The organism is Nocardioides cavernae (assembly GCF_013410035.1).
Classification (GTDB): domain Bacteria; phylum Actinomycetota; class Actinomycetes; order Propionibacteriales; family Nocardioidaceae; genus Nocardioides; species Nocardioides cavernae_A.
Genome location: NZ_JACCBW010000004.1, coordinates 221,562 through 331,703 on the forward strand (window position 1 = coordinate 221,562; position 110,142 = coordinate 331,703).

General features: G+C 73.3%; 102 protein-coding genes and 1 tRNA gene (1 of these 103 cut by a window edge). 36 read left to right on the forward strand and 67 right to left on the reverse strand.

From position 1 onward, the window contains the following. From thrS to F4692_RS17730, 5 genes are all read right to left on the reverse strand, one after another. Positions 1–204, reverse strand: the beginning of a protein-coding gene (gene thrS / locus F4692_RS17710) for a threonine--tRNA ligase (protein ID WP_179621039.1). The gene continues 1,788 nt to the left of window position 1, outside the view; the window shows 204 of its 1,992 coding nt (coding positions 1–204); the start codon lies at positions 202–204; the stop codon falls past the left edge of the window. Between the two features lie 132 nt (positions 205–336). Further along, entirely contained in the window at positions 337–2,526 is a 2,190-nt protein-coding gene (locus F4692_RS17715) for a catalase (protein ID WP_179621040.1), read from the reverse strand. Positions 2,527–2,546: 20 nt separating this feature from the next. After that, positions 2,547–3,542, reverse strand: a complete 996-nt coding sequence (locus F4692_RS17720) for an SDR family NAD(P)-dependent oxidoreductase (protein WP_179621041.1) — start codon at positions 3,540–3,542, stop codon at positions 2,547–2,549. A 28-nt stretch (positions 3,543–3,570) separates the two neighbouring features. Beyond that, on the reverse strand, positions 3,571–5,361 hold the full coding sequence (locus F4692_RS17725; RefSeq protein ID WP_179621042.1) for an ABC transporter ATP-binding protein: 1,791 nt from the start codon (positions 5,359–5,361) through the stop codon (positions 3,571–3,573). A gap of 29 nt (positions 5,362–5,390) precedes the next feature. Then, positions 5,391–6,233: a DICT sensory domain-containing protein gene (locus F4692_RS17730; protein WP_179621043.1), complete on the reverse strand. Its 843-nt coding sequence runs from the start codon at positions 6,231–6,233 to the stop codon at positions 5,391–5,393. A gap of 106 nt (positions 6,234–6,339) precedes the next feature. Here F4692_RS17730 and F4692_RS17735 point away from each other — a divergent pair, with 106 nt between their 5' ends. From F4692_RS17735 to F4692_RS17825, 19 genes are all read left to right on the forward strand, one after another. Next, positions 6,340–7,413 (forward strand): polyprenyl synthetase family protein, encoded by a 1,074-nt coding sequence (locus tag F4692_RS17735; RefSeq protein WP_179621044.1) that lies wholly within the window; start codon positions 6,340–6,342, stop codon positions 7,411–7,413. Then, a complete protein-coding gene (locus F4692_RS17740; protein ID WP_179621045.1) occupies positions 7,410–8,294 on the forward strand; it encodes a phytoene/squalene synthase family protein in 885 nt (294 codons plus the stop codon). Before F4692_RS17735 ends, F4692_RS17740 begins: the two co-directional genes overlap by 4 nt. Beyond that, the gene (crtI, locus tag F4692_RS17745) at positions 8,291–9,919 is read left to right on the forward strand and encodes a phytoene desaturase family protein (protein ID WP_218858721.1); all 1,629 of its coding nucleotides are present in this window, start codon (positions 8,291–8,293) and stop codon (positions 9,917–9,919) included. Before F4692_RS17740 ends, crtI begins: the two co-directional genes overlap by 4 nt. After that, positions 9,916–10,284, forward strand: a complete 369-nt coding sequence (locus F4692_RS17750) for a lycopene cyclase domain-containing protein (RefSeq protein WP_218858722.1) — start codon at positions 9,916–9,918, stop codon at positions 10,282–10,284. The genes crtI and F4692_RS17750 overlap by 4 nt, the downstream gene beginning before the upstream one ends. Further along, on the forward strand, positions 10,281–10,625 hold the full coding sequence (locus F4692_RS17755; protein ID WP_179621046.1) for a lycopene cyclase domain-containing protein: 345 nt from the start codon (positions 10,281–10,283) through the stop codon (positions 10,623–10,625). The genes F4692_RS17750 and F4692_RS17755 overlap by 4 nt, the downstream gene beginning before the upstream one ends. Then, positions 10,622–11,995, forward strand: coding sequence for a cytochrome P450 (locus F4692_RS17760; protein WP_179621047.1), 1,374 nt, complete (start codon positions 10,622–10,624; stop codon positions 11,993–11,995). The genes F4692_RS17755 and F4692_RS17760 overlap by 4 nt, the downstream gene beginning before the upstream one ends. Continuing rightward, positions 11,992–13,158 (forward strand): glycosyltransferase, encoded by a 1,167-nt coding sequence (locus F4692_RS17765; protein WP_179621048.1) that lies wholly within the window; start codon positions 11,992–11,994, stop codon positions 13,156–13,158. The genes F4692_RS17760 and F4692_RS17765 overlap by 4 nt, the downstream gene beginning before the upstream one ends. Further along, the gene (locus F4692_RS17770; protein WP_179621049.1) at positions 13,158–13,658 is read left to right on the forward strand and encodes a glycosyl-4,4'-diaponeurosporenoate acyltransferase CrtO family protein; all 501 of its coding nucleotides are present in this window, start codon (positions 13,158–13,160) and stop codon (positions 13,656–13,658) included. The genes F4692_RS17765 and F4692_RS17770 overlap by 1 nt, the downstream gene beginning before the upstream one ends. Then, on the forward strand, positions 13,655–14,494 hold the full coding sequence (locus tag F4692_RS17775; RefSeq protein WP_179621050.1) for a phosphatase PAP2 family protein: 840 nt from the start codon (positions 13,655–13,657) through the stop codon (positions 14,492–14,494). Before F4692_RS17770 ends, F4692_RS17775 begins: the two co-directional genes overlap by 4 nt. After that, the gene (locus F4692_RS17780) at positions 14,491–15,267 is read left to right on the forward strand and encodes a UbiA family prenyltransferase (protein WP_308645365.1); all 777 of its coding nucleotides are present in this window, start codon (positions 14,491–14,493) and stop codon (positions 15,265–15,267) included. The genes F4692_RS17775 and F4692_RS17780 overlap by 4 nt, the downstream gene beginning before the upstream one ends. Positions 15,268–15,278: 11 nt before the next feature. Then, entirely contained in the window at positions 15,279–16,481 is a 1,203-nt protein-coding gene (locus F4692_RS17785) for an NAD(P)/FAD-dependent oxidoreductase (protein ID WP_257030008.1), read from the forward strand. Continuing rightward, positions 16,478–17,533, forward strand: a complete 1,056-nt coding sequence (locus tag F4692_RS17790) for a type III polyketide synthase (protein ID WP_179621051.1) — start codon at positions 16,478–16,480, stop codon at positions 17,531–17,533. Before F4692_RS17785 ends, F4692_RS17790 begins: the two co-directional genes overlap by 4 nt. Continuing rightward, a complete protein-coding gene (locus F4692_RS17795; protein ID WP_179621052.1) occupies positions 17,530–18,072 on the forward strand; it encodes an isoprenylcysteine carboxyl methyltransferase family protein in 543 nt (180 codons plus the stop codon). Before F4692_RS17790 ends, F4692_RS17795 begins: the two co-directional genes overlap by 4 nt. After that, a complete protein-coding gene (locus F4692_RS17800; protein ID WP_179621053.1) occupies positions 18,065–19,099 on the forward strand; it encodes an NAD(P)/FAD-dependent oxidoreductase in 1,035 nt (344 codons plus the stop codon). Before F4692_RS17795 ends, F4692_RS17800 begins: the two co-directional genes overlap by 8 nt. Next, positions 19,096–19,713 carry an isopentenyl-diphosphate Delta-isomerase gene (idi, locus tag F4692_RS17805; RefSeq protein ID WP_179621054.1) on the forward strand — a complete coding sequence of 206 codons (618 nt, stop codon included), beginning with the start codon at positions 19,096–19,098 and terminating at the stop codon, positions 19,711–19,713. The genes F4692_RS17800 and idi overlap by 4 nt, the downstream gene beginning before the upstream one ends. A 126-nt stretch (positions 19,714–19,839) precedes the next feature. Next, positions 19,840–21,924, forward strand: a complete 2,085-nt coding sequence (locus F4692_RS17810; protein ID WP_179621055.1) for a SpoIIE family protein phosphatase — start codon at positions 19,840–19,842, stop codon at positions 21,922–21,924. Between the two features lie 54 nt (positions 21,925–21,978). Then, the gene (locus F4692_RS17815) at positions 21,979–22,644 is read left to right on the forward strand and encodes a hypothetical protein (RefSeq protein ID WP_179621056.1); all 666 of its coding nucleotides are present in this window, start codon (positions 21,979–21,981) and stop codon (positions 22,642–22,644) included. Continuing rightward, positions 22,641–24,221 carry a Y-family DNA polymerase gene (locus F4692_RS17820; RefSeq protein WP_179621057.1) on the forward strand — a complete coding sequence of 527 codons (1,581 nt, stop codon included), beginning with the start codon at positions 22,641–22,643 and terminating at the stop codon, positions 24,219–24,221. Before F4692_RS17815 ends, F4692_RS17820 begins: the two co-directional genes overlap by 4 nt. A gap of 27 nt (positions 24,222–24,248) precedes the next feature. Next, a complete protein-coding gene (locus F4692_RS17825) occupies positions 24,249–27,644 on the forward strand; it encodes an error-prone DNA polymerase (protein ID WP_179621058.1) in 3,396 nt (1,131 codons plus the stop codon). A 193-nt stretch (positions 27,645–27,837) separates the two neighbouring features. Here F4692_RS17825 and F4692_RS17830 read toward each other — a convergent pair. Together F4692_RS17830 and F4692_RS17835 are read right to left on the reverse strand one after the other, a co-directional pair. Further along, positions 27,838–27,909, reverse strand: a tRNA-Val gene (locus F4692_RS17830). 58 nt (positions 27,910–27,967) lie between these two features. Further along, complete coding sequence (locus F4692_RS17835; protein ID WP_179621059.1) at positions 27,968–28,441, reverse strand: PGPGW domain-containing protein; 474 nt, start codon at positions 28,439–28,441, stop codon at positions 27,968–27,970. A 206-nt stretch (positions 28,442–28,647) separates the two neighbouring features. Here F4692_RS17835 and F4692_RS17840 point away from each other — a divergent pair, with 206 nt between their 5' ends. Then, positions 28,648–29,082, forward strand: coding sequence for an SsgA family sporulation/cell division regulator (locus F4692_RS17840; RefSeq protein WP_179621060.1), 435 nt, complete (start codon positions 28,648–28,650; stop codon positions 29,080–29,082). A 31-nt stretch (positions 29,083–29,113) separates the two neighbouring features. On the opposite strand, the gene F4692_RS17845 is transcribed toward F4692_RS17840, so the two are convergent. The 15 genes from F4692_RS17845 to hisD all read right to left on the reverse strand — a co-directional run bounded on the left by F4692_RS17845 (position 29,114) and on the right by hisD (position 44,487). Continuing rightward, complete coding sequence (locus tag F4692_RS17845; protein ID WP_179621061.1) at positions 29,114–30,922, reverse strand: ABC transporter ATP-binding protein; 1,809 nt, start codon at positions 30,920–30,922, stop codon at positions 29,114–29,116. 70 nt (positions 30,923–30,992) lie between these two features. Then, positions 30,993–32,816 carry an ABC transporter ATP-binding protein gene (locus F4692_RS17850; protein WP_308645366.1) on the reverse strand — a complete coding sequence of 608 codons (1,824 nt, stop codon included), beginning with the start codon at positions 32,814–32,816 and terminating at the stop codon, positions 30,993–30,995. A gap of 160 nt (positions 32,817–32,976) precedes the next feature. Then, on the reverse strand, positions 32,977–33,711 hold the full coding sequence (locus tag F4692_RS17855) for an amino acid ABC transporter ATP-binding protein (protein ID WP_179621062.1): 735 nt from the start codon (positions 33,709–33,711) through the stop codon (positions 32,977–32,979). After that, complete coding sequence (locus F4692_RS17860) at positions 33,708–34,580, reverse strand: amino acid ABC transporter permease (RefSeq protein WP_179621063.1); 873 nt, start codon at positions 34,578–34,580, stop codon at positions 33,708–33,710. The genes F4692_RS17855 and F4692_RS17860 overlap by 4 nt, the downstream gene beginning before the upstream one ends. Then, positions 34,580–35,503 (reverse strand): ABC transporter substrate-binding protein, encoded by a 924-nt coding sequence (locus tag F4692_RS17865; protein ID WP_179621064.1) that lies wholly within the window; start codon positions 35,501–35,503, stop codon positions 34,580–34,582. The genes F4692_RS17860 and F4692_RS17865 overlap by 1 nt, the downstream gene beginning before the upstream one ends. 27 nt (positions 35,504–35,530) lie before the next feature. Continuing rightward, positions 35,531–36,304, reverse strand: a complete 774-nt coding sequence (gene hisF / locus F4692_RS17870) for an imidazole glycerol phosphate synthase subunit HisF (RefSeq protein WP_179621065.1) — start codon at positions 36,302–36,304, stop codon at positions 35,531–35,533. Further along, positions 36,301–36,771, reverse strand: coding sequence for an NUDIX hydrolase (locus F4692_RS17875; RefSeq protein ID WP_218858723.1), 471 nt, complete (start codon positions 36,769–36,771; stop codon positions 36,301–36,303). The genes hisF and F4692_RS17875 overlap by 4 nt, the downstream gene beginning before the upstream one ends. After that, the gene (priA, locus tag F4692_RS17880) at positions 36,768–37,520 is read right to left on the reverse strand and encodes a bifunctional 1-(5-phosphoribosyl)-5-((5-phosphoribosylamino)methylideneamino)imidazole-4-carboxamide isomerase/phosphoribosylanthranilate isomerase PriA (protein ID WP_179621066.1); all 753 of its coding nucleotides are present in this window, start codon (positions 37,518–37,520) and stop codon (positions 36,768–36,770) included. The genes F4692_RS17875 and priA overlap by 4 nt, the downstream gene beginning before the upstream one ends. 208 nt (positions 37,521–37,728) lie before the next feature. After that, positions 37,729–39,435: an alkaline phosphatase family protein gene (locus F4692_RS17885; RefSeq protein ID WP_179621067.1), complete on the reverse strand. Its 1,707-nt coding sequence runs from the start codon at positions 39,433–39,435 to the stop codon at positions 37,729–37,731. A gap of 112 nt (positions 39,436–39,547) precedes the next feature. After that, positions 39,548–40,018: a hypothetical protein gene (locus tag F4692_RS17890; RefSeq protein ID WP_179621068.1), complete on the reverse strand. Its 471-nt coding sequence runs from the start codon at positions 40,016–40,018 to the stop codon at positions 39,548–39,550. Between the two features lie 83 nt (positions 40,019–40,101). Then, positions 40,102–40,734 (reverse strand): hemerythrin domain-containing protein, encoded by a 633-nt coding sequence (locus F4692_RS17895; RefSeq protein WP_179621069.1) that lies wholly within the window; start codon positions 40,732–40,734, stop codon positions 40,102–40,104. Positions 40,735–40,806: 72 nt separating this feature from the next. After that, positions 40,807–41,448, reverse strand: coding sequence for an imidazole glycerol phosphate synthase subunit HisH (gene hisH, locus F4692_RS17900; protein WP_179621070.1), 642 nt, complete (start codon positions 41,446–41,448; stop codon positions 40,807–40,809). Further along, the gene (gene hisB / locus F4692_RS17905; RefSeq protein WP_179621071.1) at positions 41,445–42,053 is read right to left on the reverse strand and encodes an imidazoleglycerol-phosphate dehydratase HisB; all 609 of its coding nucleotides are present in this window, start codon (positions 42,051–42,053) and stop codon (positions 41,445–41,447) included. Before hisB ends, hisH begins: the two co-directional genes overlap by 4 nt. Next, positions 42,050–43,198, reverse strand: coding sequence for a histidinol-phosphate transaminase (locus tag F4692_RS17910; protein WP_374757309.1), 1,149 nt, complete (start codon positions 43,196–43,198; stop codon positions 42,050–42,052). Before F4692_RS17910 ends, hisB begins: the two co-directional genes overlap by 4 nt. Beyond that, positions 43,180–44,487: a histidinol dehydrogenase gene (hisD, locus tag F4692_RS17915; protein ID WP_179621161.1), complete on the reverse strand. Its 1,308-nt coding sequence runs from the start codon at positions 44,485–44,487 to the stop codon at positions 43,180–43,182. The genes F4692_RS17910 and hisD overlap by 19 nt, the downstream gene beginning before the upstream one ends. Before the next feature lie 83 nt (positions 44,488–44,570). On the opposite strand from hisD, the gene F4692_RS17920 reads away from it, so the two are divergent. Then, the gene (locus F4692_RS17920) at positions 44,571–45,236 is read left to right on the forward strand and encodes an LON peptidase substrate-binding domain-containing protein (protein WP_179621073.1); all 666 of its coding nucleotides are present in this window, start codon (positions 44,571–44,573) and stop codon (positions 45,234–45,236) included. Positions 45,237–45,246: 10 nt separating this feature from the next. Further along, positions 45,247–45,762, forward strand: coding sequence for a Cys-tRNA(Pro) deacylase (ybaK, locus tag F4692_RS17925; protein ID WP_179621074.1), 516 nt, complete (start codon positions 45,247–45,249; stop codon positions 45,760–45,762). A 5-nt stretch (positions 45,763–45,767) separates the two neighbouring features. Here the strand turns inward: ybaK and F4692_RS17930 are convergent, their stop codons facing one another. The 27 genes from F4692_RS17930 to mraZ all read right to left on the reverse strand — a co-directional run bounded on the left by F4692_RS17930 (position 45,768) and on the right by mraZ (position 75,084). Further along, on the reverse strand, positions 45,768–47,480 hold the full coding sequence (locus F4692_RS17930; RefSeq protein ID WP_179621075.1) for a DUF3352 domain-containing protein: 1,713 nt from the start codon (positions 47,478–47,480) through the stop codon (positions 45,768–45,770). Positions 47,481–47,534: 54 nt separating this feature from the next. Further along, positions 47,535–48,116 (reverse strand): hypothetical protein, encoded by a 582-nt coding sequence (locus tag F4692_RS17935; RefSeq protein WP_179621076.1) that lies wholly within the window; start codon positions 48,114–48,116, stop codon positions 47,535–47,537. Positions 48,117–48,120: 4 nt separating this feature from the next. Then, entirely contained in the window at positions 48,121–51,693 is a 3,573-nt protein-coding gene (gene dnaE / locus F4692_RS17940; RefSeq protein ID WP_179621077.1) for a DNA polymerase III subunit alpha, read from the reverse strand. A gap of 202 nt (positions 51,694–51,895) precedes the next feature. Continuing rightward, the gene (locus F4692_RS17945; protein WP_179621078.1) at positions 51,896–52,858 is read right to left on the reverse strand and encodes a DUF2332 domain-containing protein; all 963 of its coding nucleotides are present in this window, start codon (positions 52,856–52,858) and stop codon (positions 51,896–51,898) included. Between the two features lie 5 nt (positions 52,859–52,863). Continuing rightward, positions 52,864–53,577, reverse strand: a complete 714-nt coding sequence (locus tag F4692_RS17950) for a GNAT family N-acetyltransferase (RefSeq protein ID WP_179621079.1) — start codon at positions 53,575–53,577, stop codon at positions 52,864–52,866. Further along, positions 53,567–54,505 (reverse strand): RluA family pseudouridine synthase, encoded by a 939-nt coding sequence (locus tag F4692_RS17955; RefSeq protein ID WP_179621080.1) that lies wholly within the window; start codon positions 54,503–54,505, stop codon positions 53,567–53,569. The genes F4692_RS17950 and F4692_RS17955 overlap by 11 nt, the downstream gene beginning before the upstream one ends. Then, the gene (lspA, locus tag F4692_RS17960) at positions 54,502–55,134 is read right to left on the reverse strand and encodes a signal peptidase II (protein ID WP_179621081.1); all 633 of its coding nucleotides are present in this window, start codon (positions 55,132–55,134) and stop codon (positions 54,502–54,504) included. The genes F4692_RS17955 and lspA overlap by 4 nt, the downstream gene beginning before the upstream one ends. Beyond that, entirely contained in the window at positions 55,107–55,904 is a 798-nt protein-coding gene (locus F4692_RS17965) for a TraR/DksA family transcriptional regulator (RefSeq protein WP_179621082.1), read from the reverse strand. Before F4692_RS17965 ends, lspA begins: the two co-directional genes overlap by 28 nt. A 175-nt stretch (positions 55,905–56,079) precedes the next feature. Beyond that, positions 56,080–56,838 (reverse strand): DivIVA domain-containing protein, encoded by a 759-nt coding sequence (locus F4692_RS17970; protein WP_179621083.1) that lies wholly within the window; start codon positions 56,836–56,838, stop codon positions 56,080–56,082. 102 nt (positions 56,839–56,940) lie between these two features. Beyond that, positions 56,941–57,234 carry a YggT family protein gene (locus tag F4692_RS17975; RefSeq protein WP_179621084.1) on the reverse strand — a complete coding sequence of 98 codons (294 nt, stop codon included), beginning with the start codon at positions 57,232–57,234 and terminating at the stop codon, positions 56,941–56,943. 14 nt (positions 57,235–57,248) lie between these two features. Then, positions 57,249–57,734 carry a cell division protein SepF gene (locus tag F4692_RS17980; RefSeq protein WP_179621085.1) on the reverse strand — a complete coding sequence of 162 codons (486 nt, stop codon included), beginning with the start codon at positions 57,732–57,734 and terminating at the stop codon, positions 57,249–57,251. 61 nt (positions 57,735–57,795) lie between these two features. After that, a complete protein-coding gene (locus F4692_RS17985) occupies positions 57,796–58,497 on the reverse strand; it encodes a YggS family pyridoxal phosphate-dependent enzyme (protein WP_179621086.1) in 702 nt (233 codons plus the stop codon). Beyond that, positions 58,494–59,195 carry a purine nucleoside phosphorylase YfiH/LACC1 family protein gene (locus F4692_RS17990; protein ID WP_179621087.1) on the reverse strand — a complete coding sequence of 234 codons (702 nt, stop codon included), beginning with the start codon at positions 59,193–59,195 and terminating at the stop codon, positions 58,494–58,496. Before F4692_RS17990 ends, F4692_RS17985 begins: the two co-directional genes overlap by 4 nt. A 7-nt stretch (positions 59,196–59,202) precedes the next feature. Further along, complete coding sequence (ftsZ, locus tag F4692_RS17995; RefSeq protein ID WP_179621088.1) at positions 59,203–60,426, reverse strand: cell division protein FtsZ; 1,224 nt, start codon at positions 60,424–60,426, stop codon at positions 59,203–59,205. A 222-nt stretch (positions 60,427–60,648) separates the two neighbouring features. Continuing rightward, on the reverse strand, positions 60,649–61,437 hold the full coding sequence (locus F4692_RS18000; protein WP_179621089.1) for a cell division protein FtsQ/DivIB: 789 nt from the start codon (positions 61,435–61,437) through the stop codon (positions 60,649–60,651). Then, positions 61,438–62,850: a UDP-N-acetylmuramate--L-alanine ligase gene (gene murC, locus F4692_RS18005; protein ID WP_179621090.1), complete on the reverse strand. Its 1,413-nt coding sequence runs from the start codon at positions 62,848–62,850 to the stop codon at positions 61,438–61,440. It lies immediately after the preceding gene. Beyond that, positions 62,847–63,926 (reverse strand): undecaprenyldiphospho-muramoylpentapeptide beta-N-acetylglucosaminyltransferase, encoded by a 1,080-nt coding sequence (gene murG / locus F4692_RS18010; RefSeq protein WP_179621091.1) that lies wholly within the window; start codon positions 63,924–63,926, stop codon positions 62,847–62,849. The genes murC and murG overlap by 4 nt, the downstream gene beginning before the upstream one ends. A 10-nt stretch (positions 63,927–63,936) precedes the next feature. Further along, complete coding sequence (gene ftsW / locus F4692_RS18015; RefSeq protein WP_179621092.1) at positions 63,937–65,268, reverse strand: putative lipid II flippase FtsW; 1,332 nt, start codon at positions 65,266–65,268, stop codon at positions 63,937–63,939. 33 nt (positions 65,269–65,301) lie between these two features. Beyond that, entirely contained in the window at positions 65,302–66,783 is a 1,482-nt protein-coding gene (gene murD / locus F4692_RS18020; protein WP_179621093.1) for a UDP-N-acetylmuramoyl-L-alanine--D-glutamate ligase, read from the reverse strand. Further along, positions 66,776–67,888 carry a phospho-N-acetylmuramoyl-pentapeptide-transferase gene (gene mraY, locus F4692_RS18025; protein ID WP_179621094.1) on the reverse strand — a complete coding sequence of 371 codons (1,113 nt, stop codon included), beginning with the start codon at positions 67,886–67,888 and terminating at the stop codon, positions 66,776–66,778. The genes murD and mraY overlap by 8 nt, the downstream gene beginning before the upstream one ends. Next, on the reverse strand, positions 67,885–69,279 hold the full coding sequence (locus F4692_RS18030) for a UDP-N-acetylmuramoyl-tripeptide--D-alanyl-D-alanine ligase (RefSeq protein ID WP_179621095.1): 1,395 nt from the start codon (positions 69,277–69,279) through the stop codon (positions 67,885–67,887). The genes mraY and F4692_RS18030 overlap by 4 nt, the downstream gene beginning before the upstream one ends. Beyond that, a complete protein-coding gene (locus F4692_RS18035; protein ID WP_308645367.1) occupies positions 69,276–70,820 on the reverse strand; it encodes a UDP-N-acetylmuramoyl-L-alanyl-D-glutamate--2,6-diaminopimelate ligase in 1,545 nt (514 codons plus the stop codon). Before F4692_RS18035 ends, F4692_RS18030 begins: the two co-directional genes overlap by 4 nt. Positions 70,821–70,837: 17 nt before the next feature. Beyond that, positions 70,838–72,616 (reverse strand): peptidoglycan D,D-transpeptidase FtsI family protein, encoded by a 1,779-nt coding sequence (locus F4692_RS18040; protein ID WP_308645368.1) that lies wholly within the window; start codon positions 72,614–72,616, stop codon positions 70,838–70,840. A gap of 91 nt (positions 72,617–72,707) precedes the next feature. Further along, positions 72,708–73,229, reverse strand: a complete 522-nt coding sequence (gene ftsL, locus F4692_RS18045) for a cell division protein FtsL (protein ID WP_179621096.1) — start codon at positions 73,227–73,229, stop codon at positions 72,708–72,710. After that, positions 73,226–74,215: a 16S rRNA (cytosine(1402)-N(4))-methyltransferase RsmH gene (gene rsmH / locus F4692_RS18050; protein WP_179621097.1), complete on the reverse strand. Its 990-nt coding sequence runs from the start codon at positions 74,213–74,215 to the stop codon at positions 73,226–73,228. Before rsmH ends, ftsL begins: the two co-directional genes overlap by 4 nt. A gap of 4 nt (positions 74,216–74,219) precedes the next feature. Continuing rightward, on the reverse strand, positions 74,220–74,378 hold the full coding sequence (locus F4692_RS18055) for a hypothetical protein (protein ID WP_179621098.1): 159 nt from the start codon (positions 74,376–74,378) through the stop codon (positions 74,220–74,222). Between the two features lie 277 nt (positions 74,379–74,655). After that, positions 74,656–75,084 carry a division/cell wall cluster transcriptional repressor MraZ gene (gene mraZ, locus F4692_RS18060; RefSeq protein ID WP_129455085.1) on the reverse strand — a complete coding sequence of 143 codons (429 nt, stop codon included), beginning with the start codon at positions 75,082–75,084 and terminating at the stop codon, positions 74,656–74,658. Between the two features lie 413 nt (positions 75,085–75,497). Between mraZ and F4692_RS18065 the strand changes: the two genes are divergently transcribed. The 3 genes from F4692_RS18065 to F4692_RS18075 are packed head-to-tail and all read left to right on the forward strand — an operon-like array spanning position 75,498 to position 80,054. Continuing rightward, complete coding sequence (locus F4692_RS18065; RefSeq protein ID WP_308645369.1) at positions 75,498–76,427, forward strand: AAA family ATPase; 930 nt, start codon at positions 75,498–75,500, stop codon at positions 76,425–76,427. After that, entirely contained in the window at positions 76,420–77,688 is a 1,269-nt protein-coding gene (locus F4692_RS18070; RefSeq protein ID WP_179621100.1) for a DUF58 domain-containing protein, read from the forward strand. Before F4692_RS18065 ends, F4692_RS18070 begins: the two co-directional genes overlap by 8 nt. Continuing rightward, positions 77,685–80,054, forward strand: a complete 2,370-nt coding sequence (locus tag F4692_RS18075; protein ID WP_179621101.1) for a transglutaminase TgpA family protein — start codon at positions 77,685–77,687, stop codon at positions 80,052–80,054. The genes F4692_RS18070 and F4692_RS18075 overlap by 4 nt, the downstream gene beginning before the upstream one ends. A 167-nt stretch (positions 80,055–80,221) precedes the next feature. Here the strand turns inward: F4692_RS18075 and F4692_RS18080 are convergent, their stop codons facing one another. The 7 genes from F4692_RS18080 to F4692_RS18110 form a co-directional block, all read right to left on the reverse strand. Continuing rightward, a complete protein-coding gene (locus tag F4692_RS18080; RefSeq protein WP_179621102.1) occupies positions 80,222–80,662 on the reverse strand; it encodes a DUF3040 domain-containing protein in 441 nt (146 codons plus the stop codon). A 104-nt stretch (positions 80,663–80,766) separates the two neighbouring features. Then, the gene (gene dinB, locus F4692_RS18085) at positions 80,767–81,948 is read right to left on the reverse strand and encodes a DNA polymerase IV (protein ID WP_308645370.1); all 1,182 of its coding nucleotides are present in this window, start codon (positions 81,946–81,948) and stop codon (positions 80,767–80,769) included. Positions 81,949–81,993: 45 nt separating this feature from the next. Further along, a complete protein-coding gene (locus F4692_RS18090; RefSeq protein WP_179621103.1) occupies positions 81,994–82,749 on the reverse strand; it encodes a class I SAM-dependent methyltransferase in 756 nt (251 codons plus the stop codon). A gap of 43 nt (positions 82,750–82,792) precedes the next feature. Then, on the reverse strand, positions 82,793–86,665 hold the full coding sequence (locus F4692_RS18095; protein ID WP_179621104.1) for a DNA polymerase III subunit alpha: 3,873 nt from the start codon (positions 86,663–86,665) through the stop codon (positions 82,793–82,795). Between the two features lie 12 nt (positions 86,666–86,677). After that, entirely contained in the window at positions 86,678–87,088 is a 411-nt protein-coding gene (locus tag F4692_RS18100; protein WP_179621105.1) for an SAV_6107 family HEPN domain-containing protein, read from the reverse strand. A gap of 12 nt (positions 87,089–87,100) precedes the next feature. Next, complete coding sequence (locus F4692_RS18105; RefSeq protein WP_179621106.1) at positions 87,101–87,421, reverse strand: DUF6504 family protein; 321 nt, start codon at positions 87,419–87,421, stop codon at positions 87,101–87,103. A gap of 176 nt (positions 87,422–87,597) precedes the next feature. Beyond that, positions 87,598–88,065, reverse strand: coding sequence for a hypothetical protein (locus F4692_RS18110; protein ID WP_179621107.1), 468 nt, complete (start codon positions 88,063–88,065; stop codon positions 87,598–87,600). A gap of 48 nt (positions 88,066–88,113) precedes the next feature. Here F4692_RS18110 and F4692_RS18115 point away from each other — a divergent pair, with 48 nt between their 5' ends. From F4692_RS18115 to F4692_RS18125, 3 genes are read left to right on the forward strand one after another with little or no spacing between them, the layout of a single operon-like run. Continuing rightward, positions 88,114–88,587: a YbaK/EbsC family protein gene (locus tag F4692_RS18115; RefSeq protein ID WP_179621108.1), complete on the forward strand. Its 474-nt coding sequence runs from the start codon at positions 88,114–88,116 to the stop codon at positions 88,585–88,587. Positions 88,588–88,598: 11 nt separating this feature from the next. Further along, a complete protein-coding gene (locus F4692_RS18120) occupies positions 88,599–89,189 on the forward strand; it encodes a DUF4126 domain-containing protein (protein ID WP_179621109.1) in 591 nt (196 codons plus the stop codon). A gap of 29 nt (positions 89,190–89,218) precedes the next feature. Continuing rightward, the gene (locus tag F4692_RS18125; protein WP_308645371.1) at positions 89,219–90,541 is read left to right on the forward strand and encodes a phytoene desaturase family protein; all 1,323 of its coding nucleotides are present in this window, start codon (positions 89,219–89,221) and stop codon (positions 90,539–90,541) included. A gap of 32 nt (positions 90,542–90,573) precedes the next feature. On the opposite strand, the gene F4692_RS18130 is transcribed toward F4692_RS18125, so the two are convergent. Together F4692_RS18130 and metF are read right to left on the reverse strand one after the other, a co-directional pair. Further along, positions 90,574–91,188 (reverse strand): SIMPL domain-containing protein, encoded by a 615-nt coding sequence (locus tag F4692_RS18130; RefSeq protein WP_179621110.1) that lies wholly within the window; start codon positions 91,186–91,188, stop codon positions 90,574–90,576. Between the two features lie 21 nt (positions 91,189–91,209). Beyond that, positions 91,210–92,100, reverse strand: coding sequence for a methylenetetrahydrofolate reductase [NAD(P)H] (gene metF, locus F4692_RS18135; protein ID WP_218858724.1), 891 nt, complete (start codon positions 92,098–92,100; stop codon positions 91,210–91,212). 64 nt (positions 92,101–92,164) lie between these two features. Between metF and F4692_RS18140 the strand changes: the two genes are divergently transcribed. Beyond that, positions 92,165–93,229 carry a polyprenyl synthetase family protein gene (locus tag F4692_RS18140; protein WP_308645372.1) on the forward strand — a complete coding sequence of 355 codons (1,065 nt, stop codon included), beginning with the start codon at positions 92,165–92,167 and terminating at the stop codon, positions 93,227–93,229. A 35-nt stretch (positions 93,230–93,264) separates the two neighbouring features. On the opposite strand, the gene F4692_RS18145 is transcribed toward F4692_RS18140, so the two are convergent. Genes F4692_RS18145 through F4692_RS18155 form a run of 3 tightly spaced genes read right to left on the reverse strand, consistent with a single transcriptional unit; the run spans position 93,265 to position 94,629 of the window. Then, positions 93,265–93,699: a barstar family protein gene (locus F4692_RS18145; protein WP_179621112.1), complete on the reverse strand. Its 435-nt coding sequence runs from the start codon at positions 93,697–93,699 to the stop codon at positions 93,265–93,267. Between the two features lie 16 nt (positions 93,700–93,715). After that, positions 93,716–94,258 (reverse strand): guanyl-specific ribonuclease, encoded by a 543-nt coding sequence (locus F4692_RS18150; protein ID WP_179621113.1) that lies wholly within the window; start codon positions 94,256–94,258, stop codon positions 93,716–93,718. Further along, complete coding sequence (locus tag F4692_RS18155; protein WP_179621114.1) at positions 94,258–94,629, reverse strand: helix-turn-helix domain-containing protein; 372 nt, start codon at positions 94,627–94,629, stop codon at positions 94,258–94,260. Before F4692_RS18155 ends, F4692_RS18150 begins: the two co-directional genes overlap by 1 nt. A 78-nt stretch (positions 94,630–94,707) precedes the next feature. Here F4692_RS18155 and F4692_RS18160 point away from each other — a divergent pair, with 78 nt between their 5' ends. The 4 genes from F4692_RS18160 to F4692_RS18175 all read left to right on the forward strand — a co-directional run bounded on the left by F4692_RS18160 (position 94,708) and on the right by F4692_RS18175 (position 99,752). After that, a complete protein-coding gene (locus F4692_RS18160; RefSeq protein WP_179621115.1) occupies positions 94,708–95,508 on the forward strand; it encodes a glycoside hydrolase family 16 protein in 801 nt (266 codons plus the stop codon). A 108-nt stretch (positions 95,509–95,616) separates the two neighbouring features. Continuing rightward, positions 95,617–97,752, forward strand: coding sequence for a Stk1 family PASTA domain-containing Ser/Thr kinase (locus tag F4692_RS18165; protein ID WP_179621116.1), 2,136 nt, complete (start codon positions 95,617–95,619; stop codon positions 97,750–97,752). Positions 97,753–97,766: 14 nt separating this feature from the next. After that, positions 97,767–98,666 (forward strand): DMT family transporter, encoded by a 900-nt coding sequence (locus F4692_RS18170; RefSeq protein WP_179621117.1) that lies wholly within the window; start codon positions 97,767–97,769, stop codon positions 98,664–98,666. A gap of 57 nt (positions 98,667–98,723) precedes the next feature. Beyond that, on the forward strand, positions 98,724–99,752 hold the full coding sequence (locus F4692_RS18175) for an NADase-type glycan-binding domain-containing protein (RefSeq protein ID WP_179621118.1): 1,029 nt from the start codon (positions 98,724–98,726) through the stop codon (positions 99,750–99,752). 9 nt (positions 99,753–99,761) lie between these two features. Here F4692_RS18175 and F4692_RS18180 read toward each other — a convergent pair whose 3' ends face one another. The 4 genes from F4692_RS18180 to F4692_RS18195 form a co-directional block, all read right to left on the reverse strand. Continuing rightward, positions 99,762–100,763 (reverse strand): threonine aldolase family protein, encoded by a 1,002-nt coding sequence (locus F4692_RS18180; protein ID WP_218858725.1) that lies wholly within the window; start codon positions 100,761–100,763, stop codon positions 99,762–99,764. 89 nt (positions 100,764–100,852) lie between these two features. Continuing rightward, complete coding sequence (locus F4692_RS18185; RefSeq protein WP_179621120.1) at positions 100,853–102,190, reverse strand: class II 3-deoxy-7-phosphoheptulonate synthase; 1,338 nt, start codon at positions 102,188–102,190, stop codon at positions 100,853–100,855. Positions 102,191–102,252: 62 nt separating this feature from the next. Beyond that, entirely contained in the window at positions 102,253–103,614 is a 1,362-nt protein-coding gene (locus F4692_RS18190; protein ID WP_179621121.1) for a metallophosphoesterase family protein, read from the reverse strand. A 57-nt stretch (positions 103,615–103,671) separates the two neighbouring features. After that, positions 103,672–105,117, reverse strand: a complete 1,446-nt coding sequence (locus F4692_RS18195; RefSeq protein ID WP_179621122.1) for an APC family permease — start codon at positions 105,115–105,117, stop codon at positions 103,672–103,674. Between the two features lie 148 nt (positions 105,118–105,265). Here F4692_RS18195 and F4692_RS18200 point away from each other — a divergent pair, with 148 nt between their 5' ends. Continuing rightward, positions 105,266–106,462 carry a pyrophosphate--fructose-6-phosphate 1-phosphotransferase gene (locus F4692_RS18200; RefSeq protein WP_179621123.1) on the forward strand — a complete coding sequence of 399 codons (1,197 nt, stop codon included), beginning with the start codon at positions 105,266–105,268 and terminating at the stop codon, positions 106,460–106,462. Positions 106,463–106,466: 4 nt separating this feature from the next. Here the strand turns inward: F4692_RS18200 and F4692_RS18205 are convergent, their stop codons facing one another. Next, complete coding sequence (locus F4692_RS18205; RefSeq protein WP_179621124.1) at positions 106,467–107,687, reverse strand: MFS transporter; 1,221 nt, start codon at positions 107,685–107,687, stop codon at positions 106,467–106,469. Positions 107,688–107,737: 50 nt separating this feature from the next. On the opposite strand from F4692_RS18205, the gene F4692_RS18210 reads away from it, so the two are divergent. Both F4692_RS18210 and glpK read left to right on the forward strand, forming a co-directional pair. Then, positions 107,738–108,580 carry a DUF1028 domain-containing protein gene (locus tag F4692_RS18210; RefSeq protein WP_179621125.1) on the forward strand — a complete coding sequence of 281 codons (843 nt, stop codon included), beginning with the start codon at positions 107,738–107,740 and terminating at the stop codon, positions 108,578–108,580. After that, a complete protein-coding gene (gene glpK / locus F4692_RS18215) occupies positions 108,577–110,046 on the forward strand; it encodes a glycerol kinase GlpK (RefSeq protein WP_179621126.1) in 1,470 nt (489 codons plus the stop codon). Before F4692_RS18210 ends, glpK begins: the two co-directional genes overlap by 4 nt. Here the strand turns inward: glpK and F4692_RS18220 are convergent. Further along, on the reverse strand, positions 110,043–110,142 hold a 100-nt coding region (locus F4692_RS18220; protein WP_179621127.1), incomplete at its 5' end, for an integrase core domain-containing protein. The two genes, glpK and F4692_RS18220, sit on opposite strands and share 4 nt — an antisense overlap.

The window sequence follows — 110,142 nt, forward strand, 5'->3', positions numbered from 1 at the left end:
GCGTCCGTCGGCGCTGTCGATCGCGACGCCCTCGACCTCCTCGCCGTCGGACAGCTCGTGGGCGAGGTCCTTGAGAGCACCGTCGACGCGAGCCGCGACCACGTCGGCGTCGTCGCGGAAGAGCTCCCAGGCCTTGGTGCCCGTCGTGACCGTGGTCTCCGCACGCTGATCGGCGTGGATGCGGACGACCTTGATGTCGGACACGGGTGCTCCTTGGCTGTGGCGGATGGGACCGAGGTGGGACGGACGACGGCACGAGCCTATCGGCCGTGACCGGCGCGACTCACCCCGGTTTCCCCGTCCCACCTCGGGCGGCGACGCGTACGCCGCCCACGCTCACATGCTGGTCGCGAACCGCTCCCACGAGCGGTGCGTGCCGAGCAGCGCGAGCAGCTCCTCGCGTACGTCGCCCTCGCCGTCGCCGGTCATGATCCCCGCCCCGACCAGGCCGAGCTCCTCGACCACGGCGCGTCCGTCGCCGACCGCCAGCACCGCCTTGCAGTGGCGGAAGCACTCCTGGACCAGCAGCCCGACGCGCGGGTCGGTGCGGACCGTCGAGTCGTCACCGGCCTTGCTGTCGCGGCTCGTCAGGGCGTCCGCCGCCAGCGGCGCGGCACCGGCCACGACGAGGGCGTCGAACTCGATCGAGCGCGCGGTCGCGAAGGTGCGCTGCGCCACGAGCCCGTCACCGAGGTCTCCTCCGCGCGGGGCGATGAGCAGGGGCAGGAGCCCCTGTGCCATGAGCTCCTCGCGCATCGCGGCCACGCCGGCGAGGTCGCCGTCCGGGTCGACCACGACGCCGACGAGGCGGCCGTCGGTCGGCCACGTGCCGCCGAGCTGCGAGAGCGCCGGGCTGGGCTCGGGCTCCTCGTACTCGACGGTGCGCTCCGGGGCGACCAGGCCGAGCGCCTGGGACACCCGAGCGCACAGGTCGGCGTCGATGTTGGCCAGCGCGATCAGCTGGCGCTCCTTGATCGCCTGCTCGTAGCACTTGCCGAGCTCGAAGGAGTAGGCGTTGACGATGTGCTCCTGCTCGACCGGGCTCATGCTCAGCCAGAACAGCCGCGCCTGGCTGAAGTGGTCGTCGTACGACGCCGGGTTCTCACGCACCTTCGAGCCCTGTACCTCGACGGGGACGTCCACGAACGCGCCCTCGTCGGCCCCCGCGAAGAACGGGCAGCCGGCGTCGAGCGAGTTCGGCTTGTAGGGCGCGACGCCGCCGTGCACCGCCTGCTGGTGGAAGCCGTCACGGTGGTTGTCGTTGACCGGCGCGTGCGGCCGGTTGACCGGGATCTGGTTGAAGTTGGGCCCCGCGAGCCGGGTCAGCTGGGTGTCGAGGTAGGAGAAGTTGCGCGCCATCAGCAGCGGGTCGTCGGTCCCGTCGATGCCGGGGACCAGGTGCCCGGTGTGGAAGGCCACCTGCTCGGTCTCGGCGAAGAAGTTCGTCGGGTTCCCGGTCAGGGTGAGCGTGCCGACCAGCTGGACGGGCGCGAGCTCCTCGGGCACCAGCTTGGTGGAGTCAAGCAGGTCGATGCCCTCGAACATCTGGTCCGGGGTGTCCGGGAACGCCTGGATGCCGAGGTCCCAGACCGGGTGGGCGCCGGACTCGATGGCGTCATAGAGGTCGCGACGGTGGAAGTCGGGGTCCACGCCGCCGGCGAGCTGGGCCTCCTCCCAGGTCAGGGAGTGCACGCCGAGCCGCGGCTTCCAGTGGAACTTGACCAGCGTCGTCTGCCCGTCCGCGTCGACGAGGCGGAAGGTGTGGACGCCGAAGCCCTCCATCATCCGGTAGCTGCGCGGGATGCCGCGGTCGGACATGTTCCAGATGGCGTGGTGCTGCGCCTCGGTGTGCAGGGACACGAAGTCCCAGAACGTGTCGTGGGCGCTCTGCGCCTGCGGGATCTCCCGGTCCGGGTGCGGCTTGCCGGCGTGGATCACGTCGGGGAACTTGATGCCGTCCTGGATGAAGAACACCGGGATGTTGTTGCCGACGAGGTCCCAGTTGCCCTCGCGGGTGTAGAACTTCGTCGCGAACCCGCGGGTGTCGCGCACGGTGTCGGCGGACCCGCGCGAGCCCAGCACCGTCGAGAAGCGCACGAAGACCGGCGTCTCCTCGCCGTCGGCGAAGACGGCCGCCCGGCTGACCTTCGAGGCCGCGCCGTTGGAGACGAACACCCCGTGGGCGCCGGCGCCCCGCGCGTGCACGACGCGCTCGGGGATGCGCTCGTGGTCGAAGTGCATGATCTTCTCGCGCAGGTGGTGGTCCGAGAGCAGCGTCGGCCCGCGCGGGCCCGCCTTGAGCGAGTGGTCGCTGTCGCCGATGCGGACGCCGGTGGCGGTGGTGAGGTACGCCCCCTGCTGGGCGCTGGCCGTCGGCGCGTCCTTGCTCGGGGCGCCGGTCGGCGAGTGCGGCACGGGCTGCTGCTGGTCGGGCTTGGGGGGCGGGACCTCACGGGGCTCGGTCGGCTCCTCGAGCGTGGGCGGCTCGCTGCCCGGTGCGCCGGGTACGGGTGCGGGGGTGGTCATCGGTCCTCCAGGGATCGAGATCAGGATCGGGAATGGTGCGGTGCGGGCGCTCTGTCCCCCGGTGCCGGTCGCTGCATGCGCTCGCGGAGCACCTCGACCACGTTGGCGCCGATCGCGACGAGCGCGTTGCCGTGGCCACCGCGCAGCGCGTTGCCGTCCTGCTGCGACTCCAGCACGTTGCCGGGGCCCGTGCGCCGCGGCGCCGTGAGGTCCTGGGCCGCGAGCGAGAAGAGCGGACCGACGAGGCGGTCGTACGCCCAGGGCAGCGCCGTGAACCCGAACCGGATCACCTCGTTGGCGAGGCCCACCTGGCCGCCGCGACGCCGTCCGTCGGCGACGTCCAGCACGCGATCGGCGATGCGCTCCGGCGTCGTGACGGGGAACGGCGGCCGCCCCACCGCCTCGCCGTAGGTCGCGGCCTGCCGGTAGATCGGGGTGTCCACCCCGCCGGGTGCGACGTACTCGATGCGCACGTGCGGGCGGTCGCGGTTGTCGACCTGGAGCTGGCGCACCAGCGCGCGCACGCCCCACTTGCTGAGGACGTAGGCGCCCATCTCGGGCACCGCGATGTGGCCGATGACCGACCCGACGTGCACGAGGCTGCCGGACCCCTGCGTGCGCAGGACCGGCACGACGTGGCGGGCGAGGTTGACCGAACCGAGGAGGTTGGTCGCCACGACCTGGTCGAAGACGTCCTGCGGCACCTCGTCCACGCGGCCGTACGCCACCACCCCCGCGGAGCCGACGACGGTGTCGATCCAGCCGTGCCGGGCCATGACGGTACCGACGGCGGCCTCGACGTGGGCGTCGACGCTGATGTCGGCCGGCTCGACCATCGTCGACGCGGCGCCGAGCCGGTCGCAGTCGCGGGCGACGCGTTCGAGCGCCTCGCGACCGCGGGCGAGGAGGACCACGTGGTCGCCGCGTCGGGCGACGCGGTGGGCCACGGCCTCGCCGATGCCGCTGGAGGCTCCGGTGACGAGGACGACGCGGGGCGGGCGATCATGGGTCGGCATGCCCGCAGGTACCCCCCGCGCCGGGTCCTCACTCCCGCACGAGCTCCCCGGTCTGCACCCGCCACAGCGCGGCGTACGCCCCGTCCCGCGCGATCAGCTCGTCGTGCGTCCCGGACTCGACGACGCGGCCGGCGTCCAGCACCCAGATCCGGTGCGCGTGCCGCACCGTCGAGAGCCGGTGCGCGACGACGATGGCGGTGCGCTGGGCGGTGGCGCGGCGCAGCGAGCGCTGGATGGCGGCCTCGGTCTCGTTGTCGACGGCGCTCGTCGCCTCGTCCAGGACGAGGACGGCCGGGTCCCGCAGCAGCGCGCGGGCCAGGGCGAGGCGCTGGCGCTGGCCGCCGGACAGCGTCACCCCGCGCTCCCCCACCCAGGTGTCGAGACCCTCGGGCATCGCCTCGATGAAGTCGAGGGCGGCGGCGGCCTCGGCGGCCTCGCGCACCTGCTCGCGCGTCGCGCCCGGGCGGCCGTAGGCGATGTTGTCGGCGATGGAGCCGGCAAACATGAACACGTCCTGCGCGACGTAGCCGAGCGAGCCGCGCAGCGAGTCCCAGTCGAGGTCGCGGACGTCCTGGTGGTCGAGGAGCACGTGGCCGTGGCGCGGGTCGTCGAAGCGCAGCACGAGCCGCAGCAGCGACGACTTGCCGGACCCGGTGGCACCGACGATGGCGTGGGTCTCGCCGGCCGGGACGAGGAGGTCGATGCCGTGCAGCACGTCGGGACCCTCGGCGTAGCCCGCGCGCACGCCCCGCAGCTCGACGCGCCCGGCGACCGGGCGCTCGAGGGCGGTGGCCCCGGCGGGCACCGTGACCGGCACCTCGAGGAGGCCGAGGATGCGGGCGGCGGACGCGCGTCCGCGCTGGTAGAGGTCGAGGACGGTGGCGACCTCGGTCAGCGGCCACAGCAGGCGCTGGGTCATGAACACCAGCACGGAGTAGAGGCCGACCTCGAGGTCGCCGCGCAGGGTCGCCCAGCCGCCGAGGAGCAACGTGCAGGTGAACCCCACGAGGATCGCGAGCCGCACGAGGGGGACGAAGGCGGCCGACGACCGGATGGCGTCGGTGTTGGCCTCGCGGTAGGCCTGGGACACCGCGGCGACCCGGTCGCGCTCGCGGTCCTCGGCGGTGAACGCCTTGATGGTGGCGATGCCGGAGATGTTGGACGACAGGGTGCTGGACAGGTCCGAGACGGCGACGCGCACCCGGTCGTACAGCGGCTCGAGGCGGCGCTGGAAGACCAGCGACCCGACCACGATGAGCGGGATCGGCAGGAAGGCGAAGAGCAGCAGCTGGCCCGAGGCCGCGGCGAAGACGGCCCCGACGAGCAGGACGTTGAGGGTCGTCTGGAGGATGGCCGGCGCACCCACGTCGAGGAAGCGCTCGAGCTGGTTGACGTCGTCGTTGAGCGTCGCGAGCGTGGCGCCGGCCGGCCGGCTCTCGTGCCAGCCGAGGTCGAGGTGCTGGACGTGGTCGTACGCCTCGACCCGCAGGTCGTGCTCGACCCCCTGGGCGAGGCCGCGCCACAGGACGCTCGCGACGTACTCGCTGAGCGACTCGACGATCCACACGACCGCGTTGATGACGGCGAGCCAGCCGAGCTGGGCGAAGCGCGACTCGACGCCGAGGACGTCGCCCACGAACGACTGGTCGCCGCGCACGACCACGTCGACGGCGGCGCCGATGAGCAGCTCGGGGACGACGTCGGCCACCTTGTTGACCGTGGAGGCGACGACAGCGCCGACGAACCGGGCGCGGTAGGCGCCGTAGCGGCGCCACAGGGCGCGCAGGGGCTGGACGGCGTCGGGGGTGTCGGTGGGCACCCGAGGAGGTTAGGCGACCCTTACCTACGTCACCGCATCGTGGTCGCGTCGAGATAGTCGAGCATCCGGTCGAAGAGATCGGTGGCGCGGCGGAGGTCGTCGGAGGCGGGCACGGGCTCGGGCAGCGGTGCCGGGTCCGGCTCACCGCGCCAGTCGGCGCGCAGGTCGTCGGCGAGGGCGGCGCAGATGTCGCTCGCGTCGCGCACCACCACCGGGTCGACCGACCACACGGACTCGAACATGCGCGGGGCTCCGGCCTGGCCCGGCCGCTCGACGGCCACCAGGCACGCGGGGAGGTCGTCGGCATCGCACACCACGAACCACTCGCGCTGCAGGGGCGACTCGTGCGGGAGCGGGATCTCGACGAGCACCTCGTCGGCCGGCTCGGCGCCGTCGAGGTCGACGAAGACGGTGCTGCGCCTCGCGGTGCGGGCCAGCTCGTGCCAGCGGGCGTACGACGGACGGAGGAAGGTCTGGCGCTGGAAGCCCCCGAACAGGAGCGGGTCGGCGGCCCGCGCGCAGCACTCGTCCTCGATGGCGTGGCTCATCGAGACCAGCGTGCGGCGCGACAGCAGCTGCGGGCGCAGCACGGGGTGGCGTCGCCGCAGCTCGGCGAAGAGGGAGCCCGACCTCGTCGGCGCCGCGGGGGCGCGCTGGACGGCAGCGGCGAGCGACAGGCCGCTGCGACGACGCTCCAGGACGGCGTGCACCGCGTCGACGTCGGACTCGGAGTAGCGCCGGTGGCCGCCGGGCTGCCTGCTGGGCTGCGGAAATCCGTACCGCTTCTCCCAGCTACGCAGCGTCGTAATGGGTACTCCAGTCCTGTTGGCCAGGTCCCCGATGGTGAGGGAGACACGAGAGCTGGTGTCCACGTTTCGAGTCTCCTCCACAGGTTGTCTAGATTTAGTTGGAAGTGTTGCATAGATTCATCGCAGGCAACAGGACGCCACGGGGACCACTGGACTGCGGGAGGACCACATGACCGGCACGATCACCGAGAGCACGACGAGGACCAGCGCGAGCAGCACCGACCACGCGCTCGAGCGGCTGCTCGACGCGGGCCGGCGACGCGCCGGTGCGATCGATCCCCACCACGCCCTGCTGTGGGAGTCGCTGGGACGCGCCGCGGAGGGCGGCAAGCGGTTCCGGCCCGCCCTGCTGCTCGCCACGCACGACGCGCTGGGCGGCACGGCGCCGGGTGCGGCCGCGGAGGTGGGTGCCGCGATCGAGCTCCTGCACACCGCGTTCGTCATCCACGACGACGTCATCGACGGCGACCACGTGCGCCGCGGCCGCCCCAACGTCAGCGGGACGTTCGGCGCCCTCGCCCGGATCGACGGAGCCGGACCGGACGCAGCCGTCGGGTACGGCCTGACCGCCGGCGTGCTCGCCGGAGACCTCGCCATCGCCGCGGCCGTGCGCGCGGTCGCCACCTGCGGTGCCGCGCCCGACGTGGTCGAGCGTCTGCTCGACCTCTTCGACGCCGCGCTCCACGCCACCGCGGCGGGCGAGCTCGCGGACGTACGCCTCGCGCTGGGCGTGTCGCACGCCTCGCTGGCCCAGAGCCTCGAGATGGAGGCGCTCAAGACCGGCGCCTACTCCTTCTCCCTCCCCCTCCAGGCGGGCGCCGTGCTCGCCGGCGCCGACGCGGCGACGGTCGAGCGCCTCGGTCGCGCCGGCCGCGCCATGGGGGTCGCGTTCCAGCTCGCCGACGACCTGATCGGCGTCTTCGGCGACCCGACCCACTCGGGCAAGAGCGTCACCTGCGACCTCCGGACCGGCAAGCAGACCCCCCTGATGGTGCACGCCCGCTCGACCACCGCATGGCTCCGGATCAGCTCGTTCCTCGGTCGCGAGCTCGGCACCGACGAGCTCGACGAGGTGCGCGGGCTGCTGGTGGCCTCGGGGTCGCGGGGCTTCGTCGAGGACCTGGCCGACCGCTACCTCGAGGAGGCCCGGTCGGTGCTGCGCACGACGGGGCTCCCGTCTGAGATCCTCGACAGCGTGACGACCAAGCCGCTCGCCGCCCGTGACAGCGAGGTCGCGGCATGACGCTCTTCGTCAACCGCGGGACCTCGCGCACCCTCTACGACTCCGTGTCCGAGGCGAGCTCCGCGGTGGTCATCCGCCGCTACTCCAGCTCCTTCGGCCTCGCCTCCCGCCTCCTCGCCGATCCGGTCCGCACCCAGGTGCGCAACATCTATGCCCTGGTCCGGGTCGCAGACGAGATCGTGGACAACCCCGACCCCGGCCTGCCGCGTGACGCGCGCGAGGTCATGCTCGACTGGCTGCAGGCGGACGTCAGCCACGCCCTGGCCACCGGCTACAGCGGCAACCTCGTGGTGCACGCGTTCGCCCGCACCGCGCTCGACGTCGGCATCGAGGACGACATCGTCGCGCCCTTCTTCGAGTCCATGCGGATGGACCTCGACACCCGCACGCACACGCAGGAGTCGTTCGACCGCTACGTCCACGGCTCCGCGGAGGTCGTCGGGCTGATGTGCCTGCGCGCCTTCCTCGCAGCCCCCGACGCCCACGGCCCCGGCACGGCGACGTACGACGAGCTCGCGGCGGGTGCCCAGCGCCTCGGCGCCGCGTTCCAGAAGCTCAACTTCGTCCGCGACCTCACCGACGACCACGACCTGCTGCGCCGCGACTACTTCCCCGGCCTGGCGGTCGAGCGGTTCTGCGACGCCGACCGCGACCGCATCCTCGACGACATCGACGCCGACCTCGCGGCCGCGGCGGCCGTGGTGCCGCGCCTGCCGTCGAGCAGCCGGCGTGCCGTGGCCGCCGCGCACGCGACCTTCGCCGAGCTCGCCGCACGCCTGCGGGCGACGCCGGCCGCCGAGATCCGCCGCACCCGGGTGCGCGTCCCCACCCCCGTCAAGCTGCGCCTCGCCGCGAACGCGCTGCGCGGGGGTGTCGCGTGACGATCCGCTCCACCGACCGCGCCGACCGCTCCACCGGCCGCGCCACCGACCAGCACACTTCCCGCCACGTGGTGGTCGTCGGCGGGGGCGTCGCCGGCCTGGCCACGGCCGCGCTGCTGGCCTCCCGCGGCCACGAGGTCGACCTCCTCGAGAAGAACCCGGACCTCGGCGGCCGCGTCGGCAGCGTCGAGCGCGACGGCTTCCGCTTCGACACCGGCGCGTCGTGGTGGCTCATGCCCGAGGTCTTCGAGCACTTCTTCGAGCTCCTAGGCACGACGGTCGAGGCCGAGCTCGACCTGACCGTCCTCGACCCGAGCTACCGCGTCTTCTTCGAGGGCCACGCCGACCCGGTGGACCTGCGCCCCGACCGCGCGCACAACCGCGCCCTGTTCGAGTCGATCGAGCCGGGCTCGGGCGCGGCGTTCGACGCCTACCTCCGCTCGGCCGACGACACCTACGACATGGCGCTGCGGCGCTTCCTCTACACCAGCTTCGACTCCCCCGGCGCGTTCCTGCACCCCGACGTCGTTCGCCGCACGCCCAGGCTCGGACGGCTGCTGACGCGGTCGCTGGAGAAGCACGTCGCCGCCTCGTTCCGCGACAACCGGCTCCGGCAGGTCCTCGGCTACCCCGCGGTCTTCCTCGGGTCGTCCCCGGACCGCACCCCGAGCATGTACCACCTGATGAGCCGCCTCGACCTCGGCGACCAGGTGCTCTACCCCCAGGGCGGCTTCACCCGGCTCGTGGAGGCGCTGGCCTCGCTCGCCGAGCGGCACGGCGCCCGGCTGCACACCGGGGTGGAGGTGACCCGAATCCTCACCCGCACCGGGGCGCGCGGCCGGGCCGAGGTCCAGGGCGTCGAGCACACCCCGGCCGGCGGCGCCGGGACGGGGCGCGGCACGATCCTCGCCGACCTCGTCGTCGGTGCCACCGACCTGCACCACCTCGAGACCGCGCTCGTCGACCCGGAGCTGCAGACCCACCCCGAGCCCGTGTGGCGCAAGCGCTCCCCCGGGCCCGGCGCGGTGCTCGCGCTGCTCGGCGTGGAGGGCCGCCTGCCCCAGCTGCCGCACCACTCGCTGTTCTTCACCTCCGACTGGGCACAGAACTTCGGCGACATCTTCGGCGCCGACGCCCGGGTCCCCGACCCGGCGTCGATCTATGTCTGCAAGCCGTCCGAGACCGACCCCAGCGTCGCACCCGAGGGCTGCGAGAACCTCTTCGTGCTCGTGCCCGTGCCGGCCGACCCCGGCATCGGGCACGGCGGTGACGACGGCGCCGGCTCCCCCGTCGTCGAGCAGACGGCCGACCGGGCGATCGACCAGATCGCCTCGTGGGCGGGCATCCCCGACCTCCGCGACCGCATCCGGGTGCGCAGCACCATCGGCCCGCGCGACTTCGAGACCGGCTACCACGCGTGGCAGGGCGGAGCCCTCGGGCTCGAGCACACGCTGCGCCAGAGCGCGTTCCTGCGCCCCGGCAACGCCAGCGCCAAGGTCGACGGCCTGCTCTACGCCGGCTCCACGACCGTGCCGGGGGTCGGGCTCCCGATGTGCCTCATCAGTGCCGAGCTCGTGCTCAAGCGCCTCACCGGCGACCGCTCGAGCCTCCCGGTGCCGACGTGAGCCTGCCGCACTGGGCGTACGTCGCCATGCTCGCGTTCTGCCTCGCCGGCACGCTGCCGCTCGTCCCCGCGTTCCGCCTCCGGGTGCTGCGCCAGCCCCGACGGCTGCTGCTCACGGTCCTCCTGGCGGGCACGCCCTTCCTCGTCTGGGACCTGTGGGCGACGCACGAGGGGCACTGGTGGTTCGACGCCGACCAGACCCTGCCCTGGCGCATCGCGGACCTACCCCTGGAGGAGATCGCCTTCTTCGTCGTGATCCCGGTCGTGTCGGTGCTCACCCTCGAGGGCGTGCGTGCGGCCCGGCGCGGCGTACGCCCGTGGTCCCCGCGGCCGTCGGCACGCCGCAGCAGCGAGGGGGCCAGGTGACCTACACCGCGATCGCCGTCCTGTGCGTCCCGCTCGCGCTGGTGCTGGACCGCTGGGTCGCCCGCACCCGCCTGACGTCGAGCGCCGACTGGTGGAGCGCCTACGCGATCATCGTGTTCTTCCAGCTGCTCACCAACGGCTGGCTCACCGGGCGCGGCATCGTGCAGTACTCCGGCGACACCATCATCGGCAGCGGCGCGCGGGCGTTCATCGGCGACGGGCGCCTGTTCTACGCACCGGTGGAGGACCTCGGCTTCGGTTTCGGCCTGGTGCTCGCCAGCTGCGTCGCCTGGGCCTGGCTGGGCGGACGCCGCGACGCAGTGGAAGGCTCGCGGGGATGAGCATCGCGACCCGGCTGCAGTCGATGCAGCCCACCGACATCGGCGTCCCCGGACCGACCCCGCTCGACATGGCGCGCGCGTTCCGGTCGGTGCGGGCCGACCCGCTGTCCTTCCTCGTCAAGGTGCGCGAGCAGCACGGCGACACGGTGTCCTTCCCCGTGCCCGGGGCGCCGGCGCTGCTGGTCACCGACCCCCTCGACGTGAAGCGCGTGCTGCAGACCTCGGCGCGGACCTGGTCCAAGGAGACCGTCCAGTACGCCGCCCTGGCCCGCGTCACCGGTCCGGGGCTGCTCGCCTCGGCCGAGCCGAGCTGGATCGAGCACCGGCGGGTGGCCGCGCCTGCCTTCCACCACGAGCGCCTCGCGGCCGTGGGCGACCAGGTGCGCGCGGCCGCTCGCGACAGCATCGAGGAACGGCTGCGCGACGTGCCCGACGGCGCGGTGGTCGACGTCGCGGCCCTCACCCACACGATCGGCCTCGACGCCGTGGGACGGGCGCTGTTCAGCGCCGACCTCTCCGGCCAGGCCCAGGACCTGCTCGCGGCGACGAGCTCGTCGGCCGACATCGTCGTCCGGCTCGGCCGCTCGATCCTGCCGACCGCCGAGTGGGCACCCTCGCGCACCAACCTCCGGCTGCGCTCGGCGCGCCGGCGCCTCGACCGCGGCGCCGCGGAGATCATCGCCCAGCGCCGCGAACGGCACCGCAGGACGGGGACGTCGGGCCACGGTGACGACCTCCTCGGCCTCATGCTGGACAGCGGGATGGACGACCGGGGCATCCGCGACGAGCTCGTCACGATGGTCATCGCCGGTCACGAGACGGTCGCCGCCGCGCTCGCGTGGACGCTGATGCTGCTGGCCGAGCACCCCGGTGAGCAGGACCGTGTCCGCACGGAGCTGTCCGCGCACCCCGGTGCGGTCTCCCTCGTCGGGCACCGCGAGCAGCTCCCGTGGACCCGCGCCGTCGTCGACGAGGCCCTGCGCCTCTACCCCCCGGCCTGGGCCGTCTCGCGGCGCGCGCGCGAGCCCGACGTGCTCGCCGGCCGCGAGGTGCCCGCCGGCACGCTCGCGATCATCAGCCCGTGGCTGGTCCACCGGCGTGCCGACCTGTGGCCCGACCCGCTGGCCTTCCGGCCGGAGCGGTTCACCGACGGCCCGGTGCGCGCGGGCTACCTCCCCTTCGGGCAGGGCCCGCGGCTGTGCATCGGCCGGGAGTTCGCGCTCGGCGAGATGGTCGTCGTCCTGGCCGAGCTGCTGCGCGACCACCGGCTCGAGACGCCGCCGGGCTGGACCCGGCCGGCACCCCAGGCCCACGCGGCCGTGCACCCCCGCGGCGGGATGCCGCTCGTCGTACGCCGCGGAGCCGCATGAGCGCGGCGGTCCTCCTCACGGACCTGCTCGCCCTGGCCGTCCTCGCGGGGGTGTCCGTCGCCGCGCACCGCCTGGTCGAGGACCTGCGCACCCTGCCGCCGGCAGGGCGACCGGTGCACCCCGGCCCGGGCGCCCCGGTGTCCGTCGTCGTCCCGGCCCGTGACGAGGCCCTGGCGCTCCCCCACCTCCTGCGCTCGCTCGACGCGCAGTCGGTGCGGGTTGCCGAGGTGGTGGTCGTGGACGACGACTCGCAGGACGCCACGGCGGCGGTCGCCCGGGACCTCGGCGCTCGGGTGCTGCCGGCCGGCACGCCGCCGAGCGGGTGGACCGGCAAGGCCTGGGCGTGCCACGTCGGCGCTGCGTCCACGTCGGGCGACCTCCTGCTCTTCCTGGACGCCGACGTGGTGCTGGCGCCCGACGCGACGGCCCGCCTCCTCGAGGCCCACCGGCAGCACGGCGGCCTCGTGTCCGTGCAGCCGCACCACCGCGTGCCCCGCGCCTACGAGCAGCTCTCCGCCTTCTTCAACCTGGTCGCGGTCATGGCCAGCGGCGCCTTCACCCGATCGCCCCGCCGCGGGGAGCCGATGGCCTTCGGCCCGTGCCTGCTCACCTCCCGCGCGGACCTCGTGCGCGCCGGGGGCCACGAGGCCGTCCGCGCCGAGATCCTGGACGACGCGGCCCTCGCCGCGGCGTACGCACGGGCCGGCCTGCCCGTGTGGTGCGCCGTGGGCGGCGACGTCGCGCAGATGCGCAGCTACCCCGGCGGCGTGCGGCGACTGGTCGCCGGGTGGTCGAAGAACATCGCCTCCGGCGCCACCGCGGCGGACCCCGCGGCCACGCTGACCACGGTCGCGTGGGTGTCGACGCACCACGCCGTCGCGGTCGGGGCCGCGCTCTCGCTGCTCGGGACCGTGAGCGACCTCGCGCCCGTCGGCAGCCCGGTCGTGTGGGGGCTGGCGTACGCCGCGACCGCCCTCGACGTGCGCCGGCTGCTGCGCCGGGTCGGCACCTTCCGGTGGTGGACGTGGCTGCTCTTCCCGCTGCCCCTGCTCGCCTTCGACCTCGTCTTCGCGCGCTCCCTCGCGCACACCTCGCTGCGCCGGTCCGTGCGGTGGCGCGGGCGCGAGGTCGACCTCCGGGGCTCGAAGCGGGAGGTCGCCTGATGCTGCGCCTCGTGATGCCGCAGGCCTGGACGGTCGTCGTGGACGTGCTCGCCTGGGGGCTGTTCCACGCTGCGACGGGGTACGCCGCGCACCGCCTCCCCGACCGCCGGCTCGCCCGCGACGGGTGGGGCCTGCGCCAGCGCCGGTTCGAGGACGACGGCCGGTGGTACCGCAGGCGCCTGCGTGTCCACCGCTGGAAGGACCGACTCCCCGAGGCCGGGGCGCTGTTCGCCGGCGGGATCAGCAAGCGCGAGCTCCCCGCGCACGACGTCGACGGGCTGCGGGTGTTCGTCCGCGAGACCCGTCGCGCCGAGCTGGCGCACTGGTGGGCGCTGTGGTGCGGGCCCCTCTTCGTGCTGTGGAACCCGCCTTTCGCCGCGGCCCTGCTCCTCACCTACGGGGTGGCGGTCAACCTGCCGTTCATCGTGATCCAGCGCTACAACCGGTTCCGCACGCAGGCGCTGCTGCGCCGGCTCGAGCGCCGACGGACGTCCGCATGACCAGCCGGGCGGAGGCACCCCCGCGCGCGGTGACGCTCGACCGCGCCCCGGAGTCTCGGCACGGGCCGATCGCCCAGCTCCTCATCGCCTGGTCCCCCCTGAGTGCCATCCTCGTCGCCTACTGGGTGGCGCAGTGGATCACCGCACCGCTCGGCACTGGCGACGGCGCCGACACCAACCGCCTCGGCGCCGGCCTGCACGTCCTGGGTCCGGCGCGCGGCGACGAGGCGCTGCTCGGGGCGGTGCCGACGGTCTGGCTGCAGCAGCACCTCGTCGACGGGTCGGCGCACTGGTGGGACGCCGTCGCCGCCCTGGTCTACGTCACCCACTTCCTCACCATCCCGCTCATCACGGCCGTGGCCTGGTTCCGGCTCCGCCCCCGCTTCGGCGAGTGGCTGGCCGCCGTCCTCACGATGTCGGCGCTCGGCATCGCCACCTACCTCGCCTATCCCGCCGCGCCGCCGTGGCTCGCCGCCGCCCGGGGCGACATCGGGCCGGTGGACCGGATCTCCTCCCTCGGGTGGCAGGCGCTCGGGCTCGATCCCGTCGCCCGGCTGGTGGAGAGCGGCCAGGCCGGCAGCAACCCGGTCGCCGCGATGCCGTCGCTGCACGCCGCAGCGGCCCTGCTCGCCACGCTGTTCCTCTGGCGCTCGGTGGGCCTCGTGTGGCGTGTCGTCCTCGTGGCGTACGCCCTCGCCATGGCGCTGACGCTCGTCTACACCGGTGAGCACTACGTCGTCGACGTGCTCGCGGGCTGGCTGGTCGCCGCGACCGGGGCGGCGGCGGGGCACGTCGTGCGCGTCCGGCGCGCCCGCCGACCAGGAGGTGCGCGGTGAGGCTGCTCGCGGCCGTCCATCCGGGACCGGCGCTCGCCGTCACCGTGCTCGCGGCCCTCCTCGCCCGGGCGCAGGGGCTCGACCTCGCGACGAGCGCGCTGCTCGTGTCCGCGGTGCTCGCCGGGCAGCTCACGGTCGGGTGGAGCAACGACCTCGTCGACCTGCGGCGTGACCGGGCCGCCGGCCGCACCGACAAGCCCCTCGTCACCGGCGCGGTGTCGGTGGCCGCGGTCCGCGTCGCGTGCGCCCTGGCCGTGGTGGCGTGCGTGGTCCTCTCGCTCGCGCTGGGCGTGCTCCCCGGCCTGCTGCACCTGGGCTGCGTCGCGTCCGCCTGGGCCTACAACCTCGGCCTCAAGTCGACGTGGTGGTCGTGGCTGCCGTACGCCCTCTCGTTCGGCGGGCTCACCGGGGTCGTCTCGCTCGCGGACGGCCAGGCGCCGCCGTGGTGGTGGCCGGCGGGCGCCGCCCTGCTGGGCGTCGGGGCACACCTGCTCAACGTCCTGCCCGACCTGGACGACGACGCGGCGACGGGTGTGCGCGGGCTGCCGCACCGCCTCGGCCCCGACCGGATCGCGCCGGTCGCGGCCGCCGTGCTGGCCGCCGCCTCGGTGGTCGTGCTGGTGGGTGCGGCTCCCCCGGCTCCCGTGACCGCCGCCGTCGCCGTCGTGGTCGTCGCCCTGACCGCCCTCGTGGTGCGGGGCAGGGGCCGGGCGCCGTTCGTCGCCGCCGTGGCGGTCGCCCTGGTCGACGCCGTGATCCTGGCGGTGGCGTGATGGTTGGCGGGATGGCTGGCGGGATGGCGGGCGGGATGGACGAGACGTGGGACCTGGTCGTCGTCGGCGCCGGCCCGGCGGGGTCCTCCGCGGCGCTCGGCGCACTCACCGAGGACCCGACGCTGCGGGTGCTGCTCCTCGACCGCAGTGACTTCCCGCGCGACAAGTCGTGCGGTGACGGCATCGCTCCCCACGTGCTCGACGCCCTGGCCGGCGTCGGCGCCGGCGACGTCGTCGCCGGGTGGACGCCGCTGCGCGACCTCGAGCTGTCGCGTCGCGACGTGGTCGTGTCCGGGCCGATGCGCCGCGACGTGCACGTCGTGCCACGGCGCGTGCTCGACGCCCGGCTCGTCGAGCGCGCGGTCGCCGCGGGAGCCGAGCTGCGCACCCACCGCGTGACCTCCCTGGCCGCCGGCCCTGACGGGGTCCTCGTCTCCGACGGCGTCCGAGGGCGGGTCGTCGTCGGTGCCGACGGGGCCCACTCGCTCGTCCGGACCGCGCTGCTCGGCAAGCGGCGCGAGGCACGCGCCATCGCGATCCGCGGCTACGCCCCGACCACCCCGGAGATGGCGGGGCGCCAGGTCATCCGCTACGGCGAGCGCCGCCAGCCGTCGTACGCCTGGGCCTTCGACCGCGGCGACGGCCTGGCCAACGTCGGCTACGGCGAGCTGCTGCCGGGCGAGCAGAAGCCCGGACAGGCGCCGAGCCGTCGGCTGCTGCTCGACCAGCTCGAACGACTCGTCCCGGGCGCCGCCTCCACCGGCACCGACTGGCGCGGCCACCACCTCCCGCTGAGCTCGTGGCGCTGGGACCAGCCGGACGGCCGGGTGCTGCTGGTGGGCGACGCGGCCGGGCTCGTGAACCCGATGACCGGCGAGGGCATCTACTACGCCGTCGCGACCGGCATCGCCGCCGGGCGCACGGCGGCCCGGGCCGTCCGCGCGGACCGCCCGGGCGAGGCCGGCGCGCAGCACCGCGCGAGCGTGCGTGCCCTCCTCGGGACGCACCTGCGCCACACCTGGACCGCGTCCCGGCTCTCCCGCTCGCCGCGGGTCGTCGAAGCCGGGATCCGGGCAGCGGGGCGCGACCGGCACGCCTTCGACACCCTCGTCGAGCTCGGCCTGGGCGACGGCCGCATCGACGCCCGACTCGCCGGCGGGCTGCTGCGCAGCCTGCTCCGCCCCCACGACCCCGACACCCGAGGTGGCTCATGAGGATCCTCTCCGTCCGCGGCGCACTGCCGACGCACTCCCACCCGCAGGCCGAGATCACCGAGGCGCTGTCGGCGGTGATCGCCGAGCGGAGCCTCGACCGCGCCCTGCTGCGGCGCTTCCACGCCAACGCCGGCGTCGAGCGCCGGCACACGGTGCTGCCGCTGTCCGACTACGCCTCCATCGGCGACTTCGGGCACGCCAACGACCTCTTCATCGAGCACGCGGTCGAGCTCGGGTCGCGAGCCCTGGAGGACGCGCTCAAGGCCGCGGACCTCACCCCGTCCGACGTCGACCTCGTCGTGACCGCGACGGTCACCGGGCTCGCGGTCCCGTCCCTCGACGCGCGCATCGCGGCGCGCGTCGGGCTCCGCGAGGACGTACGCCGGATGCCGCTCGTGGGCCTCGGCTGCGTGGCCGGTGCCGCGGGCATCGCGCGGGTGCACGACTACCTGCTCGGGCGCCCCGGCGACACGGCGGTCCTCATCGCGGTCGAGCTCTGCTCGCTGACCGTGCAGAAGGACGACGTGTCGGTCCCCAACCTCGTCGCCAGCGGGCTCTTCGGGGACGGCGCGGCGGCCGTCGTCGCGGTCGGCGACGACGTGCGCCCCGGTCCCGTCCAGGTGCTCGACTCGCGCAGCAGGCTCTACCCCGACAGCGAGCGGACCATGGGATTCGACGTCACCGGCAACGGTCTGCGCATCGTGCTCGACGCCGAGGTGCCCACCCTCGTGGAGCGCTTCGTCCGCGGCGACGTGGACGCCTTCCTCGCCGACCACGGGCTGACGCGCGACGACATCGGGTGGTGGGTGTGCCACCCCGGCGGCCCCAAGGTCATCGAGGCGCTCGAGCACGCGCTGGAGGTGCCGCGCGAGGCGGTGCAGCTCACGTGGGACTCGCTCGCCCGCGTCGGGAACCTGTCCTCGGTCTCGGTGCTGCAGGTCCTCGAGGACACGCTCCGCGAGCGGCCGCCCGCCCCCGGCAGCCACGGCGTGCTGATGGCGATGGGCCCGGGCTTCTGCTCGGAGCTGGTCCTGCTGAGGGCCGCGTCATGACCGGGCTGGTCGCGTTCACCGTCCTCGTCGCCCTCGTCGGCGTCGAGCGGGTCGCCGAGCTCGTCGTCTCGGTCCGCAACGCCGCCTGGAGCCGCGAGCGCGGCGGCGTCGAGTCCGGACTGGGCCACTTCCCGTTCATGGTCGTGCTGCACACCGCCCTCCTCGTCGGAGCCCTGGCCGAGGCGTGGGTGCGCCGTCCCGACGTGCCGCCCGTGCTCGCGTGGTCGATGCTGTTGCTCGTCATCGCGTCCCAGGGCCTGCGCTGGTGGTGCATCGCCACGCTCGGGCGCCGGTGGAACACCCGCGTCATCGTCGTGCCCGGCCTCCCGCCGGTGCGCTCGGGGCCCTACCGGTGGCTGCGCCACCCCAACTACGTCGCGGTCGTCGTCGAGGGCGTGGCGCTCCCCCTGGTGCACGGCGCCTGGATCACGGCCGTGGTCTTCACCGTCCTCAACGCCGGCCTGCTCGCCGTACGCATCCGCGTCGAGGACGCCGCGCTGGCCGCCCTGCCGGTGGGGAACGAGGCCGCCCGTGCGTGAGGTGGTCGTGGTCGGCGGAGGCCCGGTGGGGCTCGCGGCGGCGGTCCATGCCCGGCGGGCCGGGCTGTCCGTCCTCGTCCGCGAGCCGCGGCAGGGCCCGGTGGACAAGGCCTGCGGCGAGGGCCTCATGCCGGGGGCCCTCTCCGAGCTCGCCGACCTCGGGGTCCACCCCCACGGCCGTGACCTGGCCGGGATCCGCTACGTCGCGAGCACCGGCACCGGCGTCACCGCGCGCTTCGCCGCCGGCCCCGGCCGGGGCGTACGCCGCACCGTCCTCCACGACGCGCTCGCCGCCCGCGCCGACGAGGTCGGGGTCGAGGTCGACGCCCGTCCCGTCGCCACGGTGGACGACGCCGGTGACCACGTGCTGGTCGACGGCGAGCCCGCCCGCTACGTCATCGCCGCCGACGGACTGCACTCGACCGTGCGCCGCCTCGTCGGGCTGGAGGGTCCCGCGCCGTCGCGGCGCCGCTTCGGGCAGCGCTGCCACGTCCGGCAGGCGCCGTGGACCGACGTCGTGGAGGTGCACTGGTCCCCCCGCGCCGAGGCCTACGTCACCCCGGTCGACGACGACCTCGTCGGCGTCGCGGTCCTGGGCGAGGCCGGCTCCCGCTTCGAGGACCTGCTCGACGACTTCCCCGTGCTGCGGGAGCGGCTCACCGGGCCACGCACCCGCGTGATGGGGGCGGGGCCCCTGCGCCAGCGCGCGCGGGCCCGGTCGGTGGGCCGGGTGCTGCTCGTCGGCGACGCCGCCGGCTACGTCGACGCGCTCACCGGCGAGGGGATCGCCCTCGGCCTGGCCCAGGCCCGGGTCGCCGTCGACCTCGTGGCCCTCGGCGACGTCCGCGGCTACGACCGCGCGGCCCGCCGGATGGGGTTGCGGCACGAGCTGCTGACCCACGCCCTGCTGCACGCCACCGCCCGCCCGTCCGTGCGCCGGGGCCTGGTCCCCGCCGCACGGCGCCTGCCGTGGCTCTTCTCGTCCGCCGTCAACCAGCTCGCCCGACCCGTGGGGAGGCCCGCATGACCGACACGAGCACCGACACCGCCGCACCGACCACGTCCCGCGAGCAGGTGGTCCTGCTCGACGAGGACGGTCGTGCCATCGGCACCGCCGACAAGGCGACGGTCCACCACGCCCGCACACCGCTGCACCTCGCCTTCTCGTGCTACCTCTTCGACGGAGAAGGCAACGTCCTCGTGACGCAGCGGGCCCTGCACAAGCGGACCTTCCCCGGGGTGTGGACAAACAGCTGCTGCGGCCACCCGGCCCCGGGCGAGCCGATGGAGGACGCCGTGCGTCGGCGGGTCCCCCAGGAGCTCGGCACCGACGTCACCGACCTGGTCCTGGTGCTCCCCCGCTTCCGCTACCGGGCCGAGCAGGACGGCATCGTCGAGAACGAGCTCTGCCCGGTCTTCGTGGGCCGGGCGTCGGGTCCCGTCACGGCCGACCCCGACGAGGTGGAGGACGCGCGGTGGGAGCCGTGGGCGCCCTTCCGCGAGGCGGTGCTGGACGGCAGCCGCTCCGTGTCGGTGTGGTGCCGCGAGCAGGTCGCGCAGCTGCCGGCGGAGCCGTGGACGACGCCCGCAGCCGACGTCGCCGACCTGCCGCCCGCCGCGGTGAACGACGTCACGCGCTGAGGGCCACTCCTGGGGGTGGGCAGGAGGGGTGGGGTTCGCCCGAACCGCGACGCGGTCGACACCCCCTGTGACACGCTGGACGGAAGCCTCGAGACCGTGGGCCGCCAGCTGCCACGAAGGGCCACCGTGACCGACGACCGCTCCGGGACGACGCGGAGCCCGGCGCTCGACGCGGAGTCCGACCGGCTCGCGTGGCGCCTGGCCGTCGACGCGGCGGGGGTCGGCGCCTTCGTGTGGGACCTGCGCACCGGGGAGCTGCACTGGGACGACCGGCTGCTGGAGCTCTTCGGGCTCGACACGGACACGTTCGGGGGCACGATCGAGGCGTTCAACAGCCTCGTCCACCCCGACGACCTGGGCCGCGTCAGCGACGCCCTCCAGGTCGCCATCGCGAGCTGCGGCGAGTACACCGCGGAGTACCGCGTCGTGCTGCCCGACGGCGGCCTGAGGTGGATCGAGGCGCGCGGACGCGCGCTGCCCGTGCTCGACGGCGTCGAGGCCGTACGCCTCGTCGGGGCGGCGTACGACACCACGGCCGTCCGCGACGGCGAGGCCCGGGTCGGGCGGGTGCTCGAGTCCATGTCCTCGGCGTTCTTCCAGCTCGACGACCAGTGGCGCTTCACCTACGTCAACAGCGAGGCCGAGCGACTGCTCGGCACCACCCGGTCGCACCTGGTGGGACAGAGCATCTGGGAGGCCTTCCCCGACTCGGTGGGCAGCCCGTTCGAGGAGGGCTACCGCGCGGCAGCGGCCTCGGGCTCGCCGGTCTCCTTCGAGGCCTGGTACCCGCCCCCGCTCGCCAGCTGGTACGAGGTGCGCGCATGGCCGACCCCCGAGGGGCTGGCGGTCTACTTCGTCGACGTCAGCGACCGTCGCGCCGCCCAGGAGGCGCTGGACCGCTCGGCGGAGCGGCTGGCCCTGCTGGCGTCGGTGTCGGACTCGCTCACCGCCACCCTGGACGCGACCGAGGGCGTCAGCCGGCTGGCGACCCACCTGGTGCCGCTGCTGGCCGACTGGTGCCTGGTGACCCTCGTGGAGGACCCCCAGGTCACCGACTGGCGGCGCGGGCTGCGCGACGTCGGCTGGGCGCACGCCGACCCCGCGCTCGAGCCGGTCCTGCGGGAGTACGCCTCCCTCCGCCTGCGGGCGATGACCGACGAGTCCTACCTCGCGCGGACCATCCAGGACATGACGCCGGTGCTGATGCATGCCGACGCCGCCGACCAGGTCGCTTCGGTGCTCGTCCCCGGCCCCGCCCGCGACCGGCTGCGCGTGCTCGACCCGGCGTCCGCCGTCGTGGCGCCGCTGCGCGCGCGTGGGCGCACCGTCGGGGTGGTGAGCGCCTTCCGCGGCCGCGGACGCCCGGCGTTCGACGAGGACGACGTCGCACTGCTGCAGGACATCGGGTCGCGCGCCGCCCTGGCGCTCGACAACGCCCGCCTCTACGAGTCGCAGCGTGACCTCTCCGAGACGCTGCAGCGCAGCATGCTGACCGACCCGCCACGGCTCGACGACCTCGACATCGTGGTGAGGTACGTCCCGGCCGGCGACGTCGCCCGTATCGGCGGGGACTGGTACGACGCGTTCCTCCAGCACGTCCCCGGCGACGAGCAGCCGCACGTGGTGCTGGTCGTCGGCGACGTGGTCGGGCACGACGTGGCGGCCGCCGCCGCGATGGGCCAGGTGCGTGGCCTGCTGCGGGGCGTGGCCGTGCACGGCGGCGACGCACCCGCCGCGATCCTCTCCGGCGTCGACACCGTCATGGAGTCGCTGTCGCTCGGCACGACCGCCACGGCGGTCGTCGCGCGGCTCGAGCGGAGGGACGGAAGCGGCGGCGCCGTGGTGCGCTGGTCGCACGCGGGGCACCCGCCGGCGCTCCTGCTGACGCCGACCGGCGAGGTCCACCACCTCGCCGACGTGGAGGACAGCGACCTGCTGCTCGGGCTCGACCCCGGGACCGTGCGGGCCGAGAGGTCCGCCCGCCTCGAGCCGGGCTCCGTGCTCGTCTTCTACACCGACGGCCTGGTGGAGCGCCGCGACCGCGACTTCGACGCGGGCGTCCACGACCTCGCCGACCTGCTCCGCGTGGAGGCCTCCCGCGGCTGCGACACCGAGGCCCTCGCGGACCGGTTGCTCGCCGGCATGGTCGGCGACGGGCTCGAGGACGACGTCGCCCTCCTCGTCGTACGCTTCTCGCCTCCCGCGGGGTGACCGGGGTCCCGACCCCGCTTGACGTCGTTCGAACACGTGTTCGATCATGGACCCATGTCGTCCGCCCGCTCCGTCGCCGCCCTCGACCCCCGGCGCGCCGTGGTCGAGCAGCTGCGCGAGCGGGTGGCGGCCATGGAGGACAAGGCCGCCGGCGAGCCGGTCCCCACACTGCCCGCGCTGGCCGGGCTGGTGACCCTGCGCGCGGGCGGTGCCTACGCGGTCGACTCGGCCTCGCTCGCGCTGGCGCTGGCCGCGGGCGCCTCCCGGGCGGGCGAGTGGGTGGGGTTCGCCGGGTGCACGGACTTCGGCGCCGAGGCCGCCGCTGAGCTCGGGATCGAGCTCTCCCGCACCGTGCTCGTCCCCGACCCCGGGGAGCACTGGCTCGAGGTGGCCGCGGCGCTCGTCGACGTGCTCCGCGTCGTGGTGCTGCGCCCGCCGGCGTCCGTGGACGAGCGCACGGCCGGGATCCTGCAGTCCCGCCTGAGGACCCGGTCTGCCGTGCTCGTCGTGCACGGCGACTGGCCGCGTGTGGAGGCCCGGCTGAGCGTCGAGGAGTCCGTCTGGACCGGCCCGGGCACCGGCTCGGGACGGCTGGAGCAGCGCCGCGCCCGCGTCGCCGTACGCCGCGGCGCGCGGCCCTCGCAGCACACCGAGCTGACCTGGCCCGGCCTCGACCGGGTCGAGGAGCGGCCCCCGCTCGCGCGCACGGCCTCCGGATGAGGGTCATGGTCGTCTGGTGCCCGGACTGGTCCGTGGTCGCCGCGCTCGACGAGGCGGAGCGCTCGCGCCGCTCCCCCGCCGCCGTCCTGTCGGCCAACGTCGTCGAGGTGTGCAACGGCCCCGCCCGGGCCGAGGGCGTACGCCGGGGTCAGCGGCGACGCGACGCCCAGGCCCGGTGTCCCGACCTGCTGCTGCTCCCCGCCAACCCCGACCGCGACGCACGGTCCTTCGAGCCGGTGCTCGCCGTGGTGGAGGAGCTGCGTCCCGGGGTCTCCGCGCTGCGACCCGGACTGCTCGCCGTACGCGCCCCCGGCAGCTGGTACGGCACGGAGTCCGCGGCTGCGGCGACGGTGTGCCAGGCCCTCGTCGAGGCGGGCGTGTGGGACGTCCGCATCGGCGTCGCCGACGACCTGTTCACCGCCGAGCAGGCCGCGCGCACGGCGGACGTCCAGGCGTGGTCGGTGGTGGCGGAGGGTGGCTCGCCCGAGTTCCTGAGGGGCCTGCCGGTCCAGGTGCTGCAGGACGAGGGACCGCAGGGCCGCGAGCTCGTCAGCCTGCTGTCGCGGCTCGGGCTGCGCAGCCTCGGCGACCTCGCCGACCTGCCGGCCGACGCCGTGCAGCACCGGCTCGGGGCCCACGGCGCCACGGTCCGTCGCCGGGCCCGCGGGGAGGACCAGACCCTGTTCGCCGCGCGCACCCCACCGCCGGAGCTCGAGGCGGACGTCGTCTTCGAGCCGCCGCTCGACTCCGTGGAGGCGATCACGTTCAGCGTGCGGACCACCGCCGAGCGCTTCGTCACCCAGCTCGCCCACCACCAGCTGGTCGCCACCGGCGTGCGCGTCGAGGCCGAGTCGGACGGCGTCGTCCGGTCCTCACGGGAGTGGCTGCACCCTCGCTTCTTCACCGCGCGCGACCTCGTGGACCGGGTCCACTGGCAGCTCCAGTCCGCCACCGTCGGGGGCTCGCTGCGGGCCCGCAAGCAGTCCGGGGTGGTGACCGCGCCTGTCGAGCGGATCCGCTTCGTCCCCGAGGTGGTCGAGCCGGCCGCCGCGCACGGCGAGGCGCTGTGGGGGACGGCGTCCGACGACCTGGTCGAGCGGGGCGTGGCCCGCGTGCAGGGGATGGTGGGCTTCGACGCCGTGCGCCGCCCCGTGCTGCAGGGCGGCCGCACCCCGGCGGCGCGCCAGTCGCTCGTGCCCTGGGGCGAGCGGCCGGTCGACCTCCGTCCGCTCGACCGCCCGTGGCCGGGCCGCGTCCCCGGCCCCGCCCCGGTGCGGGTCTTCGCCGCGCCGCCGGTGGCCGAGGTCGTCGACGACGCCGGTCGCGACGTGCGCGTGAGCGACCGGGGCGTGGTCACCGGCGAGCCGCGCCGGTTCCGGGTCGGCGGCCCCCGCGACGGCAACGCCCTGCCCTGGCAGCCGGTCACGGCCTGGGCGGGGCCCTGGCCGACCGACGAGGGGTGGTGGTCGGGAGGCGACGGCCCGACCGCGCGCTTCCAGGTCGTCGGCGCCGACGGCCGGGCCTGGCTGCTCGTGCGCAGCCCCCACGGCTGGGCGCTGGAGGCGGCGTATGACTGAGCGGCCTCCGAGGCACGGGGGCGCCTGATGGGCTGGAACAACCCCACGATGCACTGGAAGGAGCTCGAGCGCAGGCTGAGCGGCCTTCCCGGCGCCGACGACGCCCCCGTGTCGCGTCGCAAGCACTCAGCGACCGAGCCGCGCGCGATCGAGCGGCCGGCGCAGGCCACGCCCTACGCGGAGCTGCACTGCCACAGCCACTTCAGCTTCCTCGACGGCGCCTCCTCCCCCGCCGCGCTCGTGGAGGAGGCGGTGCGGCTGGGACTGCACGCCCTGGCGATCACCGACCACGACGGCTTCTACGGCGCGCCGCTGCTCGCCGAGGCTGCCGCCGCCTACGACCTGGCCACCGTGTTCGGTGCGGAGCTGTCCCTCGGCCTGTCCGGCCCGCAGAACGGCGTGGCCGATCCCGAGGGCAGCCACCTGCTGGTCCTCGCACGCGGCGTCGAGGGCTACCACCGGCTCGCGGCGGCGATGACCGACGCGCACCTGCGCGGTGACGAGAAGGGGCGCCCGGTCTACGACCTCGAGGAGCTCGGGGAGCGAGGTCGTGGCCACTGGGTCGTCCTCACCGGGTGCCGCAAGGGGCTCGTCCCGGGCGCACTGTCCGCCGAAGGCGAGGCCGCGGCGGCCGAGCAGCTCGACCGGCTCACGAGCCTCTTCGGCCTCGACGACGTCCTCGTCGAGCTCTCGCCCCGCCCCGGCGCCGACACCACCAACGCGGTCCTCGCCCGGCTGGCACGCGTCCACGGCCTCGACGTCGTCGCCGCGGGCAACGTCCACCACGCGACACCCCGCGAGCACCGGCTCGCCTCGTCGATGGCCGCCGTCCGGGCCCGACGCAGCCTGAGCGAGCTCGACGGGTGGCTCGACCTGTCCGGGTCCGCCCACCTGCGCAGCGGTGCCGAGACCGCGCGGGCCCTCGCGGCGTACCCCGGTGCCGTCGAGCGGAGCGTGCGCCTGGCCGACGACCTGGCCTTCGACCTGCGCAAGGCCTCCCCCGCACTGCCCAAGCGCCAGATCCCCGAGGGCCACACCGCGGACTCGTGGCTGCGCGTGCTGGCCGAGCGCGGCTTCGCCGAGAGGTACGCCGGCGTGCCCCACGAGCGCGAGGCACGTGACCGGCTCGAGCACGAGCTGCGGGTCATCGCCGAGAAGGACTTCGCGGGCTACTTCGTCATCGTGCACGACATCGTCGCGTTCGCCCGCGAGCGCCGGATCCTGTGCCAGGGGCGGGGCTCGGCCGCGAGCTCGGCGGTCTGCTTCGCGCTCGGCATCACGGCCGTCGACGCGGTCTTCTACCAGCTGCCGTTCGAGCGGTTCATCTCCGCGCACCGCGACGAGGAGCCCGACATCGACGTCGACTTCGACTCCGACCGGCGCGAGGAGGTCATCCAGTGGGTCTACGACACCTACGGCCGCCGCAACGCCGCCCAGGTCGCCAACGTCATCGGCTACCGGCCCCGGATGGCGGTGCGCGACGCCGCGAAGGCGCTGGGCTACTCGCCCGGCCAGCAGGACGCGTGGTCCAAGCAGGTCGACGGGTGGAAGTCCGTCGTCACCGGCGACCAGGGCGACACCGACGCCCACGACATCCCCGCGCCCGTCGTGGCGCTGGCCGAGGAGATGCTGGGCGCTCCGCGCCACCTCGGCATCCACTCGGGCGGCATGGTCCTCACCGAGCGACCCATCGGCGAGGTGTGCCCGATCGAGCGCGCCCGCATGGACCGGCGGACCGTGCTGCAGTGGGACAAGGACTCCTGCGAGTCGATGGGGCTGGTGAAGTTCGACCTCCTCGGCCTGGGGATGCTGGGCGCGCTCGACCACATGATGCGACTGGCCGAGGAGCACCTCGGTGAGCGCTGGGACCTCGCGACCCTGCCCAAGGAGGAGCCGGCCGTCTACGACATGCTCTGCCGCGCCGACTCGATCGGGGTCTTCCAGGTCGAGAGCCGTGCGCAGATCGGCACGCTGCCGCGGCTGCGTCCGCGGGAGTTCTACGACCTCGCCATCGAGATCGCGCTGATCCGCCCAGGCCCCATCCAGGGCGGCGCGGTGCACCCCTACGTCCGCCGCGCGACCGGGCAGGAGCCGGTCGCCTACGACCACCCCGAGCTCGTGCCCGTCCTCGAGCGCACCAAGGGCGTCCCGCTGTTCCAGGAGCAGCTGATGGCCATGGCCGTCACCCTCGGCGACTGCAGCCGCGACGACGCGGACCTGCTCCGCCGGGCCATGGGGTCCAAGCGCGGGGTCGAGCGGATCGAGTCGGTGAAGCACACGCTCTACACCGGGATGGCGCGACGCGGGATCACCGGCGACCTCGCCGACTCGATCTACGTCAAGATCCTGTCCTTCGCCAACTTCGGCTTCGCCGAGTCGCACGCCCTGTCCTTCGCGCTCCTCGTCTACGCGTCGTCGTGGTTCAAGCTGCACTACCCCGCGGCGTTCCTCGCCGGGCTGCTGCGCAACCAGCCGATGGGCTTCTACTCCCCGCAGTCCCTCGTCGGGGACGCGCGGCGCCACGGCGTGGACGTACGCCGTCCCGACGTGACGCTCTCCGGCGCCCAGGCCGACCTCGAGCCCCTCGTGCTCGGTCCCGTCGCGGCCACCGGGCCCGCCGAGTGCTGCCGACCGCGGTTCGAGCGCACCGAGTGGGTGCCCGGCACACCCGACCCCGTGCCCGCCCACCGGCGCGACACCGCGCTCGCCGTACGCCTGGGGCTCGACTCGGTGCGCGGCATCGGTCTCGACGTGGCCCGCCGGATCGTCGCCGCGCGCGACGAGTCGCCGTTCACCGGCGTCACCGACCTGTCCCGGCGCGCCGACCTCACCTCGGCGCAGCTCGAGGCCCTCGCCACGGCCGGCGCCTTCGACGCCTGGGGCATGGAGCGGCGCGAGGCGCTGTGGGCCGCCGGCTTCGCCGAGGGGTCCGGCCACCTGCCCGGGTCGACCCCGGCGCCCGAGGCGCCGACCCTGCCCGGGATGAGCGAGCCGGAGATCACCCTCGCCGACCTCTGGGCCACCGGCATCTCCCCCGAGCGCCACCCCGTCGAGCACCTGCGCGAGGAGCTGCGCCGCGCCGGCGTGAAGTCCGTCGCCGAGCTCGCCGACACCGAGGGAGGCCGGCGGGTGCACGTGGGCGGCCTGGTCACGCACCGCCAGCGTCCGGGCACCGCGATGGGGGTCACCTTCCTCAACCTCGAGGACGAGACCGGCATGCTCAACGTCGTCTGCTCGGTCGGGGTGATGCGCGCGCACCGGCAGGCGGCACGCAACCGGGTCGCCGTGGTCGTCCGTGGCCGCCTCGAGCGCAACGAGGGCGTCACCAACCTCGTCGCGGACCGGGTCGAGGGCATCGACGTGGTCGTCCCGGGCGCCGGCGCGGTGCTCCAGGCCCGGGCGTCCTCGCGCGACTTCCGCTAGGCCGGCGCCTCCGCGCGCAACTTCCGTGTCACCGTGCCGTAGCCCCGGCGTATGGGTGTCGTTGAGCGGGTATGCGTTCCTCCACGGGGGACTCCGGCTGCACCCGCCGGACGGGAAGCGCGGCAACGACAAGGGCCGCGCTGGTGGTGGCGCGGCCCTGTGACGTGCGGCTGGATCTCACGAGGATCTCGGGTGGGCGATACTGGGTTCGAACCAGTGACCTCTTCGGTGTGAACGAAGCGCGCTACCACTGCGCCAATCGCCCGAGCTCGGCAGAACGTTATCCCATGGGTGGAGCGGACCCGGAATCGGGTCCGCGAACCTCACCCCTCCTTGTCGCGCCTGATGGCGCTCCGCAGCTCCTCGACCTCGTCCGGCCTGCCGTGGAAGCGCCGGTAGCTGTAGACGATCAGCCCGACGGCGATGAAGGCCGACGCGACCTGGGTCACGCCGGTCCAGATGCCACCGGGCAGCCACCACGTGTCGGACAGCGGCCACCAGTCGGGGGCCGGGGGCTTGATGATCCACAGCACGCCGCACCCGGCGAGCACCAGGGCACCGAGGCAGGACGCCACGATCCGCGGCCACGTCTCGACGCCCTCCGCGGCTCCGAGCAGGGCGCGGATCCGGACCGGTTCCACGCGGCGCTCGGCCCAGTCGTACTGCTGGGACAGCAGCGCGAGGCCGGCGAAGATGCCGAGCAGGCCGGGGCCCGGGAGGAAGATCGCGGCGACCCCGAGCAGCAGGAGGGTCCACCCCAGGATCTCGAGACCGATGCGCTTCGCTGCCCCCGTCATGGGGAGAACCTACCCGGCCGTGCCAGAGGCAACAGCCCCGGCAAACCGGTGGTTACCGTCAAGTCCGTCACGAGTCAGCATCAAGATCCGGTCTGGACCGGGGCGGGTCATATTTTGCCGTTTTGCATCACGAGCAGGCGTTCATGCCGTCTCATGATCATCGCACCCAGGGGACCCCACACCCCGGCGACCACGAGGAGCATTCGATGAACCTGTCCGGTAGCGGGCACACCCTGTCCGACGTCGCGTTGGACATCACCGTCGAGTGCATGGACGACCGCGGCATCCGCCACGAGATCGACACCGTCCTCAGCTATGCGGCCAGCGACCCGTTCGCCGTCGCCATGACCTTCGTGACCTCCGACGGCGACCTCGTGTGGACCTTCGGCCGCGACCTGCTGATCCGTGGCACCGAGGGTCCGGCGGGCGACGGCGACGTGCACGTCGCCCCCGCGATCGGCCTGAGCGGACGCGCCATGGTCTCCATCGAGCTCAGCTCCCCCGACGGCCACCTGGTGCTGCTGGCCCGGTCCTCGGACATCAGCGCGTTCATCGCCCGCACGGTCGCCCTGGTCACCCCCGGCGAGGAGTCCGCGTCCTTCGACGCCGACCTGCTGATCAGCCAGCTCCTGGCTTCCTGAGCCCTCCCGGCGCCCCCTGTCGGGGCGTCGCTCAGGCGCGGGAGTGCTGCGCCACCCAGCTCGCGTGCAGGCCGGCGTAGACGCTGCCCGCCTGGGTCACCAGCTCGCCGTGGGGGCCGCGCTGCACGACCCGGCCCTTGTCGACGACGATGACCTCGTCGGCGCTCTCGGCCGTGGACAGCCGGTGCGCGATCGTCACCGACGTGCGCGACTGCATGAGCCGCTCGAGCGCCCGGCCGATCTGCATCTCGAGCGCCGGGTCGACGGCACTCGTCGCCTCGTCGAGGACCAGCAGGTCGGGGTCGGCGAGGTGGGCCCGGAGCAGGGCCACGAGCTGCCGCTCGCCCGCGGAGAGCGACTCGCCACGCTGGCCGACCGCCGTGTGCAGTCCGCGCGGGAGACCGGACAGCCAGTCGTCGATCCCGAGCTCGACCGCGGAGGCCAGGATCTCGTCCTCGGTGGCGTCGAGCTTGCCGTAGCGGACGTTGGCGGCGACGGTGTCGTCGAAGAGGAAGCCCTCCTGGGGGACCAGGACCACGCTGCGCCGCAGCGAGCGCGCATCGATCCGGCGGACGTCGACGCCGTCGAGCAGCACGGCGCCGTCGCCAGGGTCCATCAGCCGGGTCAGCAGCTTGGCGAAGGTGGACTTGCCCGACCCGGTCTCCCCCACGATCGCGACCCGTGTGCCGGCGCCGATCGTGAGGTCGACGTCGCGCAGCACCGGCGGCCCGCCCGGGTAGGAGAACGTGACGTCGGCGAACCGCACGTCGATCGCACCCCGCGGGAGCTGCTCCCCGTCGGGCCCCGGGTCGACGAGGTCGGCCGGGGTCTCGAGGATGCCCAGCACGCGCCGCCAGCTCGAGATCGCGTTCTGGGCGTCGGTGAGGATCTGGGTGCCCATCTGCACCGGGCCGACGAAGAGCGTGACCAGGAACGCGAAGGCGAGGACCTTGCCCGGGGTCATGTCGCCGGTGAAGCCGAGCAGCACGCCGATGACGATCACGCCGGCGTTGGCCAGGCCGGCGGAGAGCCCGCCCAGCGAGAACGACGTCACGGTGAACTTCTGGGCGTGGATGTAGGCGTCCTGCCAGTCCTGGATCGCGGTGTCGATGCGGGCCTGGGTGCGGGCCTCGACGCCGTTGGAGCGGACGACCGCCGCGCCGACGACCGGCTCGGAGATCGCGCCGAGCAGCACGCCCACCTGGTGGCGTACGACGGTGTAGGCGGCCGACAGCTTCTTCTGGAACCAGCGGATCGACAGGAAGAGCGGCGCGAAGGCGAGCCACACCACGGCAGCGAGCTGCCAGCTGTAGACGAGCATGAGCACCGTGGCCACCAGCATCTGACCGATGCTGACGACGAAGATCAGGCCGCCGAAGACGAGGAACTGGCTCACCTGGTCGACGTCGGTCGTCACGCGCGAGACCAGCGCGCCGCGGCGCTCGGTGTTCTGGGTGAGCAGGGGCAGGTCGTGGACGTGGCGGAACGCCTTGGTGCGCAGCGTCGCCAGGCCGCGCTCGGACGTGGTGAACAGCCGCCGGGTCATCGCGTAGGAGGCCCAGCTCGTGACCGCGATGGCGAGCGCGGCCAGCACGCCCATCCAGAGGACGAAGTCGAGGCGCGGACCGCCCGGGGCGTTGAGGCCGCGGTCGAGGGTCTGCTGGACCGCGATCGGCACCACGATCTGCCCGCACGAGGCGATGACCGCGAGCAGGAGGGTCACGCGCAGGCCCTCGCGCAGCTCCGGGGAGTACTGCATGCCGAGGCGGATGGTGGCGATCGCACCGATGTCCTCGCCGGTGTCCATCCGGGTGCCGGCGGTGGGTGCCGTGCTGCTCATTCCGGGGTCCCCTCGGCGTTGTCGGACGGAGGAGCGAAGCGGAGGAGGACGAGAACGTCGTGGGGTGGGTTCATCGGGTGCTCCCCTCCTCGGCGGCGTCGGTCTCGTAGGCGTTGACGAGCTGGGCGTACGCCGGGCTCGTGGCGAGCAGCTCGGCGTGCGTCCCGCGGCCCACGATGCGCCCCTCGTCGAGGTGGACGACCTCGTCGGCGAGGGAGATGGTGGCCTTGCGGTAGGCGACGACGACCAGCGAGGCGTCCCCGTCTCCGACCCCGTCCCCGTCGCCGTCCCCGCGGCCGTCGCGCAGCGAGGCGAGGATCCGGGCCTCGACCTCGGGGTCGACCGCGGACGTGGCGTCGTCGAGGATCAGCAGCCGCGGGCGACGCACGAGTGCCCGCGCGAGCGACAGGCGCTGGCGCTGGCCGCCGGAGAGCGAGGTGCCGCGCTCACCGAGCCTGGTGTCGAGGCCGTCGGGCAGCGCGGCGACGAAGCCGTCGGCCTGCGCGGTGCGCAGCGCCCCCCAGACCTCCTCGTCGGGCACGTCGGCGCCGAGCGTGACGTTGCCGCGCACGGTGTCGTCGAACATGAACGCCGTCTGCGGGACCAGCGCGACGTCGCGCGGGAGCTCGCCGCGGCGCAGCCCCCGCAGGTCGTGGCCGTCGAGGCGGATCGCCCCGCCGTCGGGGTCCACGAGCCGGGTCATCAGGCTGGTGAGGGTGCTCTTCCCCGACGCGGTGGCGCCGACGAGCGCGACCGTGCGGCCGGGCTGGACGTCGAACGTCACGCCCCGCAGCAGCGGGGTGTCCGGGTCGTAGGCGTAATGCAGCCCGTCGACCTCGAGGAGTGCCCCCGCAGCGGACGCCGGCAGCGCGTCCTGGCCGTACTCCATGGAGCCGCGTGCGTCGAGGACGGCCTTGGCTCGTCGGTAGCCCACGACCGAGCGTGGGAACTCGCCGAGCAGCCAGCCGATCGCGCGGATCGGGAACGCGACGATGGTGAGCAGGTAGGCGATCGTCACGACGTCGCCGGGCTCGGTGGCGCCGCTCGCCACCCGGGCCACGCCCACCGCGAGCACGACGAGCACGCCGAGGTTGGGCAGGCTGGCCAGGGCGGGGTCGAAGATCGCGCGGATCCGCCCAGCCCTGACGTTGACGTCACGCAGCTCGTGGGCCTTGGCCCGGAAGCGGTCGGTCTCCTCGACCTCGCGGCCGAGGGTCTTGACGACCATCGCACCGTCGAAGGACTCGTGGGCGATCTCGCTGACCTCGGCGCGGAGCCCCTGCGCGCGGGTCATCAGCGGCGAGGAGTAGTGCTGGTAGAGCAGGTTGGCGACGACGACGGCCGGGAACACCAGGAGGCCGACCAGGGCCATCACGACGTCGGCGACGAACATCTGCGCGACCGCGATCACCATCATCACGATCGTGCCGAGCGCCATCGGCAGCGGCATGATCGGCGCCCACGCGGCCTCGACGTCGGAGTAGGCGTTGGACAGCAGCTGCCCGGTCGGGTGGCGCTGGTGCCACTCCATCGGCAGGGAGAGGTACTGCCGGGTGACCCCACGCCGGGTGTGGGACTGCATCCGGTAGTACATGATGCCGCCGCCGAGGCGCCGCGCGACGATGCCGACGGCCCGCAGGATCGCGACCGCCATGAAGAGCGCGACGACCCACACCAGCATGTCGGTGCCGACCTCGCCGGTCTCGAACGCCGGGATCAGGACGTGCTGCGTCGACCAGCCCAGGACCCACGCGTCGGCGACGGTGAGCACGCCGAAGAGGACCGCACCGAGCGTGGCGACCGTGAAGACGCGCGGCTCGCGCCTGATCGCGACCCAGAGGACCCGGAAGCCGTCGAGAGTGGTCGTGCCCCGCAGCTCCGCGTCCTTGCCCACCGGTGTCGCCCGCCTCCTCAGATCCCAGCCCGTACCCTTCGCAGCCGGTTGCCGAGCGCAACCAACCAACCGGGTCAGGCTATTCCTCGGCACCGACACCGCACGAATCGCACCACCCCGCAGGGCAGTGCGCCACCGACGCGCGGACCGGGCGTACGGCTCAGTGCCGGATACGGGACAGGAAGGCGCGGGTGCGCTCCTCCTGCGGGTCGTCGATGACCTGCTCCGGCCTGCCCTGCTCGTGGATGCGCCCGTCGTGGAGGAAGCAGACCCGGTCGGCGACGTCGCGCGCGAAGCCCATCTCGTGGGTGTTGAGCAGCATCGTCACCCCCTCGGCCTTGAGCTCGGTGAGGAGGTCGAGCACCTCACCGACGAGCTCGGGGTCGAGCGCGCTGGTGACCTCGTCGAGCAGCATCAGGCGCGGGTTCGCCACGAGCGCCCGGGCGATCGCGACGCGCTGCTGCTGGCCCCCGGACAGGTCGTCGGGCCGCGCGGACGCCTTCTCCGCGAGGCCGACGCGCTCGAGCATCGCCAGCCCACGCGTACGCGCCTCGTCCGCCGCGACGCCGTGGACGAGCCGCAGCGCCAGGGTGAGGTTGCCGATCACGTCGAGGTGCGGGAAGAGGTTGTAGGCCTGGAAGACCATCCCCATCCGCGAGCGCACCTCGTCGCCGTCCACGCGCGGGTCGGTGATGTCGCGGCCCTCGAAGGTGATGACGCCGTCGTCGACCACCTCGAGCAGGTTGACGCAGCGCAGGAGGGTGGACTTGCCCGACCCGGAGGCGCCGATGAGGACGACGCACTGGCCGGGCTCGACGGTCAGGTCCACCTGCCGCAGCACGACGTGGTCGCCGAACGACTTGCGCACGCCGTCGAGGCGCAGCAGCTCGCTCACAGGTGGCCTCCGGCGCCGTGGTAGCCCTTCTTGCGGGCGTACCGGTCGGTGAGCCTGGCCATCGGGATGGTGAGGCAGCAGAACAGGAACCCCGCGACGACGTAGGGCGTGTAGTTGAAGTCCAGCGCCGTCTCGATCTGCGCCTTGCGGATGGCGTCGGTGACGCCGAGGACCGCGATGAGGCCGGAGTCCTTCTGGAGCGAGACCAGGTCGTTCATCAGCGGCGGGATGACCCGGCGCCACGCCTGCGGGAGCACGACGTGGCGCAGCGTCTGGCCGTAGGACAGGCCGAGGGAGCGGCCGGCGAGCCGCTGGCTCGGGTGGACCGACTCGATGCCGGCACGGAACACCTCCGCGACGTAGGCGGAGTAGGACAGCACGAGCGCGGTCCCGCCCCAGAACAGCGGCGACGTCGGCAGGCCCTGGAGGCTGAGCGCCGGGCCGCCGAAGCCGAGCAGGAAGATCACCAGCAGCAGCGGCAGGCCGCGGAAGACGTCGACGTACGCCGTCCCGAGCAGGCGCAGCGGGAAGGCGACGGGTCCATGGAGCGTGCGCACGATGGCGACCGTGAGGCTGACCACGAGGATCAGCACCCAGCACACGACCATCACCCGGATGTTGAGCCAGAGGCCGTCGAGCACGGCCGGGAAGGACGAGACGGCCTTGTCCCAGTCGAAGTAGGTCTCCTGCACCCGCTCCCAGCCCGGCGAGCTGACGACCGCGCCACCGATCGCGCCGAGCAGCAGCAGCGTGCTGACGGCGGCGATCGCCGCGCTGCGCGCCGTGCGGCGCCGCCGCCAGTCGTCGCGTGCGCGCTGGACCTCGGACGGCTCCCAGTCCGTGCCCGCCTGAGAGACCTGGTGCGGCATCAGGACAGCTCGGGAGCGCCCTGCTGGGCCAGCCACTCCTGGTTGATCTGGTCGAGGATGCCGTCCTCGCGCAGCGCGTCGACGGCGCCCGACACGCATCCGGTGAGCGGGCTGCCCTTGCCGAGCACGGCGCCGAACTGCTCGACCTCGTCACCGGCGAGCGGGAGCTGGCCGACGATCACGCCGTCGTCGAGCTGGACCGCGGACATGTAGTAGGCGGTGGGCAGGTCGACGACGATGCCGTCGATCTGCCCGTTCTTCAGCGCCTGGACCGCCTGGTCGTTGGTGTCGAAGACGGCCGGCTCCTGCGACGGCTGCACCTGGTCGGTGATCGCGGTGTAGCTGGTCGTGCCCACCTGCGCGCCGAGCTTGGCGTCGGCGAGGTCGGCCAGGCTGGTGGCGCCGTCGAGGGAGCTGCCGGCGTTGGTGACGACCGTCTGCACGACGTCGTAGTAGCCCGAGGAGAAGTCGACGGCCTTGCGCCGGGCCTCGGTGATGGAGACCTGGTTGACGTCGAAGTCGAACTCCTTCGGACCGGGCTGGACGACCTTGTTGAAGGGGACGGTGACCCAGGTGACCTGGTCGGCGGTGTAGCCGAGCTGCTCGGCGATGGCGTAGGCCACCGCGGACTCGTAGCCCTCGCCGTTGGTCGGGTCGTTGTCGACGAACCACGGCTCGTAGGCCGGGTCGTCCGTGGCGATCGTCAGCGTGCCGTCGGTGACCGTGTCCATCGTGTCGGGGGTGCACTCGTCGGCCGACGGGCTCTCGGAGGACGACCCGGAGGTCTCCGAGGAGCCGGACCCGGAGTCGTCGCCGCTGTCGGCCTCGTCGGTCGGGGCGCAGGCCGTGAGGGCGATCGTGGCGGTCGCGAGGGTGGCGACGGCGAGGTGGCGCTTCGCCACACGACGGGAGGTCTTCAGCATGGGCGAATCCTACGGCCGCCCCCGGTGTCAGCGGACCGCGTGGCCCGCCGCGGACAGACCGGCCTTGACGTCACCGATGCTGAGGGTGCCGAAGTGGAAGACGGTCGCGGCCAGGACGGCGTCGGCGCCGGCGTCGACGGCCGGGGCGAAGTGCTCGACCGCGCCCGCTCCCCCGCTGGCGATGACCGGCACGCTGACCTCGGCGCGCACCGCGCGGATGAGCTCGAGGTCGAAGCCGTCGGTGGTGCCGTCGGCGTCCATGGCGTTGAGCAGGATCTCCCCCGCGCCGAGCCATGAGGCCCGTACGGCCCACTCGATCGCGTCGAGCCCGGAGCTCTTGCGGCCGCCGTGGGTGGTGACCTCGAAGCCGCTCGCGGTGCGCTGCGCGTCGGAGGTCGTACGCCGCGCGTCGACGCTGAGGACCAGCACCTGGCTGCCGAAGCGGTCGGCGATCTCGGCGACGAGCTCGGGCCGGTGGATGGCGGCGGTGTTGACCGCCACCTTGTCGGCGCCCGCCCGCAGCAGCCGGTCGACGTCGTCGACGCTGCTGACGCCGCCGCCGACGGTGAGCGGGATGAAGACCTCCTCGGCGCAGCGGCTGACCACCTCCATCGTGGTGGCCCGGCCCTGGTGGGAGGCGGAGATGTCGAGGAAGGTCAGCTCGTCGGCACCCTCGCGGTCGTAGACGCGGGCGAGCTCGACGGGGTCGCCGGCGTCGCGCAGCTCCTGGAAGTTGATGCCCTTGACGACCCGGCCGCCGTCGACGTCGAGGCACGGGATGACCCGTACGGCGAGGCTCATCGTCGTGCCTCGCGCTCGCGCCGTGCCGCGAGTGCGACGTCGACGATGTCGGCCCGCGGCTGGCCCTCGAGCTCGGCGAGCGACACCCAGGCCGCGTGGTCGGTGGAGCCGCCCACCTCGGTGGTGCCGAGCTCGCCGCCGGTGATCGTCGCGTCGAAGACGAAGCGCTGCGAGCGGAACCAGCCGTCGAAGGTGCGCCCGCGCGCGGTGAAGAAGTGGTCGGCGAGCAGCGCGCCCGGCACGACGTCGTACCCCGTCTCCTCGTACACCTCGCGCACCAGACCGTCGCGGATCGACTCCTCGAAGTCGACGCCGCCGCCGGGCAGCGACCACTCCGGGTCGCTGTGGCCCTCGCCGTTCCACCAGGTCAGCAGCACCCGCTCCTGCCCGTCGACCTCGTCGGCCCCGTCGACGAGGAGGGCGTACGCCGCCAGGCGCACGTGGTAGTCGGTGAACTCCAGGCTCATCGGTCCTCCGGACGGGTCAGAGCGAGCGCGTCCTCGAGGGTGAAGCGACCCTCGTAGAGCGCGGTGCCGGCGATGGCGCCCTCGACGCCCTCCCCGACCAGGCCCATCAGCGCCCGGATGTCGTCGAGGGTCGTCACGCCGCCGCTGGCGACGACGGGCCGGTCGGTGGCCGCGCAGACGTCACTGAGCAGCTGGAGGTTGGGTCCCTGCAGCATGCCGTCCTTGTTGACGTCGGTGACGACGTAGCGCGCGCAGCCCTCGGAGTCGAGGCGCGCGAGGGTCTCGTAGAGGTCGCCGCCGTCGCGGGTCCACCCGCGGGCCGCGAGCGTCGTGCCGCGCACGTCGAGACCCACGGCCACCCGGTCGCCGTACGTCGCGATCGCCCGTGCGCACCACTCGGGCTGCTCCAGCGCGGCCGTGCCGATGTTGACACGGCGGCAGCCGGTGGCCATGGCGGCCTCCAGCGACTCGTCGTCCCGGATGCCGCCGCTCATCTCGACCTGGATGTCGAGGGCGCCGACGATCCTCGCCTGCAGCTCGCGGTTGTGGCCGTGGCCGAACGCCGCGTCGAGGTCGACGAGGTGGATCCACTCGGCCCCCGCCTCCTGCCAGCGCAGCGCGGCCTCGACCGGGTCGCCGAAGCGCTTCTCGGACCCGTCCACGCCCTGCACCAGCTGGACGGCCTGGCCGCCCTTGATGTCGACGGCGGGCAGGAGCTCGAGGTAGAGACGCTCGGGGGTGCTGGGCATGCCCCGATCCTAGGAGCGCACGGGTCCGCCCCGGCCCGCGCCCCGCACCCGCGAGACGGGGGTCACCTCCGCTCGCCGCGTAGACGCGCGGACAGAAGTGAGGTCGTCGCGAGTCGTCCCCGCGTACGTGACGCCCCCTTCGGGACTTGTGTCCGCGCGTCTACGCCGGGCGAGCGGTCCGTTCGTCGATCGCGAGAGGGCCGGACGCTCAGCGTCGGTGCTTGCGGGTCGGCAGCTCGTGGGCGGTGCCGTCCATCGCGCGCGTCGGAGCGATGCCCATCGCGCGCAGGATGGTCGGCATGATGTCGACGGACCGCACCTCGGCCCGCAGGTCCTTGTGGGAGGTGTTCGCGCCGGCGAACACGATCGGGACCTGCTGGGAGGCACGCTGGATGCCGCCGTGGTCGCCGAGCACGGAGTACGTCGTGTCGTCGGGCAGCGTCGCGACGAGGTCGGGTCCGTAGTCGGCCGCCTGGGTGTCCACGAGCTCCTGCGCCTTGGCGGCGAACCACCGCTTCTCCGCGCCGCGCATCCGGTCCCAGCGCACCGGCGTCACCCGGTCGTAGTGGTCTCCGTGGCGCCGCCAGACCGCCGTCACGTCGGGCAGGTCCTCCATGAGCGCGGCCGCCTCCGCGACCTTCGCCGCCGACTGGTCCTTGAGCCAGACGTTGAGGGAGGAGTCGCTGTAGGACAGGCCGACGTTGGTGGCGCCGGTGCCGTCGTCGGTGCCCTCGATGAGCGGCAGCAGCGCCTCCTGGGGGCGGAGGTAGGGCACGTCGTTGGCCGGGGAGCCGTAGTACCAGTTGTAGTAGCCGTAGTCGTTCTCCGGCTCGACGTCGCCGTGGAAGTGGCCCTCGCCCGCCGCGACGGAACCGTGGTCGGCGGTCAGCACCACGAGGGTGTCGTCGAGCTGCCCGCTGTCCTCGAGCGCCTGCATGATCCGGCCGACCTGGGCGTCGGCGGTCCGGGTGGCGTACCGCATGTGCGTCATGGGGTCGTAGCCGGGCGTGGCGCCCTCCGGGTCGTTGACCCCGCCCCACATGTGCGCGGCCTTGTCGACGCCCGGGAGGCTGACGAAGATCCCGCTCCAGCCGTCGCCCTCCTGCTCCATCACCTCCAGGACCGCGTCCGTGGCCCACACGTCGCCGCCCTGCTGGGCGGGGTCGGCACCGACGACGTAGCGGTTGTCGGTCGCGGGGTAGAGCTGCGCCGGGTACTGGCCGGTGTCGTAGATCGTGTCGCGGCGCGCGAGCCACCGTGAGCCGCAGGCGGTGGAGAAGTACGCCGGCACGTTCCATCCGGTCGGCTGGCGGTAGCGCGTCGTGGTGCCGTCGGGGTTGGTGCAGGTCGGGCCGCTACCGAAGGTGATGGTGGAGGTGCGGGCGGAGCCGGGGCCGCTGAGCCCCCACGCGGCGTACCCCTTGGGGCTGACGGTGAACACCTTCCCGGTGTCGTCGAGGTAGTCGGACAGGTGCGGGTAGCCGGCGGCCTGCTGCAGCGGCGCCATCTGGGCGAGCCCGAAGTTGCTGGTGATGTAGAGCCCGCCCGGAGCGCCGAGGAGGCCGTCGACGTCGCGGTAGCCCTCGGTCGTCCAGCCCATGTGCTTCGGCGACGCCCCGGTGGTGACCACGTTGTGGGTGACGACGGTGACCGACCCGGTGTGCCCGAGGTAGCCGTGGGGGGTGTCCACGCCGTCCTTCATCAGCGCCTCGACGTTGCGCATGTCGTAGCGGTCGACGATCTCCTTGCTCAGCGCGTCGACGACGATCACGACCACCTTCGTCGGGCGGGCGGCCGGCTCGGGCCCGTGGCCTCCGCGGCCCCCGGCCTCGGCGCCCGACTGGGTGCCGGCCACGGTGAGCGCGACCGCGGCGGCGGTGGTGACGGCGAGCAGGCGGGCGCGGCGCTGAGCCATGACGACTCCCTCCCGGGGCGGCGACGGTGCCGCGGCCCGTGAGCCGAACGTAGACCCGGCGCACACCACCGGCAATCCCCCCGGCTGGGTAGGTCCAGCCGGGAGGAGGGTGTCAGTGCGACAGCGGCGAGGCCTTGCGGATCGCCCGCTTGGACGCTTTCGCGCCGGACTTGGCGGCCGAGGTGATGCCCTGGCTGAGCAGGGTGAGCCCGGCGCCGACGAGCCACACGTCCTTGGCCACCGCGGTGCCCTCCTGGCTCGGCCGGATGCCGTCGTCCAGGGTCATCGACGGCGTCCGGAGGTACATGCCGACGAGGCTGGCGCCGAAGCCGGTCAGCGCGGCGCCGGCGACGGTCGCCGGGACCATGGGCGCGAGGAGGGCGGCGCCCACGCCGATCTCGCTGACGGCGAGCAGCCTGGCGAACTTCGCCGGCTCCATGTCCTTGAACAGGGTCGGGTAGGTGGAGGCCGCTGCACCGTGCAGGAACTGGGCGGTGCCCTCGTCGGCACCGAGCTTGCTGATGCCCGAGTTGAGGATGAACGCACCGGTGGCGACGCGGAGCGGGAGCTGGGTCAGGGACACGATCTCTCCTGGTGGTCGGGGACGGGAGTGGTCCCCAGTGTCGCTCACGTGCGGGAGCCCGCGTCGCGGCGTCCCACCGCCGGCTAGCGCCAGGTCGGGGCGACCTCGCGCCGGTAGCGCCGGGCGAGCAGCGTGGTGAGCACGGCGACGACGGGTGCGGGGATGGTCGCCCGGAGCGAGGACAGCTCGCGCTCCCCCGCCCCGTCCTGCATCCACGCGAGCGCGTTGGCCGCGTCTACGGTGCTCTGCGGCCTGAGCTTCTTGGTGAGCGCCTTGAACTCGGCGTCCTCCTTGAGCTCGTCCATCAGCGCCTCGACGTCGCGCTCCTCGTGGTCGAGGTGACCGTTGATGACGGTCTCGGCGCGAGCGACCTCGTCGGCCGCAGCGGCGGCGTTGGCGGCGGTGGGCGCCGCGGCCAGGGACTGGAGGCTCGCCGAGACGGACCGGAGGGCGGTCTTCATCGCCACGTGCTCGGCCTCCATCTCCTCCATCAGGCCGACGTCGAAGCCGCGGGACTGCAGGAACGGCCAGACGTGCTCGTCCTCCGCCTCGTGGTGGTGGGTGAGCTCGCGCACGAGGTTGGCCCACGCGACCTGCACCTGGTGGACCCGGGCGGTGTCGCCCTCGCGCAGCGCGCGCAGCGCCTGCTGCGTGCGCGCCACGTCGCGACGCACCGCGGCGTGGATGATCTGGTTCATGCTCAGCTCAGCGCTCATGCCGGGACGCTAGTCCCGCTCCTCCCGGGGGCGCGACCCTGTTTCTGGGGGCCTTCGCGAGCCGGACGGCCGCTAGAGCGAGGCCACCCAGTTGCGCAGCAGCGCCGCACCCGCGTCCCCGGACTTCTCCGGGTGGAACTGCGTGGCGCACAGCGGGCCGTTCTCGACGGCGGCGACGAAGCGGTCACCGCCGTGCTCGGCCCAGGTCACCAGCGGCGCGGCCGTGCGGTCGTTGGTCACGAGGTCCCACGAGCGCGCGGCGTAGGAGTGCACGAAGTAGAACCGCTCGTCCTCCACGCCGGTGAACAGCCGCGTGCCCGAGGGCACGTCGACGGTGTTCCACCCCATGTGCGGGACCACGTCGGCCTGCAGCCGGGTCACGAGGCCGGGCCACTCGTCGCAGCCGTCGCTCTCGACCCCGTGCTCGACACCTCCGGCGAACAGGATCTGCATGCCGACGCAGATCCCGAGCACCGGACATCCGCCGGCCAGGCGCCGGCCGATGATGCGCTCGCCCTTGATGGCCCGCAGGCCCTCCATGCACGCGGCGTAGGCACCGACTCCGGGCACCACGAGGCCGTCGGCGGCGAGCGCGGTGTCGAAGTCGCTGGTGAGCGTGACCGAGGCGCCAGTGCGCTCGACGGCACGCACGACCGAGCGCAGGTTGCCGGAGCCGTAGTCGAGGACGACGACCTCGGGGCTGGCGTCACTCACAGGCTGCCCTTCGTCGACGGTACGCCCGTCTCGCGCGGGTCGATCGCCACCGCGTCGCGCAGGGCGCGGGCGAACGCCTTGAACTGGGTCTCGACGATGTGGTGCGGGTCGCGACCCGCCAGCACGCGCACGTGCAGGCCGAAGTGCCCGTGCTGCGCGATCGACTCGAAGACGTGCTGGGTGAGCGAACCCATGTAGGGCACGCCCGACCCGCCGATGGCGGCGTAGACCTGGCCGTCGGGCTCGCCGGTGTGGACGCAGTAGGGCCGCCCGGAGACGTCGACGACGGCCTGCACGAGCGCCTCGTCGAGCGGGACGGTCGCGTCGCCGAAGCGGCGGATGCCGGACTTGTCGCCGAGCGCCTCGCGCAGCGCCTGGCCGAGCACGATGGCGGTGTCCTCGACCGAGTGGTGCGCGTCGATGTGGGTGTCGCCGGTGGTGCGCACGACGAGGTCGACCAGCGAGTGGCGGGCGAACGCGTCGAGCATGTGGTCGTAGAACCCGACCCCGGTCGACACGTCGGAGCGACCGGTGCCGTCGAGGTCGACCTCGACGACGACCTGCGACTCCTTGGTGCTGCGCTCGATCCTCGCGGTGCGGCTCATGCCGGCCTCTCCTCACTGGTCTGCCGGACGGTCTCCAGCAGTGCGTCCTTGAATGCTGTCATCTCCTCGGCCGTGCCGATGGAGACCCGCAGCCACCCGTCGGGCCCGGTCTCGCGGATCAGCACGCCGCGGTCGACGAGACCGCGCCAGACGGCGTGCCGTTCGGCGAACCGACCGAACAGCACGAAGTTGGCGTCGGAGTCGGCGACCTCGAACCCCTCGCGGCGCAGCCACTCGACCGTCGCGTCGCGCTCGACCCTCAGGTCGTCGACCCGCCCGAGGAGCTCGGGGGCGTGGCGCAGCGCGGCGAGCGCGGTCGCCTGGGTGACGGCGCTGAGGTGGTAGGGCAGGCGCACCACGCGGATCGCGTCGCAGACGGCCGGGTCGGCGGCGAGGTAGCCCACCCGCGCCCCGGCGAGGGCGAACGCCTTGCTCATGGTCCGGGTGACGACGAGGTTGCGGTGCTGCGGCAGCAGCTCCAGGGCGCTCGGGGTGCCGGCGCGCCGGAACTCGCCGTAGGCCTCGTCGACCACGACCAGACCGCCGGGCTCGTACGACGCCGCCGCCTCGCACAGCATCGTCACCGCCTCGGGCGGCAGCGCCGTGCCCGTGGGGTTGTTGGGGCTCGGCAGGAGCACCACGACCGGCCGCTTGTCGAGGACCAGCTCGCGGGCGGCGTCGAGGTCGAGCGAGAAGTCCTCCGCGCGGCGCCCGGCGTGCCACTCGGTGAGGGCGTCGCGGGCGTACTCGGGGTACATCGAGTAGGTCGGGGCGAACGACAGCGCCACCCGCCCGGGGCCGCCGAAGGCCTGCAGCAGCTGGAGCATGACCTCGTTGGACCCGTTGGCCGCCCACACCATCTCCGGGGTGATGCCCGAGCCGCCGGAGCCGTTGAGGTACGCCGCGAGGGCGGACCGGAGCTCGACGAACTCCCGGTCGGGGTAGCGGTTGAGCGTCGTCGCCGCCTCGCCCACGGCGTGGGCGATGTCGGCCGCCGTCTCGGGAGAGGGCCCGTAGGGGTTCTCGTTGACGTTGAGCTGGACCGGGACGAGGGCCGGGTCGAGCTGCGGCGCGCCATAGGGCTCGATCCCCCGCAGCTCGTCGCGCAGGGGTGGGAACGCGGCGCTCACCGCCCGGACTCGAATCGGACCGACACGGCCTGGCCGTGGCCGGGCAGGTCCTCGGCCTCGGCCAGCACCACGACGTGGTCGGCGACCTCGGCGAGCGCGGCCCGGGTGTAGTCGACGACGTGGACGGACCTGGTGAACGCCCGCACCGACAGCCCGCTGGAGTGGCAGGCGCAGCCGGCGGTCGGCAGGACGTGGTTGGACCCCGCGCAGTAGTCGCCGAGCGAGACGGGCGCCCACGGGCCGACGAAGATCGCGCCGGCGTTGCGGACGCGGGCGGCGTGGGCCGCGGCGTCGCGGGTCTGGATCTCGAGGTGCTCCGCGGCGTAGGCGTCGACGACCGCGACGCCCTGGTCCATGTCGTCCACCAGGACGATCGCCGACTGGCGTCCGCCCAGGGCGGTGCTGATCCGCTCGGTGTGGCGGGTCGCGAAGACCTGCTTGTCGAGCTCGGCCTCCACCGCGTCGGCCAGCTCGAGCGAGTCGGTCACCAGGACGGAGGCCGCCATCGGGTCGTGCTCGGCCTGGCTGATCATGTCGGCCGCGACGAACGCCGCCTCGGCGCTGTCGTCGGCGAGGATCGCGATCTCCGTCGGGCCGGCCTCGGAGTCGATGCCCACCACGCCGCGCAGCAGCCGCTTGGCGGCGGCGACGTAGATGTTGCCCGGCCCGGTGACGAGGTCGACGCGGTCGCACGGACCGGCGCCGTAGGCGAACATCGCGATCGCCTGGGCGCCGCCGACGGCGTACACCTCGTCGACGCCGAGCAGGGCGCACGCGGCGAGGATGGTCGGCTCCGGCAGGCCGCCGCTGTTCTTCTGGGGCGGGCTGGCGAGCGCGATGGAGCGCACGCCGGCGACCTGGGCGGGCACGACGTTCATCACGACGCTGCTCACCAGCGGGGCGAGGCCGCCGGGGACGTAGAGCCCGACGCGGTCGATGGGCACCTTGCGGTGCGTCACCGTGGCACCGTCGGCCACCTGGCTCGTGACGTCGTGCTCGAGCTCCCCCTCACAGGTGGCCCGCAGTCGACGGATCGACTCCTCGAGGCCCGCGCGGACCGCCGGGTCGAGACCGTCGAGCGCCTCGACGATCGCCTGCCTCGGCACGGCGATGTCGTCGCTGTCGACCCCGTCGAACCGGGCGGAGAACTCGACGATCGCCTCGACGCCGCGCGCCCGGACAGCGTCGACGATCGGCTGCACCTGATGCGTGGCGGCCTCGACGTCGAGCTCGGCACGAGGCACGCTCGCGCGGTAGTCGACGGACGCCTCGTCGGCGCCCCTCAGGTCGATGCGACGGATCAGGGACATGCTCCGATCCTAGGTTCTCCGGCGGGTCGGTCCGCAGTCGCGGGTGCCGGGTGGACACGCCGCGTTAGGTTGGCCACGTGAGCGAGCAGCTGCCGATGTTCCCGCTGAACACCGTGGTGTTCCCGGGGATGACCCTGCCGCTCCACGTCTTCGAGGACCGCTACCGGATGCTGGTGCGCCACCTGCTCGAGGTGGACGACCCGGCCGAGCGCGTCTTCGGCACCGTCGCGATCCGCGAGGGCTACGAGGTGGGCGACCACGGCGCCCAGTCGGTCTACCGCGTCGGGTGCGTCCTGCAGCTCACCGAGGTCGACCGACGCGACGACGGCACCTTCGACATCGTCGCGGTCGCCCGCGAGCGGCTGCTGCTGGAGGAGATGCGGCGCGGCGACGAGTTCCCGCAGGCGGTCGCCAACGTCCTGCCCGAGCCCGAGGTGGACGTGCCGGACGACGTGCTCGACCGGGCGCGGTCGACCTTCACCGCCTTCCGTGCGGCGATGACCGAGCTGCAGGGCGACCCGTTCAGCGGGACGCTGCCCCGCGACCCCGACTACCTCGCCTGGACGCTGTCGGCCCTCGCGCCGCTGCCCATGGCCGAGCGCCAGTCGCTCCTCGAGGCCGAGGACGCCACCGAGCGGCTCACGCTCGTGACCCGGTTGCTCACCGAGGAGCTGCGTGCCATCAACGTGATCCCGTCGCTGCCGGCCACGCAGGTGGCCCGCACCGCGTGGTCTCCCAACTGAGGGACCCGCGGTGGCGAGGAAGGCGCGCAGTGCCGGTGGCACGCCGGCGACCGTGGCGCTGACGGCGGCGGGCGTCGCGTTCGAGGTGCGCACCTACGACCACGACCCGCGCGCGGAGTCGTACGGCGCCGAGGCCGCCGAGGCGCTGGGCGTGGATCCGGCTCGGGTCTTCAAGACCCTGCTCGCCTCGCTCGACCCGTCACCCGGATCGGGCCGGCGTGCCGAGCTCGTCGTCGGCATCGTGCCGGTCACGGGTCAGCTGGACCTCAAGGCGCTGGCCCGGGCGCTGGGCGGGAGCAAGGCCGTCATGGCCGACGTCGCGGCGGCCGAGCGCGCCACCGGCTACGTCGCGGGGGGCATCTCGCCGGTCGGGCAGAAGCGGGCGCACCGCACGGTGCTGGACGCGTCCGCGCTGGACCACGGGACCGTGCTCGTCTCCGGGGGCCGGAGGGGCTTCGACATCGAGCTCGCGCCGCACGACCTGGTGGCGGTCACCGGAGCGGTGACCGCCACCATCGGTCGCTGAGACCGTCAGTTGGTCGTGAGCTTGACCATGCCGTGGACGACCTCGTCGTCGACCCACCCGCTGACCCCGAAGGACGAGAGCGGCTCGAGGTTCTCGGCGACCTCGGGGTCGTCACCGGCGAGCCGGACCAGCCAGTCGTCGTCGGCGTCGAAGTTGACGAAGAGGACGGACTGCGCGTCGCCGTCGATGACGTTGGAGTAGACCTCGCTGCCACCGAGTCCGCTGTCGCTCTCGAGCGAGGTGCGGTAGTCGTCCTGGAGGGCGAGCACGGCGTAGCCGTCGCCCTCGGTCACCTCGAGGTACTCCGCGACCTCGGGTCCGGCGAGCTCGCTGATCTTGTCGAGCACGGCCTGGATCTCGCCGGCGTCACCCTTGACCTTGATGCCGACCGGCACCTCGCCCGGGCCGCCGTTGGCGATCGCGTCGGGGTCGATGCCCGGACCCACGGAGACGGTCAGGCCCTCGCCGAGCAGCGTCTCGATGTCCTCCGGGAACGCCAGCCCGGTCTCGGTCTCGAACTGCGCCAGCTGCTCGTCGATGGTCGCGGCGTCGTCGGGGGCCAGGGTCTTGACGTAGTCGAGGATGCCCTGCGCCCAGCCCTCGGAGAGGGACATGCCGAAGGCCGCGATGGTGTCCTCGGGCAGGTCGGAGACCATGTCGACACCCTCCTCGCTGCCGAAGAACTTCGTCAGGTCCTTCTGGTAGTTCGACATCGCGTACTCGACCTCGACCGCCCCGTCGTTGAAGCGCACCGTCGCGGCCGCGCCGTCGAAGTCGTTGATCATCTGCTGCAGCTCGGGCGGGATCTCCTCGGTGGACGTCTCGGAGGACGGGTCCGTCATGTCACCGAAGCACTCGTCCATCTCCTCCGAGGTGGTCGCGTCGGCGAGGCAGTCCTGGTCCAGGCTCATCGCGTCCGGCGAGGTCATGCCGAGCGGGTCGCCCAGCATCCCCATCCCGGCCGCGTCCTCGAGGTACTTCGCGGCGGACTTGGCGACGTACATCGACATGAAGCCGTCGTCGCCGGCCTCGCCGGTCCACTCACCGAACGACGCGTCGTCGGCCAGCGTCGAGCCACCCGCGGCGTCGACGACCTGCTCGGCGATGTCGGCGGTCTCGGCGACGACCATCCAGTCGCCCTCGACTGCCCAGCCGCCCGCCTCACCGTCGGTGCTGCCGCCGCACGTCTCGACGAGCGTGGCCATGCCCTCCTCGGCCTTGCCCCCGTCGGTGACCTGGATGACCCCGACCGCGGTCGGCTCGTCCTCCCCGAGGTCGACGGCGGCGATCGCGGCGCGCGAGCCGAGCCACGGCTTCACGTCGTCGGCGTAGTCGAGGCCCTCGCACTCACCGGACGTCGTGACCTCCTCGAAGAGCCGCTCGCGCAGGTCGTCGTCGGTCTCGAGGTCCACCTGGTCGGTGAACGCCGGGAACTTGCGCAGCGTCTTGATCGCCTCGATCTTCTGGCCGCCGCTCGGGTCGAGGTCGACGCTGAAGTAGGCGATGGTCGAGTCGGGCAGCGCCTCGGCGGGCTGGGCGCCCGTGGCGAAGAAGCTGGTCGCGGCCCAGGCCCCACCGGCCACCACGGCGCCGCCGGCGACGATGGCGCCGAGCGCGATCAGGCGCTTCTTGTTGTCGTTGTCGGGACCGGTCGTGCCCGGGCCCGATCCGTCGAGGTACTCGGGCCCGTCGGTCGGCCCACCCGGCGTGATGCTCATGTTCGTCCTGCTCCCCCGTTGCGCGGGACCACCCAGATGTGGTCGGCACAGAGCCTACCCACGCGAGCGCCGCGTCAACCCCGTAGTTCCCAGCAGATAGGTCACGACCAGACCGGCCATCGCGCCGGACGGGAGCGCGACCAGTGCGGTGGAGTGCCACGCGACGCGTCCGTGGTCGGGCGCCGTGAGCCCGAGGCCGCCGTCGAGGGCCGTGTAGTCGGGCTGGCCGGCGGCCATGGCCTGCGGATCGCCCGGTCCCAGCAGGGTGCCCACGGCGTACATCGCCACGGTCGCGAGGCACGCCCCCACCAGCACCGCCAGCACCGTCGTGGTCTCGTGCCCGCGCCACACACCGGCGAGCACGGCCAGCACGAGCCCGAGCGGGAACGCGATGACCACGAACAGGGCGATGCCCTCGAACGAGACGTCCGGACCGGCGGGCTCGAGGTACCACCGGCCGTCGTAGACCAGGCCGGCCGGCGCGTGCCAGAGCCGCTCCCACAGCGCCCCGGCGGCGGCACCGGCGACGACGAACAGCGCGAGCACCGAGGCGGCGCGGCGCAGGGGCGTACGCCCAGCGGACGGCTCCGCGTGGGTGGGGGGCGCCGGGTCGGGCGACACGTCGGCAGGCCTCATGCGCTCACCCGGCGAGGCAGCCGGGGCCGAGGAGCTGCTTGAGGTCCGCGAACAGCGCCGGGCTCGGGCTGACCCGCAGGTTGTCGTCGAGGCGCAGCACCTTGGTCGAGCTCCGGGTGAGCAGCCGCAGCTGGACCTCGGTCATCCCGGGGTGGGTGCCGAGCACGTCGCGCAGCTGGGCGACCACGGGTGGCGTGCAGCGCGTCGACGGCAGGCTGATGACCACCGGCCCGGTCGGGCCCTGCGTGAGGTCGGGTGCGGTGACCTCCTGGGCGCGCAGCTCGGGCTGGTCCTTGTCACGCGAGAGCTGTCCCTTGATCCGGACGATGTTGTCCTCCACGAGCAGGGTGGACGCCAGCGTGTAGGAGCTCGGGAACAGCAGCACGTCGATGGCACCGTCGAGGTCCTCGAGCGTGATCGTCGCCCACGGGTCGCCGCGCTTGGTGATCTTGCGGGACACGGAGGTGATCAGCCCGCTCACGGTGATGGTGGAGTTGTGCGGCCGGTCCTCGTCGAGCAGGAGCTGGCCGATGGTGCAGTCGGTGCCCTGCGACAGCACGTGCTCGAGACCGAGCAGCGGGTGGTCGGACACGTAGAGCCCGAGCATCTCCCGCTCGTGGCCGAGCAGGGTCATCTTGTCCCAGTCGTCGATGTCGGGGATGGTCACGCTGACCCCGAAGCCCGCGTCGTCGTCGCCGTCGCCGAGTCCGGCGAAGAGCGAGTCCTGCCCGATCGCCTCGTTCTTCTTGAGGTCGACGAACTGGTCGACGGCCGTCTCGTGGACCGCGGCGAGCGCGCGCCGCTTGTGCTTCATGTCGTCGAAGGCGCCGGCCTTGATCAGCGACTCCACGACGCGCTTGTTGCACACCAGCGCCGGGACCTTCTCCATGAAGTCGTTGAAGTCGGCGTAGCGGGCCTTCTCCTCCCGCGCCGCCACGATGCCGGCGACGACGTTGTGACCGACGTTGCGCACCGCGGTGAGGCCGAAGCGGATGTCCTGGCCGACGGGCGTGAAGTTGGCGTGCGACTCGTTGACATCGGGCGGGAGGACCTGGATCTTCATGCGACGGCACTCGTTGAGGTAGATCGCCATCTTGTCCTTGTCGTCCTTCACCGAGGTGAGGAGCGCGGCCATGTACTCGGTCGGGTAGTTGGCCTTGAGGTAGGCGGTCCAGTAGGTGATGACGCCGTAGGCCGCCGAGTGCGACTTGTTGAAGGCGTAGTCGGAGAACGGGAGCAGGATCTCCCAGAGCTTGTCGATGGCCTGCTGGGGGAAGCCGCGCTCGAGCATGCCGGCCTGGAAGCCGGCGTACTGCTTGTCGAGCTCCTGCTTCTTCTTCTTGCCCATCGCGCGGCGCAGGTTGTCGGCGGCGCCGAGGGTGAACCCGGCGAGCACCTGCGCGATCGCCATGACCTGCTCCTGGTAGACGATCAGGCCGTAGGTCTCCCCCAGCACCGGCTCGAGGGCTTCTGCGAGGGCGGGGTGGATCGGCTCGATCGCCTCGCGGCCGTTCTTGCGGCGGGCGTACTTGTTGTGTGAGTCGGCTCCCATCGGGCCGGGCCGGTAGAGGGCGCTGACCGCCGTGATGTCGGCGAAGGCGTCGGGCTGCAGGGAGCGGAGCAGCGAGCGCATGCCCGAGCCGTCGAGCTGGAAGACGCCGAGCGTGTCGCCGCGGCCCATCAGCTCGTAGGTGGCGCGGTCCTCGAAGTCGAGCTCCTCCAGGACGACCTTCTCGCCCCGGTTGACCTCGATGTTGGCGATCGCGTCGTCGAGGATGCGGAGGTTGGACAGGCCGAGGAAGTCCATCTTGACCAGCCCGAGCGACTCGCACATCGGGTAGTCGAACTGGGTGATCACCGCCCCGTCCTGCGGGCGGGACATGATGGGGACGATGTCGATCAGCGGCTCGCTGGACATGATCACGCCGGCGGCGTGGACGCCCCAGTTGCGGATCTGGCCCTCGAGGCCGACCGCCGTCTCGTAGATGGTGCGGACGTCGGGGTCCTGGCTGTGCAGCGCGCGGAACTCGCCGCCGTCGTTGTAGCGCTTGTGGTCGGGGTTGAAGATGTCCTTGAGCGCGACGCCCTTGCCCATCACGTCGGCCGGGTAGGCCTTGGTGATCCGGTCGCCGATCGCGAAGCCGTGGTCGAGGACCCGGGCGGCGTCCTTGATCGCGGCCTTGGCCTTGAGCCGTCCGAAGGTGGCGATCTGGGCGACGCGCTCGGCGCCGTACTTCTGGCTGACGTAGGCGATGACCTCGCCGCGCCGGGCGTCGTCGAAGTCGATGTCGAAGTCGGGCATCGACGGGCGCTCGGGGTTGAGGAAGCGCTCGAAGAACAGGCCGTGCTCGAGGGGGCACAGGTCGGTGATGCGCAGCGCGTAGGCGGCGATCGACCCGGCTCCCGAGCCTCGACCCGGGCCGACGCGGATCCCGTGGTCCTTGGACCAGTTGATGAAGTCGGCGACCACGAGGTAGTAGCCGCAGTAGCCCTTCTGGGAGATGACCGCGAGCTCCATCTCGACGCGGTCCCGGACGTCCTGGGTCGTCTTCTCGCCGGGGTAGCGGGCCTCGATCCCGCGCCAGACCTCCTTGCGGAACCAGCTCTCCTCGGTCTCGCCGGCCGGCACGTCGGCGCGCGCCATGTAGCCGCCGGTGGACTCGGTGAACTCGACCTCGCAGCGCTCGGCGATCGCGAGGGTGTTGTCGCAGGCTTCCGGCATCCCGAACTGGTCGGCCCACAGCGCGCGCATCTCGGCCGCGGACTTGATGTAGTAGCCGCCGCCGTCGAACTTGAGGCGGTTGGTGTCGGAGAGCCGCTTGCCGGACGCGACGCAGATGAGGGCGTCGTGCGCCGCGGCGTCCTCCGGGTTGTTGTAGTGGGAGTCGTTGGTGGCGATGGGCGCGATCCCCATCTCCCTGCCGAGCCGCAGCAGGTCGTCGCGGACGCGCTTCTCGATGTCGATGCCGTGGTCCATCAGCTCGAGGAACACGTTGTCGCGGCCGAAGATGTCCTGCAGCTCGCCGGCCTCGCGGACGGCCTCGTCGTACTGGCCCAGGCGCAGCCGGGTCTGGATCGCGCCGCTGGGGCAGCCGGTGCTGACGATCAGCCCCGCGCTGTGCTCGGCGAGGATCTCCTTGTCCATGCGGGGCTTGTAGAAGTAGCCCTCCATGCTGGAGCGCGACGAGAGCCGGAACAGGTTGTGCATGCCCTCGGTCGTCTCGGCCCACATCGTCATGTGGGTGTAGGCGCCGCCGCCGGCGACGTCGTTGCCGCCCTCCTCGGCCGGGTCGCCCTGTCCCCACCGCACGCGGCGTCGCTCGCCGCGCTGGGTGCCGGGCGTGATGTAGGCCTCGATGCCGATGATCGGCTTGACGCCGGCCCGCTTGGCCTTGCTGTAGAAGTCGTAGGCGCCGTGCAGGTTGCCGTGGTCGGTCATCGCGATGGCCGGCATGCCGAGCTCGCTGGTGCGCGCGAACAGGCCGTCGAGCAGCGACGCCCCGTCGAGCATGGAGTACTCGGTGTGCACGTGCAGGTGCACGAAGTTGTCCGCGGTGGTGGAGGAGCCGGCCGACATGGAGGTGACTTCCGCGCCTTTCGGGGTCGCTGTGGGTGGTCGCTGATGGGGGTCGTACGAGGGGTGCTGACTGCTCAGCGGAGCCATGCTGATCGGGACGACCAGAAGGGGGAAGAGCAGTCAGCCTACGTCAGTGTGCCGGGCCCCACCGACAGGACACTCGGCCCGTCCGCCCCCGCCCGCGCACCTGCCTACAGCCGCCTCACAGCCAGTCGACCGTGTGCCCGTGACCGTGGCTGAGGGCGACCGGGACGCCGTCGAGGGCGGTCACGAAGCGGCCCGCGGGCACGTCCAGCCCACCGGTCACGCGCGGCAGGACACGCGGGCCCTCGTTGCTGATCCAGCGGCACCTGCCGTCGGCGACGAACCCTGTCATCAGGTCGTGGAAGCGCTCGCGGTCGGGCTGCTCGAGGTAGGCCACGACGGCGGAGTGGAACACCACCGGCGTGCCGTGGGCGGCGGCCTCGTCGCGGAGGCCGGGCAGCTCGTCGAGCAGGTCGCCCCGACGCAGGAGCGGCGGGTCGGCGCGCGCGACCTCGATGGCGGCCCGCAGCCGCGCACGGCGCTCGTCCTGCTCGGGCCACACCAGGTTCTCCAGCCATGCCATCGCGTCCGCGTCGGCGACGTCGAGCGGGTTGAGGTCGACGCCGCCGCGCCACGCCACGCGCACGTGCGTCGCAGGCACGGGCAGGGGCCCGGCGGCGAGGGCGGTGAGCACCGGCCCGCCGCTTTCCCGGAGGCTGCCGGCCGGCGGCCAGTCGTAGTCGTAGTGGTTGGGGTGCAGGCACAGCCCGGCGCTCGCCCCGACCTCGAGCAGCGCGAGCGGGCCCTCGACGAGCCCCAGCACGGGGGTGAGGGTGGCGAGCCGGCCCACCTCGTTGGTCTGGGTCGCCCGCGCCATGATCGTGGCCCGCACCGCAGCGTCGCGCTGCAGCAGCACCCGGCGCAGGCCGGCGTACGGCCCGGGTGCGGGTGCGCCGTGCCAGCGGGCCGCGGCGAGGACGAGGTTCGGCTGTCGCTTCACGGGCGGCAGCGTGGAGAGCCACGCCAGGACCTCGTCGTCCTCCGCGACGGCGAGCGCCCACTCCTCGAAGCAGGGCGAGTCGCCGGCCGCGTAGGCGGCGAAGTCGCGGTACTCCTCCACCAGGTCGTCGAAGAGGAGCACCGCCGTCAGTCCGCCGCCCGCTCGCGCGCGGCGTCCAGCGACTCGGAGATGATCACGTCGACGATGCGGGCCACCCGCTCCACGCCGAGCTCCGTGGCGATCGCGGCGACACGGCGGGCGATGTCGGCCTCCCGGGCGGAGTCACGGTGGGTCGTCGGCTTCACGGCCTGCACGGCGCGCGTCAGCGCGGTGCGACGCGCGAGCACGTCGCCGAGCACCAGGTCGACGTCGTCGATCATGGACCGGAAGCAGCCCACCGGGTCGACCCCGGGGTGGACCATCCTGATGTCGGGTGCCTGCTCCTCGTTGGCCGAGCCGTCGGTCCGCTCGAGGGCGACGAACCCGCGGCGTGCGTAGAAGTCGCGCGCGGGTCGGTTGGACGCGAACACCCAGAGCCCCACGCCGTGGGGGTGCGAGGCGAGCACCCGCGCGAGCAGCGCGGTGCCGACCCCGCGACCCTGGGCGCCCGGGACGACGTAGAGGTCGTCGAGCCAGGTCGGGGTGCTCCGCGTGTAGCCGACGACCGACCCGTCGAGCTCGGCGACGCACACGTCGTGGTCGGCCAGGTCCCAGCCCGCCACCCAGGCGCGCGCCTCGTCGTCGGTGTGCACGCCCGGGGGGAACGCCTCGCCCGCGCCGGCACGCGCGGCGAGGTGCACCTCGGCGACGGCCGGGAGGTCGTCGGCCGTCGCGAGCCGCAGCGTCACGTCAGTGGGCATCGCGGATGACCTCGAGCGCGTGCGCGAGGTCGTCGGGATAGGTGGACTCGTAGGTGACGTACGCACCGGTCTCGGGGTGCTCGAAGCCCAGGCGCATCGCGTGCAGCCACTGGCGCTGGAGCCCGACCCGCTTCGCGAGGGTGGGGTCCGCGCCGTAGGTGAGGTCGCCGACGCAGGGGTGCTTCAGCGCGCTCATGTGGACGCGGATCTGGTGCGTGCGCCCGGTCTCGAGGTGGACCTCGAGCAGGCTGGCGAACCGGTGCGCCTCGAGCGTCTCGTAGTGGGTGACGCTGTGGCGGCCGTCGGCCATGACCGCGAACTTGTAGTCGTGGTTGGGGTGGCGCCCGATCGGCGCGTCGACGGTGCCCGCGAGCGGGTCGGGGTGGCCCTGGACCAGCGCGTGGTAGGTCTTGTCGACGGTGCGGTTGCGGAAGGCGTTCTTGAGCACCGAGTAGGCGCGCTCGGACTTGCAGATGACCATCACGCCGCTGGTGCCGACGTCGAGGCGCTGCACGATCCCCTGCCGCTCGCTCGCCCCGCTCGTGGAGATCCGGAAGCCGGCTCCCGCGAGGTGGCCGACGACTGTCGGACCGCTCCAGCCGGGTGAGGGGTGCACGGCGACCCCGACGGGCTTGTCGATCACCACGATGGCGTCGTCGTCGTGGATGATCCGGATCCCCTCGACGATCTCCGGGACGACCTCGAGCGGGTCGGTCTCGGCGGGGATCGTGACGTCGAGCATCGCGCCGGCGTCGACCCGGTCGCTCTTGCCGACGGCCGAGCCGTCGACCTGCACGAGACCCTGCGAGATCAGGTCGGCCGCCTTGGTCCGCGAGAATCCGAACATGCGCGCCATCGCGGCGTCGACCCGCTCGCCGGCGAGGCCGTCGGGCACGAAGACCGTCCGCTGCTCGGCGTTGGCCGTCAAGCGGGGGCCCCGGGCTCGTCCTCGGACCGCGCGCGCCGGTCGTGGTCCTGGCCGTGGTCCTGGTCGTTGTCGTGGCCCTGGTCCCGGTCGGACTCCCGGCTGCCGTCGAGCGCGATCCCACGGAAGGTCTGGATGATGATGAGGCCCGCGGCGACGTTGATGCAGACGTCCGCGACGTTGAAGACCGGCCAGTTGGGCAGCATGAGGAAGTCGACGACGTGGCCGTGGAACGGCTCCGGCTGCCGCACGATGCGGTCCGTCAGGTTGCCGCTCACCCCGCCGAGCAGGATGCCGAGCGCCAGCGCCCAGCCGGTGCTCCGCAACCGGCGGCTGAGCCACAGCACCACGACGACGGCCACCATCGCCAGGCACGTGAAGACGATCGTGAAGTCCGTGCCGGTGCTGAAGGCTGCGCCGGGGTTGAAGGTCAGGTGGAAGGTCAGCCAGGCATCGAGGACGGGGATGTCACCGTCGGCCAGCGCGGACAGCGCCCACTGCTTCGTGCCGAGGTCGAGGGCGTACGCCACCAGTGCGACGAGTGCGAAGACGAGCCGTGCGTCGACGCGCCGGCGGGCCGGGACGTCGGCCTGGTCGCTGGGGTTCAGCGACGCTCCTCGCGCTGCTTGCATGACATGCACAGTGTCGCATGGGGCACCGCCATCAACCGATTCTTGCCGATGGGGTTGCCGCAGGAGTCGCAGACGCCGTAGGACCCGTCGTCGATGTGGGAGAGCGCGCGCTCGATCTGGGCGAGCGTCTCGCGCTCCTTGGCCAGGACGGTGAGCTCGTGGTCGCGCTCGAAGCTGGTCGCACCGACGTCGGCCTGGTCGAGACCCGCGCCGTCACCGGCGTCACGCATCAGTCCGGCGAGCTCCTCCTCGGACTGATCGACGATCCGGGTGAGCCGCTCCTGGTGCTCGGTGAGCTCCTTGACGACCTCGTTGAGCTCGCCCTTGGTCCACGAGGACTCGCCCTCGAGCACCACCAGGGTGGCGGGGGTGGCCTTGCGAGCCTTCTTCGCCGGCGCGGCCTTCTTGGCGGGCGTCGGAGCGGCCTTCGTCACGGGAGCTGCCTTCGGGGTAGTGGTGGGTGCGGCCTTCTTCGCAGGTGCGGCCTTCTTCGCAGGTGCGGCCTTCTTCGCAGGTGCGGCCTTCTTCGCGGGTGCGGCCTTCTTCGCCGGTGCGGCCTTCTTCGCGGGTGCGGCCTTCTTCGCCGGCGCGGCCTTCTTCGCCGGCGCGGCCTTCTTCGCGGGAGCGGCCTTCTTGACCGCCGGTGCCTTCTTGGCCGGTGCGGCCTTCTCGGTGGCGGCCTCCGACGACGACGACCCCTTCCGCCCGATCACCCGCTTGGCGGCGGCAGCGGCGGTTCCGGCCAGGGACTTGCGCGTACTGCGAGCCATCTCCGAGGCCTCCAGCCTGCCGTGGGCGTTGCGCGTCGCGTGATCCGTACCACGCGGTCGCACGGAGGGTATCCGCTGCCGTGGACCGAACCAACCGTGGCTCGCCGAAATGCGAGAACGACCACCCCGTGGGGCGGTCGTCCTCGCAGGTCACCGCCCTCGCGGGCGGGTGGTGTCAGTTCTCGTCGTCGCCGAGCACCGAGCGCAGGCGCTTGGGGGCGCTCCCGCCGTCGGAGGGCGCCTGGGTCTCGGCGCCCGTCGAGAGTGCCTCCAGCTGCTGCGTGAAGTAGGTCTTCAGGCGGCTGCGGTACTCGCGCTCGAACTGGCGGAGGGTCTCGACGTCGCTGTTGAGCTTGTCGCGCTCCTTCTCCAGGTCGCCGAACATCTGCTGGCGGCGCTCGGCGGTCTCGGAGTCGAGCATCTGCGAGCGCTGGCGGGCGTCCGCCTCCATGCGGTCGGCCTTGGTCTTGGACTCGGCCTCGAGGCGGTCGGCCTTGGTCTTGGCGGCGCCGACGATGCGGTCCGCCTCGTTCTTCGCGTCCTCGACGAGCTCGTCGGCGTTGCGCGTGGCGATCTCGAGCAGGCGCGCGGCGGCGTTGGACGCCTCGGGCACCGTCTCGACGCGCATCGTCTGCACGGGAGCGGCGGCGACGCGGGCCGGTGCGACCGGCTCGGGCTCGGGCTCCGGCTCCGGCTCGGGCTCCGGCTCGGGAGCGGCAGGCGCGAACGAGGTGGGAGCGGGCGCCGGGGTCGAGGCGCCGCCGGACTGGGCGGCCGACAGCTTGGACCGCAGGTCGTCGTTCTCCTTGGTCAGCCGGGCGAGCTCCGCCTCGACCTCGTCGAGGAACTGGTCCACCTCGCCCATGTCGTAGCCCTCACGGAGACGGACAGGCGTAAAGCGCTTGTTGCTCACGTCCTCAGGCGTCAGCGGCATGACCTCACCAAACTTTCAGTCTTCGATACACGGTGGCTCTGCTGTCAGGAGACAATAGCGCCCGGAATGCCCACGGGCACAGTGACCCATGTGACGGATGGTTCAGAGCCCGAAGATGGTGGCGACCACGTTGAGCAGCAGCCACGCTGCCACCATCACGAGCAGGAAGCTCAGGTCGAGCGCGACCGAGCCGATCCTCAGCGGCGGGATCACCCGGCGCAGGGCGACGATCGGAGGGTCGGTCGTCGTGTAGACACCCTCGAGTGCCACCAGCAGAGGACCGCGAGGCTCCCACTGCCGGGCGAACACCTGGACCCAGTCCACGATGAAGCGGACCCAGAGCAGCACGATGAAGCCGAGCAGGATGATGTAGAGGATCTGGCCGAAGGCTTGCACGGGACGAGTATGTGTCAGCTCTGGTTGAAGAAGCCGTCCTCGGCGATCCGCTCCTTGTCCTCGGCCGAGACCGCGACGTTGGGCGGGGAGAGCAGGAAGACCTTGTTGGTCACCCGCTCGATGGAGCCGCGGGTGGCGAAGATCAGCCCCGCCGCGAAGTCGACGAGGCGCTTGGCGTCGTTGTCGTCCATCTCGCTGAGGTTCATGATGACGGGCGTTCCGTCGCGGTAGTTCTCACCGACCAGGCGCGCCTCGTTGTAGTTGCGGGGGTGCAGGGTGGTGATGCGGCTCAACTCGGCCACGACTCCCGTCTGGACCGGCGCCGGACGACGGCGCTCGGCAAGGTCGGACACTGGGGCGGGGCGACGCTCGCGGGCGACCGGGCGCTGGTCCACGGCCTCGTGCGTCGAGGTCTCGGTGTCGCTGTCGTACTCGTCGTAGTGGCCGGTGTCCTCGAGCAGGCCGAGGTACTCGCCGATCTTGCGCATCGCGCCGCTCATGAGACAGATCCTCCGCTAGACCTGGCGCCCCTCGTGGGACGCCTGTTGACTGTTGTGGACATTACTGGACCGCAGGCCTCTCACCGAGGACCGCGGAGCCGACACGCACGTGTGTCGCACCGCACGTGATCGCGTGCTCGAGGTCTCCGCTCATCCCCGCCGACAGCAGGGTGGCGCCGGGGTGGTCGCGGACGAAGCCTGCGCGGACCTCCGCGAGCCTGGCGAAGGCGTCCGCAGGCGGCTCGCCGAGCGGGGCGACCGCCATCAGGCCGCGCAGCCTCAACGCGCCGGCCTCCTGCACGCGCCCGGCCAGGTCGGCGAGAGCGGCGGGGTCGACCCCCGAGCGGTGGTCGGAGCCGGGCGGGTCGAGGCTGACCTGGACGAGGACGTCGACCGCGCTCCCCCGCGCCTCGGCCCCGCGCGCCAGCGGACCGACCAGCTTGGCTCGGTCGAGCGACTCGACCACGTCGGCGTACGCCGCGACGGCGGCCGCCTTGTTGGACTGGAGCCCGCCGATGAAGTGCCACCGCAGCCCGAGGTCGGCGCACTGCGAGGCCTTGGCCTCGGCCTCCTGGTGACGGTTCTCCCCCACGTCGCGCACGCCGAGGTCGGCGAGGATCCGGACGTCGGATGCCGGGAAGAACTTGGTCACCACGACGAGGTCGACGTCGTCCTCGGGCCGGCCGGCCGCGGCGCACGCCTCACGGATGCGACGGCGTACGCCCTCGAGGTTGGCCGCGAGCTCCTCGGCCCGGGCCGTCACGGGTGGCTCCAGATGACCCCGGCGAACCGGGTCGCGGCGGTGCCGTCGCGACGGTAGGACGGCCACGCCGGGTCCTCGCGGGTGCAGGCGTCGACCGATCGGACGTCGGTGACGCCGGCCGCGGCGAGCTGGGCGCGTACGCCCGCACCGAGGTCGAGGGCCGGCGTGCCCCACGAGGTGGTCGACCGGGCCTCGGGCACGCGGGCGGCCACGGACTCCTGCAGGTCGGCCGGGACCTCGTAGCAGCTGCCGCACACGTGCGGGCCGATCCACGCGACGGACGGGTGCGCCCCGTGGTCGCGCAGCGCGGCCACCGCCGTCGGGACCACCCCGGCGGCGAGGCCCGGGCGGCCGGCGTGGACGGCCGCGATCCAGCCCGAGGAGGGGTCGGCGAGCAGGACGGGCACGCAGTCGGCGGCTCGGGCGAGGAGGACGACGCCGGGCGCACAGGTGTACAGCGCGTCGCAGGACGGCGCGCCCGACCCGCCCTCCACGGCCCGCTCGACGAGCGTCGCGTCGGCACCGTGGACCTGGCGCATCAGCAGGGGTGTGGCCCCGGTGCTGTCGGCCACCTGTCGCAGGGCGTCCGCACGCACCTCGTCCTCGGCGGCGTCCCCGAGGTCGAGGGAGGCGTCGGTGAAGGCGACCTCGATGACGAGGTCGCCCTCCAGCCGATCGCGGTGGTGGAGCGGCGTCACGGGAGCGTCACTTCAGGAAGTCGGGCACGTCCAGGTCGTCGTCGTCGAACTGGACCTGTCGGGCCGGGCGAGCCGCCGCCGGGGCGGGCCTGTCCTCGGCGGAGGACGGAGGGGACGACGGCGCGAAGGTCGTCACCGGCGCCGCGGCGGGTCGGGACTCCTCGGCGGGTCGCGACGGCGCAGGCGTGGACGTGGCGATCTGGGCCGCCGCGGCGCGGGTCTCCTGCTGGGTCTGCGCGGGCTGGTTCTGCCGGAGCACGTTGCCGTCGGAGCGACGCTTGGGCATCCCGCCGTCGAAGCCGGCGGCGATGACGGTCACGCGGACCTCGTCGCCCAGGGCGTCGTCGATGGTGGCGCCGAAGATGATGTTGGCCTCGGCGTGCGCCGCCTGCGACACCAGCGCTGCCGCCTCGTTGATCTCGAACAGGCCGAGGTCCGAGCCGCCGGCGATCGAGAGCAGCACGCCGTGCGCGCCCTCGATGCTCGCCTCGAGCAGCGGGCTCGAGACGGCCATCTCGGCCGCGGCCACCGCACGGTCCTCACCGCGCGCCGACCCGATGCCCATGAGGGCGGAGCCGGCGTTGGCCATGACCGACTTCACGTCGGCGAAGTCGAGGTTGATCAGCCCGGGGGTGGTGATCAGGTCGGTGATGCCGGAGACGCCCTGCAGCAGCACCTGGTCGGCCTGCTTGAACGCGTCGAGGATCGAGACGTTGCGGTCGGTGATCGACAGGAGCCGGTCGTTGGGGATGACGATGAGGGTGTCGACCTCCTCGCGGAGCTGGCTGATGCCCTCCTCGGCGGAGTTGGCGCGACGGCGACCCTCGAACGCGAACGGGCGGGTCACGACGCCGATCGTCAGGGCGCCCAGCGAGCGGGCGATGCGGGCCACGACGGGCGCGCCGCCCGTACCGGTGCCGCCTCCTTCGCCGGCGGTCACGAACACCATGTCGGCGCCCTTGATCACCTCCTCGATCTCGTCGGCGTGGTCCTCCGCCGCCTTGGCGCCCACGTCGGGGTTGGCGCCGGCGCCGAGGCCACGGGTGAGCTCACGGCCGATGTCGAGCTTGACGTCGGCGTCGCTCATGAGGAGCGCCTGGGCGTCGGTGTTGATCGCGATGAACTCGACGCCCTTGAGGCCGACCTCGATCATCCGGTTGACGGCGTTGACGCCGCCCCCACCGATGCCCACGACCTTGATGATCGCCAGGTAGTTCTGCGCTGCTGCCACGGCTCGGGGCCTTCCTTGAGTGGTCTGCGAGTTTGGTCTGCGAGTGGGTGAGGTCGACTCCCACGTGCACCCTCGGGCCTCGCGGAACCCTAACCGTGAGCCTGAGGGTTATAGTTATGTCAACCTCGCCTTTCGAGAGACAGTAGGCAGCGCAGGCCTCGAAACCCGGGCGGACACGCCCACCACCCTCGACTCGCCGGACTTTCTTCCGGCCGGGACCGCTCAGGGGCGGTAGGTCGGGTTCCCCGGCACGCTGACGTCGTAGTAGGACGCCTGCTGGGCGGCGAGGAGCTTGTCCACGACGTCCGCCTTGAGCGCGGACTCCTCGGCGCTCCCCCACAGCACCTCGCGCTGGTCGCGCAGCACCAGCGTGATCTGGTCGACGGTCTCGACCTCGACGTGGTCCACCCGCCCGACCAGGTCCTCCGGCAGGGCCGACACGACGGTCGCGGCCTCCTTGAGGGCGTCGGTCCCCGCCTCGGCGCCCGGTCGGACGCGTGGCATCCCCGGAGGCACCCGCTTGTACTCGCGGAACACCACGCCGTCGGCGTCCAGCCCGCGGATCCGGCCGCCCAGTTCGACGACGGCGACCGCCGTACGCTCGACCACCGCGATGCGGACCTCGTCGGGCCAGGTGCGCGAGACGTCGACCGACTCGACCTCGGCGAGCGCTCCCACCCGGGCGTCGGCGCGCGCGAGGTCGACGAGGGCGAGCTGCTCGCCGACCGGCACGTCGGCCACCTCGCGGATGCGCGCGTCGCTGAGCAGGTCGTTGCCGACCACCTGGACGCGCTTGACCTGCAAGGTGGCGGAGAAGAACACCAGGTGGACCGACGTGCCGACGAGCGCGACCACGACCAGGAGCGCGAGGACGTAGCGCAGCGACAGCCACCTACGCGCCCACTGGCGCCTCGCGAAGCGGCGCCGCGTGCGCTGGGCGGTGCGCTCGGCGCGCGGGTCGGGAACGGCCGGCGTGGACCCGGTGCGCTCCTGCTCGTCCGTCCGGTCCACTCACGCACCCCCGAGGAGGTCGAGCACCTGCGGCCCGACGGTGGTGATGTCGCCGGCGCCGAGGGTGATGACGAGGTCACCGGGTCGCGAGCGCTCGGCGAGCGCCTGCGCCGCCGCACCGAGGCCGGAGACGTAGGTGACGTGCTGGGCCGGGAGGGGTACGGCGTCGGCGACGAGCAGTCCGGTGACGGCGGGGTCGGGTTCCTCGCGGGCGACGTAGACGTCGAGGACGACGACCTCGTCGGCGGCGCCGAGCTCGACGCCCATCGCCGCACCGAAGATGCGGGTGCGGGAGACGAGGTGGGGCTGGAAGGCGGCGACCACCCGCCCCTCGCCGGCCAGGGCGCGGGCGGCCTCGAGATCGCCGCGGATCTCGACGGGGTGGTGGGCGTAGGAGTCGTAGACGCGCACGCCGCCGACCTCGCCCTTGAGCTCCATGCGGCGTCCGGTGCCGGTGAACCCGCCCAGTCCGTCGACGAGCGGCGCGAAGCCGAGGCCGAGCCGCAGGCCGAGCGCCAGCGCGGCGGCGGCGTCGAGGACGTAGTGGCGTCCGGGGATCCGCAGCCGCAGGTCTCCGAGGTCCGCTCCCCCGTGCGAGACGCGGCACGTCGACGTCGACCCGTCGAGGACGAGGTCGTGCACGCGGAGGTCGGCGTCGGCGGACTCACCGACCGTCACGGCGTCGAGGCCCTGCTCGCGGGCGTGCCGCGCGAGCTGCGCGGCGCCGGGGTCGTCGAGGACGACCACGAGGAAGCCCGACGGGTCGATCGTGGCCACGAAGTCCTCGAAGGCCCGGTGGTAGGCCTCCTCGGTGCCCCAGTTGTCGAGGTGGTCGGCCTCGACGTTGGTCACGATCGCGGCGTGCGGTCGGTAGTGCAGGAAGGCGCCGTCGCTCTCGTCGGCCTCGGCGACGAACAGGTCGTCGCTGCCGGCGTCGGCGTTGCGGCCCGTCGCGGTGAGGACCCCGCCGACGGCGTACGACGGGTCGACGCCCGCGGCCAGCAACGCCGAGGTGAGCAGGCCGGTCGTCGTGGTCTTGCCGTGGGTGCCGGCGACGGCGAGCACGCGTGAACCGGCCATCACGGCCGCCAGGCCGGCCGAGCGGGGCAGGATCCGCAGACCGCGTCGCCGTGCCTCGAGCACCTCGGGGTTGTCCTCGCGGGCGGCGGTGGTGACGACCAGAGTGTCCGCGTCGGCGACGTGCGCCGCGTCGTAGCCCAGGTGGCAGGTCACGCCGAGCTCGCGCAGGGCGGGCAGGAACGGGGTGTCGTGGTCGTCGCTGCCGGTGACCGGGACTCCCTGCCTCGCCATGATGCGGGCGATGGCGGAGATCCCGGCGCCGCCGATGCCGACGCAGTGGACACGCCCCAGCTCGGCGGCCGGGAGGAGCTCGTCGGGGACGGGGATCTTCATCGCGCACGCACCCCCGCGTCGAGCACGATGCGGGCGAGCTTCTCGTCGGCGTCGAGCGGGATGACGCCGCGGGCGGCGGCTCCCATCGACGAGAGCCGCTCTGCGTCGGTGAGCAGGCCGGGCACGCTGGCGCCGACCCACTCGGGGGTGAGTGCGCCGTCGGCGACGAGCAGGCCGCCGCCGGCGTCGACGACGGGGCGGGCGTTGAGGGCCTGCTCGCCGTTGCCGATCGGCAGCGGGACGTAGATCGCGGGGAGGCCGACCCCGGACACCTCGGTGACGGTGTTGCTGCCAGCGCGGCACAGGACCGCGTCGGCCGCGGCGTACGCCAGGTCCATGCGGTCGACGTAGTTGAGGACGACGTAGGGCACGTCCGCCGACGGGACCTCGAGGTCGTGCTTGGGGCCGACGACGTGCAGCACCTGCACGCCCGCGTCGGCCAGCACCGGAGCGGCGCCCGACACGGCGCCGTTGATCCGCGCGGCGCCCTGGGAGCCGCCGGTGACGAGGAGGACGGGCAGGTCCGCGCGCAGCCCGAAGGTGCCCAGCGCCTCGGCGCGCAGGGCACCGCGGTCCATCGAGGAGATGAGGCGACGGATGGGCAGGCCGGTGCAGACGGCGTGCGGCAGCGCCGTGTCGGGGAAGCTCGTGGCGACGTGCCGGGTCATCCGCGCCCCGAGCTTGTTGGCGACTCCGGGGATGGCGTTGCCCTCGTGCACCACGATCGGCACGTCCCGCTTGCGCGCCGCGAGGTAGGCCGGGACCGAGACGTAGCCGCCGAACCCGACCACGACGTCGGGACGCACCCGGTCGACCACCGCGAGCGCAGCCGCGCGGGCGGCGCGCAGGCGGGTGGGCGTACGCAGCAGCTCGGGGCCGGGTCGACGCGGCAGCGGCACGCGCGGGACGTACTCCAGGGGCAGGCCCGCCTCGGGGACCAGCCGCGCCTCGAGCCCCTCGCGAGTCCCGAGGCAGGTGACCTCCGTCGCCGGGTCGAGGCGGCGCAGGGCGTCGGCGGTGGCGAGCAGGGGCGAGGTGTGGCCGGCGGAGCCGCCGCCGGCGAGAAGGACGCGCATCAGCCCCAATCTAGCGAGGGGCGTCGGACGGAGCGGCAGCGGAGCGGGCACTCGCGCCGGCGGCGGCCAGACCGGCGGAACGGTCCCGCCTGCGGGCCGCGAGCGCGGCAGCGGCCTCCGGCTCGCGACGCGCGAAGCCGATGAGCAGGCCGAGCGCCACGAGCGAGGGCAGCAGCGCGGAGCCGCCGTAGGACACGATCGGCAGCGGGATGCCGATGACGGGCAGGACCGCTAGGACCATGCCGACGTTGATCATCATCTGGCCGAGCAACCACACCACGATGCCGAAGGTGGCGTAGCGGACGAAGGGGTCCTGGGTGCTCAGCGCGACCCGGATGGCGGCGTAGGCGATCGTGAAGAACAGGGCGACGACCAGCAGCGTGCCGACCAGCCCGAGCTCCTCGCCGAGCACGGCGAAGATGTAGTCGGTGTGCGCCTCCGGCAGGTCTCCCCACTTCTGGGTCGAGGCGCCGATGCCCTGGCCGAACCACCCGCCGCTGGACAGGGCGTAGAGGCCGTGCGCGGGCTGCCAGCCGGTGTCGGTGTAGTCCTTGAACGGGTCGGTGAAGTGGGTGATGCGCTTGAGCCGCTCGGGGTCCATCGCAGCGAGCGCCGCGGCGGCGGCGCCGAGCACCGAGATGCTGAGGACGAACAGGCGCATGGGTGCGCCCACCACCCAGAGCATCCCGAGCATGATGATGCCGAGCACCATCGCGGTGCCGAGGTCACGACCGACGAGGACCAGGCCGATGACGGCGAGCAGGCCGGGCACCACGGGGACGAGCAGGTGGTGCAGCTCGCGGAGACGACGCTCCTTGTGGGCGTAGATGTTGGCCGCCCACAGGACGATGGCCAGCTTGGCCACCTCGGCCGGCTGCATGGTGAACGGACCGACCTGCAGCCAGTTCTTGTTGCCGTTGATCAGGACGCCGAAGCGCGCGACGAGGCCGAGCAGGACGAGCGCGAAGAGGAAGCTGGGATAGGCCAGCCGGCGGACGTGCTTGAGCGGCATCCGTGACGCCACCCAGGCGCACGGCACGCCGACCGCGACCCAGAGCAGCTGGCGCTTCACGACGGCGTAGGAGTCGTCGTAGGTGAGGTAGGACCGGACGCTGGACGCGCTGAGCACCATGATCAGGCCGATGGTGAGCAGCAGCGCGGACGCGCCGAGGAGCAGGTAGTAGGAGGCGAGCGGCTTGTCGGCCGCCTCGCGCACCGAGCGCGTCCCGTTGGAGACGGCGGCGCGGGAGGAGCGCCAGGCGGCGACGACGCCCGAGCCGAGCGGGGGGCGCACCTTGGCGGGCGCCTCGGTGCCGACGTCCTCGGGGTTCGCGGTGGTCATCTCGCGTCTCCCCTCGGGTGCGGTCGGGTGGGTCTAGTCGGTGCGGGCGATCCGGCGGTGCACGGCTGCGGCGAACGCGTCGCCGCGGGCGCCGTAGTCGGTGAACATGTCCATGGAGGCACAGCCCGGCGCCAGCAGCACCGTGTCACCGGACCTGGCGAGCCCGGCGGCGGCGTCGACCACGCGCTCCATCGGCTCCCCAGTCTCGTCGGCGCCCACGTCGATGACCGGCACATCGGGCGCGTGTCGCGAAAGTGCGTCGGCGACCACCTGCCGGTCGCGGCCGAGCAGCACGACGCCGCGCAGCCGGTCGCGGACGGCGAGGACGAGGTCGTCGAAGCGGGCGCCCTTGGCGAGCCCGCCGGCCACCCACACCACGTCGTCGAAGGCCGCCAGCGAGGACTGGGCGGCGTGGGGGTTGGTGGCCTTGGAGTCGTCGACCCAGGTGACGCCGTCGGCCTCGGCGACGTGCGCGATGCGGTGGCCGTCGGGGCGGAAGGCGCGCAGCCCGTCGCGCACGGCCTGCTGGCTCACGCCGTGGGCGCGGGCGAGGGCGGCGGCGGCGAGGGCGTTGGCGACGACGTGCGGGGCGGGCGAGGCCAGGTCGGCCAGCGTGCACAACTCGGCCGCGCTGCTCGCGCGCTCCTCGATGAAGGCCCGGTCGACGAGCAGGTCCTCGACGACCCCGACGTCGCCGGACGACGGCGTGCCGAGGGTGAAGCCGACCGCCCGCGCGCCCTCGACGACCTCGGCCTCCCGGACCATCTCCTCCGTGGCCGGGTCGGCGAGGTTGTAGACGCACGCACGCTGCACGCGCTCGTAGATGCGGGCCTTGTCGGCGGCGTACTGCTCCATGCCGGTGGGCCCGCCCGGCTCGTCGGCGTACCAGTCGAGGTGGTCCTCGGCGACGTTGAGCACGACGGCCGACTCGGCGGACATCGAGTGGGTGTAGTGGAGCTGGAAGCTGGAGAGCTCGACGGCGAGCGCGTCGTAGGGCTCGGGGTCCATCACGGCCTCGACGATCGGGAGGCCGACGTTGCCGACGGCGACGGCGCGCAGGCCGGCGGCGCGCAGGATCGACTCCAGCATCTGCACGGTGGTGGTCTTGCCGTTGGTGCCGGTGACCGCGAGCCACGGAGCGGCGTTCTCCGGGTCGCGCAACCGCCAGGCGAGCTCGACCTCGCCCCAGACGGGGACGCCACGCTCCACGGCCTGCGCCAGCAACGGCGACGAGGGCCGCCACCCGGGCGAGGTGACCACGAGGTCCACCTCGTCGGGCAGGGTGTCGGTGGCGCCGGGCTCGAGGCGGACCGTGGCCCCGAGGGTCTCGAGGAGGCGGGCCTTCTCGGCCTTCTCCTCCGAGGTGGACTCGTCGAGCGCGGTGACCTGCGCGCCGAGGAAGAGCAGGTTGTCGGCGGCAGCGAAGCCGGACACCCCGAACCCGGCGACCACGACACGTGTGCCGGACCAGTCGCTGGCCCGGCCCAGGGACTGGACGTCGCGCGACTCAGCCAATGCCGGCGACCCACTCGGCGTAGAAGATGCCGAGGCCGGTGGCCACGGCGAGGCCGGTGATGATCCAGAAGCGGATCACGATGGTCACCTGCTCCCAGCCCAGCATCTCGAAGTGGTGGTGCAGCGGGGTCATGCGGAAGACGCGATGTCCGGGCTGGACGCGGAAGATGCTCCGGAACAGGCCGCTCGCGCGGCTCGCCTTGAAGACCGAGACCTGGATCATCACCGAGACGGTGACGGCGACGAAGAGGCCGCCGATGATGACCAGGAGGAGCTCCGTGCGGGTCATGATCGCGAAGCCGGCCATCGCGCCGCCGAGGGCGAGGGAACCGGTGTCGCCCATGATGATCTGCGCCGGCGAGGCGTTCCACCACAGGAAGCCGAAGCAGGCTCCGGTGATGGCCGCGGCGACGACGGCGAGGTCGAGCGGGTCGCGCACCTCGTAGCACTTGGGCCCGGCCTCGAGGGCGCAGGACTGGCTGTTCTGCCAGATGTTGACGAGCGTGTAGGCCGCGAAGACCAGGATCGAGGAGCCCGCGGCGAGGCCGTCGAGGCCGTCGGTGAGGTTGACGGCGTTGCTGAACCCGGTGACGAAGAACCAGATCAGCACCAGCGCCAGGACCATCGGCAGCGCGAAGCCCTCGTAGTCGCGGATGAAGGAGATGTGGTCCGACGCCGGGCGCCAGCCCCGCTCGTCCTCCAGCACGGGCGACAGCGCGAGGAAGCCGAAGACGACCGCGACGAGGGTCTGGCCGATCATCTTGGCCCGGCTGCGCAGGCCGAGGTTGTGCTGCCGACTCACCTTGAGGAAGTCGTCGAGGAACCCGACCGTGCCGAGGCCGACGAAGAGGAAGAGCAGCAGCAGCGCCGACGCGGTGGGCGCCGAGCCCGTGATCACCTTGGCGGCGATGTAGCCGACCACCGTCGCCAGCACGATCACCGCGCCACCCATGGTGGGCGTGCCGCGCTTCGTGTGGTGGGTGGTCGGGCCGTCGTCACGGATCGGCTGGCCGAACCCCTGCCGCGTGAAGAACCGGATCGCGTACCTCGTGCCGAGCAGCGAGATCAGCAGCGAGAGTCCTCCTCCGAACAGGATGGCTCTCATGTGGTGCGTCTCCCTTCCTTGCCGTCCCCGGTGAGGAGGTCGTCGGCGATCACTTCCAGCGCGGCCCCCCGTGATGCCTTCACCAGGACGACATCAGCAGCCGAGACATTGTGCCGCAGCCACGCGACGGCCTCGTCACGCCCCGCCGTGGTGATGGTCACTCCCCCGCCTGCCGCGCCGGCGTACCCCTCCGAGATGGCATCCGCCGCGGGCCCGACGGTGAGCAGGACGTCGACGCCCTGGTCCGCGACGAAGCGGCCGACGTCGCGGTGCGCGCCGAGCGCGCCGGCACCGAGCTCGAGCATGGTCCCCAGGACGGCGATCGTGCGCCGCCCGCTGCGCTCCCCCATCCCGGCGAGGGTCTCGACGGCCGCCTTCATCGACTCGGGATTGGCGTTGTAGGCGTCGTTGACGACGACCAGCCCGTCGGCACGCTCGCCGACCTCCATCCGCCAGCGACTGGCGGGGAGGGCGTCGGCGAGCGAGTCGGCGACCGTGTCGAGGTCGAGCCCGGCGGCGAGCGCCATGGCCGCCGCGGCCGAGGCGTTGCGCCACTGGAAGGCGCCGACCTGGGCGAGGTGGACCGAGGCGTACGCCCCCCGGTGCGCGAGCACGAACGACTGGCGGCCGAGGTCGTCGGTCGTGATCTCGCTGACGGCCACGTCGGCGCCGGTCGTGCCGAAGGTCCGGACCGTGGCACCGGTCCGGGGGGCCATCGCCGCGACCATGTCGTCGTCGGCGTTGAGGACGGCCGTCCCCGCGGGCGGCAGCGACTCGATGATCTCGCCCTTGGCGACGGCGATGGCCTCACGGCTGCCGAACTCGCCGATGTGCGCGGTGCCGACGTTGAGCACGGCCGCGATCCTCGGTGGGGCGATCGCGCACAGCCGGGCGATGTGCCCGACGCCGCGGGCGCCCATCTCCACCACGAGGTAGCGCGTCTCGGGCGTCGCCCGCAGGACGGTCAGCGGCACACCGAGCTCGTTGTTGAAGTTGCCCCGCGTCGCGACGGTCGGTCCGGACTCGGACAGGACGTGCGCGAGGTAGTCCTTGGTGCCGGTCTTGCCCTGGGATCCCGTCATCGCCAGCACGACCACGTCGGGCAGCCGGTCGACGACGTGGCGCGCGAGGAGGCCGAGGGCCGCGGTCGCGTCCGGGACCACGATGGTCGGCAGCTCGGTCGGGCGGCTGCCCAGCACGGCGACCGCTCCGGCCGCCCCCGCCGCGGCGACGAAGTCGTGGCCGTCGACGCGCTCGCCGGCGATCGCGACGAACAGGCCGGACGGCTCCGGGGTCCGGGTGTCGATGAACGCGCCGCCGGTCACGACGGCGTCGCCGTGGGCGACCCCGCCGACGACCTCGGCGATCTCCGCGAGCGTCATCTCGATCATGCGTCACGCTCCTCGAGGACCGCCCGGACCTCGTCGGCGGCGACGAGGCGGTCGTCGAAGGGGTGCACCACGCCCCGGACCTCCTGGCCGGTCTCGTGCCCCTTGCCGGCGACCAGCACGACGTCGCCGGTGCGGGCACGGCGTACGGCCTCGCGGATCGCGAGCCTGCGGTCACCGACCTCGAGCACCTCGGCGGTGCCGTCCACGGTCCCGTCGAGGACCGCCGAGCGGATCGCCGCCGGGTCCTCGGTGCGCGGGTTGTCGTCGGTGACCACCACGACGTCGGCGAGGCGGGCGGCGATCTCGCCCATGACGGGCCGCTTCAGCGTGTCGCGGTCCCCGCCGGCGCCGACGACCGCGATGACCCGGCCGTCGGTCAGCGGACGCAGCGTCGTGAGGACGGCCTCGAGGGCATCGGGCTTGTGGGCGTAGTCGACGACCAGCGTCCAGTCCTGGCCGGCCGCGACCTGCTCGAGGCGGCCGGGCACGCCGCCGACGCGGGCGATGCCGTCGGCCACCACCTGCGGGTCGAGTCCGGAGAGCGCGGCCGCGGCGATGGCGGCCAGCGCGTTGGCGACGTTGAACTCGCCGGGGATGCCGACCGCGGCGCGCACCTCGACACCCGGCCCGAGGACGGTGAAGGTCGCCCCGCCCGCCGTGAGGTCGACGTCGACGGCGCGCCAGTCGGCGTCCGCGCCGCGCGAGGAGCAGGTCGACATCGGGATGCCGGCCACGTCGAGCAGTCGCCGCCCGTGCTCGTCGTCGACGTTGGTCAGGCCCGTGCGGGCGCGCTCCGGGGTGAAGAGGCCCGCCTTCGCGGCGAAGTAGTCCTCGACCGTGTCGTGGAAGTCGAGGTGGTCACGCCCGAGGTTGAGGAACACCGCCACGTCGAACACCACGCCGTCGACGCGGCCCATCACCAGTGCGTGGCTCGAGACCTCCATCGCGCAGGTGTCGACGCCGCGCTCGCGCATGACCGCGAAGAGCCCGTGCAGGTCGGGCGCCTCCGGTGTGGTCAGCTGCGTCCGGACGTCCTCCCCCGCGATGCGGGTGCCGACGGTGCCGATGACCGCCGACGTGACCCCGGACGCGGTGAGCCCCTGCTCGAGCAGGCGGGTGGTGGTGGTCTTGCCCTGGGTGCCGGTGACGCCGATGGTGCGCAGCGCCGCGGCGGGCTCGCCGTAGAGGTGCGCCGCGAGCCGGCCGAGCACGCGGCGGGGCGCGGGGACCACGATCGCCGCGGTGCCCGGAGGCAGTCGGTCGAGGCCGGCGGCGTCGGTGAGCACCGCCACGGCACCGGCCGACAGCGCCTGGTCGGCGAAGTCCGCACCGTGCGAACGCGCGCCGGGCAGCGCGGCGTACAGGTCACCCGGGCGGATCCGCGCGGTGCTCAACGAGATGCCGGACACCGACGCGCCGAGGTCGCCGTGGACGGAGACGTTGGTCAGGCCGCCCAGCCAGTCGGCGAGGGCCGCCGCGGGGGTCGACGGAGCCGTGCGGGGTCGGGTCGCGGCCGGCATCTCGTGCAGGTCCTCGTCCACCGACCGAGCGTATCGACTCACCACTCCACGGGCAGACGCGACGGCGTGCCGTTGGTCGGCTCGACGCCGTAGCGGCCCAGGACGTAGCCCATGATCCGGGAGAAGACCGGCCCGGCCACCGAGCCGCCGCCGCCGTCGACCTTCGGCGCGTGGACGACGACGTAGACGGTGAACCGGGCGTCGTCGGCCGGCGCGAAGCCGCCGAACGACAGCGACGTGCTGTCGTAGAGGCCCGTCTCGGGGTTGACCCGCTGGGCGGTGCCGGTCTTGCCGGCGACGAGGTAGCCGGGGACCTGGGCCCGGGGGGCGACGCCGTCCTCGGGGTCGACGACCTTCTCCATCATCTTCGCCGTGCCGCGGGCGGCCTGCTTGCTGACGACGCGGGTGCGGGTGGCGACGTCGGTGCCGACCGTGACCCCGTCGTCGGTGACGGCCGAGCCCGCGATGACGCTGGGCGAAACCCGGACGCCGCCGTTGGCGATCGTGTTGACCGCGGCGGCCATCTGCAGGACGTTGACCGACAGCGACTGCCCGAACGCGACGCGGTCCTTGGTCTGCGAGGTCATCGCCTCGCCGGCCGTCAGGATGCCGGGGGTCTCGCCGCGGACGCCGACGTCGGTGCGCTGGCCCAGCCCGAACGCGCGGAGGTACTGCACGAGCTCGACGGGCGAGAACGCGTCGGCGGCCAGCACGGTGCCGATGTTCGAGGACTTGGCGATGATGCCCGCCAGCGTCAGCCGGATGGTGCCGTGGTCGAACCAGTCGCCGATGACGCGGTCCTGGCGCGCGAGGTTGGGCGGGACCTTGAACCTCTGGCGCGGGAACGCCTTGCCCGCGTCGATGAGGGACGCGGCGGTGAGCACCTTCTGCACCGAGCCGGGCTCGTAGGTGTCGCTCATCGCGCGCGAGCCGAGGTCGTCCTCCGAGCGCGCCTCGGTGGGGGCGTTGGCGTCGAAGGTCGGCACGTCGGCGAGCGCGAGGACCTCGCCGGTGCGGGTGTCGAGCACCACGGCGGCGCCGCTCTCGGCCTTGTACTGCTGGACCGCCTGGGCGAGCACCTTCTGGGTGAACCACTGGAGGTCGCGGTCGATGGTGGTGCGCAGAGGCTGACCGTTCTGCGCGGCCTTGAGGGTGCTCTCGCGCAGCGGGATCCGTACGCCCTTGCCGGAGTTGGACTGCCAGGTCGCCTCGCCGTCGACGCCGGCGAGCTGCTTGTCGAAGGTCCGCTCGAAGCCGCCGAGCGGCTCGTCGGTGCCCATGTAGCCGAGCAGGTTGGCCGCGACGTCACCGGAGGGGTAGTCGCGGATCGGGTCGTCCTGCAGCGAGATGCCCGTGAAGCCGGCGGCGTCGAGCTCGGCGAGGGTGTCGCTGGCGAGGGTGCTGGGCACGCGGCGCGCGACGTACTCGTAGCGGCTGCCCTCCTTGCGGCCGCGCAGGGCCGTGAGGGCCTTGAAGTAGTCGATGGAGAGCCGCTCGGAGAGCAGCTGCGCGAGCTCGGTCGCCCTGTCGGCCGTGAGGCTCGGGTCGGCGATCACCATCTTGCCCTTGATCGAGTCGGCCAGCGGGACGCCGTTGCGGTCGAGGATGTCGCCGCGCTCGGCCTCCAGCGTCACGCGCACACCGCCCTCGGCGGCGGCGCGGAGGGCGTACGACTGCGGGTCCACGCCCTGCAGCTGCACGAGGCGCGCGCCGAAGAAGGAGAGGACGACCGCGATGAGCAGGAACCCCACGCGCAGGCGCAGCAGGGGCGCGCCGCGCGATGCTCCGCGTCTGCCCGTGGTGCGGGTGCTCGGCACTGGTTCTCCCTCATCTCGCGGCCGCTCCCCTGCGGGGCGGGCTGTCGTCAGGCTAGGGCGGCGAGGTCGCGGATCCGCGCGACCGCGCCGGTCATCGGTTGCGGTTCTTGCGTTGCTCGGTGGTCGGCACGGCCGGCACCTCCACGACCACCGGGGCCGGGGCGAGGTTGGCCGGCAGGATCGGCGCAGGCGGGTCGAGGTCGAGCGCGTTCTCGCGCGTCGTCGGCGTCCGGGCGCCGACGGTCTTGCCGGTCTCGAGGTCGAGGAAGACCGGAGCGGAGGGGATCACCATCCCCATCGCCTGGGCCTCGGTCGCGACCCGCTGCGGGTTGCGGAGCTCGTCGAGCTCCATCCGGAGGGTCTGCTCGCGGGCCGCGAGGGTGTCGGCCTGGTCCTCGAGGGACGACGCGGTGAAGGAGGCCTGCTGCATGGAGGTGTTGAAGAGGAGCAGCCCGACGATCCCGGCGAGGAGGACGAGGCTCACGAGCGTCATGAACGGCACCCGCGGGGCCCGGGTGCGCACCCGCGGCACCACGGTGAGGCGCGCCTTGTCGACGGCCTCCTGCGCGATGCGGGTGACCCGGGTGCGTGGCTGGAGTGCGGGACTGCTCATCTGACGACTCCTGGGGAAGAAGGGCGCGAGGAGGTGGACGGGGGCAGGACGCGCTCGACCGCGCGGAGACGGACGGACGCGGCGCGTGGGTTCTCGGCGATCTCGGACTCGTCGGCCTGCTCGGCACCCCGCGTGACGAGACGCAGCGCCGGCTCGGCGCCCTCGGGGACGAACGGCAGGTCCGGTGGGACGTCGAGGCGCGTGGCGTCGGCGAAGGCACGCTTCACGAGCCGGTCCTCGAGGGAGTGGTAGGCCTCCACGACCACGCGACCGCCGACCCCGATGGCCTCGATCGAGGCGGGGATCGCACGGCGCAGCACGGCGAGCTCGTCGTTGACGGCCATCCGGAGCGCCTGGAAGGTCCGCTTCGCCGGGTGGCCGCCGGTGCGTCGTGCGGGTGCCGGGATCGTGGCGTAGAGCAGCTCGACCAGGTCGGCGCTCGTGGTGAACGGCGTCGTCTCGCGACGGCGTACGACCTCGCGCGCGATCCTGCTGGCGAACTTCTCCTCGCCGTACTCCCGCAGGATGCGGGTCAGCTCCTGGGCGGAGGCGGTGTTGAGCAGGTCGGCGGCGGTGTGGCCCGTGGTCGGGTCCATCCGCATGTCGAGCGGCGCGTCCTCGGCGTAGGCGAAGCCGCGGTCGCGGACGTCGAGCTGCATCGAGGAGACCCCGAGGTCGAAGAAGATCGCGTCGACGTGGTCGAGGCCCAGCGAGGCGATGACCTCGGGCAGCTCGTCGTAGACCGCGTGGACGGCCGTGAACCGGTCGCCGTGGGCGGCGAGCCGGTCGGACGACATCGCGAGCGCCGCCGGGTCGCGGTCGATGCCGATGACCCGGGCCTGCGGCAGCCGCTCGAGGACGGCCTCGCTGTGCCCGCCGAGGCCGAGCGTGCAGTCCAGGTAGACCGAGCCGGGGGCCTCGAGCGCAGGCGCCAGCAGGGCGACGACCCGGTCGAGGAGCACCGGGGCGTGGCGGGGAGTCGTCATCTGCTCAGCCCTGGGAGCCCAGGTGCGTCAGCAGCAGCAGCGCGAGGGCCAGGCCGCAGGCAGTGGCAGCGGAGAAGGCGATGAGGGCGGCTGCCTCCCGCGCCTGGTCGCGCACCCGCAGCGGCGGTGCCGCGGTGCGAACCGTTGGCTGGGTGCTGCTCATGGTCTCGACCCCACTGAGTGCTCGTGTGCGTGCTCGTCTGCGTGTGCTGCTGATCGGGAGGGTGGCGGTGCGGCTGACACGCCCCGACGTAGGTGCACGGGGTGAGCCGCCGCACCAGGTCCCTGCCCGCTCCCTGCGATGGGAAAGGCCCTCTGCGGCCGGGGAAGTGCCCCAGATGGCCTCGCGAGGGAGCGGGCTCGAGACCTGGTGATGCGGGTCGCGGTGTCAGCTGTGCTGTTGTCGGGTGGAGCTGGGTGGAGCGGGGTGGTGCGGGTCCTCAGATGCCCGGGAAGACCTCGTCGCTGAGCTCGGAGAACTTCTGCTCCTGCTCCTCGGAGTAGGTCGCCCACGCGGTGGGGTCCCAGATCTCGATCCGGTTCATCGACCCGATGACCACGCACTCCTTGCGGAGCGACGCGTACTCCCGCAGCGGTGCCGGGATGTTGATGCGTCCCTGCTTGTCCGGCACCTCCTGGCTGGCGGCGGCGAACAGCATGCGGACGTAGTCACGGGTGTTCTTCTGCGTGACCGGCGCCTCGCGGAGCCGGTCGGTGAGCTTCCCGAAGTCCTCCAGCGACCAGACGGTGAGGCAGCGCTCCTGCCCCCTGGTCACCACGAGTCCCTCCGTCAGCTCGTCCCTGAACTTGGCCGGGAGGAAGAGGCGGCCCTTCTCGTCGAGCTTGGGCGTGTAGGTGCCGAAGAACATCCGGCACCCCCCTTGCTCGGCGGGAAAGTTCGACCCTGTCCCCCACTTCGCCCCACAGTACGCCACTTTGCTCCACCGTCAACCAGAAACCGGGTGTTTCGAGCGTGAATTTCGTGCCGCCGGGTCCAGCCGGGCCCGGGCCGACCCGGCCCGGTTCCAGGCGCGACACCCGCCCGGTCACGCTCGGAGCACGCTCAGGAGCGGCCGGGTGGGGCGCCGGTGGGGAGGAGTGGCGACCGGAGGTGGAGGGACGTGGGGGAACAGGAGGACGAGGTGGCCCCCGGGGCGTAGGCGGCGGGTATGTTGCGCGCACCACATACGGTGGTCAGCGGCGACGCGACGCACGAGGGGACGGAACGAACGTGACGACTGGGCTTTCCGGGCAGGCGCCCGACCTGGACACCGTGCGACGGGTGACCGGCGCGGTTCGTCAGAACATCGAGCGCGTGATCGCCGGCAAGCCCGACGTCGTCAACGCCGCCCTCGTGGTGCTGCTCGCCGAGGGCCACCTCCTCATCGAGGACGTGCCGGGCGTCGGCAAGACGCAGCTCAGCAAGGCGCTCGCCCGCAGCATCGACTCGTCGGTGCGGCGCATCCAGTTCACCCCGGACCTGCTGCCCTCCGACGTCACCGGCGTGTCGATCTTCAACCAGGACACCCGCGAGTTCGAGTTCCGCCCCGGCGGCGTCTTCGCCAACATCGTCGTCGGCGACGAGATCAACCGCGCCTCCCCCAAGACTCAGTCCGCGCTCCTCGAGTGCATGGAGGAGCGCCAGGTCACCGTCGACAACGCGACCTACCAGCTCGAGAAGCCGTTCATGGTGATCGCCACCCAGAACCCGATCGAGATGGAGGGGACGTACGCCCTCCCGGAGGCGCAGCGCGACCGCTTCATGGCGCGCGTGTCGGTCGGCTACCCGGTCGAGTCCGCGGAGATCGCGATGCTCGAGGGCCACACCGCCCACAACCCGCTCGACGACCTCGAGCCGGTGACCGACGCGGGCGAGATCCGCAAGGTAATCGAGATCGTCGGCCGCGTGCACGTCTCGTCCGCGGTCCACCGCTACGCCGTGGCGCTCACCACCGCCACCCGCACCAGCGGCGACCTCCACCTCGGCGCCTCGCCCCGCGCGACGCTCCACCTGGTGCGGGCCGCGAAGGCGGTGGCCGCGACCCAGGGTCGCGACTACGTCCTGCCCGACGACATCCACGGCATCACCTCGCCGGTGCTCGCGCACCGGCTGCTGCCCAACGTCGAGGCGACGATGAGCGGCCGCACGACCGCCACGATCCTGTCGGGGATCGTGGAGTCGGTCCCCGTCCCCGACGCCCGCCGTGCGTGAGGCACTCGCCGCACTGACCGTCCGCGGGCGGGCGTTCCTCGCTGCCGGCATCACGACGGTCGTCGCCGCGATCGTGGTGGGCCACTCCTCCGTGGTCCGCATCGGCGTCCTGGTGGCCGTCCTCCCGCTGCTGACCGCGTGGTGGGTGGGGCGTTCGCGCTACCGCCTCTCGCTCGTGCGCAGCGTCTCCCCCCAGCTCGTCGTCGCCGGGCAGCCCTCGACGGTCGAGCTGACCGTCTCCAACGACTCGCGCACGCCGACCGGCGTGCTGCTGCTCGAGGAGCGGCTCCCCTACGTGCTCGGCACCCGTCCCCGCTTCGTGCTCGAGGGGCTGGGGCACGGCTGGCGTCGGCACGCGACCTACCAGGTGCGCTCGGAGCTGCGCGGCCAGTTCGACATCGGGCCGATGTCGGTGCGGGTCACCGACCCCTTCGGCCTCGTCGAGCTCGGCCGCACCTTCCACGCCACGACACGGCTGACCGTGACCCCGCGCACCATCCCGCTGCCGAACATCCCGCTCGGCGGCGCGTGGACCGGGTCGGGCGACAACCGCCCGCGGGCGTTCGCCATGGGCAGCGCCGAGGACGTCACCGTCCGGGAGTACCGCCGCGGCGACGACCTGCGCCGCGTGCACTGGCGCAGCTCGGCCCGCGTCGGCGAGCTGATGGTGCGGCGCGAGGAGCAGCCCTGGCAGTCCCGGGCGACCGTGTTCCTCGACAACCGGGGCACCTCGCACCGGGGGCAGGGCGCGGCCAGCTCGCTGGAGGGAGCCGTGTCGGCTGCCGCCTCCGTCGCGATCCACCTCGCCCACCACGGCTACACCGTCCGCCTGGTCACCGCCTCGGGCGACAGCCGCGAGACCGAGTGGCACTCCCACACCGCCGCGGCGAGCACCATCCCGCTGCTCGAGGCGCTCGCCGTCGTCCAGCTCGACCACGCGCCGGCCCCCGACACCCAGTGGCTCGCCGAGCCCGGTCACGGCGGCCTGACGATCGGCGTCTTCGGCGCCCTCACCGAGGGCGACCAGCCCTTCCTGCGACGCCTCCAGCACCACGCGTCGTCGAGCCTCGCGATCGCGCTCGACGTCGACGGCTGGGCACCGCACCTGCCGGTGCAGCCGGGCCCGGGCGCCTCGACCCACCTCACCTCGAGCGGGTGGCGGTCGGTGACCCTCGGGCCCCGCGACCGGCTCGACACCGCCTGGCAGGAGCTCGGCCTCCAGCAGAGCCGCGCGACGGCCTCCGCGGGAGCAGCGCGATGAGGACCGCGTGGAGCACGCTCCCCCACCAGCTGCGGATCGCGGGCATCGCGCTGCTCGCGTCGTGGGCGACCGTCCTGTCGTGGCGCGTGCTCACCGACGGGTTCGCCGAGGTCGCCATCCCGCTGCTGATGATCGGGGTCGTGGTCGCCGGCACGGGCGCCCTGGGACGCTGGAGCCGCCTGCCGCTTCCCGGGATCATCGCCGGCCAGCTCGTGATCGGCGCGCTCCTGGTGCTCGGCACCACCACCGGATCCCCGATCCCCACGCCCGGCAACGTCGACCTCTTCCTCGCGGCCCTGGACGCCGCGCTCGAGACCTCGCGCAACTACGCCGCCCCGATCCAGCTCGGCGTACCTCCCGTGTACCCGCTGCTCCTGCTGGGCGGCGGCCTGGTCGTGCTCGCGGTCGACGTGGTCGCGTGCAGCCTGCGCCGCGCCCCGGTCGCCGGGCTCGTGCTGCTGGCGGCGTACACCCTGCCCGTCGCCGTCACCGGCGACGCGGTGTCGTGGTGGCTCTTCATCGTCGTCGCCGCCCTCTTCCTGACGCTGGTCTTCATCCAGCACAGCGACCACGTCGCGAGCTGGGGTCGCGCGCCCGAGGGCGAGAAGGGCTCGTTCTCGGTGCGCACCGGTGCCATCGGCAACACGGCGCTCGCGCTCGGCACGGCGTCGATCGCGCTCGCCGTCGTCGTCCCCGCGGCGGTGCCGACGATGAGCATGAGCGTCTTCGAGGGCAACGGCCCGGGGACCCGCGAGGTCGAGGTCAAGGACCCGATGGTCGACCTGCGGCGCGACCTGCGGCGCGGTGCGGACGTGCCGCTGCTGTGGGTGACCACGCCCGGCCCCAAGCCGACCTACCTGCGCATCTCGGTCCTGTCCCGCTTCAGCGGCCAGGAGTGGACGCCGGGCGACCGTGAGATCCCGGAGACGCAGGCGGCCACGGGCGCACTGCCCACGCTCGACGGCGTCGGCGTGGACGTGGACCGCCGCGAGTTCAAGTACGACGTGCGCGTCGGCCCCGACTTCGCGTCGGCCTGGCTCCCGATCGCCCCCCAGACCACGCGGATCGCCGCCAGCACCGACTGGCGCTACGACGTCAACACCCGCGACGTGATCTCCGCGCAGGACGACGTGACGACGGCCGGGATGACGTACGACTTCACGGGCGTCCAGCTGGACTACGACGCCGACTCCATGAACTCCGCCGTCTCCGGCGCGGGCTCCGTGGCGGGCATCTTCACCGAGGTGCCGCCCTCGTTGAACAACGAGATCCGCCGCATCGCCGCGGACGTCACGGCAGACGCGCCGACGCGCTTCCAGAAGGCGCAGGTCCTGCAGAAGTGGTTCCGCGAGGACGGCGGCTTCCGCTACGACGTCGACGAGGTGCCGTCGGCAGGCGACGGGAGCGCCGACCTGCTGGCGTTCCTCAACGACCGTGTCGGCTACTGCGAGCAGTTCGCTGCGTCCATGGCGATCATGGCCCGCGTCCTCGGCATCCCGAGCCGGGTCGCCGTCGGCTTCCTCGAGCCCGAGCGCGCCACCAACGGCTCGTGGGAGTTCTCCTCCCACGACCTGCACGCCTGGCCCGAGCTCTACTTCCCCGGCTCCGGCTGGGTGAAGTTCGAGCCCACCCCGCAGACGCGCGGGACCGTCGCCCCCGCCTACAGCGAGACCGAGTTCGAGGCCGTCCCCGAGACGCCGACGCCGAGCGCGAGCCGGTCGACCGAGCTGCTGCCCGAGCGCGGTGAGACCGCGGACGCCGAGGCAAGTGCCGCTGACGAGGAGACCTCCTCGATCCCGTGGGTCCCCGTCCTCGCCGGCCTCCTCGGCCTCGCCGTGGTGGTCCTGCTGCTGCTCACGCCGCGACTCGTGCGCGCTGCGCGGCGGCGCCGGCACCTCGCCGGTGGGATCGAGGACCTCTGGCTGGAGCTCCGCGACACCGCCCGCGACCTGGGGCACGCCTGGCCGGTCGGCCGTTCGCCGCGTCGCGCCGGCGACTGGCTCGCGACGCTCCTCGCCGCCCCGGTCTCCGGCAGCGACCGGCCCGACCGCCCGCGCCGCGGGCGTGACCAGGCGCCGGAGGCGGCCGAGGCGCTCGACAGGCTCGTCCTCGCCCTCGAGCGCAGCAGGTACGCCCGCGACCCCGAGTCCTTCACCGCCGACCGCTTCGTCGGCGACCTCGAGCTCGTCGAGAAGTCGCTCGCCGCCGGCGTCACCCCGCGCGAGGTGCGCCGCGCAGCCTGGTGGCCCGCGTCGGTCGCAGGCGGTCGGCGCCTCCCCCGGCGTACGCGCACCCGTGCCGAGCGGGGGCCCACGTCCACGCCGGACCGCGAGAGCACCCGGACGGTCGACGAGCTGGTCGGCTGACGCTCGTCGGTCCGTCTCGGCGGCCAGTCAGTTGCCACACGCGGCAGGTGTCGGGATCGCGTGGCACGTCGAGCGGCAGCAGACGCACGACTGCCCGGTCCTGCAGGACCGGGCACGTGTGGTGAGCTGGAGCGTCAGCGGGGGATGAACCGAGGATCAGCCGTGGGTCACAGCCCGCGCTCGCGGCGGCGGCGCCACCGCTCCTCCATCCGCTCCATGAACGGAGCGCTGGAGCGCTGGCGGTTCGGGCGGTGGGGCCGACCACCGTCGACGACCCCGAAACCGGTGCGACCGGAGGCCCGCACCTTGGTCGAGGGCTGGTGGCCCGGGCTGCGGGCGGAGGTGACCGCGAGGATCGCGCCGCCCAGCATGACCACGAAGCCGAGGACGCCGACGACCGTCTGGAGGACGGCGCTCAGGTCGAGCAGCACGGCCACGATCAGCAGCCCGATGCCCAGGACGAGGATCGCACCGCCGACGATCATCCGACGACGTGCAGCACGCTGGAACGAGGTCCCGCGCAACGTGGAGGCGAGCTTCGGATCCTCTTCGACGAGGGCGCGCTCCATCTGCTCGAGCAGTCGCAGTTCTTCCTCGGAGAGCTCCACGGTTCCTCCTCACCTTCTGGAGCAAGTCTAGGCACGCTCCTGCCCCTACGGTAGGCGTCCCCAGAAAATTCCACCCCGGCGAGGCCGTCGGACGGCCCCCGGGTTCACACCAGGCTCGCCGGGCGGACCGCCGCGGCACCGAAGCGGCGGGTGGCGCGGTCGACCGCCCGGTCCGCCTCGGCCCACCCGTGCTCGGGCTCGCCGAGCACCAGCTGCCGCTGGACCGAGGAGCGCGGCACCAGCCCCTCGACGCGTACGCCCACCAGCCGCAGGCGGGCCCGCTGCAGGCCCAGCGCGTCGTAGAGCCGCGTGACCGCGCGGTGGATCTCCACCGTCACGTCGGTCGCCTCCGAGAGCGTGCGGGAGCGGGTGATCGTGGTGAAGTCGGCGAAGCGCACCGTCAGGGTGATCGTGCGGCCGGCGACCCCGGCCGAGCGCATCCGGCCGCCCACCCGCGCCGAGAGCCGGAGCAGCTCGCGGACGATGAAGTCGCGGTCGTCGGTGTCGCGCGCGAACGTCTCGTTGGCGCCCATCGACTTGTCCGGCTCGTGCGGGCCGGCGCTGGGGGCGAGATCGCTGCGGTCCGTGCCCCAGGCGAGGTGGTGCAGCTCGCGACCGAGGTGCGCGCCGACCGCGCGCTGCAGGGTGCGCAGCGGGGTGTGGGCGACATCGCCGACCGTCATCAGACCGAAGCGGTGCAGCAGCGCCTGCGTCTTCTCCCCCACGCCGTAGAGCTCGCCCACGTCCAGCGGGTGCAGGAAGGACGTCACCTCGGCGGGCGGCACGACGATGACCCCGTCGGGCTTGGCGCGCCGGCTGGCGAGCTTGGCGACCGAGACCGTTGCGGCGACGCCCACCGAGCAGGTGATGCCCTGCTCGTCGTGGATCGTCGAGCGCAGCCGCTCGGCGATGTCGGGAGGATCGCCGAGGCGCCGGGTGGAGCCGCGGACGTCGAGGAAGGCCTCGTCGAGGGACATCGCCTCGACGATCGGGGTGACCTCGCGGAACGTCTCCATCACCGAGGCGGACACCGCGGTGAACAGCGCGTAGTCGGGCTCGAGCACCACGACCTGCGGGCACATCCGGCGTGCGCGGGTCATCGGCAGCGCGGAGCGCAGGCCGTGGCGGCGGGCGACGTAGTTGGCCGCGAGCACCACGCCGCGGCCGCTGCCACCGACCACCACCGGCTGGTCGACGAGGTCGGGACGTTCGCGCAGCGCGACGGAGGCGTAGAACGCGTCCATGTCGACGTGCAGGATCGGCGTCGAGACGCCACCGCGGCTCACCGGGCACCCGCAGCGGAGTCGGCGCGGCCAGCGGGGTCAGCGTGATCAGCGGGTGGCGATGACGTGCAGCTGCGCGGCGAGGGGGAGGTACTCGGGGCGCGTCGCGACGGCACGCTCGAGCTCGACGAGCGCGGCGGTGGCGCCGGGCTCGAGGTCGAGCAGGCTGCCCGGCACGAGGTCGGCGAAGACGCGCACCGCCTCGACGGTGCCCGGCCGCAGGCCGGCCGCGCCGAGGAGGGCGCACAGCTCGTCGTGGGTGAAGCGGTGGCCGCCGCGACCGGTGGCGCCGGACGCTCCGTCGCCGTCGAGCAGCTCGCGGGCCGCCTGGAAGTGGCCCGCCATGGCGCGGGCCACCACGGCCGCGTGGCGCTGGGCGACGAGCAGGCTGAGGTGGCCGCCCGGGCGCAGCACCCCGGCGATGGCGGCGAGGGACGCCGCCGGGTCGTCGACCATCTCCAGCACGCCGTGGCAGAGCACCAGGTCGGCCTGGTCGACCAGCACCGACAGGTCGGCGAGGTCTCCCTGCTGACCGCTGACGCGGTCGGCGACGCCGCGCTCGCGAGCGCGCCGGTCCAGCGCGGCCAGGGCGTCCGGGCTCGGGTCGATGACCTGCACGGCGTGGCCGAGCTCGGCCAGCGACACGGCGAAGCCTCCGGTGCCGCCGCCGATGTCCACGATGCGCGCCTGCGGGGCCTCGGGCCCGGCACCGTCCAGCACCCGGCGTACGCCGTCCCACACCACGCCGGTGCGGACGGACTGGCGGCGCTCACTGGCAGAGGAGCTCGCGGACGGCTGGGCCATGGGCGCAACCCTAGTGGCTGGGCGTCGGCCGTCCGGGGCCGTGTCACCCCGGGCTCCCGGGGCTGCGGTGCCAGAGGTGCCGGGCGACGTCCTTGGCCGGGTCGCCGGCCGGCTGCACGTCGGCGTAGGGCGACACCCGAAAACCGCTCGTGTGGACCTGCACCCGTCGCCGCGCCGGTGCGTCGGCGCCGGCGGTCGTCGCGGTCGCCGTGGTCGCCATGTTCGCCGTGCTCGTCCCGGGGACCCCGGCCAGCTCGGTGCGGACCACCTCGATGCCCTCCTCGCTCGTGCGGGCCCGGGCCCACCGGGCGTGCAGCGCGGGCAGCTCCCACGCCCCGGTCGCGCGCAACGACACCCCGCGGGGGCCGGTGCGTCGCAGCTCGCCGCGCACGAGGAGCAGCCACGACGAGAAGACCGCCGCCGCGTAGGGGCCCTGCGCGTCCTCGAAGAACGTGGCGTCCACGGGTCCCGTGCCGTCGTCGAGCGTCAGGAACACGACCCGCCGGCCCGACCGGATCGGCGGCGTCTGGGTGGCCACCTTGACCCCGGCCACGAGCAGCTCGGCGCGACTGCGGCGGCGCAGGAGGTCGCGGCTGCGGGTGACGCCGAGCGCGTCGAGGAACGGGTCGTAGGGGGTCACCGCGTGCTGGCTCACGTCGAGCCCGAGGATCTCCAGCTCGGCGCGCATCCGCTCCAGCGTCGTCATCTCGGGCAGACCGGTCGGCCGCTCCCCCGGCTCCCCCGGCTCGTCCCCCAGCCGGAGGGTGAGCTGCACGGAGTCGGCCTCGGCGACGGGCCGCGCCGCGCGTGACTGTGCGGCGGCGCGCGCCCAGACGCCGCCGTCGGCGAGCGCGTGGCGTTCGGTCGCGGCCGAGCCCTCGCGCACGGTGGCGTCGATGCTGTTGCGGGCAGCGGCCTCGGATGCGGCGGTGGAGGCGGCGGGCGTCGACGGGACGTGCGTACGCCGGCTGCCGAGGCCGCGTGCGCGCGACGCCCGGTCGAGCGCCCGCGCGTGGAGGTCGAGCTCGGCGACCTGGAGCAGCAGGTCGCGTCGGGTGACACGCCCGCGGCGGTGGACCGCCTGCTCGCCGGCGCCGATGGCGTACACCCCGTCGAAGCCGCCGGCGAGCACCAGCCGCTCCAGGATCGGACGGGCGACCCGGGCGCGGCGGAAGAAGTCGGAGAGCGACGCGTAGGGGGCACCTGCGCGCGCCTCGACGATGCGGGCCACCTCGGCGCCGCTGATGCCCTTGACGTCGGCGAGGGACAGCCGGATCGCGTGGCCCGCCTCGCCGTGACCACCCGCGACGCCCCGCTCGACCACGTAGGCCGCGGCGCTCGCGTTGACGTCGAGACCGAGCACGCCGATGCCGAGCCGGCGGGCGTCGTCGAGGATCAGGCGCTTGGGGTACATCCCCGGGTCGTGGGTCAGCACGCCGGCCAGGAAGTGCGCCGGCCAGTGCGCCTTCAGCCACGCCGACTGGTAGGTCGGGAGCGCGAACGCCGCCGCGTGGGCCTTGCAGAAGCCGAAGGACGCGAACGCCTCGAGCACCGACCAGACCTGCTCGACGAGCGGGAGGGGGTAGCCCCGCCCGAGCGCGCGCGGGAAGAACCACGCGCGGGTCGCTGCCATGCCGTCGGGCCTGCCGAGCGCACGGCGCCTCTCGTCGCCCTCGGCGTTGGACACCCCGGCGAAGCGCGCGATGATCTCGATGACCTGCTCGTGGAAGACCACCACCCCGCGGGTGCCCTCGAGGATCGGCCGCAGGTCCTCGTGGAGGTAGGTCGCGGACGACCAGCCGTGCTTGACCTCGAGGTAGGGCGTGATCATGTCGCTCTTCACCGGCCCCGGCCGGAAGAGCGAGATGTCGGTGATGATGTCGTCGAAGGTCTCGATGCCGGACTTGCCGACGAGCTCACGCTGGCCGGGTGACTCGATCTGGAAGACGCCCAGGGTCTTCGCCTCGCTGATCATCGTGTAGGTCTCCGGGTCGTCGAAGGGCACCTGCGCCTCGTCGTCGAGGTCGATGCTCACACCGTCGACGCGCGCGACCTCGGCGACGGCGTGGGCCATCGCGGACTGCATGCGGATGCCGAGGACGTCGAGCTTGAGCAGGCCGAGCTCCTCGACGTCGTCCTTGTCGAACTGGCTCATCGGGAAGCCCGCCCACGACGCCTCCACGGGCGTGCGGTCGAGGAGGGTCGCGTCGGAGAGGAGCACGCCGCACGGGTGCACGGCGATGTGGCGGGGCAGGCCGTCGAGCCGCTCGACGAGCCCGAGGAAGCGGTCGAGCCCGCCGTCGCCGAGGCCGCTGGCGCGCAGCTCGGGCAGGTCGCGCAGCGCCATCCGCGCGTCGCGTGCCCGGACGTGCGGGAACGCCTTGGCGATGGCGTCGACCTCGCCCGGCGGCATCCCGAGGGCGGCGCCGACGTCGCGCACCGCGTGCCGGACGCGGTAGGTGTCCATCATCGACACGCACACGCACCGCTCGCCGCCGAAGCGGTCGAGGATCGCGCGGTAGACCTCCTCGCGCCGGGCGGACTCGACGTCGACGTCGATGTCGGGCAGCGAGGTGCGCAGGGGCGAGAGGAACCGCTCCATCAGGAGCCCGTGGCGGACGGGGTCGACACCGGAGACGCCGAGCAGGTAGTTGACCAGGCTCCCGGCGCCGGACCCCCGCGCGGCGCGTCGCACACCCATGTCGGCGATCAGGTCGGTGACGTCGGCGACGGTGAGGAAGTAGGAGGCGTAGCCGAGCTGCCGGATCGCGTCGAGCTCGTCGTCGAGCCGCTTCCAGACGACGGCGGGCGGCCCGTTGCCGTAGCGCCGGCCGATGGCTCCCTCGCAGCGTTGCCGCAGGGCGGTGTCGGCCGAGGGTGCGCCCGGGTGCGACAGCGCGAGCTCGGGGAAGTGCACCTCCCCGATGCCGAGGTCGGCGCGCGGGTCGAGCGCGCACCGGTCGGCGACGGCGCGCGTGCGGGCGAGCAGCCGCCTGGCCTCCTCCCGGCTGTCCCCGAGCCCGGCGAGCCGGCACACCTCCTCGGCGACCTCGTGCATCTGCTTGCCGGACTTGAGGAAGCCCTCGGCGTTGCCGCGCGCGGCGCCCGGTCCGACGGTGCGCAGGCCGGCCGAGCCGAGCGGGACGAGCCGGCGGGCCGCGTCGAGCACGTCGATGGTCGGGGCGTCGAGGCGGTCGGCGTAGCGCACCGCGTTGGTCAGGACGGTGCCCAGCCGAGCCGTGCGGGCGATGCCGGCCATCCGGGCCGCGTGCGGGGACGTGCCCGGACCCCACTGACCCTGTCGTCCGCCGAGGCGGTGGGACACCAGCTCGACGACGAGGTTCTCCCGGGGCACGACCTCGCGCCAGGGGGCGATCGCCGCCAGCCCCAGGTCGTCACGGCGCCGGGTCGCGGCGACCCCCAGCTCGGACGACGGCCCAAGGAGCACGAGCACGTCGCCACCCCCGACGTGGGGCGCCAGGACGTCGAGCGTGGCGACCGGTCGGCCTCGCTCGCCCGACAGGTGGACCGCGGAGACCATCCGGCACAGCGCGGCCCACCCGGCGCGGGCGCTGGCCAGGAACGTCACCCGTGCGTGACCGCCCTCCTGCACCGACAGGTCGCGGACCGCTCCGCCGCGGGCGGGCGTACGGCGGGGGCCGGGCCGTGCCGGCACGCCGGACACCGCGGCGGAGGGGGCGACGGCGAGCTCCACGCCCAGCACCGGACGGATGCCCGCGCGCCTCGCGGCACGGACGAACTTCACCGCGCCGTAGGTGCCGTCCCGGTCGGTCAGGGCGAGCGTGTCCATCTCCTGCTCCGCGGCGCGCTCCACCAGCACGTCCGGGTGTGACGCGCCGTACTGCAGGGAGAAGCCGGAGGCGACGTGGAGGTGGACGAAGGGGTCGGGTGACACCTCGACCCCGGGTCAGGCGACGCTGGCGTGCGGCACGAGCCCGAGCGACTGCTCCACCACGGCGAGGAACCGGTCGGAGTCGCGGACCAGATCGTCGGCCTCCCGCTCGGTGACCGCGCGGGTGGAGCCCGCCTCCGCGGCGGCCCGCTTGGCCGCGCCGGCGGCGAAGAAGGTGGCCCACTCGGACAGCTCGGGTGCCACCTCCGTCAGCAGGACCCAGGCGTTCTTCTGCCGTCGTCCTCGTGGCGCCGGACGTGCGCGGGCGGCGAGTAGCGCTGCGGCCGCGCAGAGCGCCGCCACGTGTGCACAGGCGTAGCGGGTCGGGACGTCACGGGCCGTGATCGCGTCGTGGAGCGAGGTCGCGGAGCGCTCGAGGTAGTGGTGGGCCGTGGCCGGGAGCAGGTGGGGGTTGGGTGCGTGCATCGTCGTCCCTCCTCAGTCCAGGCAGCCGACGAGCTGCCAGCGCCCGTCGGTCCAGTCGAAGGACAGGTCGAACACCCCGTAGGTGTCCAGCTCGCGACCGCGCCCGGCCTCGACGCGCCACAGCTCACGCTCGGCGACGAGGTCGGTGGCGAGCTCGGTGGTCGGGCAGGTGGTCGGGTCGCTCGCCCGGTCCACGCCCTGCCACCACGGACCCGTCTCCACCCAGTGCGCGACCACGGCGCGCACCTTCCACAGCCGGCCCCGCCACAGGAACTGGTCGGGGTCCTCCGCCTCGCCTCGTCGCACCTCGACGGGGTCGTCGTACTGCCTCATCGCGCCTCCTCGCTCGTCCGTCGACCCCGGGGCCGACCCGGGTGGCGGTGGGGGTCGAGGTCACCGCCACCCGGGTCGCATCGAACATCTGTTCGAACACCACGAACGGTACTACCCGGCACCGACAGCGCGTCAAGGCATGTCGGCAGGTGGCCCAGGAGTGGGCGGCCGGAGCCTCAGGCGCGGCGGAGGTAGGCCGTGGTCTCGCGCCGCCAGAGGAAGAACAGGAGCACCAGGCCCTCGACGATGACGAGGGCGGAGAGCACCACGAAGATCGCCGGCAGGTGGTTGTCGAGGCAGATGGCCCCCACCAGCACGCCCACGCCCGCGGTCGCGGTGAGCACGAGCCGGGTCCACCCGTGGCCGCCGAGGAAGAACGAGCCCAGCACCACGGCCAGCGCGGCGAAGCCGACGAACGCCACCACGGACAGCGCGACGAACCCGGGGACGATCTGGTCGTCGCGGAGGGCCGCGATGCCGCCCTCGGCGAGGATCACCTGCGCGCGCTCGTTGCCCCGGGCCCAGCCGATGATGACGTCGTCGCGCAGCAGCCAGATCAGCACCGTGATGACCCCGGAGGTCGCCACGATGAGGCCCAGCACCCGCATGCTGTTGACCACGGATCCGGGCAGGTCGCGCGCCATCTGTTGTCTCCCCTGAGGCTCGTCGTCGTTCGTCGCTAGGCTCGCATCATGTCGAGCGAGCACCCATCCATCACCTCATTTCGAGGCGACCTCTCCCGACGCGGCGGCACCGGGGACGTGGTCATCCTGCCCGACAGCGCCCACACCGCGGCACTCGCCGCCGCGGCGCTGGACTGCGAGGTCGGCGCCATCGCCAACAGCCTGCTGTTCGACGCCGGGGGCGAGCCCGTCCTTATCCTCACCTCGGGCGCCCACCGCGTCGACACGGCGGCGGTCGCGGAGCGCATCGGGGTCGAGCGGCTGCAGCGGGCCGACCCCGACTTCGTACGACGCCACACCGGACAGGTGATCGGCGGCGTCTCCCCCATCGACCACCCCGCCCCGATCCGCACCTGGATCGACCCGTGGCTGCGTCGCCACGAGGTCGTGTGGGCGGCCGCCGGACACCCGGCGGCGGTGTTCTCCACGACCTACGACGAGCTGGTCGCGATGACCGGCGCCGTCGAGGTCCAGGTCGACTGAGGAGCAGCACCGTGGACGCACTCGCACTGACCTTCTCCAGCGGCTGGGCGAGCGGCGTCAACGCCTACCTCGTGGTCCTCGTGCTCGGGATCGCGGACCGGGTCGGCTCGTTCGGCGACATCCCGGACGTGCTGGGTCGCTGGGACGTGCTCGCCGCGGCCGGCTTCCTCTACGCGATGGAGTTCGTCGCCGACAAGATCCCCTACATCGACTCGACCTGGGACGCGATCTCCACGGCCGTCCGACCGACGGCGGGTGCCGTGATCGGCGTGCTGCTCGCCGGGGACGCCTCGACCCTCGACCAGGCGGTCCTCGGCGTCGTCGGCGGCGGCACCGCGCTGCTGAGCCACCTCGCCAAGGCCGGTGGCCGCCTGGCCATCAACTCCTCCCCCGAGCCCGTCACCAACGTGCTGGCGAGCCTGACCGAGGACGCCGCCGTGCTCGGCGTCGTCTGGTTCTCCCTCGAGCACCCGCAGGCCGCCGCCGCGCTCGCCGGCGTGCTCCTGCTCCTCGGCCTGGTCGTCCTGCTCCTCGTCGCCCGTCTCGTGCGTCGCGGGTGGCGCCGCTGGAAGAGGCAGGAGCCGCTGCACCGGGTCGCCTGAGCACGCCGCGGTGCGCCTAGGGTTCCCCCGTGCGCGTGGTGGTGGTCGGCGGGGGCTTCGGCGGGATGGCCGCGGCCGCCCGCCTGGCCAGGCTCGGCCACGAGGTGACCCTCCTCGAGCGGGCCGACCACCTCGGTGGCGCGCTCACCACCGTCGAGCAGGACGGCTTCGCCTGGGACGCCGGCCCGACGACGACGCTCCTGCCGGCCGTCGTCCGCGACCTGTTCCGCAAGTCCGGCCGTCCCCTGGAGCGCGAGCTCGACCTCGTGCCCCTCGACCTGGTCCGGGAGCACCGCTTCGCCGACGGCACCTCGGTGCGGCTGCCGGGCGGTTCACGGGCCGCGCAGCTCGAGGCGTTCGACTCCCTCGCCGCCGGCCTCGGCACGCAGTGGGTGGACCACGTCGCGTCGTACGGAGAGCCGTGGGAGCTGCTGCGCAAGGAGTGGTTCGAACGGCCCTACGACGCCGACGTCGCGCCGCGTGAGCTGGCCGCGCTGCTCGGCCGGCGGGAGTCGCTGCACAAGCGCCTGCGGCGCGGACTCCGCGACGAACGACTGCGCCTCGTGGCGGGCCACCGGCTGGTCATGGACGGGCACGACCTGAGGCAGGTGCCGGTCTTCGCGGGCGTCGACGTCTACCTCGAGCAGCGGTTCGGCACGTGGACGGTGCCGGGAGGGCTCGCCCTGCTCGGCGCCGCGATGGCCGACCGGCTGGCGCTGCGTGGCGTCACCGTGGCGACCGGCACCGAGGCCTCGGACCTCGTGGTGCGCGACGGCCGGGTCGTGGCGGTGCGCACGCCCGAGGCGGAGGTCGACGCCGACCGGGTCGTCGTCGCGATCGACCCCCGGCGCCTGCCGACGCTGGCGCCGTACGTCGCGCGCACCCTGCCCGCCTTCCCGCCCGTCGTGTGCCACGTGGGCCTGCACGGCACTCCCGGCAGCGAGCTCCCCGACCTGCCGCACGAGGTCGTCCTGCACGGCGACCCGCTGCTCGTCGTCCGCACCGGTGGCCGGGCCCCTGAGGGTGGCGCCGCGTGGACCGTGCTCGCGCGCGGCCGGATCTCCGAGGACGTGCTGACGGCCCTGGCGCGCCACCGGATCGACGTCAGGAAGCACGTCGTCACCCGCGTCGACCGGACGCCGCGCGACCTGGTGGAGGCGTGGGGAGGCTCGCCGCACGGGATGCTGTGGCAGGGCCCGCGGAGCGCCGGGACCCGGCTCGGACCGCGTACGCCCGTCGCGGGCGTGCTCACCGCGGGGGCGCACGCGACCACCGGCTCCGGCCTGCCGTTCGCCGGCCTCAGCGCCGCCCTCGTCGCAGACGTGCTCGGGCGGGCCCGGGACCGGAGCTGACCGCCGGCCAGGCATCACCGCCAGGTCGTCGCCTACGAGGTGGAGACCAGCTCCCAGACGACCGTCACCGACGTCGTCACCGACACCTCGCCGGCCTCGATCCCGCCCGCGGAGTCCCGCGCCATGGCGACCTTGGGCATCGGCGACGGGCCGTCGCCCACGTCGCCCTCGACGATCGACTGCACGGCGCCGAGCCCGGCGCCCGCCATCCGGGCGAGCTGCGCGGCCCGGTCACGCGCGTCGTGGAAGGCCGCCTCGCGCGCCTTGTCGCCGGCGCCGTGGTCCTCGGTCACCTCGAGGCCGACGCCCTCGATGGTCAGGCGGTCACCGACCTCGGCGGCGAGCCGGCGCAGCAGCTCGCCGGCGACCGACAGGTCGGGACAGCCGACGGCGTAGCCGTGCCGGGCCTCGAACCCGACCTCACGCCCCTCGTGGTCGCGGGCGGGCCACACCGAGATCCCGGTCGAGGCGACGTGGCGCTCCTCGACGTGGGCCGCCGCGACCCCGGCGATCGTCGACGCGGCCCCGGACATCGCGTCGAAGGCCTCGGCGACGCCGCTGCCGCGCCCGACCGCGGCGAGGCGTACGACGGCGGTGTCCGGGGCGACCCGGCTGGTGCCGGTGCCGGTCACGGTGACGGTGTGCATGGGCCCCAACCTAGACCCGGCTCAGGCGGTGACCCGCAGGTTGGCGAAGATCTCCCGCGTCGCCCGCGAGCGGTTGAGCGTGTAGAAGTGCAGGCCGGGTGCGCCCGCGTCCAGCAGGGCCGCGCAGAGCTCGGTGGCGATCGCGACGCCCTCCGTGCGCAGGGCCTGCGGGTCGTCGGAGAGCGGTGCCAGGCGGGCCACCACCTCCTCCGGCAGCTGGCGTCCGGAGAACTCGACCATGCGCTCCATCGAGCGCAGGCTCAGGATCGGCATGATCCCCGGGATGATCGGGAAGTCGGCGCCGACCGCTGAGGCCCGCTCGACGAGCCCCGCGTAGTCCGAGGCGCGCAGCACCATGTCGGTGACCGCGAACTCCGCGCCCGCGTCCTGCTTGGCCTTGAGCACGCGCGCGTCCTGCTCGAGGTCGGTCGCGTCGACGTGGCCCTCGGGGAACGCCGCGACGCCGATCCGCATGTCGCCGCGTCCGCGGATGAGCGCGACCAGCTCGCTGGCGTAGGTCAACCCGCCGTCCGTGGGGGTCCAGGGCGACCCCGGGCCGTCCGGCGGGTCGCCGCGCAGCGCCATCACGTGGCGTACGCCCGCCTCGTGGAGGTCGTCGAGGATCGCGTCGAGCTCGGTGGTGGTGTGGCCGACGCAGGTGAGGTGGGCGACCGGCACCATGCTGGTCTCGCGGGCGATCCGCTCGGTGATCGCGACGGTGCGGTCCCGGGTGCTGCCCCCGGCGCCGTAGGTGACCGAGACGAAGGTCGGGCCGAAGGGCTCGAGCTCGGAGATGGCCTGCCAGAGCTGCTGCTCGCCGGCCTCGTCCTTGGGAGGGAAGAACTCGAACGAGAAGGACCGGTCGCCGCGTGCCAGCAGCTCGCCCATGCTCAGGTCCCGCGGGTGCGTCATGCGCAACAGCCTACGAGCGACGGCGCTGCGGGCCGTACCCGTCCCACTGGCTAGTCTGGGCGCCGTGACGACCTGGGACCCGGCAGACTTCCGCGACCGGGTCCAGCAGGTGCTCGACGCCTTCCTCGACGACCGCGAGGCCGAGCTCGCCCCGCTGGGCCCCGACGCGCACCGGCTCGTCGGCGAGGCGCGTACGGCGGTGCGCGGGGGCAAGCGGTTCCGCGCGGCGTTCTGCCACTGGGGCCACCGCGCCGTGCGTCCCGACGTGGTCGACGAGGACGCCCTCGCGCGAGCCTGCGCGGCGCTCGAGGTCCTGCACGCGAGCGCCCTCGTGCACGACGACTTCATGGACGCCTCCGACACCCGCCGTGGGCGGCCGTCGACCCACCGCGCGTTCGAGGCCGAGCACCGCGCGGCAGGGTGGGACGGCGACCCCGTGCAGTACGGCGCCGCGGCCGCGATCCTGCTCGGCGACCTGCTGCTCGGCTGGGCCGAGGACATGCTGCGGCACAGCGGGTTCGGCCCGGACGAGGTGGCACCCGGGCTGGCGCTGTTCGAGCAGTGCCGCAACGAGGTGATCGCGGGGCAGTTCCTCGACGTGTCGGTGCAGGCGCGTGGCCGAGCGGACGTCGAGACGGCGATGACGGTCCTGCGCTACAAGTCGGCGAAGTACTCCATCGAGCGGCCCCTGCACATCGGCGCCGGGCTGGCAGGCGCGACGCCGGAGCAGATCGACCAGCTCACGCGCTTCGGGCTGCCGCTGGGCGAGGCGTTCCAGCTCCGCGACGACCTGCTCGGCGTCTTCGGCGACCCGGCCCGGACGGGCAAGCCGGCCGGCGACGACCTGGTCGAGGGCAAGCGCACGGTCCTGGTCGCCCTGACCCTCGACAGCGCGCCGCAGGCCGCCGCCCGGCGGCTCGACGCCGCGCTCGGCACCGCCCTCTCCCCCGCCGACGTCGACGACCTGCGCGAGATCATCGAGGACTCCGGCGCGCGCGCCCAGGTCGAGGCGGTCATCGGCCAGCTGACGGAGCGCGCGGTCGCGGCACTGCGGGTGGCCGACGTCGACGACCACGCCCGGGTGGTGCTCACCGAGCTCGCCCAGGCCGCCACGCAGCGGTCGGTCTGACGCCGACCGGCCTGACGCCGATCGGTCGACGCCGCTCAGTCGAGGCTGGTCAGGCCCGGCACGTCCGGTCCCTCGCCGCGCAGCAGCACCGTGAACGGCACCCCGCGGTCGTCGTGGACGCGCGTGCCGAGGACGCTCAGCGCGATGCTGAACGCCTTCTCGTCCGCTCGGGCGAGGGTGCCCCACCCGTCCCACAGCAGGACGACGCCCTCCGTGCCGGGCCCGACGTCGTGGAGGCAGTCGGCGAGGGCGTCGAAGTTCTGCCCGTACCAGTCGGGGAAGTCGAGCGCCTCGCCCACCGCCGCGAGGAAGGCGGGCTTGGTGTCGGCTCCCGTCCAGCCGTCGACGTGGCCGAAGGTCCATCCGGCGTGCTCGACGGCGTGGCGCACGTCGGCGACGTCGAACGCGCCGTGCCAGCGGTGGATGCCGGGCGGCTCGTGCCCGGCGAGGACGGCTGCCAGTCCACTCATGCCTGCACCTCCCGGTTCACCGGACGATCCGTGCGAACGAGTCGTAGTGGTCGGCGGTCCAGTAGTACTCCCCGCCGTCGCCGGTGACGATGCGCCACGGCCCGCGCACGCGCGGCGCCGTCTCGACGGTGTACTCGCGGTAGTAGCCCATCGCCTCGTCGGGCAGCAGGTCCTCCCGGTTCTGGAACGTCCCACCGTCGTCGTCGGGGTACTTGAACGGGCCGCCCGCGTCGATCCGGTCGAGCACGTCGCGCGCCTCCGCGGGCAGGCTCGCCTCCTCGACGAGGGCCAGGCCGCTGTCCGGGTCGACGCCGCCGGTGCCGGACGGGTCGGAGGTCGGGTCGGTCGTCGGCGTGGTGGTCGCGGTGAGGTCGTGCGAGGGCGAGGTGGCGGGAGACGGGGAGGCAGAGGAGGTCGTACGCCCGCCCGCGGGGTCCGTGCCCGTCGCGTCGTCGCCCTGCCCTCCGTCGACGAACAGCCACGCGACGAGCAGCACGGCCGCGACCAGCAGGAGCAGCCACTGGTAGCGCTGCCGTCCGGAGGCGGCCGCGGGTGCCATCAGTACTCCAGCACCTGCGCGCGGCGCTTGACCTCGCTGCCGCGGTTCTCGCGCAGCGCGTCGATCGGGCGACCGGGGAGGTCGTCGTCGGTGAAGAGCCACGCGATGCACTCACGGTCGTCGAACTTGTGGTCGTGCAGCAGCGTCAGCAGCCCGGGGAGGCCCTTGACGACCAGGCCGTCCTGGAGGAAGTCGGCGGGCACGCGGGGGCCGGCGCCGGGCTCGGGGACGGCCGCCGCCAGCTCGTGCTCGCGGATCATCGTGCGGACCTTGCCGGGTGTCACGCCGAGGATCTCGGCGACCTGGCTCCAGTCGAGCCACTCGGGGACGAGGGCGGCCAGGTCACGGTCGGCGAGGGGGACGTCGGTCATGACGGCAGCCTAGTGAGCCGGTCGAGGAGGCGCGCACCCGAGTTGTCACCCCAGCGGGCGATCCGTAGCGTGCGGAGGATGCACCCCCTCCGATCCACGCTCGTCGCCGCGCTCGTGGGCCTGCTCGCGCTCACGTCGTCCCCGGTCGTCTCCCCCGCGGCCGCCGACCACTACGACGGGGCTCCCGGCCCGATCCACGCCGGCAACACCTTCGGCTGGTACCAGCACGGCGTCTTCCGGCAGGAGTTCGTCGGCCCCAAGCCGGGGTTCTGGAAGAAGAAGGGCCGCGGCGTCGTCCGCACCCAGAACGGCATGCTCACCCTCATGAGCACCACGCGCGGCAGCGTGTCGGCGACGCTGGACCTGAAGGGCCACACCTACGGCCGCTGGGAGATCCGGATGCGCGCCCGGACGATGTCGCGGGTCAAGGGCGGCACCCCGTTCAAGGTCGTCACCGAGCTGGTCCCCGGCGGCACCCGCGACCAGCACTGCGGCGGTCGCGACATCGGCATCCAGAACTTCACCCTCGGCCGCAACACGGTGAAGTCCTACATCCACACGCTGCCCGACAGCTCCTACCGCGGGTTCCTCGATCGGCACCTGCGCAACGACCGGTGGCACACCTACGCCGTCGAGGTCGCCAAGGACCACATCTCCTGGTTCGTCGACGCCCACGTCATCCACACCGAGCGCCGCGCCGGCGCGCTCGACCCGCTGCCCCGGCAGCTGACGTTCGAGCTCCGCGCCCAGGACGGGGCGAGGATGCACCCGGCCCGGATGCAGATGGACTGGATGCGCTACTGGACGATGCGCGCGCCCAACGAGAAGTCGATCAAGGCGCCGCAGCTCGAGCTGAGCACCTACGCCGACGCCTGCTGACGCCACGCCGGTGGAGCTCGCCTGAGCCCGGGCCCACGCGGGGCTTCCGTACGATGGGCGCGCCGGATCCTTCCCCGTTCGCCTGGTCCGGCACCTGGAGGTCGACCAGTGGAGCCACCCGAGCACGCCCGCGCGTCCGCGCCCGGTGCTGCCGGCGACCCCTTGGTCGGTCGGCTGCTGGACGGCCGCTACCGCATCGCGTCCCGGGTGGCACGCGGCGGCATGGCCAGTGTCTACGAGGCCACCGACACCCGCCTCGACCGGACGGTCGCGGTCAAGGTGATGCACCCGGGACTGGGCGACGACCAGGAGTTCGCCGAGCGCTTCGTGCGGGAGGCGCGCGCCGCGGCCCGGCTCAACCACCCGAACGTCGTCGGCGTCTACGACCAGGGCGACGACACCTCCGACGGCACCGACACGGTCTTCCTGGTGATGGAGTACGTCCCCGGGCACACCCTGCGCGACGTGGTCCGCAAGGAGGCGCCGATGGCGCCCACCCGGGCCGTCGCGCTGATCGAGCCCGTCGTGTCCGCCCTCGCCGCGGCGCACCGCGCCGGCCTCATCCACCGCGACGTCAAGCCGGAGAACGTGCTGATCGCCGACGAGGCCCACGGCGGCCGGGTCAAGGTCGCGGATTTCGGGCTCGCCAAGGCGGTCAGCGCCGACACCCAGCACACCGCGACGGGCGGCGTGCTCATCGGCACCGTCTCCTACCTCGCACCCGAGCTCGTCGTGGACGGTCGGGCCGACGCGCGCGCCGACGTCTACGCCACGGGCGTGGTGCTCTACGAGCTGTTGACCGGCCGGAAGCCGCACGAGGGCGAGTCCCCGATCCAGGTCGCCTACCGCCACGTGCACCACGACGTCCCGATGCCGTCCCTGGTCGAGCCCGGCGTGCCGGACTACGTCGACGCGCTCGTCGCCCGCGCCACCTCCCGCGACCGCGACCAGCGCCCCGCCGACGCGACCGTCCTGCTGCACCACCTCCACCGCGTCGAGCTCGCGCTGCGCGAGGGGCTGGCGTCCGACCCCGAGCTCGCCGCCGACCTGCTCCCCCGCCGTGCTCCCGCCGACGACGCGGACGGTGGCGACGCGGACGGGGGCGAGCGCACGACGCCGCAGCCGTTCGACGCGGAGGCGCTCGCGCTGCTCACCGAGGTCGACCCCCGCGACTCGGGCCTCGTCGCGGACGGCAACCCCGACCGCACCACCGCCCTCGAGCGGCACGCCGTCCCCGAGGAGCGCGCCGACCCGCCGGTCATCGAGCCCATGCGCACCACGACCGTGGCCGCCGCCCCGGCCCCGACCCGTACGGCGCCCGCGCGGCCCGCTCCCGTCGCGACGACGCCGCGACGACGCTCCAGGCGCGGGCCGGTCCTGCTGGTGCTCGCCGTCCTGCTCCTCGCCGGCGTCGGTGCCGGGGCGTACTGGTTCGGCTGGGAGCGCTACACGACGACCCCGGCGGTGCTCGGCCTCGACGAGGTGGCCGCCCGCGGCGAGCTCGAGGACGCCGGGCTGGAGGCCGAGGCCGGCGAGCCGGCGTACTCCGAGAACGTCGAGGCCGGTCTGGTCATCGCGACCGACCCGGGCCCCGGGGGCAAGGTCGTCGACGGCGGCACGGTCGTGCTCACCCTCTCGCTCGGACCGGAGCGGTACGACGTCCCGCCGCTCCAGGGGCAGACCGAGGACCAGGCCCAGGACGCGCTGGCCGCCACCAACCTCGCCTTCGGAGAGAGCAAGGCGCGCTGGAGCGAGACGGTGCCGGAGGGCCAGGTGATCCGTTCCTCCCCCAAGGCCGGCACCGTCCTCAAGCCCGGCGCCACGGTCGACCTGGTCCTCAGCCGGGGTCGCAAGCCGTTCGAGGTGAAGGACTGGACGGGCAGGTCGATCGACACCGTGCGCGCGACGCTCACCGAGCGCGACCTGGAGGTCAGCGTCGCCGAGGAGTACAGCGACACCGTCTCCGCGGGCGACATCATCGCGCAGGACCCGCCCGCGGGGAGCACGCTCTACCGCGGTGACACCGTCTCGTTCACGGTGTCCCTCGGGCCCGAGCTGGTGGAGGTGCCGCGGGTGCGCGCGATGGGCGTCGAGGCGGCCACCGAGCTGCTCGAGGGCCTCGGCTTCCAGGTCCGCACCGAGCAGGCCGACAACTACCTCGGCCTCGGCTTCGTCTACTCCTCCGACCCCGACCAGGGCGACGAGGTCGCCAAGGGCTCCACGATCACGCTCTACCTGATCTGAGGTCCTATCGTTCGATGGTGACCGAGCACGACCGTCGTACGACCCTGCTCGCGGCGGCGGCGCTCCTGGCCCTCGCCGCGTGCTGGGGCAGCACCTTCTTCATGATCAAGGACCTGCTCGACCGGGTCCCGACGCTCGACTTCCTGGCGCTGCGCTTCAGCATCGCCTCGCTCGCCCTCCTCCTCGTCGCACCGCGGGCGATCGCTCGCCTCTCGCCCGTCGTGCGACGGCACGCGGTCGTGCTCGGTCTGCTCTACGGCGTCGCGCAGATCCTGCAGACCGCCGGTCTGGCGCACACCCCGGCCAGCATCAGCGGCTTCGTGACCGGGCTGTACGTCGTGTGCACGCCGCTGCTGGCCGCCGCGATCCTCCGGACCCGGATCCCGCCGATCACCTGGGCGGCCGTCGCGCTCGCGACCGTGGGCCTGGGCGTGCTCGCCCTCAACGGCCTCAGCATCGGCTACGGCGAGCTCATCACCCTCGCCTCCGCCGTGCTCTACGCGCTGCACATCGTCGGGCTGGGCGCCTGGTCCAGCGCGCAGGACGCGATCGGCATGACGATCCTGCAGGTCATGGTCATCGCGGTCGTGTGCACGCTCTCGACCGCGCGCGACGGCATCGTGCTCCCCGATCGCGCGGGCGACTGGGCGTCGGTCGCCTACATGGCCGTCGTCGTCGGCGCGCTCGGGCTCCTCGGGCAGACGTGGGCACAGGCCCACCTGCCGCCCACGCGCAGCGCGATCATCATGAGCATGGAGCCCGTGTTCGTCTCGCTCTTCGCGGTCTCGCTCGGGGGCGAGGACGTCACCGCCCGCCTCCTGCTGGGCGGCACGATGGTGCTGGTGGCCATGCTGACGGTCGAGCTCGCCCCGCGCCGCGTCGTGGAGGGCGAGGTCCCGCACATCGCCGTGTGAGGCCCGCGCGCGCCGCGACAGGGGCACGGCGTGGGCCCCTGCCCCTATCGTGGCCCCGTGGACAGGTGCGTGGCGTGCGGTGCCGAGCTCGGGGTGGGGCGGTTCTGCCTCAACTGCGGGCACCCCGTCGGCACGCCCGCGCCCGAGGTCGTCGAGCACCCGCCGATCGCGCCCCCGGTGCAGGCGGCCGATCCCACGCCGGTCGCGCCCACGAGCCCGCCGGACCTCACCGACGACGCAGCGGCCCCCGAGCCCGCACCTGCACCGGGCCCCGAGCCCGGGACGGACCCCGAGCCTGATCCCGAGCCCGAGCCCGAGACCGAGGCACGGCACGAGTGGGACCCCCGCGAGGACCTGCTCCCCTACGAGAGCGTCGACGACGTCGACGAGACGCCGATCCACGGTCGCGCCTGGGTCTTCTGGGTCGTGGGTGCGCTGCTGCTCGTCGGGTTGGTGGTGGTCCTGCTGCGGGTGTTCGACGCCGACGACGACGTGAGTGCCACCGACCCTGCCGGCCAGAGCACGTCGGAGCAGACGGCACCCGCTGCGGCGGAGTCGCCGGCGGATGCGGAGGGGGTGGCGACGGACGCGCCGACCGGCGTCGGCAGGGCCCTTCAACTCGCCGAGGGCGCCACCTTCGCCGTCGAGAGCACCGCGCCGCCGACCACGGACCTCGACGGCAACCTCGTCGCCTACGAGGCGAGCCAGATGGGCGACGGCGACCCGACCACCGCGTGGCGCACCGAGGGTGCCGCCGAGGGCCAGGAGATCCGGGTCACCCTGCCGCAGGCGGCCGTGGTGTCGCGGGTCGGGATGGTCAACGGCTACGCCAAGCAGGTCGCGGGCGTCGACTGGTACCCCAACAACCGCCGCATCCTCTCCGTCACCTGGACCTTCGACGACGGCACCAGCGTGGAGCAGACGTTCGCCGAGCTTCCCGGGATGCAGCGCCTCGACGTGACGCCCGTGCAGACCGGCACCGTGGTGATCACCATCGACGCGGTCACCCCACCCGGAGCGGGCGACCTGGGGCGCGACTACACCGCCGTCAGCGAGATCTCGATCAGCGGCCGGCAGGCCGGCTGACCTCCCTCGTCACAGGCTCGCCAGCACCGAGGCGGCGCGCTCGGCGTCCGCACGGGTCACGTCCAGGTGGGTCACCAGGCGTACGGCCCGCGGGCCCACCGCGGAGATCCGGACGCCCGCCTCGGCCGCCCGGGCGACGAACGCGGCCGCGTCCGGGCGGTCCACGACCACGATGTTGGTGTCGACCGACGCGGGGTCGAGTCCGAGCGCCTCGCCGATGAGCCGCGCGTGCGCGTGGTCGTCGGCCAGCCGCTCGACGTGGTGGTCGAGGGCGTACGCCCCCGCAGCCGCGAGCACGCCGACCTGCCGCATCCCGCCGCCCATCCGCTTGCGCCGCACGCGCGCCTCGAGCACGGCGTCCGCCGACCCCACCATGAGGGAGCCGATCGGTGCGCCGAGCCCCTTGGACAGGCAGACGGCCATCACGTCGGCGACCCGCCCGTAGTCGGCGAGCGGGGTCCCGGTGGCGACGTGGGCGTTCCAGAGGCGGGCGCCGTCGAGGTGGACCTTCGTCCCGGCGGTGTCGGCCCAGGACCGCAGCGCGCGCAGGTCGTCGAGCGGCAGGACCGCGCCGCCGGCGAAGTTGTGGGTGTTCTCGACCGAGACGGCGGCCGTGCGGACGAAGTACATCCCCATGTCGGGAGCGAACATCGACTCGATGGCAGCCAGGTCCACCTGACCGCGAGGAGCGGTCCAGGTCCGCATGGTGAGCCCGGTGATCGCACCGTGGGCGCCCAGCTCGGCGCGCGCGATGTGGGCCGAGGACTCGCAGAGCACCTCCTGGCCCGGGGCCACGACCGACGCCACGGCCAGCACGTTGGCCATCGACCCCGTCGGCGTGAACAGCGCGGCCTCGTGGCCGAACATGCCCGCCACCCGCTCCTCCAGCGCCGTCACGGTCGGGTCCTCGCCGTAGACGTCGTCGCCGACCTCGGCGCGGGCCATCGCCGCACGCATCGCGTCGGTGGGCTTGGTGAGGGTGTCGGAGCGCAGGTCGATCACGGACGTCATCCCATCACGGCCGTCCGGTGTGCCGACGAGCGGTGCGTGAGACACGTTCCAGGGCTCGAGAACATGTCCTGCTCACCGCTCGGGCAGGCTCAGGCCTTCCGCAGCATCTCCGCGACGAGGAAGGACAGCTCGAGGGACTGCACCCGGTTGAGGCGCGGGTCGCACACGGACTCGTAGCGGTTGGCGAGCCCGGCCTCGTCGATCTCCTCGCCGCCGCCGACGCACTCGGTGACGTCGTCACCGGTGAGCTCGACGTGGACGCCACCGGGCCACGTGCCGAGGCTGCGGTGCACGTCGAAGAAGCCCTGCACCTCGTCGATCACGTCGTCGAAGCGGCGGGTCTTGTAGCCCGAGGACGCCTCGAACGTGTTGCCGTGCATCGGGTCGCAGACCCACGCGACGTTGAGCCCCTCGGCGGTGACCTTCTCCACGAGCGCGGGCAGTCCGTCACGGATCTTGCCGGCGCCGAAGCGGGTGATGAAGGTGAGCCGGCCCGGGGTGTTCTCCGGGTTGAGGCGCGAGGCGTACGCCAGCGCGTCGTCGGGGGTCGTCGTGGGACCGAGCTTGATGCCGATCGGGTTCTTGATCCGCGACAGCAGCTCGACGTGCGGGCCGTCGAGCTGGCGGGTGCGCTCGCCGATCCACACGAAGTGCGCGGACACGTTGTAGGGCTGGTCGGTGCGCGAGTCGATGCGGGTGAGGGACTGCTCGTACTCGAGCAGCAGGGCCTCGTGGCTGGAGTGGAAGTCGACCCGGTGGAACTCGTCGGGGTCGGCGCCGATCGCCTTCATGAAGGTCAGCGCGCGCTCGATCTCGTCGGCCATCGCCTCGTAGCGCTGGCCGAACGGCGAGGACTGCACGAAGTCGGTGTTCCACGTGTGGACCTGGCGCAGGTCGGCGTAGCCGCCGGTGACGAACGCGCGCACGAGGTTCAGCGTCGCCGCCGAGGAGTTGTAGACGTCGACGAGCCGCTGCGGGTCGGGCACCCGGGCCTCGGGGGTGAAGTCGTAGCCGTTGACGGCGTCGCCGCGGTAGGCCGGGAGGGTGGTGCCGCCGCGGGTCTCGAGGTCGGACGAGCGCGGCTTGGCGTACTGGCCGGCGAGGCGGCCGAGCTTCACGACCGGCACGGAGGCGGCGTACGTCAGCACGACCGCCATCTGCAGCAGCACGCGGAGCTTGTTGCGGACGTTGTCGGCGGTGACGCCGGCGAAGGTCTCCGCGCAGTCGCCGCCCTGGAGCAGGAAGGCCTCGCCGCGCGTGACGGCGGCGATCTTCTCGGTGAGGTCGTCGCACTCGCCCGCGAAGACGAGCGGCGGCGCCGTCCGGAGTCGGGCGACAGCAGCGTCGACCGCCCCGGCATCGGGGTAGGTCGGCTGCTGCTTGGGCCCGAGGGCGTGCAGCTGCTCGAGGGTGGGGATGGCACTCACCCCGCAAGGGTACGGCGCGGGGGCGGCCGCGCCCGAACCGCGACGCCTGCCGGACGCCCCGGTCAGCCGCGCGGGGTCAGCACGCCCTCCGCCTCGTCGACGCGGAGGCCACCGGACGCGGTCCTGCTGGCGACGAGGGTGCCGGTGACGATCGAGCCGTAGGGGTAGCGGATGTGGCCGGGCGCGCCCTGGCGCGAGGTGGTCCACAGACGGTCGTCGAAGCCGATCTCCCCGCGGAACTGGTGGTTCTCCAGCACGAGCTCGTCGGTCGTGGCCTGGCCGAGCACGTAGGACGCCTCCCCGCGGTAGAACAGCGAGCCGTGCGAGACCTGGAGGATGCCGTCGTCGACGTGGACGGTCTGGTCGTGCACCTCACCGCTGAGGTAGACGTCGACGCCGCCGCGGACCATCACCTTCCACAGGTCGGACCGCGTGCCCTTCTCGTAGACGAGGTGGCTGGAGTTGCGGGTGCGGACGTCGGGGGTCATCGGCACGTGGCCCTGCACGAGCACCCAGGGGACGTCGTCGCGCTTCGCCCGCCGCAGCACCCCGCGCAGCCACGACAGCTGCTGCGGGTCGACGGACAGGTGCACGTCCCCCCCGCGCCGCTCGAAGACGTCGATGGTCACCAGCAGCACGTCGGGGTCGAGGCGCACGGCGTACGCGGTGTCGCGGGCGGGTCCGCGACGCGGGCGGTCGGTGAAGCGGCGCTCGCCCGCCTCGTCGCGCAGCACCGTGTCGGCGTAGATCCGCTTGAACTCCGGGACGTGGCGTCGCTTGAAGTCGATCCACGCGCGTCGGCGGCTGGCGCGCCACGGGTCGTCGCCGACCTCGTGGTCGCCCAGGGCGGTGTAGGTCGTGAGGCCGTGGTCGGTGAAGCGCTGGAGCCAGGCCGGGTAGTAGACGGCGGCGGCCCGACGCCAGGCCCGCATCCGCTGCGCCTCGGTCCTGACCGGACCGAACACGCCGGTGCGGGAGTCGTCGCGTCCCCACCGCCCCTCGACGAGGTCGCCCGCGACGAGGACGTCGTCGGTGCCCTGCTCCGCCATCTCGGCGATGACGTGGTCGAGGGCGGCGTCGTACTCGTCGTTGGTGGAGTTGGCGACCACGCCGGTGCCCTTGACGACGTGCTCGCGACGACCGTCGGCGGTCAGGTCGGCGACGTCCTGGTTGAGGAAGTCGGGCGCGGAGACGAAGCGGTAGGCGTCGTCCAGGTCGGGGGCTCGCGGCACGGGGGGCCGGTCACGCGGACCACGCGTGTCGAGGACGTCGGCCGGGTCGCGCGGGGACGATCCGAGCGTCGGGGCGAGGAGGTCACCGCCCGGCGTGGCGCTGGCAGAGGGGGACGGCGGGGTGACCGTCGAGCACCCGAGCACCGACGCCACGAGCAGCGCGAGGACGGGGCCGAGGGGTCGTCGAGTCACTCGCCCCACCGTAGAGGGCGCACTCCACCGGCCCGGGCACCAGCCGGGCCGTGTCGCTCACTCGAGGTGGTCGATGTCGCGGAACCCGGTCTTCTTGGCGCGCACGCCGCGGTTGGTCATCCACGTCAGCGCCCAGAGCACCACGCCGACCGCCAGCAGGCCGCCCGCGATCTTGTACTGCACCATGTCGGCCTCGAGCCGCGCCCACGGACCCAGCAGGTACGCGCAGCAGATCGCGCCGACCACCGGCAGGTAGGAGGGGGCCCGGAACGCGCCGTCCGGCGTCGGGTCGCGACGCAGGACCAGGCAGGCGATGTTGACGATCGTGAAGACCGCGAGCAGCAGCAGCGCGGTCGTCCCCGACAGTGCCGCCACGACGGAGGACTCCGAGTCGAGGGTGACCACGCTGATCAGCGCGAGCGCCAGGAGCGTGGTGAAGACGATCGCGGTCCACGGGGACCGGCGGCCGGGGAGCACCTTGCCGAGCGAGCGCGGCAGCACGTCCTGCTGCGCCATGCCGTAGATGAGGCGGCTGGCCATCAGCATGTTGATGAGCGCGGTGTTGGCGACGGCGAAGACGGTGAGGAACGGGAAGATCGTGTCGATCGGCAGGTCGGGCGCACCGATCTTGACCACGTCGAGCAGGATGCCGGCCTCGGCGTTCGTGGGCTCGGCGATCTGGCCTGCCGGGATGACGGCGACGACCGAGATGGCGACGAGCATGTAGATGACCACCGCGATGCCCAGCCCCGTGAGCATCGTGCGCGGGAAGATCTTCATCGGGTCCTTGGTCTCCTCGACCATGTTGACCGAGTCCTCGAAGCCGACCATCGAGAAGAACGCGATCGCGGTGGCGATGGTGACGGCCATGAACAGGCCCTTGTCGTCCGGGCTCTCGAACACGGTGATCCGCCCGAGGTCGCCGTCGCCGCGGGCGATGACCCAGACGCCGATCCCGATGACGATGGCCAGGGCGGTCATCTCGACGAGGGTGAGGATCACGTTGAACTTCACGCTCTCCCCGACACCGCGCAGGTTGATCGCCGCGAGCACGAGCATGAAGACCAGCGCCGTGACGAGCACCGCGGCCGAGCTCGGCTCGTCGTTGCCGAACCCGATGAGCAGGTTGGCGGCCAGCAGGTTGGACGACGTGGACGCGCTCGTGACGCCGGAGCACACGACGGTGAAGGCCACGAGGAACGTGATGAAGTGGATGCCGAACGCCTTGTGCGTGTAGAGCGCGGCCCCGGCCGCCTGGGGGTACTTGGTGACCAGCTCGAGATAGCTGAAGGCGGTCACCGTGGCCACGGCGAACGCGACGAGGAACGGCAGCCAGGCGATGCCGCCCACCTGACCGGCCAGCTTGCCGGTGACGGCGTAGACGCCCGCACCGAGGATGTCGCCGACGATGAACAGCAGGAGCAGCTTGGGGCCGAGGACCCGCTTGAGGTCCGTGTCCTCGGGCCCGTTCACGTCCGGCTGCGTGGCTTCTGTGGCACTCATCGAGACTCCCGTCGTGGTTCCGCGCCGACGCACGGTGCCCCTCACCTTGGCGCGTGCGTGCGCCGTGAGGCAACCACCGCGGCACTCCCGGCACGCCGTGTCGTGGACCATTGGATCGTTCCAAGGGATGTGCCCTACCCTGCTGCCCATGCCGAAGCGAGTCGCTCTCCTCACCGCAGGCGGGTACGCCCCCTGCCTCTCCTCCGCCGTGGGCGCCCTCATCGAGACCTACGACGCCGCCGACCCCGGGATCGAGCTGATCGCCTACCGGCACGGCTACCACGGCCTGCTCACCGGCAACAGCGTCACCATCGGCCCCGAGGAGCGCGCGGGAGCCGCCCTGCTGCACCGCTTCGGCGGCAGCCCCATCGGCAACAGCCGGGTCAAGCTGACCAACGACGCCGACTGCCGCACCCGCGGCCTGATCGGCGAGGACGAGACCGCGCTCGAGGTCGCCGCCCGCAGGTTGCAGGCGGACGGCGTCGACGTGCTCCACACCATCGGCGGCGACGACACCAACACCGCGGCGGCCGACCTCGCGGCGTACCTCGCCACCCAGGGCTCTCAGCTCACCGTCGTGGGGCTGCCCAAGACGATCGACAACGACATCGTCCCCATCCGGCAGAGCCTCGGCGCACAGACCGCCGCCGAGCAGGCCTCCCGGTTCGCCCAGAACGTGCTGGCCGAGCACGGGTCCAACCCCCGCATGCTCATCGTCCACGAGGTGATGGGCCGCGCGAGCGGGTGGCTCACCGCCGCGGCCGCCCGCGACTACATGGCGTGGCACGCCGAGCAGCAGTGGCTGCCCGGCATCGGCCTCGACGCGCGCAAGTGGGCCATCCACGCCGTCTACGTCCCCGAGCTCGGCATCGACCTGGCCGCCGAGGCCGCGCGGCTGCGTGCGGTGATGGACGAGGTCGGCTGCGTCAACATCTTCCTGGCCGAGGGTGCCGGGATCGACGACATCGTCGCCGAGCTGGAGGCGGCCGGCGAGGAGGTCGGGCGCGACCCGTTCGGGCACGTCAAGATCGACACGATCAACCCCGGTCGCTACTTCGCCGACCGCTTCTCCGAGGCGATCGGCGCCGAGAAGCGCATGGTCCAGAAGTCCGGCTACTTCTCGCGCTCCGCGCCCGCCAACGACACCGACCTCGCGCTCATCCGCGAGATGGCCGAGCTCGCCGTCGCGTCGGCGCTGGACGGCCGCCCCGGCGTGATCGGGCACGACGAGGACCGTGGGGACGAGCTCCGTGCGATCGAGTTCGAGCGGATCGCCGGGCACAAGCCGTTCGACGCGACGCAGCCCTGGTTCACCGAGCTGCTCGCGGGCATCGGCCAGGCCTGACCCGTCAGGCGGGCTCGGGGGTCTCCTCGCCCGCGGCGTTGGTCACCCGCAGGCCGGCGGCCGGCAGCGTGCGCGGCAGACCCTGGAGGTACGCCGCGCTGACGACCGCGACGAGCGCGAGCACCCACCAGATCGTGGTCGGCCCGCGCTCGAGGAGCCACGTGAAGGCGATCGGCGTCACCGCTCCCCCGATGCCCCAGCTCAGCTGGAACAGCCCGAGGTAGCGCCCGCGCAGGTGGTCGGGCGCCGCCTCGGCCGCGGTGGCGCTGAGGACGGGTCCGCCGACGAGCTCGCCGATCGTGTAGACGGCGGCGCCGACCAGCATCACGGTGACGGCGAGCCAGACCGGGAGCCAGCCGGCGAGGACGAACATCGCATAGCTGGCGACGAACACCACCTGCGCCAGGCCCATCATCCGGTGGCGCAGCTGCCCCGTCATCCGGCGTACGACCAGCCCCTGCCCGAGGCCGACCATGGCGGTGTTGAGGGTGAAGATCGCCCCGACGACCCACCCGGGCAGGTCGATGGTCTCGGCGACGTAGACCGGCAGCGCGAAGTTGAGCACCATCATGCCGGAGACGAAGCCGAGCTGGCCCATCACGAGCCGGAGGTACGCCCGGTCGCGCAGGACGGTTGCCCAGCCCTCGACCGGTGCCCCCTCGGGCGACACGGCCCGGTGGTCGGGCACGTCGAGCAGCAGCACGAACGCGACGACGAAGGTGACCGCGTTGATGACGACGACGGCCTGGTAGGCGGTGTCGGTGCCGATCTGCAGGGCGATGCCGGCGAGGACGCCGCCGATGGAGTAGCCGAGGTTGCGCACGGCCTGGAGGAACCCGAACCACAGCTCGCGCTCCCCCGGTGCCGAGATGGCGGTGACGACGTTGCCGAAGGACCCCCAGAAGGACTGGCGCCCGATGTTGAGCAGCGTGGTCCAGAGCGCGACGGCGAGCAACGAGTCGGCCCACAGGTAGGCGACCATGCCGACGGCCTGCACCAGGTTGCCGACGAGCATCATCCGCCGCGGGCCGAAGCGGTCGACGAGGCTGCCGATCACGAAGGCGCCCGGCATCGTCAGCAGGGCCGACAGCGACATCGCCGAGCCGATCTGCACGAGCGACAGGTCCGTCATCGCGACGAAGTAGAGCAGCGTGATGGGCATGAACAGGCCGCTGCCGACGGTGTCGGCCACGATGGCCGCGACGAACCTGCGATGCTCCCCCACGCGGGGGAATCCGAGACGGCTGAGCACAGGGTCACACTAGGGTCCGGGGTATGACCTTCTCCATCGTTGCCCGGTCCGACGACGGCGAGTCGTGGGGGGTGGCCGTCGCGTCGAAGTTCCTCGCCGTCGGATCCGCCGTCCCCGCGGCCGCTGCCGGGGTCGGCGCCATCGCCACGCAGGCCGACGCCAACATCGCGTACAAGTACCTCGGGCTCGCGCACCTCGACGAGGGCGCGACCGCGCAGGTCGCCCTCGACCGCCTCGTCGAGGAGGACGACGGCCGCGAGCACCGGCAGGTCGGGATCGTGGACTCCGACGGCAACGCGGCGACGTGGACGGGCTCCGACTGCTTCGCGTGGGCCGGCGGCACGACCGGGCGCAGCGGCGAGCGGGGCGGCTACGCCATCCAGGGCAACATCCTCACCGGGCCCGAGGTCGTCGAGGCGATGGAGCGCGCATGGGCGAAGGCCGCCGACCAGTCCCTCGAGCGCCGGCTGCTCGCCGCGCTGGCCGCCGGCGACGCGGCCGGGGGCGACAGCCGCGGACGGCAGTCGGCCGCCCTGCTCGTCGTGCGCGACGGCGCCGGCTACGGAGGTCACGACGACGTCGCGGTCGACCTGCGCGTCGACGACCACGCGGACCCGGTCACCGAGCTGGCGCGGCTGGTCGACCTCAACGAGCTCTACCTGACTGCTTCCACGCCCGAGGAGCAGGTGCCGGTCGACGACGCGCTGATGGTCGAGCTCGAGGCGCTCGCCAAGGCCGAGGGCAAGGACAGCTTCCACATGTGGGTCGGGTCGGAGAACTACGAGATGCGCGTCGACGCGGGCGCCCGGCCCGCGTGGATCGACCGACGGATCCTCGCGATCATCCGGGGCGAGGACCAGTCGTGAGCATCCTCGCCATCGACGCCGGCACCACCGGCGTGACGGCGGTCGTCGTCACGCCCGACGGGCGGATCCAGGCCACGGGCTACCAGGAGTTCCGCCAGCACTTCCCCCGGCCCGGCTGGGTCGAGCACTCGCCCGAGGAGATCTGGCAGGCGACCCTCGAGGCGACCCGCGAGGTCCTCGGCAAGGTCGACCAGTCGGAGCTGACCGCGCTCGGGATCACCAACCAGCGCGAGACGATCGTGCTATGGGACCGCGAGACCCTGGGCTCTCCCCGGCGCGCGATCGTGTGGCAGGACCGCCGCACCGCCGACATCTGCGACCGCCTCCGCGCCGACGGCCACGAGGACCGGGTCGCCGAGCTCACGGGGCTGCGGCTCGACCCGTACTTCTCCGGCACCAAGCTCCTGTGGCTGGCCGAGCAGGAGCCGCACACCTGGGCGCTGGTCGAGTCCGGGCGGTACGCCGTCGGGACGGTCGACTCCTACCTCGTCGCCCGGATGACGCGCGGGACCTGGCACGTCACCGACGTCTCGAACGCCTGCCGCACCCTGCTGTTCGACCTCGAGGCCGGCGACTGGTCCGACGAGCTGTGCGGGCTGTTCGGCGTGCCCCGCGACGCCCTCCCCGACATCGTGCCCAACTGGGGCGAGGTCGCCCCGACCGACCCGGCGGTCTTCCTGGGCCTGTCGCTCCCGATCGCGGGGATCGCCGGCGACCAGCAGTCGGCGCTCTTCGGGCAGACCTGCTTCGAGGAGGGCGAGTCCAAGTGCACCTACGGCACCGGCTCCTTCATCCTCACCAACACCGGCGGCGAGGTCGTGCGCAGCGACGCGGGCCTGCTGTCGACGGCCGCCTGGCGCTCCCCCGGCGGCGAGATGACGTACGCCCTCGAGGGGGCGATCTTCGTGACCGGGTCGGCCGTGCAGTGGCTGCGCGACGGCCTGCAGATCGTCGGCAGCGCGGCCGAGACGGCGGCCATCGCCTCGACCGTCGACGACACCGACGGGGTGTACTTCGTCCCCGCCCTGACGGGGCTGGGCGCCCCGCACTGGGACCCGCACGCCCGGGGCATGGTCATCGGGATCACCCGCGGCACCACCCGCGCCCACCTCGTACGCGCCACCCTGGAGGCGATCGCGTACGAGGTGCGTGACGTGCTGGAGACGCTGCCGGAGCTCACCACCCTCCGCGTGGACGGCGGCGCGGCCGCCAACGACCTGCTGTGCCAGCTGCAGTCCGACCAGGTCGGCCGGGCCGTCGAGCGCCCCGAGATCGTCGAGACCACCGCGCTGGGCGCGGCCTTCCTCGCCGGCCTCGGCACCGGGACGTGGGGGTCGACCGACGACCTGCGCGACACGTGGGCGCTCGACCGGAGGTTCGAGCCCGGGGGCGACCGCGCGGCGCTGGACGCGTCGTACGCCCGCTGGAGCGAGGCCGTCGAGCGGTCGAAGGGCTGGTCCGGCTAGATGTACTGATCGGTGAGGTTGATCAACCTGGTGATGGGTGCTGACCCGCCGATGGCGGTGTGGGGCCGGTGGTGGTTGTACTCGTGGAGCCATGCT

Bases quoted from the DNA above. Each gene is read 5' to 3' on its own strand.
- hisB (WP_179621071.1), bottom strand. From the start codon at position 42,053: ATGAGCCGCACCGCGAGGATCGAGCGCAGCACCAAGGAGTCGCAGGTC.
- F4692_RS17770 (WP_179621049.1), top strand. From the start codon at position 13,158: ATGCTGCGCCTCGTGATGCCGCAGGCCTGGACGGTCGTCGTGGACGTG.
- murC (WP_179621090.1), bottom strand. From the start codon at position 62,850: ATGAAGATCCCCGTCCCCGACGAGCTCCTCCCGGCCGCCGAGCTGGGG.
- F4692_RS18150 (WP_179621113.1), bottom strand. From the start codon at position 94,258: ATGGCACCCGCGGCCGCCTCCGGACGGCAGCGCTACCAGTGGCTGCTC.
- F4692_RS17860 (WP_179621063.1), bottom strand. From the start codon at position 34,580: ATGCCGCACCAGGTCTCTCAGGCGGGCACGGACTGGGAGCCGTCCGAG.
- F4692_RS17950 (WP_179621079.1), bottom strand. From the start codon at position 53,577: ATGCCCACTGACGTGACGCTGCGGCTCGCGACGGCCGACGACCTCCCG.
- F4692_RS17795 (WP_179621052.1), top strand. From the start codon at position 17,530: ATGACCGGGCTGGTCGCGTTCACCGTCCTCGTCGCCCTCGTCGGCGTC.
- idi (WP_179621054.1), top strand. From the start codon at position 19,096: ATGACCGACACGAGCACCGACACCGCCGCACCGACCACGTCCCGCGAG.
- F4692_RS18075 (WP_179621101.1), top strand. From the start codon at position 77,685: ATGAGGACCGCGTGGAGCACGCTCCCCCACCAGCTGCGGATCGCGGGC.
- ftsL (WP_179621096.1), bottom strand. From the start codon at position 73,229: ATGAGCAGTCCCGCACTCCAGCCACGCACCCGGGTCACCCGCATCGCG.
- F4692_RS18110 (WP_179621107.1), bottom strand. From the start codon at position 88,065: ATGGCGCGCGACCTGCCCGGATCCGTGGTCAACAGCATGCGGGTGCTG.
- F4692_RS17845 (WP_179621061.1), bottom strand. From the start codon at position 30,922: ATGAGCAGCACGGCACCCACCGCCGGCACCCGGATGGACACCGGCGAG.
- F4692_RS18200 (WP_179621123.1), top strand. From the start codon at position 105,266: ATGCCGAAGCGAGTCGCTCTCCTCACCGCAGGCGGGTACGCCCCCTGC.
- F4692_RS17840 (WP_179621060.1), top strand. From the start codon at position 28,648: ATGAACCTGTCCGGTAGCGGGCACACCCTGTCCGACGTCGCGTTGGAC.
- F4692_RS17735 (WP_179621044.1), top strand. From the start codon at position 6,340: ATGACCGGCACGATCACCGAGAGCACGACGAGGACCAGCGCGAGCAGC.
- F4692_RS18170 (WP_179621117.1), top strand. From the start codon at position 97,767: ATGGTGACCGAGCACGACCGTCGTACGACCCTGCTCGCGGCGGCGGCG.
- mraZ (WP_129455085.1), bottom strand. From the start codon at position 75,084: ATGTTCTTCGGCACCTACACGCCCAAGCTCGACGAGAAGGGCCGCCTC.
- F4692_RS17980 (WP_179621085.1), bottom strand. From the start codon at position 57,734: ATGAGCGGCGCGATGCGCAAGATCGGCGAGTACCTCGGCCTGCTCGAG.
- F4692_RS17930 (WP_179621075.1), bottom strand. From the start codon at position 47,480: ATGAGCATCACGCCGGGTGGGCCGACCGACGGGCCCGAGTACCTCGAC.
- F4692_RS17720 (WP_179621041.1), bottom strand. From the start codon at position 3,542: ATGCCGACCCATGATCGCCCGCCCCGCGTCGTCCTCGTCACCGGAGCC.
- F4692_RS18055 (WP_179621098.1), bottom strand. From the start codon at position 74,378: ATGAGCAGCACCCAGCCAACGGTTCGCACCGCGGCACCGCCGCTGCGG.
- F4692_RS17825 (WP_179621058.1), top strand. From the start codon at position 24,249: ATGGGCTGGAACAACCCCACGATGCACTGGAAGGAGCTCGAGCGCAGG.
- F4692_RS17835 (WP_179621059.1), bottom strand. From the start codon at position 28,441: ATGACGGGGGCAGCGAAGCGCATCGGTCTCGAGATCCTGGGGTGGACC.
- F4692_RS17865 (WP_179621064.1), bottom strand. From the start codon at position 35,503: ATGCTGAAGACCTCCCGTCGTGTGGCGAAGCGCCACCTCGCCGTCGCC.
- F4692_RS18195 (WP_179621122.1), bottom strand. From the start codon at position 105,117: ATGAGTGCCACAGAAGCCACGCAGCCGGACGTGAACGGGCCCGAGGAC.
- murG (WP_179621091.1), bottom strand. From the start codon at position 63,926: ATGCGCGTCCTTCTCGCCGGCGGCGGCTCCGCCGGCCACACCTCGCCC.
- F4692_RS18115 (WP_179621108.1), top strand. From the start codon at position 88,114: ATGTCGAGCGAGCACCCATCCATCACCTCATTTCGAGGCGACCTCTCC.
- F4692_RS17765 (WP_179621048.1), top strand. From the start codon at position 11,992: ATGAGCGCGGCGGTCCTCCTCACGGACCTGCTCGCCCTGGCCGTCCTC.
- F4692_RS17965 (WP_179621082.1), bottom strand. From the start codon at position 55,904: ATGGCTCGCAGTACGCGCAAGTCCCTGGCCGGAACCGCCGCTGCCGCC.
- F4692_RS18180 (WP_218858725.1), bottom strand. From the start codon at position 100,763: ATGACGTCCGTGATCGACCTGCGCTCCGACACCCTCACCAAGCCCACC.
- lspA (WP_179621081.1), bottom strand. From the start codon at position 55,134: ATGCAAGCAGCGCGAGGAGCGTCGCTGAACCCCAGCGACCAGGCCGAC.
- F4692_RS17740 (WP_179621045.1), top strand. From the start codon at position 7,410: ATGACGCTCTTCGTCAACCGCGGGACCTCGCGCACCCTCTACGACTCC.
- F4692_RS17820 (WP_179621057.1), top strand. From the start codon at position 22,641: ATGAGGGTCATGGTCGTCTGGTGCCCGGACTGGTCCGTGGTCGCCGCG.
- F4692_RS17815 (WP_179621056.1), top strand. From the start codon at position 21,979: ATGTCGTCCGCCCGCTCCGTCGCCGCCCTCGACCCCCGGCGCGCCGTG.
- F4692_RS18210 (WP_179621125.1), top strand. From the start codon at position 107,738: ATGACCTTCTCCATCGTTGCCCGGTCCGACGACGGCGAGTCGTGGGGG.
- priA (WP_179621066.1), bottom strand. From the start codon at position 37,520: ATGCCCAGCACCCCCGAGCGTCTCTACCTCGAGCTCCTGCCCGCCGTC.
- metF (WP_218858724.1), bottom strand. From the start codon at position 92,100: ATGACGCACCCGCGGGACCTGAGCATGGGCGAGCTGCTGGCACGCGGC.
- F4692_RS18030 (WP_179621095.1), bottom strand. From the start codon at position 69,279: ATGATCGAGATGACGCTCGCGGAGATCGCCGAGGTCGTCGGCGGGGTC.
- F4692_RS17715 (WP_179621040.1), bottom strand. From the start codon at position 2,526: ATGACCACCCCCGCACCCGTACCCGGCGCACCGGGCAGCGAGCCGCCC.
- F4692_RS18090 (WP_179621103.1), bottom strand. From the start codon at position 82,749: ATGGCCCAGCCGTCCGCGAGCTCCTCTGCCAGTGAGCGCCGCCAGTCC.
- F4692_RS18130 (WP_179621110.1), bottom strand. From the start codon at position 91,188: ATGCACACCGTCACCGTGACCGGCACCGGCACCAGCCGGGTCGCCCCG.
- F4692_RS17885 (WP_179621067.1), bottom strand. From the start codon at position 39,435: ATGGCTCAGCGCCGCGCCCGCCTGCTCGCCGTCACCACCGCCGCCGCG.
- F4692_RS18145 (WP_179621112.1), bottom strand. From the start codon at position 93,699: ATGAGTGGACTGGCAGCCGTCCTCGCCGGGCACGAGCCGCCCGGCATC.
- F4692_RS18105 (WP_179621106.1), bottom strand. From the start codon at position 87,421: ATGAGGCAGTACGACGACCCCGTCGAGGTGCGACGAGGCGAGGCGGAG.
- dnaE (WP_179621077.1), bottom strand. From the start codon at position 51,693: ATGTCGGCCGGCTCCTCCACCACCGCGGACAACTTCGTGCACCTGCAC.
- rsmH (WP_179621097.1), bottom strand. From the start codon at position 74,215: ATGACGACTCCCCGCCACGCCCCGGTGCTCCTCGACCGGGTCGTCGCC.
- F4692_RS17760 (WP_179621047.1), top strand. From the start codon at position 10,622: ATGAGCATCGCGACCCGGCTGCAGTCGATGCAGCCCACCGACATCGGC.
- F4692_RS17970 (WP_179621083.1), bottom strand. From the start codon at position 56,838: ATGCCGCTGACGCCTGAGGACGTGAGCAACAAGCGCTTTACGCCTGTC.
- F4692_RS17875 (WP_218858723.1), bottom strand. From the start codon at position 36,771: ATGAGCCTGGAGTTCACCGACTACCACGTGCGCCTGGCGGCGTACGCC.
- F4692_RS18160 (WP_179621115.1), top strand. From the start codon at position 94,708: ATGCACCCCCTCCGATCCACGCTCGTCGCCGCGCTCGTGGGCCTGCTC.
- F4692_RS17775 (WP_179621050.1), top strand. From the start codon at position 13,655: ATGACCAGCCGGGCGGAGGCACCCCCGCGCGCGGTGACGCTCGACCGC.
- F4692_RS18155 (WP_179621114.1), bottom strand. From the start codon at position 94,629: ATGACCGACGTCCCCCTCGCCGACCGTGACCTGGCCGCCCTCGTCCCC.
- F4692_RS17935 (WP_179621076.1), bottom strand. From the start codon at position 48,116: ATGAGGCCTGCCGACGTGTCGCCCGACCCGGCGCCCCCCACCCACGCG.
- F4692_RS17895 (WP_179621069.1), bottom strand. From the start codon at position 40,734: ATGAGCGCTGAGCTGAGCATGAACCAGATCATCCACGCCGCGGTGCGT.
- F4692_RS18100 (WP_179621105.1), bottom strand. From the start codon at position 87,088: ATGCACGCACCCAACCCCCACCTGCTCCCGGCCACGGCCCACCACTAC.
- F4692_RS17790 (WP_179621051.1), top strand. From the start codon at position 16,478: ATGAGGATCCTCTCCGTCCGCGGCGCACTGCCGACGCACTCCCACCCG.
- hisF (WP_179621065.1), bottom strand. From the start codon at position 36,304: ATGAGCCTCGCCGTACGGGTCATCCCGTGCCTCGACGTCGACGGCGGC.
- F4692_RS17785 (WP_257030008.1), top strand. From the start codon at position 15,279: ATGGCTGGCGGGATGGCGGGCGGGATGGACGAGACGTGGGACCTGGTC.
- ftsW (WP_179621092.1), bottom strand. From the start codon at position 65,268: ATGACCACCGCGAACCCCGAGGACGTCGGCACCGAGGCGCCCGCCAAG.
- mraY (WP_179621094.1), bottom strand. From the start codon at position 67,888: ATGAGAGCCATCCTGTTCGGAGGAGGACTCTCGCTGCTGATCTCGCTG.